Below are 115,343 nucleotides of genomic sequence, written 5' to 3' on the forward strand. Positions count from 1 at the left end.
TTATATTTATGAAAGCATTAGTACTTAATTCTAAGAATGATAAAAATATCGCAAATATTAAATTGACGCAATTATCAAAACCAATCATCAATGATAATGAAATCTTAATAAAGGTTCATGCACTAGGACTGAATCCTGTGGACTATAAACTAATTGAAGAACATAGTCCAAGTTGGAGTTATCCACATATACTAGGATTAGATGTTGCTGGAGAAATTGTACAATTGGGTACAAAGAATCCCAGGAATTTCAAATTAGGTGATAGAGTATTCTTTCATAACGATCTAACTAATCAAGGATGCTATGCAGAATATGCAAAAGCAAAATATAATGTCGTTGCAAATATTCCTGACAACGTTAGTTATGAGGAGGCGGCTTCAGTTTTATGTAGTGGTCTTACTGCATACTCTGCTATCTATAGAAAGGCTAGCTTAATTGGCAAGAAAAACATATTGATTCACGCCGGCGCTGGCGGTGTTGGAACAATTGCAATTCAACTCGCAAAAATTGCCGGTTTAAAAGTTATAACTACAGTTTCTGAGCACAAGAAGGATATTGTAAAAAAATTAGGTGCCGATTATATAATTGATTATCATAATGAAGATATTGACAAAAAAATTTCGGAGATAACTAATAACAATGGAGTTGATATTATTATTAATGATATTGATAATGGTAATTCTGATCTACCTAGACTGGCATACAATGGAGCACTGATTTGTATTTTAGATACTCCTAATATTTCCACTTATAATCTTTCTTCAAAAGGACAAAGCATTATGGGATTGAATCTTGGTGGTGTACATCAATCTAATTACATTAATCAATTGGATGATCTGGCGGTAATGGCAGAAGAATTAGTTAAGTTGATTTCAGAAAAAAGACTTGATCCAATTATTTCGGAAAAAATTTCTTTTGAAGATATCCCATTGGGATTAGAAAAGATTTCTGAACACAAAACTATCGGAAAAATTGTTGCAACTATATAGAGTGCGACAGAGCACATTCAGTCTTCGTATATAGCAAAAAAAACGACATTACATAAGTAAATGTCGTTTTTTGGACTATACAGAAAAAATTATGTTTTGTCACACTTTTTTACTGCTAATTTTAGTAGGAATCAAGTTTGTCAAAAACTCTTTTCTGTATTCTGTATTTCTTTAATTACCTTTAATAATCTTGCAATATCATCCCTATACACTTCTCCAATATTACCAATTCTGAATGTTGGTACTTTTGAAATTTTACCAGGATAGATTACAAATCCTGATTCCTTCAATTTTTGATAGAAGTCATTAAAATCAAAATCATCTGTTGGATAAATAAATGAAGTGATAATCGGTGATTGCCATTTTTTATCAATCAATACCTCAAAACCAAGATTTTCCATTCCAAGAGCCAATTGGTTTTGATTTGCTTGGAATCTCTTATAGCGTTTCTGTAATCCACCCTCAAGTTTTAATTCTTCCAAAGCTTGAGCAAATGCATGGACAACATGTGTTGGTGAAGTAAAACGCCATTTACCGTTATTAATTTCCATCTCATGATATTGATCATATAAATCTAGTGATAATGTCCTAGCAGTACCCTTAGTTGCTTCCAAAACCTTCTTTCTTGCTATTACAAAAGAAAATCCGGGAACACCTTGAATACATTTATTAGTACTACTAATCAAAAAATCAATATTAATACCACTTACATCAATTGGAATTCCTCCAAAACTGCTCATAGCATCAACTATCGTAACTATCTTTCGTTCATGAACCCAAGGAATGATTTCTTCAATTGGATTCAAAACTCCAGTGGTTGTTTCACAGTGTATCATTGCAAAATGTGTGATTTCAGGATGCATTTCAACAACTGATTTAATGTCTTCTAATAAAACTGGTTTTTGTTCATCAATTCTTACATCAATATGGTTGATTCCGTACACATCTGCCATTTGGCTGATGCGTTCCCCATAGGAACCATTTATAGCAATTAATAACGTATCTGAATTGGATATCGTTGAACTGATTACTGACTCTACACCATACGTTCCACTTCCCTGAATGGGAACGGCTGTATATTTTGATGGATTTACATCCGCCAAAGCCAACAACGATTGCCTTATTGATTGGGTAATCTCTTTATAGTCATCATCCCAAGTACAATAATCAAATTCCATTGCTTTTTTAACTGTACTACTTGTAGTCAATGGACCAGGTGTTAATAATAAATAATTATCCATTGGCTACCTCCTCAGATGCATTCAAAGTCTGAATAACATCTGGTAATTCAAACATATTATTAATGATAATATCTGATCCTACTTCTTCAAATGTCTTTCTTACCTCATTGCGCTTGACTACTTGTTCGGATTTTGTCAGTCTATTGAACTCATCTTCAGACAATCCCATAAGACTACTACCTTCAATTACACCAACTGTAATTACACCAGCATTTTGACCCTCTTGAATATCGGAGATAGTATCACCAATTTTAAGAACACTATGTAGATCACTAATACTAAATTGCGACACGATATTCTTGATCATAGCTGGAGAAGGTCTACCTTGACCAGATACATCCTCAGATGTAACTACTAGTTCAGGTAAATATCCTTGGCTTGAAGCACTATTCCTAACAATATTCATCATTTCTAAAGTATAACCAGTAGTAGTTGCAACACGTATGCTATGTTCTGTTAAATACTTAAAGGTTTCTAACATACCTGGTTTCAATTTAGTCGAAACTTTCAAATGTTTGATTAATGACTCTTGAAACAGACCATAGACATTTTCACGATCTTCTTCATTTGGAAGACGATAATATATTTCTTTCCATTGATCCTGTATTCTTGGGATCTCCATAATTTTGTTAATGTGATCCCACTTGGCAATGCCCATATTCTTTCTAATTTCACTATCCAGAATAGTAATTCCTGCACGATTAAATGCCCTTTTAAAAGCTATAACTGGTGCACAACTTCCATAATCAACTGTTGTCCCAGCCCAATCAAATATTACTGTTTTAATCATAAAGTTATCCTTTCACTCTACTTAACAATGTAAGCTTTTCTTAATTTAACAGCGATAAATTCCAACAATAAAGTTGCCACAATAACAAGATAAACAATCATCCCGACTTCGTGGAAATCAAAGCTCATTCCACTTGAAACAAATAATTGATACCCAATTCCACCAGCACCAGCAGCCGCACCCACAGCGACAGCATTGGCAAAATTAATTTCCACTCTTATAAATGTCCATGATACAAGTGAAGCTATTATTGTTGGCCAAATTGCTTGAAAAACAACAACCCAAAATTTACTTCCGGTTACTTTTAAAGCTTCAATAGTCGACTGATCTATTTCCTCAATACTCTCTGAATATGCTTTAGTTAGGTAGGCAACACTATGAAAACTTAATCCAAGAACTGCAGCGTTTGTTCCTAAGCCACACACAATGGAGAAGATAAGAACCCAAATAATTGTTGGAATAGCACGGATAATTGCCATTATTATTCTAATCCCACCACCAAGATATGCATTGGTCAAATTTTTAGAGGCAAATACTGCCAATACAAAACCTATAACAGCACCTATCACTGTTGTCATTATTGAAAGTAACAAACTGATTCCTAAAGATTGAAGTAAAAGAACTATCCCATCGCTTCCCGCACTCGGTTGTAAAAACATTTGACGCAATGTCATCATCAGTCCATGAACAGCTGATCCAATTTTTACACCCGCGGCATCCAAATTCATAAGTGTATATATTGTTATCAATGTCAGAAAAGATAATACTGATAGAATCATATACCTCGATAAACTTGCTTCGTGTAACCTAATCTTTTTAGGTTGCTGATCATTTGGATCTACAACCAATCTTTCATCACTATTTGAGATCATAAGATAACCTTTCTGATTTGATTAGATAAAATTTCCAATGCTATTACAACAACAATTATTAAAAGAACTGTCATCCCAGCAGCATCAAATCGAAAACTCTTATAATAAATATCAAATACAAAACCAATACCTGTACCGGTTAAAATTCCAACTAATGTCGCATCACGTACGTTGTTTTCGATCATATATAGAATCCAACTAATCAAACTGGGCATAATTTGAGGAATTACAGCTTGAAAAATAACCTGTAAATAACTTGCCCCCGTAGCTTTAAGTGCCAGCATCGTTTCACTAGCTTCGTCTTCGATTATTTCCATGAATGCACGAATTAAATATCCGACAGACAAGAGTAATAGAGCTAAAAATCCAGTGAAATCGCTCTGTTTAAAGGAGAAAAGTAGAATCATTGCCCAAGCAACTAATGGAATATTTCTAAAAAATGAAGCTATTCCACGCACAACTGTTTGAATAACACTATTACCACCAGTAACCTTTGATCCTAAAATTGCCACAAATATTGCAATTATCGATGCAACAACTGTAGAAGCAACTGCTAACATGACTGTACCAATTAGCTTTTGCCAAATACTAGGTAAATATTGAATGGAATTAGATGTTGGCCTGAAATTGATCCAAAGCCATGTGAACGCTCTAGGTATGGCCAAAATACCACTTAATCCATCAAACTTGAGGATATAACTACTTAATAGATAAATACTTCCAATAAGTGCGATAACTCCTGTCTGTTTCCAATGTTTTCGAGCTAAATATTTTACAGGTGTCTGCATCAACCAAGCCCCTCAGTAGTATTTTGATCATATAGTGTCCTTAATATTTCCTCAGATAACATATCAGCCTTTTCATCAAAAGCCATTTTCCCATCACGAATTCCAATAATTCGATCAGCATAATCCTTGGCCAAACCGATTTGATGTAAATTTGCGATACAAATAATATTGAATTCAGTGGTTAAATCTTTTAGTAGTTTCATTACTGTTTGAGATGATGCCGGATCTAGTGAAGCAATCGGTTCATCGCAAAGAATGATTTTGGGATGCTGAATTAATGACCTAGCTATACCAACACGTTGCTTCTGACCACCACTAAGTTCAGAACAACGTTGCAAAGCAAAATCCTCCAGACCAACTTTACTTAGTAAAGTTAAAGCCTCTTGTTTTTCCTCTTCAGTATAACGACCAAATATACCAGCAAATGTAGATTTATATCCTAGTCGTCCATGCAAAACATTTTCAATAACAGTCAATCTCTCAACTAAGTTGTAATTCTGGAAAACCATTCCAATTTGACGGCGATAATGTCTTAATTGTGTTTTGTTGGCAGTTCTAATATCTCCACCGTCTAAGAGAATTTGACCACCATCATCTTTGATCAACTGATTCAAGCTTCTTAAGATAGTTGTCTTACCTGCACCAGAAGGACCGATAATTGCAACAAATGTTCCAGGCTCTACTGAAAAATTGATATCAGTCAAGGCTGGCTTATCTTTTTGATAGCTCTTTTCTAAATGTTTTACCTCTAGCATTCGTCTATCCCCTTATTTACCAACTAATTCATGAGTAGGTTTATACCAATCATCATCTACAGGTAGTAAAGTCATTTTTGCACTCTTCTTTTGCCATAGAGTTGGTGTCTTTGAACCTGGTTTAGCCATAAGTTTTGGATTATCTGTAACATCTTTTGATGTGAAACGTTTTTCAATTGCTTTTCTATCTTTATCGCTCAATGCTCCTGTATTAACTACAAATGGACCATTTTGAACTGGCAATACTGAAATATCAACTAATTCCTTACCCTTGAAATCTGCAAATGGAGCGTCAGCATCTTCCTTAACTACAAATGTTGAACCCACTTTGTTGTAGCTTCCATCTTTTACGTCCAAGAATGGTGTCAAATCAATATCATCAAATGCAGCAACATCAGCGTCACCCTTTAATAAGTTAATTGCTGATCCAGGATGTGAATTACCATATAGAACCTTATCAAAGAACTTACCACCCTCGGCTAATTTATCTTTGTTCTCTAATTTAAAGTGCTTTTGGATTTCATCAGTTGGAACTGCGTATCCTGATGTTGAACTTGTTGAAACAAATGAGATTTTCTCACCTTTGATTTTGTCAATATCATACTTACCATTTTTCTTATATGAATCTGCCTTATCTTTAGAAACCATTAAGTATGAACGATAACTGGCTCCTTTATCAGTACCATCTTCACCAGATTGTAATAAGAATGGAACAACCTTCTTGTTTTGTGCATGTGCTTGAATATAGCCATCTGCACCCATAAATGCCAATTGTGCTTTACCAGAAGCAATCGCTTCGATAGCAACGTTGTAATCAGTAGTTGTTTGAATCTCTACTTCTTTTCCAGTTGCTTTATGAATTTGTTTCTTCATCTCTTCACGAGATCCTGTGAAGTTCTTTGCTGACTCATTAGGATAAAATACAACCGTAATTTTTCCAGAATCTTTTTTAGCACCTGCGGAATTCTGACTTGAGCATCCAGTCAAAACACCAATAAATAACAACATTAACCCTAAACATACCGTTAAAAATCGCCCTTTTCTCATTGCGGAATAACCAACTTTCTATTTCGTTTTAAGTACAAAAAAAGTTTAACAAAAGGATGTATATGTTATTTATATTTATTGTAAAGATTGTGTAATGATACAAAATAAATCTTTACTATAAATTTACACAAAACATACAATAAATAGTTATATTTGCGCATAAGCAATAGGCACCAAAAAAGTCACCTAATTTAGGTGACTTTTTCATTGCTATTAAAATTAAATATTTATTTCTGAATATATTTAATAATATCCTCACTTGTTGAATCAATGTCTTTTGAAACCTTATTATTCAATCTTCCAATCCCATACACCAAAGCAAATCCTAGTTTATCGACCTTTGACTCTTTTACTCTTTCAGCAAAGTAATAGATAATTGACGGATATGTAGAATCACAATAAATTGAATAGTCCTTTGGAACATGTTTACTGTCCACAGCAAGGGATAATCCCACAACATAATCATTTAATGCATAGCTTTTACCCTTTATATTATCTTTGTTTTGACTACCTTTATATCTAAATGGTAATGCCGAATATATCTTTAACTCAATTACATCATTTTTTTTACAATTATCGTAATTGAAATTTAGCATTAATGATTCTTTAACAGTACTATTTTTAACATATTGATCCTTTATTTTAGCACCACTGAACTCTATTGGATCTCCATTTTTTAATATTTCAATAATACCAAATGGTAATTTCAAAATCTTCATAAATTTCATCTCTTATTCCAAAAAAGCACTCTCAGTCGAGAGTGCTTTTCGATTAAGATATTAATACTCCAACACTTAAAAATACTAATATTAAAATAATTATTGTAACCAACAGTTTGAAAACGAATTTTATCCACTTATCAAACCCGATATTTACCATAGATAATGATACCAAAATCAATCCTGTAGGTGCAATTAATCCAATCAATCCTTGTCCCCAGTTATATGCATCAATTATCATTGAACGATCTATACCCACAACATCAGCAAGTGGAGCCATAATTGGCATTGATAATACAGCAAGACCTGATGAAGATTGGATAAAGAATCCTAATATAACGTATACAAAGAATAATACACAAATGAACAAGACATTATTCATACCACTAATTTGATTACTAAAGTAATTCATGATCGTATCACTGACATAACTATTTTCCATTACGATACCAACCGAACGTGCCAGTCCAACGGTTAGAGCTACACCTAATAGGTCAGCAGCACCAGAAACAAAGCTTTCAACAAACTTCTTTTCGCCCAATCCAACTACAAATGCCAGAATATAAGTTACAGCTAAGAAAACAACTGCGATCTCAGTGAAGTACCAGCCAAGTTGTTGAACACCCCAGATCATTACAACGAATCCAAGTGCAAAGATTATCAGTGCTAATTTCTGACGGATTGTAAATTCCTTTTTTTCATCCATATCAGTATCTAAGAAATGATCTCGATCAGACTCCATTTGATCGGCAATCAGTGACTTAGATGGATCCTTACGTACTTTCTCACCATAATGAATCGTATAAGCAATTGATATACCTACTGCGGTTACCCACATTAATAGCCTCAATGGCATCCCATCAGTAAAAGTTATTCCAGCTGCATTTGAAGCAATTACGGTAGAAAATGGATTGATCGTCGAACTCATGGTTCCAATCGCAGTACCCAAGTAAACCGCAGCGACTGCGGTCAACGTATCATAACCTGCTAGCAGGAATATCGGTATTAAAATTGGATAAAACGCAATTGTCTCCTCAGCTAATCCAAATGTCGTTCCACCTAAAGCAATCAAGGTAGTAACAATTATGATAAGCCATTTTTGTTTCCCTTTTAAGATTTCAGATAGCCGTTTCATACCAGCATCCATTGCACCAGTTGCATTAACTATACCGATAACTCCACCCAAAATAAGAATAAAGATAATAATATCGACACTGTCTGATATACCTTTAACCTGTGAAGTCAAAAATTGATTGATGGTCCCAAAAACTCCACGTTTTGGCTTTTTAATTCTGTGATAAGAATTAGGAATGGCAGCTGGTCGGTAAATTGTCCCATCCTTAAATTTTGATAACTTGATTTTGATCTTATATTTATCAAGTGTCTTTTTAGTTGCAGGTTCCTTTTTAGTTTTACCCTTAGCATCAGTAATAACAAATGCATTACTATCTGAACTATATTCCAAAGTGGAGTACTTACCAGATGGAATAAAAAAAGTTAAAGCCTGAACCATGATTAAAACAATGACTATAACTGTATAAGCTGACGGAAAGGCATGCTTTTTCTTTTTCGCAGTAGCCATGATTTAATCCCCCTTTTATTTTTTTAGTCTTCCAGTGAAGAGTATATCATAAGGGCTGTAAGCGTTATCAGTACTTATGATATTTATTTTTTAAAATTATCTTTATGCGTATTACTAGCCAAGGTAGCTGGAATGATGATATATTACTATTACAAATAAATTATGGTAACTATAAGGAGATGACATATGAAATTAACTAACAAAAAAGAATTATTAAACCTACTATCTTCAAAAGTAGAACCAAAGATAAGTATCATTCTCCCCATTCATCCCGAAACTCCCCAAGTTAACAATAATATTTTAATCTATAAAAACCTCTTAAAAGATGTCAAAAAAGATCTAGAACTAAACTATCCAAGACGTGACTGGTCAAACGCAGTTGAAAAGTTGGATGCATTGATTCTAGACCGTACACTTTGGAGTAATGCTGGCCCTGCCGTACTAATCTTTGCCACTAACGACGACGTACAAATATGCGAAATGAATCATGACGTTGAGCCTAAGTCTCATGTTGGTAATACATTTTTAATTCAAGATCTATTCTTGCAAGAAGAATTGACTGATGCACCACAATATATTATTAATATCAGCCGTGATCGTATCAATATCGTAGACGTAAAGACTCTTAAAGCCATCAACACAGAAAAAATTTATACAAAATTTGCTGATTACTATTCAGATTTCGATGTGGATTCAAACTTAAACACAGGTTCATATGGCGGACTTAACACATCCAACTACCACGGACACAGATCTAAACCTGAAGAACAAGAAAAAGACCAATTAATTTACTACAGATATTTGAATAGAGAACTAACTAAGTTATCAAAGGAAAACGGTTATAGTTTTATCATATCCGGTCTCCCAGAAGTACTTGATACTTATCTGAACAATTACGGTAACAGTTCTTACATTTATGACGTTATCCGAGGGTCAGTTCTAAATCTCTCTCAAAATGAACTAAAAAATAAACTTAATCAGCTCTCAGTTGATAAAAGAATGCATAACGCTGAATTGTTACAACAAGAATACAACCAAGCTGATAGACAAGATAAGGTCCTTAGTGATGTTGATAGTATCAATCACGCTATTACCGACAAAAGAGTTAAATCAATAATTTCATTTAACATTGGCAACTCCTACTCGATTGATCAAAATAAATTAATGCTGAAAGCAGCATTAAACAAAATTAACTGTCGAGTGCTTAATGCAAATGAATTAACTGATTTACCTAATATCAGCGCTATCGTCTATTAAAAATAAGTTAACAGTCATATTAATTTTATAGCCAACATAAGTATTCCCAGTATTTACGAAAGTAAACCCTGGGAATATTTGCGTTATACGATAAAAATAGTTGACAATTCATTCGGTGCCGAACTATAATCATTAATTGAATAATGATTCGGTGCCGAACAAATAAAATGAAAAGAGAAATATCCAATGAGTAAATCAACAGATGACCTAATGAAACAGCTACATTTTGTTAGTACTGCAGGTAATAACTTCATGCATCAAAACAAACAACGTTTATCAGGACAACAGAGAGTCTTAGCAATACTCAGATTAGAAGATGGACTAAGTCAGCGATACTTAGGTGAAGTTTTGGATCTTAGACCTAGCTCCATTGCTGAATTATTGAAAAAGCTCGAAAATAATAATTATATTATTCGTAAAGAAGATAAAGCAGACAAGCGTACAAAATTGGTTTACTTGACCGATACTGGAAAAGATAAAGCTGACGATAACGCTTCACTTAAAGACAATGACTACAGTGAACTATTCTTCTCTGGATTAAGTGATGATCAAATGAGTCAATTCAGCGATATTTTACAAAAAATTGCTGACGGATGGGATGATGACTTTAAAAAACAAGCTAATAAATTCATTGACCCAATGGATCGTATGCAATATATGCAAAAAATTCATGAAACAATGATGGCTAAATTTGGTGATGATTGTCAAAATATGTCACCCGATGACATACGTCAAAAAATAAGAAAAGAAATCCGAAATGGCAATTTCTCAGATTATCAACAAATGGGAATGGATTTCTTTTCTACTCCAAAAGACTATGGGCAAAATAACAGACAAAATTTTTGGTATGGGAATAAATTTTAATTAAAGGATAACCAATTCAATATGCGCAACAAAACATTGGAAAATAAAAACAACAATATTAAACTTAAAGATTTTTTGAAGTTAATTAATAGTGTGAATCCTAAAAAGGGAATTTTTGTTTTAGGGTTACTTCTTAGTTTAGTAACTAGTGGTGCAAGTTTAATTGTTCCTCAGATCACAAAAGGACTAGTAGACACTACTAAATTAACTCATATGAATAACAAATTGATTATTATTTTAATAATTGCTTTTGCAATTCAATTGGGCTTTGGAACTATCGGTGGATTTTTACTTAGATACACTGGCGAAAGTGCAGTTATGACCCTAAGAAAAAAGCTATGGAATCATCTACTAAAATTACCAGTAAGCTACTTTGATATTCATAAATCCGGTGAAAGTTCCTCACGACTGGTCAATGACACGTCGATCGTAAAAGATTTAGTTACGTCCCAATTTCCAAACTTTATTACAGGTGGTATCCAACTAATTGGATCCATGATAATTCTATTCATAATGGATTGGAAAATGGCAGCATTAATATTCACAGTGGTCCCAATTTTAACATTGATTTTAATACCAGTTGGTAGAATATTATCAAGGCTAGGACGTCAATTACAAACAGCAACTGCAGATTTCAACGCAGATGCCAGTGAAAAATTATCTGAAGTACGATTGATCAAATCAAGTAATGGTGAAATATTCGAAAAAAATACTGGTGGAAATTTTATACAAAATATATTTTCACTTGGTGTCAAAGATGCAAAAGTCGAGGCTATATTGCAACCAATCATGATGACTACTATGTTAGGAATGTTTGTTGGTATTCTTGGTTATGGAGCCATCCGTGTTTCTAGCGGAACCATGACTAGCGGTTCACTTGTAGCCTTCTTGCTCTATTTATTCAATATCATATCTCCACTAACAAGCTTTGCAACATTTTTCTCACAAATTCAAAAGGCCATGGGTTCAACCCAACGCATTCAAGAAATTCTAGATACTAATTTAGAACCCACTGGTAATGCAACTGAATTTGACGTTGAAGGTGGCACTATAAAAGCTACTAACGTCTCTTTTAGCTACAAGAAAGATTCTCCAATTTTAACCAATATATCATTTGAAGCAAAGCCTAATAATGTAATTGCCTTTGCTGGCCCTAGTGGTGGTGGTAAGTCGACTCTATTCTCACTGCTAGAACGATTTTACACACCAACTAGTGGAAGTATTACTGTAGCAGATCACAACATTGAAGATATTAATATTAGTAACTGGAGATCTCAAATTGGATACGTTTCACAAGATAGTGCAGCCTTTGCAGGTAGTATTCGTGATAATCTTCAATATGGATTAAATAAGGAATTAACCAATGATGAACTATGGCATGGATTGAAATTAGCTTATGCTGATAACTTTGTCAAAGAATTTCCAGAACAATTAAATACACAAATTGGTGAACGTGGCATTAAATTATCTGGCGGTCAAAAACAACGAATAGCAATAGCACGTGCCTTTCTCAGAAATCCAAAAATTTTAATGTTAGACGAAGCAACCGCTAGTTTGGATTCCGAGTCAGAGGAAAAGGTCCAACAAGCACTTGATAAACTAATGATTGGACGTACGACATTAGTGATAGCTCATAGACTTTCTACAATTGTCGAAGCAGACCAAATATATTTCATTGAACATGGTCAAATAACCGGACATGGCAGTCACAAGGAACTCATGAAATCTCACAAATTGTATTCACAGTACGTTAATGAACAAATGGTTAACTAGATGGAAACATATTGTAACAGGGTACGTTCAGTTTTTGAATATAAAGCAAAAGAAACCGACATTTACGTATGTAAATATCGGCTTTTTGTTTCAATTGCTTTGTAAGGTATTAAGTATTTCTTTCTTATAACTCAAAAAATCATTAGAAACCAGGAAATCATCGATATCATATCCAGATTTGTTGATCCTGACACTATCCAAACCATCATATTGACTTCCCTTTAGAATATAAACTCTATTAGAAAGTTTAATGGCTTCATCTATATCGTGAGTAATGAATAAAGTTGTTAAATCCAAATCTTTATGAATTTTCAAATACCATGATTGAATTTCAGATTTAGTAAAGGTATCCAAGGCACTGAAAGGTTCATCCAGTAAAATCAAATTGTTGGAGAACATGTACGTCCTAAGCAACGCAATTCTCTGTCTCATCCCTCCGGATAATTCATTAGGATACGCCTTAGCAACAAACTCAAATCCAAATTCATTCAATAGCTCATTTACTTTAGACATTGCTACTTTCTTATTAATACCCTTTAAAAGTAGTGGTAAAGCAACGTTTTGCTCAATTGTTTTGTAAGGCAATAACAAATCCTTTTGTAGCATGTAAGATACTCGACCAGGATTATTAATGATGGATTTACCATCCAAAAATACATTACCCAAACTAGGTTCCAATAATCCGGCTATAATATTGAATAATGTAGATTTACCCACTCCACTTGGACCAACAATGCTGACTATCTCCCCAGTATCAACGTACAGGTTTAAGTTATTCAGTATTTTCTTATACTCAAAATTCTTGGAAATATGTTTCACTTCTAATTTAGACATTTAATTACTCCGGCAAATACTTATTGGTGAATCCAGTATTTACTGGGATTCTTTTATCAATCAACTTACTATCATCTAGCCAATTATAAAAATTATTCCATCGTCTAGGTTCAATATATCCAAATTTAGATCCTTCTGCCTTATATTGTCCAGAAATCCATTTTTGACTGGCATTGACTAACTTACTATCTAATTCCGGAACTTGTTGTACAAGTATATTACCGGCAGACTTAGGATGGTTTATTGCGTACTCATAACCCATTGTTGTGGCTTTCATAAACTTTTTAGCAATCGTTGGATTATCCTTTAAAAATTTATTATTTGAAATAATTACTGGTGTGTAATAATCAAACGTTGAATTCAGATCTTTAAAATAAAAATAGTTTACTGGCACTTTTTCCAAATTAGCAGAAATTCCACCCCAACCATAAAATACCCATATTGCATCAGCTTGTTTCTCTTTCAGTGCTTTTGGTTCGTCAACAATATTATTGGGAATCATCTTCAGATCACTATAATTACCACCATCTTTTTCCATAACATTTTTTAACATGGCCTTTTCAATTGGAGAATCCCATGTGGCGTATGTCTTATGCTCCAATTCTTTTGGATGAGTAATATTATCATCCTTTCGAGACATGATTCCCGAAGTATTATGCTGTAAAATTGCCGCCACTGCTGTTATAGGTAAAGGTTTCTTTGATGCAAAATTAGCCGCTAGCGTATCTTGGGCTGAAATACCAAAATCAGCCTTACCACTAGCAACAATGGTACTAGCATCACCATCTGAAGGTTGAACAATTTTTACATCTAATCCCTGCTTCTTAAAATAACCTTTTTTCTGTGCAACATACAAACCTGTATGATTAGTATTAGGCGTCCAATCCAGGACTATGGTTACCTTTTTTAAATTATTTTTAATCGATTTATTTTTATTGGTACATCCACCCAAAATTAAAAATAAACCCAAGCTTAAAATAATTAATAATTTAATTCTATTCTTCATATCGTCCCCTTAATTAATCCTTTTTCCATGGCATACTTAATCTTTGAATCACATTTATCAACCCAACTAATAACAAACTTAAAACTGAAATCAAAAATATTACTGCAAACATTTTGTCAAAATTATATGATTTACGCACTCTGGTCATATAAACACCTAATCCAACAACTCCTCCAAGCCACTCTGAAATCACTGCGCCGATCACAGAGTATGTAACAGCTACTTTCATAACTGCAAAAAAATCATCCAAGCTTGATGGTATTTTTATATGCCAGAAAATTTGTATCTGACTTGCTCCCATAGATCTTAATAATCTAACTTCATCCTGATCAATTGACGAAAATCCATTCAACATTGCAATTGAAACGGGAAAAAATATCGTAATGATAATTAACACTACTTTTGGCATAATTCCAAAACCAAACCACACCGTTAATAACGGAGCAATGGCAATAGTTGGGATAGTCTGAGTAAGTACCAATATTGGATATAACGCTTCTTTAACGCGTTTAAATCGATCCATTATCAAAGCTACTATAATTCCTAGAAACATCCCTAATATCAAACCATACGCCGCTTCAATCAAAGTTATTCTGGCATGAAACATCAACAAGCTAAAATCATTGATAAACGCTTGTATTACCTGCAATGGAGTCGGCAACATAAAATCTGGAACCCATTCAAATAAAGTAACAAATTCCCAGATACAAAATATTGTTATTATTGAAAATATTGCATAGACATTAATGCCTATGTTTCTTTGTTTTCTTTTCAATACTCAATACTTCTCCCTTTGGGTTATAAACAACCTTTATATAAGCAGAAACGCTTGGTGCACCCGCTTCAATAGCAATAATTTGACATTGTTTAACTACTTCCATTAATTCATCATAATTACCCTCAATAGATGTTTCAAAAGCACCTACCTGATAAACAAGTCCTGTACTAGCGATATAGTCTATAACTTCGTCGACAATTTCGATTATTTCTTGCTTAGAGTTAACACCTGGTACAACTTGGATGGCTACACTGGCTTCCATTGATTTCCTCGCTCATAATTAAAATTTAAATAGTCCAAATCTTTTCCACAAGTGGACAACTTTATTGAATTATCAAAGTTTACTTTAGGTACATTTTACTGTCAATTTAGTTTAAGAAATAATATTTCCCTAAAATATTGCTTAACACCTTGTCATACCTGACTTTTTAATACAAATATATTCAAAATATTATATTAACTGCTTTTTCAGTATAAAAATAGCTCTACGAATTATTAAAAAATAATTCGTAGAGCTATTATTTATACATTATTTGCTTTTAATACTGGCATTGAAGATTTCAAGAAATCAATTGCAAATTTCTGATCATAAATCCACGAATTGATTTGATTTTTTTGCAGTATCAAAGGCATTCTATCATGAATTTTTACCACCGACTCATTAGGCTCAGTCGTTAATAATACACTACATTGAGCCCCATCAAATTCTTTATAGAAACCAGCAATAAAAAGTGAATCCGGATCATCACTGTAGTTAAAACTGTGCTTAACTTTATCCTTTGACCATTCAAAGAAACCTGTAGTGGGAAATACACATCGCCGATTCATAAACGATTCATTAAACATTGCCTTTTGCATGACAGTTTCTGAACGTGCATTAATAATAGACTGTCCCTTTTTGAAACCGGGAAATCCCCATTTCATGGTCACAACCTTAACACGATTATCCCCTGCACTAACAATTGCAATTTTATCAGTTGGATAAACTTCACCGATTTTTGGATCATAGCCATCGTCCACTGCTAGCTGATATATTCGCTGCATTTCATCATTATCATTAGGCTGAAACATGAATCGTCCACACATATTAGTTCCTCTTTATTTTTTATAAATTATTTAAATTCGACCCATCACATCTGAACTGATTGAAGGGAATAGACTCACAATTCTACCAAGTTGCTCTGAATCCAACTTCAATTCAATAATTGGTAACAGTGTATTTATAACATCATCAGCTTTGTCACTGACCTCGGTTACACCAACTAATTTGTTATCCTTGTCATAAATGAATTTGCTCTCAGCAATTGGTTCATTATCTACTTGATAATACCAATCACCTGTTAAATCAGAATCCACAATCTTATATCCCTTCTGAACTCCCTCTTCAACAGTTACACCAGCCTGTGCAATTCTTGGAGAAGTGAATGTGACAGTTGGAATCACTGGATAAACAATCGGTCCAGTAGTAACACCTGAGAACAATTTCATAAGATATGTTGATTCAAATACTGCTGTAGGTGTGAGCCTTGGTTGAATCTTATCAATAACATCACCAGAAGCATAAACATTATCCACATTTGTTTGAAGGTGATCATTTACAATAATTCCATGTTTATTACATTTAACACCAATTTTTTCCAAACCAATTTTTTCAATATTAGGAATTCTACCAGTAGCATCCAAGACCCAATCTGTTTGAATCTTTTGACCATCACAAGTAACTATTATATCAGCACCAGATTCTTCCAGTGAAGTTATTTTCGCATTTTCTACAAAAGTAACTCCTCTTTTTTTAAGATCATCCACAACTTTTTGAACAAATGGTTGGTGAAATTCTCTCAAAGCCATTTCATTGTGCATAAGTACAGTAACCTTACTACCGGCAGCATTTGCAATTGTTGCAAATTCCATACCAATATAACCAGCACCCATGATAACAATATTCTTTGGTAATGACTTCAGGTTCATGAAGTTCTCACTATCATGTGCCAAATCATCTCCTGGAATATCTAATCTATTTGGTCTTAATCCTGTTGATACAACTATTTTGTCTGCAGTTACAGTAACATTTCCATCTACAACCACTGTATGTTGATCCTTAAATATTCCGTGTCCTTTAACAATATCAATACCGACACTCTTCATCAAACCACTAATCATTGGGGGAAGCTGATCTATTAAATCCTGCTTGTGTTTCAAACTCTTTTCCCAATTTATTTGAATATTTCCTTCCAATTCGTTGGAATTTTCAATTTCTCTACTTATCTTAACTGGTTGATCCAAAGTTATTTTTGCATTACAACCTTTATTGGGACAAGTTCCACCAATTAAGCCGCTCTCAACAACTGCAACTTTGCAGCCAGTTTTTGCTAGAGGAATCGCTCCATCAAATGTTCCGTGCCCTGCACCAATATATAAAACATCATAGTCATATTTGTTTGTCATAAATTGCATCTCCAATAAAAAATTATAAGTAACAAATAAAATGTATAATACTCCCATAATTAAAACAAAGAATTGAACTGGAAGAATTTAAGAATTACAAGCACAATTGCGATCCAACAGCATCACACATTAACAATATCTACAATTTGTCTAAAATTTTGGACAAAAAAAAAACACCCACAAAGTAGGTGTCCAACGGTAATATCTGGATATATTAACGTTTTGAAAATTGTGAAGCTTTACGAGCTTTCTTAAGACCTGGCTTCTTACGTTCCTTCATACGAGGGTCACGTGTTAAGAATCCTGCTGCTTTAAGAGTAGGTCTAAAGTCTGGATCGACATTAAGAAGTGCTCTAGCAATACCATGTCTGATTGCTCCAGCTTGTCCTGAGAAGCCACCACCGTTAACGTTAGCAATAACGTCATAGTTAGCAACTGTTTCAGTAATATCTAATGGTTGTTTCATATCAGCAATCAAATTGTCAAAAGGAATGTAATCTTTGACATCACGCTTGTTGATAGTAATTTTTCCGTCTCCGGGAACTAATAGAACACGGGCTGTTGAGTCTTTACGACGGCCTGTTCCAGCATATGATACTTGTGCCAAAATGTTTTCCTCCTTAAATTAGTTTGTTGATATCCAACTCTTCTGGATTTTGTGCTTGGTTCTTGTGTTCTGGACCTGCATAAACATGCAACTTCAAAATTTCTTGACGACCAAGGCTGTTCTTAGGTAACATACCGCGGATTGAGTCTTCAACAAATGATACTGGTTTTGTTGCTCTCTTCTCGCCGGCACTAATGCTCTTTAAACCACCTGGATGGTCTGAATGAGAATAATAAATCTTTCCCTTAGCTTTTTTACCTGTTAATTTAACTTTATCTGCATTGATGATAATAACATTATCACCTGTATCAACGTTAGGTGTGTAAGTTGGCTTGTTCTTACCTCTAAGAATTGAAGCTACAACTGATGAAAGTCTACCTAAAACGACATCTTCACCATCAATTACATACCATTTACGTTCAACTTCACTTGCTTTTGCTAATGGTGTTGTACGCACTTTAAATTCCTCCAGTTTCTACGTCTGTTTGACACTCAATAAGTTTCCGGGGCTCATCGTGGGGCAAACAATACCAACAACAATAATACTTGGTATTGTGCAATAAGTCAATAATTATCCACAGGTTTTATTCATAAAATACCTGTTTTAAATATAGTCCACTTGCGGGTGCGGTTCCACGTGCCTCTTGACGGTCCTTAACTTCAAATAATCTCAAAAAATCGTGAACATCTCGTCTGCCATTACCAATCTCCAGTAAAGTAGCAACAAGGATTCTTACCATATTATATAAGAAGCCATTTCCGGTAAACTCAAAAATCAATTCATTTTGCGATTCCACATATTGTACCGTAGCTGAGTAAATTGTGCGAATTTTATTTTCAATTACCCCACCAGATGCCGCAAAACTTGTAAAATCATGTTCACCTGTTAGATCCTGTAAAGCAACCTCAATTTTTTTAATATCGATTGGATATTGATAATGCCCTGTGTAAAACCTTTTGAACGGATCAGTATAATATCCACAATCTACACGATATTGATATGTTTTCTTCTTAACGCCATACCTTGCATGGAAAGTATTATCCACAATTTCTGAGTTTTCCACAATTACATCTAAAGGCATCAATGAGTTAATTGCTCGTAACATATTTTCAGCCGGCATATTGCCCGGATAATCAAAATGAATAACCTGACCCTTTGCATGTACCCCTGCGTCAGTCCTACCAGACCCATATACTTCGACATGGATTCCTTTAGTCATCTTTGCCAAGGCACGTTCAATGACCCCTTGAACAGTTCTCATATCAGGTTGTCGTTGGAATCCATGAAATTTAGTACCGTCATAGGCAATGGTTAACTTGTATCTTATCATAAATTAATAACTCCGAATCATTAATAAAATTATTGTAATGAGAATCATCACAATAGCAGCAACTGTATCTCTTTTTTCCCACTTTAAAATACGATATTTACTTCGACCCTCACCATCTTTATAACCACGTGATTCCATGGCAATTGCCAGATCATAAGCAATCGAAAAACTACTAACAAATAAAGGAATTAGGATCGGTACAAAGGATTTAATACGCTTAATTAGTCCACCTTCACCAAAGTCAACACCACGTGCTCTTTGTGCATCCATAATTTTAGTTGTTTCATCGATCAACAAAGGCACAAAACGTAATGCAATCGACAACATTAAAGCTACTTGTGTTACTGGAAATTTAATAGCTTTCAGTGGTTTCAAAATGCTCTCGATTGAATCGGAAATCTCAATTGGAGTTGTGGTTAATGTTAATAACGTTGAAACAAATATGATCAAAACAAAACGGACAAAAATATATGCGGATATTATCATACCTTCCTTAGAAAGAGTCAATATTCCAAAACTCCATAAAGGATCATTGCTAGGTGTAAAAAACATTTGCAATAATACAGTAAATAATATCAACCAAAACATCGGTCGTAATCCTTTTAGAAAGAATCCCAAATTAATTTTAGATAAATACACAGCAAACAAAACAAACAAAAGCAAAAATCCATAAGATAGTACATTGTTTGCCAAAAATACAATTCCAATAAAATAGAATGTAATTAAAAATTTTCCACGAGGATCAAGTTTATATATCAACGAGTCTCCCGGTAAATATCTCCCAAGAATTAATTTATTCATTTAGTCACCCATTAATTTGTCGTTTTATTTCAGTAGATAACTCATTTAGAGTTATCGGTAATTTGTCAAAATGAAATTGTCCTTGCGCTAATTTTTGTGCAAAACTAGCACTCTGAGGTAATGTCAAAATATCGTCTGTTAATAACTTTTGATTATTAAATATTTCAGATGGTGTTCCCTCACTGATTTTTCTACCATCATGCATAACAATAACATTATCTGCGTAATCTGCTACATCATCCATATTGTGAGTTATCAATATAATAGTTTTACCTTGTTTTTGTAGATCCTTAAATAACTTCATTATTTCTTTTCGTCCAACTGGATCCAATCCAGCAGTGGGCTCATCTAAAATAATCGTTTCAGGATTACTTGCCAGCACCCCAGCAATTGCTACACGTCGCATTTGTCCACCAGATAGATCAAATGGAGATTGACTTAAGTATTTCTTATCCAAACCAACAAGTTCAATCATATCATGTGCAGCAACTTTTGCATCGGATTCTGACACTCCAAAATTCATCGGACCAAACATCACATCTTTTTCAACAGTATCCTCAAAGAGTTGGCTCTCTGGAAACTGGAATACCATGCCAACGTTCTTACGAAGTGATTTAAGATTCTTATTATTTGTTTTTGAATCAATAATCCTATCTCCAACAACGACAGAACCACTTGTTGGCTTCAATAGTGCATTAATATGGCGAACTAACGTGGATTTACCACTACCAGTTTTACCAATGATCGCAGTAAAATCATTATTTTTTATATCCACAGAAACATTGTCCAATCCCAGTGATGCTGATGGATTATTTGCTTCATATGCGTGTGTTACATTTTTGAAGATAATTTCCATATACTATTCACCAATTCCTCTTCATTTAGAAAGCCCTCAGGCAATTTAAAGTCAGTTCTTAATGATTGTGCCAGCTTACTAGAAAAAGGCTCCTCCAGCCCAAATTTGGTTAATTCAGAGCCAAGATCGTATATTACCTCGGGTAAACCGTCCTTCACAACTTTTCCATCATCAATTATAACAATTCGTTCTGATAATTGAGTCTCTTCTATATCATGAGTTATGGAAATAATAGTCATATCTTGTTCATCTCTTAGTCGTTTAACTAGATCTAATACAGTTTTTCTGCCTTTAGGATCAAGCATACTAGTTGATTCATCCATAATAATAATTTGAGGCTTAGTTGCCAGCACACCGGCAATTGCCACACGTTGTTTTTGACCACCGGATAACGATTGAGGATCACGCGTTTTATAGGGTAACATATCAACCATATCAAGTGCATGATTAACCTCTTCAACCATTTCTGGTCTAGGTACTCCTTGATTCTCAAGTCCAAAAGCTACATCGTCTTCAACTGTGGCTCCAACAAATTGATGATCAGGATTTTGAAATATTATTCCAATTTTTTTACGAGCTTCCCAAATATTATCTTCATTAATAATTTGACCATCAATTTCAATAGTTCCAGAATCCGCTTCTATCAAACCGTCGATTAATTTTGTTAATGTCGATTTACCACTACCATTTTTCCCGACAATTGATAACCATTCATTAGATTTAACATCCAGTGATAGATGATCAATTGCTGGAGAGCCTGATTCAGGGTATGTATACGTTATGTCTCTAATTGAAATAATGTTATCCATAATATCTCCTTGAAATGTACTAAGTACATCATAGCAAAAAAAATTGAGTAAAAAAAAATCATTCGATAAATTAGTGTTTCGTTTTACCGAAATCTCAGAGATAGACTTGGCTATTTGCATAACCATCATCTTAACACTCACTAATTTATCAGAATGACTGATTTTAATAAACTTATTATTAAACTAATTCAATAATAACCATTGGAGCTGCGTCGCCACGGCGAGGAACAGTCTTCAAGATGCGTGTGTATCCACCATTACGTTCTTTGTAACGAGGTGCAATATCACTAAACAACTTTTGAAGTGCTGATTGAACAACAACTGCATCGTCTTCTTCAGAAATGTTAGCAACTTCGTTTCTAACATATGAAGCAGCTTGACGGCGAGCATGAAGATCTCCGCGCTTACCAAGGGTAATCATCTTTTCAGTTGTACGGCTGATTTCCTTAGCACGAGTTTCAGTTGTAACAATACGTTCATTAATAATTAAATCAGTAGTTAAATCACGTAACATTGCTTTTCTTTGAGAACTTGTACGTCCTAATTTACGGTAGCCCATGTCTATACCTCCTGTTTGAATTTCAGACTATTAGTCTTCTTGTCTCAATGACAATCCAAGATCAGCTAGCTTTTCTTTAACTTCAACTAATGATTTACGTCCAAGATTACGAACTCTCATCATATCAGCTTCAGATTTTTCATTAAGCTCTTGCACAGTATTAATACCGGCACGCTTTAAACAATTGTATGAACGAACTGATAAGTCCAATTCCTCAATTGTCATTTCAAGCTTCTTCTCTTTTTGTGTTTCTTCTTTTTCGATCATCATATCGGCGCTCTTAGCTTCTTCTGTAAGATTAACAAAACTCTTTAAGTGCTCTGTTAAAATCTTGGCAGACAAACTAATAGCTTCTCGTGGTCCAATTGAACCATTCGTCCAAATATCTATTGTTAATTTGTCGAAGTCGTTTCTCTTACCCACACGAGTGTTTTCAACTTGATAGTTAACTTTATCTACTGGTGTAAAAATAGAGTCAACTGGTAAAACACCGATAGGTGTTTCATCTGTTTTATTTTGTTCTGCAGGAGTATATCCACGACCATTTTTAATTGTCATTTGCATGTGGAAGTGTCCACCCTCAGCAACAGTACAAATAAATTGTTCTGGATCGAGGATTTCCAAATCATCATCAGCTTTTATATCTTTGGCTGTAACAGTAGCGGGACCGACAATGTCGATTTCAGCTTTTAAGCTGTCTTCAGCATAAGATTTAAGGTTTAAGTCTTTAACATTAAGCACAATTTGTGTAACATCTTCGACTACACCATCAATAGCTGAGAATTCATGCAATACACCATCTATTTGAATATCAGATACCGCTGTTCCAGGTAATGATGCCAATAGAACTCTACGTAAAGAGTTTCCTAAGGTTGTACCATAGCCTCTTTCCAACGGTTCGATAATATACTTGCCGTAATCATTGCTTTCTTCAACTGCAGTGATAGTTGGCTTTTCAAATTCGATCATTCGGTTAGTTCCCCTTTCAAAACGAAATGTGTGTAGCTTAGTTCATATGGGTATAAAACCATTCTATACACGACGACGCTTTGGAGGACGTGAACCATTATGAGGAACTGGAGTAACGTCACGAATTGCTGTAATTTCCAAACCAGTAGCTTGTAATGAACGAATTGCAGCTTCACGACCTGAACCAGGACCCTTAACAGCTACTTCAACAGTTTTCATACCATGTTCCATTGATTCTTTTGCAGCAGCTTCACCAGCCATTTGTGCAGCAAATGGTGTTGATTTACGACTACCCTTGAATCCTAGTGCACCAGCTGATGACCATGAAACGGCATTACCGTTGACATCAGTAATCATAACTAGTGTATTGTTGAATGTGGAGTGGATATGTGCAACACCAGATTCAATATGCTTCTTAGTACGGCGCTTACGACCTTTACTTTGTGCCATGAATTAACCTCCTATCTGTTAATTACTTCTTCTTACCCGCGATAGATACTTTCTTACCCTTACGAGTTCTTGCATTGTTCTTTGTGTTTTGTCCTCTAACTGGCAAACCACGACGATGTCTCATACCACGGTATGAACCAATTTCTTGTAGTCTCTTAATGTCCATGCTTACTGAACGACGTAAGTCACCTTCGACACGAATGTTGTCAACTTCTCCACGAATCTTTTCTTCTTGATCAGGAGTTAAGTCTCTTGTTCGAATGTCTTCTGACACGCCGGCATCTTTAAGCACTTTTTGGGCTGTTGTATTACCAATACCAAAAATGTATGTTAAGGCAATAACGATTCTCTTATCACGAGGTAAATCTACACCTGCTATACGAGCCATTAATTGCACCTCCTATATTTTTATTATCCTTGTCTTTGTTTGTGCTTTGGATCTGCAGAGCAAATAACCATAACGCGACCGCGTCTTTTAATTACTTTACAGTGTTCGCACATAGGTTTAACGGATGGTCTTACTTTCATGTTGGAACCTCCATTCCATTAAAATCATATTATCTATATCTATATGTAATTCTTCCCTTGGTTAAATCATAAGGGGATAATTCCACGGTAACTTTATCACCGGGTAAAATTCTAATGTAGTGCATACGGATTTTACCTGAGACATGAGCCAACACAGTTGCCCCATTTTCAAGCTTTACCTTAAACATCGCATTAGGCAATGTTTCTGAAATTGTACCTTCTACTTCAATGACATCTTCTTTTGCCAAAGATATTAACCTCCATCGGGATGAAATTCATTTGCATATACCGCAAGATTATACAATAATCTCGCAATCATGTAAACAAATAAAAGTAAAAAGTCTTACAGACTTTGTAAAACTTTCTTTACTTCTTTATAAACTTCATCTATTTCTTGTTCACCATTGACTTTATGTAACAAGTTTAACTTGTCATAAAAATCTATTAATGGTGTATTCATTTCAATATTAACTTTTAATCTGTTCTTAACTGTTTCTGGCTTGTCATCCTCACGCTGGAAGAAGTCATGTCCGCCACAGACGTCACATGTTCCTTCAACCTTTGTTGGATTGTAAATTTTATGATAAGTTGCTCCACATTTTGAACAAATATATCTTCCAGATAAACGATCAACTAATGCTTCAGGCTTTACGTCTATATAGATGACAGCATCTATAGGTTTGCTTACATTCTTTGCAATTGTCTGTAAAGCATTTGCCTGTTCAAGAGTTCTCGGAAATCCATCAAGCATATATCCGTTCTTTTGAACATCATCTTTAGCTAAACGTTCTTCAACGATAGCTTCAGTGACGTCGTCAGGAACCAACGCACCTTTATCCATAAAACTCTTGGCTTTAAGACCAACTTCAGTTTTATCGGACATGGCTTGTCTGAACATATCTCCAGTAGAAATATGTTCAACTTTAAAATCTTCAACAATCTTTTCAGCTTGAGTACCCTTACCAGCACCAGGTAACCCCATCAATACAATATTCATTGTCACATCTCCAATTATCTAATAAACCCAACGTATTCACGTTTCATTAAAAGACCTCTTAATTGTCGATCCATCTCTAGAGCAACACCAACGATAATCAATAAACTCGTACCACCTAATCCGATGGATTGAGGTAAATTGAATAAGTTAGCTGCCAATAATGGAAGCAATGAAACAAGTCCTAAGAATACTGAACCAACCGTTGAAAGTCTCATAAGGACACCTGACATGAACTTGATAGTTTCATTACCAGGCCATACACCAGGGATATAAGCACCCTGTTTCTGTAAGTTTTCAGCAAGCTTCTCAGGATTTACTTGAACAAATGCATAGAAGAATGTAAATAACACAATCAACAATGTATATAGTAATGATCCTGTTGTCGTTTGCATACTAAATATTTCAGTTAATACCTTGTACCATGCATCTTCACTATGATTTGCTTGAAAAGCCATCAAAATAGTTTGTGGCGTAACAATAAATGAACTAGCAAAGATAACTGGAATAACTCCAGCAACGTTAACTTTTAGTGGTAGGAAACTTTCGCTACCACTTCCAGCTGCACGTCTTGTATATTGTATTGGAATCCTTCTATTTGCCTGTTGAACGTAAGTTACGAACAAGACGACAACTAGAATTGCAATGGCCAATCCAACCATAAATCCAATATTTTTTGCGAGGTCCGCAGAATCAGCACTAATGATATTGTCACGGTAAATTTGGTAAATCCCATTTGGGAATCTAGCAATAATACCAGCAAAGATAATCACTGACACACCATTACCCAGACCTTTATCAGTAATCTGTTCACCAATCCATGTAAGAAGCATTGTACCACCGGTTAAAATAATACCGATTGTAACAAACGCTCTAACGTTTGGTGACTTAACAAGTCCCAAACCACTTAATTGGTTAAATCCAGCAGTGATACCGATTGATTGAACAAAACCTAAAACAATCGTCAAATATCTCGTTACTTGATTTAGTTTTCTACGACCAACCTCACCTTGTTTACTCCATTCAACGAACTTAGGCACGATGTCCATCTGTAACAGTTGAACAACGATTTGAGCAGTAATGAATGGGGAAACTCCCATTGAGAAAATGGAATAATTTGAAAGACCACCACCAGTTACGGTATCCAATAGGGGAACTAACCCTGAGGAACTAACTTTGTCCATTGCGGCAGCATTAACACCAGGTACCGTAATTTGTGATCCTAAACGGTAAATAACAAGTAACATCAAGGTAAATAGGATCTTTTTACGAATCTCCTTTACCTTTAGAGCATCTCTGATAGTTCCAAGCATTAGATCACCTCTACAGTTCCACCAGCAGCTTCGATTGCTTTAGTAGCAGCGTCAGAGCTTTTAGCAACTTTTACAGTTAACTTAGCACTAACTTCACCATTTGCAAGTAATTTGACACCGTTATATTCTTTCTTAACGATTCCGGCTTCTTTTAATGTATTGATATTAACTTCAGCACCGTCATTGAACTTGCTTAGGTCTTTAAGGTTTACAATAGCGTATTCCTTGCGGTTGATATTGTAGAATCCACGTTTTGGCATACGACGGAACAATGGCATTTGTCCACCTTCGAAACCAATACGTGTTTTACCACCTGATCTAGCTAATTGACCTTTTTGTCCACGACCAGAAGTTTTACCTTGGCCACTTGAAGTACCACGACCAAGACGTTTTCTTGAATGTCTTGAACCAGCACTTGGTTTAAGTTCGTTTAGTTCCATTATTGCACCTCCTAATCTTTAAGAATTATTAATCTTTAACTTCTTCGACACTTACTAAGTGAGCGATTTTAATTACAGCACCGCGAATAGCAGGATCATCCGGCTTAACAACAGAACTATTAACTCTTCCGAGTCCAAGTTCTTTAACAATTGTACGTTGAGCAGGAAGGCGGTGAGCTGCACTTCTAATAAGAGTAATCTTAAGTTTAGCCATTATTACACACCTTTCTTCTAGTTAAGCAAGTTTTGAGCTGAAATTCCGCGCATTTCTGCGACACTTTCAGCAGTCTTAATTTGTTTTAGACCTTCGATTGTAGCACGAATTACGTTAATTGGTGTATTTCTACCAAGTGACTTACTTGTGATATCACCAACACCGGCTAATTCAAGAACGGCACGAACAGAACCACCAGCGGCGATTCCAGAACCTTCAACAGCAGGCTTTAACATAATTTTACCGGCACCGAATCTGCCGATTACTTCATGAGGAATTGTTGAACCAACCATAGGAACATTGATTAGATTCTTCTTGGCATCCTCAACAGCCTTACGAATAGCTTCGGGAACTTCTTGAGCTTTACCTGTACCGAAACCGACGTGACCATTCTTGTCACCAACGATTACGATAGCAGCAAAACGTAGACGGCGTCCACCTTTAACAACCTTAGTAACACGGTTGATTGAGACAACGCGATCTTCTAGTTCGAATTGAGATGGATCGATATATGTCATAAATTTGGTTTCCTCCTTCTAGAATTTTAGCCCATTTTCACGAGCTGCTTCAGCAAGACTTTGTACACGACCATGATAGATATATCCACCACGATCAAATATAACATCACTTACTTTAGCTTCATTAGCTCTTTGTGCAACTAATGCACCAACAGCTGAAGCTTGTTCAACTTTTGAACCGTCTTTGACTTCTTTATCAAGAGTTGAGGCACTTGCTAGCGTTACACCCTTTACGTCATCAATCACTTGAGCGTAAATGTTTTTATTAGAACGGAATACATTTAAGCGTGGGCGCTCAGCAGTACCAGAGATTTTACCACGAACACGTTTTTGGCGCTTTTGACGTGCTTTGTTTTTATCTGGTTTTGAAATCACAATATTCACCTCATAGAATTATTAGTACTTAATAAGTACTTATTACTTACCAGTCTTACCTTCCTTACGACGTACATATTCGCCAACATAACGAATACCTTTACCCTTATATGGTTCTGGGGAACGTACGTCGCGAATCTCAGCAGCAAATTGACCGACTTTTTGCTTGCTAATACCAGAAACGTTAATTTCAGTATTTGAAGGAGATTCAATTTTAATACCTTTTGGTGCATCCATAACAACAGGATGTGAGTAACCAACTGAAAGTGTTAATACGTCACCTTTAACTTGTGCACGGTAACCAACACCTCTAAGTTCAAGTTTCTTTTCAAATCCTTCAGTAACACCAAGGATCATGTTGTTTAGATTGGCACGCATTGTACCATGAAGAGCTTTGTCGTTGTCATTTGAACGAGTAAACTTAGCTTCATTTCCTTCAAGAGTTAACTTGATTTTTGAATCAAAGTGTCTTGTTAATTCACCCTTAGGGCCCTTAACAGTAATGTCTTCATCTTTTTGTGTAACTGTAACACCAGCTGGTATTTCAATTACTTTATAACCGATACGACTCAAATTAGTGCACCTCCTTGTCTTTTAAAAATTTCTACCAGATATATGCAAGTACTTCTCCACCCACATGCTTTGCGCGAGCGTCTTTATCAGTAACTACACCGTCTGAAGTTGAAAGAATAGCGATACCTAATCCATTAAGAACCTTTGGTACGTTATCTGAGTCAACATAGCTACGTAGACCTGGTCTTGAAATACGTTTCAAGCCTGAAATTACGCGTTGTTGATCTTTTCCATATTTCAAGAAAATACGAAGTACACCTTGTTTATCATCATCGATAACTTCGTAATCTTTGATAAATCCTTCATTCTTCAAAATCTCTGTCATACTCTTCTTAATGTTAGAAGCAGGTACTTCTAGAGATTCATGTTTAACCATATTTGCGTTACGGATACGTGTTAGGTAATCCGCGATGGGATCTGTCATGACCATTTAATTTACCTCCTTTTTAGAATTAATTCTACCAACTAGCTTTTCTCATGCCAGGAATTTGACCTTTATGTGCCAAATCGCGAAGGCAAATACGGCAAAGCTTAAATTTACGATATACAGAATGTGGACGACCACAACGTTCGCAACGTGTATATGCTTGTGATGAGAACTTAGCAGGTCTATGATTACGTACAATTTGAGATGTCTTAGCCAATGAATTTGACCTCCTTTATTATTTTGTGAATGGCATTCCGATTTGTGTTAACAATTCACGTGATTCTTCGTCTGTGTTAGCTGTTGTAACAATAACGATATCCAATCCACGAATCTTATTAACCTTATCATAGTCAATTTCTGGGAAAACCAATTGTTCCTTAATACCTAATGTGTAGTTACCACGACCATCAAATGAACGTGTACCAACACCACGGAAATCACGAACACGAGGCAATGCAATGTTGATTAGCTTGTCAAGGAAGTCATACATACGGTCACCACGAAGTGTAACCTTAGCACCGATTGACATACCTTCACGAAGTCTGAAACCAGCGATTGATTTCTTAGCTTTTGTGATTAAAGGTTTTTGACCAGCAATTAGGCCTAATTCTTCAACTGCTTCATCAAGATTCTTTGAGTTAGCAATTGCGTCACCAACACCCATGTTCAAAACAATCTTATCGATCTTAGGTGTTTGCATAACTGATGTGTAATTGAATTTTTCCATCAATGATGGTGTAATTTCTTTTACATACATTTCTTTTAATGCATTAGTAGCCATTTAGTTTTCTCCTTTCTTATTTATCTTCTTTGTCAGTTGATTTACTTACAACTTTAACGTTAGTTGCGCTAATAGGTTTCTCAACGTCAACGATTCCGCCTTGGGGTTGTGTATTACTTGGCTTAGAGTGTTTCTTTACGACGTTTACGCCTTCGACGATAACTTTGTTGGCTGAAGGGATAGCTTGTTTAACTACGCCTTCTTTGCCTTTGCTATCACCAGAAATAATTTTAACGTTGTCTCCAGTTTTTACAAACACTATTCAGCACCTCCTGAATTTGATTGATCTTTTTATAGCACTTCTGGTGCTAATGAGACGATCTTCATAAAATCGTTATCACGTAGTTCACGAGCAACGGGTCCGAAGATACGAGTTCCTCTAGGTGTCTTGTCAGCGTTAATAATAACCGCAGCGTTCTCATCAAATCTGATGTAAGAACCATCTGTACGGTGAGCACCGGACACTGTTCTTACGATAACAGCCTTAACAACGTCACCTTTTTTAACAACGCCACCTGGTGTTGCTTGTTTGACAGTAGCAACAATAACGTCTCCGATATTAGCTGTCTTACGGTTTGAACCACCAAGAACTTTAATAGTTAGAATTTCACGAGCTCCAGAATTATCTGCAACTTTTAGACGACTTTCTTGTTGAATCACTTCTTGGTCCTCCTCTCATCAGTAATTGTTTCTAGATAATAACTGCTTTTTCGACGATTTCTAATAAACGGAAGCGCTTTGTCTTTGACAAAGGTCGAGTTTCCATGATACGTACAACATCGCCAGTCTTTGCTTCGTTCTTTTCATCTTGAACGTAGTACTTCTTTGAATACTTAACACGCTTCTTGTATACAGGGTGGTTCTTGTATGTTTCAACAACAACTACGATAGTTTTGTCCATCTTGTCTGATACAACGCGGCCTTGATATACTTTACGGCTGTTACGGCTTTCTTGTTTTTCGCTCAACTTGAGATCTCCCTTCCTTTTATTAGTTTTCGTTATTCTTTTGACTTTGAACCGTTCTTAATCTTGCAATGTTTTTTCTAACAGCCTTTAAACGGGCTGTGTTTTCCAATTGGCCAGTGGCCTGTTGGAAACGCAAGTTGAACAATTCTTCTTTATATTCGTTAACTTTATCTTGCAATTGAGCAGCAGTTAGCTCTTTGATTTCACTAGCCTTCATCAGCGCCACCTACTTCCTCACGTTTTACGAACTTAGTTCTAACTGGTAATTTGTGAGATGCAAGTCTCAATGCTTCGCGGGCTACCTCTTCAGGAACGCCACCGATTTCGAATAAGACTTTTTCACGCTTTACAGGAGCTACCCAACCAGCAGGTGCACCTTTACCATTACCCATACGAACTCCGACACCTTTTGCAGTGTATGATTTATGAGGGAAGATTTTAATCCAAACCTTACCACCACGCTTCATGTAACGAGTCATAGCAACACGGGCTGCTTCAATTTGTCTATTTGAGATCCAACTTGAGTCAAGTGACTTCAAACCGTAATCACCAAAATCAACATTCTTACCACCCTTAGCTTCTCCGCGCATCTTGCCACGGAATTCACGACGGTGTTTTACACGTTTTGGTACTAGCATAGATTATTCTCCTTTCCCTTCAGTTTTTTCTTGATTATGACGCTTTTCAGGAAGAATTTCACCACGGTAAATCCAAGTCTTAACACCTAAATTACCATATTGTGTGGCTGCTTCTACCCATGCATAATCAATATCTGCACGCAATGTGTGTAGAGGAACAGTTCCCTCTGTATGCCATTCTCTACGAGCCATATCGGCACCGTTTAAACGACCAGAGATTTGAACTTTGATACCCTTTGCACCTGCACGTCTTGAACGTTGAACGGCTTGTCTTTGTGCACGTCTAAATGCAATACGAGCCTCTAGTTGACGAGCAATGTTCTCACCAACAAGTTTTGCATCCAAATCAGGTTTCTTGATTTCAATAATATTAATATGAATGTTTCTGTTAACTAATTTGTTTAGTTGGTTACGTAATTTTTCAACTTCAGATCCACCTTTACCAATGACCATACCAGGTTTAGCTGTATGAATTGAAACGGTAACGTTCTTTGCAGTACGTTCGATTTCGATTCTTGATACGGAAGCATTTGATAGTTTGTCTTCAATATACTTACGAATCTTAAGGTCTTCATGTAAAAATGTTGAAAAGTCTTTTTCTGCATACCATTTGGCATCCCAGTCTCGGATAACACCAACACGGAATCCGACTGGATTAATCTTTTGACCCACTCAAGTTACCTCCAATACTAATCTTTTAAAATACTAGTCTTTTTCACTTACAACAACTGTAATGTGACTTGTTCTTTTGTTAATTGGTGATGCTGAACCCTTGGCTCTAGGACGAAAACGTTTTAGAGTTGGTCCTTCGTCTACGAATGCTTCGCTGACGAATAGGTTTTGTGCATCTAAATCAAAATTATGTTCTGCGTTTGCAACTGCTGACTTAAGAGCTTTGGCAATAATTGGAGAGCCTGCTCTTGGTGTGAATTGCAAAATTGCAAGTGCCTCAGCAGCGTTCTTGCCTCTTATTAAATCAATAACAAGGCGAGCTTTGCGAGGTGCAATACGAACATTCTTCACTCTGGCTGTTGCAGATGTAATTTCTTGTTCTGCCATCTTTTAAGTCTCCCTTCTTATTACTTAGCTACTGTTGTTTTCTTATCATCAGTACCATGACCATGGAATGTACGAGTTGGTACGAATTCGCCCAACTTGTGTCCAACCATATCTTCTTGGATATAAACTGGAACATGCTTACGACCATCATGAACTGCGATTGTGTATCCTACGAAACTAGGAAAAATTGTTGAACGTCTTGACCATGTTTTGATAACTGACTTCTTGTCAGAATCTGCTTGAGCTGCAACTTTCTTTAAAAGATGTGCATCAGCGAATGGTCCCTTTTTTAAACTACGACTCATCTTATGTCCTCCTTATATTATTCTAACGAAATAATTACTTACCTTTTCTATGACGAACGATAAGCTTTTCAGATTTGGCATGTGATGAACGAGTCTTCTTACCCAAGGTCTTCTTACCCCATGGTGACATTGGTGATGGATGACCGATAGGTGCTTTACCTTCACCACCACCGTGTGGGTGATCGTTAGGGTTCATAACTGATCCACGAACTGTTGGTCTAATTCCTTGCCAACGTTTACGTCCAGCTTTACCAATCTTAATTAACTCATGTTGTTCATTACCAATGGCGCCAATACTTGCACGACATTTTGAAAGTACCATACGTACTTCACCTGAAGGCAAACGTAGTAATGAATACTTACCATCTCTACCTAGTAATTGAATTGAAGTACCGGCAGAACGTCCTAATTGACCACCTTTACCAGGTTTCATTTCTACGTTATGTAGAACTGTACCAACTGGGATGTTTTCCAATGGAAGTGCATTACCGGGTTTGATATCTGCATCAACACCTGATTCAACAACTTGTCCAACTTCAAGACCCTTAGGAGCTAAAATGTATGATTTAACACCATCTGAGTAGTGTAGCAATGCAATATTAGCTGTACGGTTAGGATCGTATTCAATAGACTTAACTGTAGCTTTTACACCGTCTTTTAATCGTTTAAAATCAATAATACGGTATTTTTGTTTGTGACCACCGCCACGGTGACGAACTGTAATATGACCGTATGAGTTACGACCGGCTGTATGGCTTTGTGATTCTAGAAGTGTCTTTTCAGGAGTAGTTTTTGTAATCTCTGAAAAGTCAGAACCAGTCATATTACGACGACCATTTGTGGTTGGCTTATATTTGATAATCGCCATTATTTGACCTCCTTATTTATTCTTCATCAAAAATCTTAATTTCATCTGAATCTTCTGTAAGAGTGATAATTGCCTTACGACGTTTTGCTGTTTTACCAACATATTGGCCTTGGCGCTTCTTCTTACCAGCAACATTCATGATGTTTACTTTTTTAACTTTAACACCGAAAACTTCTTCAATGGCTTGTCTTACAAGTACTTTGTTTGCAGTAACTGCAACATCAAAAGTATACTTCTTATCACTCATAGCATCCATTGAACTTTCAGTAACAACTGGGCGAATAATTACGTCTCTTGCGCTCATTATCCAAGCACCTCCTCAATCTTAGAAAGTGCTGCTTTTGTAACAACTAACTTCTTAGCGCTAATAACGTCAAGAACATTAACACCTTCTGGTGCAACAACAGTAACTTTATCAATGTTTCTTGCTGATAAAGCAACATTGTCATTACCATCTTCAACAACTACAAGGGCTTTGTCTGCACCTACTTTATTAAGTAGAAGAGCAAAGTTCTTTGTACTTGGTTTGTCATATGAAATTGAGTCAATAACGATTAGGTTACCTTCAGCAGCTTTTTGTGAAAGTACAGACTTCAATGCCAAACGGCCAACCTTCTTAGGAAGATGATATGAATATGATCTAGGTGTTGGGCCGAATACGACACCACCACCTACCCATTGAGGTGATCTGATAGAACCTTGACGAGCACGACCTGTACCCTTTTGACGCCATGGCTTCTTTCCACCACCACGAACTTCAGAGCGGTTTTTAACATCATGTGTTCCTTGTCTCAATGAGGCACGTTGCATGATAACTGCATCTGTGATCACGTTGTCGTTTGGTTCGATACCAAAAATTGAATCATTTACATCAACAGTACCGTTCTCAGCACCGCTATCTTTGTAAGCTGTGATTTTTGTCATAACTCATTTCCTCCTTCCTATTTTTGATTAGCTTTAATAGCTGTTTGAATTTTAACTAATGAGTTGTTTGCACCGGGTACATTACCCTTGATCATAATTGCATTACGATCTGCATCAACTTTAACAACAGTTAAGTTTTGTGTAGTAACACGGTTGTTACCCATGTTTCCGGGAAGCATCTTACCTTTAAATACTCGGTTAATGATGGCACCCATTGAACCTGCTACACGGTGATATCTAGAACCGTGAGTTTCAGGACCACGAGCTTGTCCAAATCTCTTAATGTTACCTTGCATTCCATGTCCCTTAGTCGTACCTGTGACATCGACAACATCACCTGAATTAAATGAATCTATTGAAACTTCTCCACCTAATTCATAATCTCCCATTTCAACATCACGAAATTCGCGAATGTAGTGTTTAGGAGTTGTGTTTGCCTTATCTGCATGACCTTTGGCTGGTTTGTTAGATAAAACTTCACGTCTATCTTCAAAACCTAGTTGAACGGCCTCATAACCGTCAGTTTCAACTGTTTTAACTTGCATAACAACATTTGGTGTTGCTTCTACAACTGTTACGGGAACTAGTTCACCGTTGTCAGTAAAAACTTGAGTCATTCCGACTTTTTTACCAAGAATTCCTTTTCTGGCCATGTTTGCACCTCCAATAATTTATTTTTAATAATTATAATTTAATTTCGATATCTACACCAGATGGTAGATCTAACTTCATTAATGAATCAACTGTCTTAGGTGATGGATTAACGATGTCTATAAGTCTTTTATGTGTACGCATTTCGAATTGCTCTCTAGAATCCTTATGCTTATGTGGTGAACTCAACACTGTGTATAGTGAACGTTCTGTGGGCAATGGAATTGGACCTGAAATCTTTGCACCAGTTCTTTTTGCTGTCTCCACAATTTTGTCAGCTGATTGATCTAGAATACGATGTTCATAAGCCTTCAAACGAATGCGAATCTTTTGACTTGCCATGGGGTTACCTCCTTTTTGTCTCTTTCAAGATGACCGGCTCCGTGAAAATATCCAACAGCCCTGCCGTGGCAAAGCGGCCGGGTGTGTCGCAACCTCTCACTTCTAAACCGTCGATATTATTTTAAATACCTCTAAGCACATACTTCTCCTGGAAATAAGCACTCTTATGATAATACACGCATAACTATAATATTTCAAGAGTTTTCATGTTTTTTTTGAAATTGAAAGTGCCTTTTCTTCTATAGATAGAAACATGCTTTATTATAACAAAAAAAGCAAATCCATATGGATTTGCTTTCATTTTATTAACATTAATTATTCAGCGTCTCCGCCATTTTTCTTAATGATTTCAGCTTGAATTGACTTAGGAACCTTTTCATAATGGTCAAATACCATTGTAAATGTACCACGGCCTTGTGTAGCTGAACGAAGTGTTGTTGCATAACCGAACATTTCTGCAAGTGGAACGAATGAGTTGATAAGTTGTGCATTACCACGAGCTTCCATACCTTCAACACGTCCACGACGAGCAGTAACTTGTCCCATAACATCACCTAAGTAGCTTTCTGGTGTAACAATTTCAACCTTCATAATAGGTTCAAGAATTACAGCACCAGCTGACTTAGAAGCATTACGTAGAGACATTGAAGCAGCAATCTTGAAGGCTGCTTCAGATGAATCGACTTCGTGATATGATCCATCATATAACTTAGCCTTAACATCAATTAATGGATATCCGGCAAGAACACCATTTTCCATTGATTCTTTCAAACCTTGTTCAACTGAAGGAATGTATTCACGAGGAACAACACCACCGACGATGGCATCTTCGAATTCGAAGCCTTTTCCTTCTTCGTTTGGTGAGAATTCAACCCAAACATCACCATATTGACCTTTACCACCAGATTGACGAACAAACTTACCTTGTGCACTTGTTGCCTTAGTGAATGTTTCACGATAAGCAACTTGTGGTTCACCAACCTTACATGCAACCTTGAACTCACGTTTCATACGGTCAACCATGATATCCAAGTGAAGTTCACCCATTCCGGCAATCAATGTTTCACCAGTTTCAGGATTTGTTTCAGCTTGGAAAGTTGGATCTTCTTCAGAAAGCTTTTGGATGGCAATATCCATCTTATCTCTATCTTCCTTTGAATCAGGTTCGATAGAAACTTGAATAACTGGTTCTGGAATATCCAATGATTCAAGAATCAATGGATCGTCAACATCTGTAAGTGAATCACCAGTTGTAGTATTCTTCAATCCGATAACAGCAGCGATATCACCTGAGAATACTTCTGGAATTTCCTTACGGTGGTTAGAATGCATTTGTAGCAAACGACCAACACGTTCACGCTTGTCTTTTGAGGCATTAAGAACGTATGAACCTGATTCCAATGTACCTCTATATACACGAATGTATGTTAGACGACCAACGAATGGATCAGTAGCAATCTTAAATGCTAAACCAGCAAATGGTTTGCTATCATCAGCCATAAGTTCAACTTGGCTATCATCTTTAGGATCTGTAGCGTTGTATGGACGGACCTCTAATGGTGATGGTAAGTAGTCAACAACGGCATCCATTAACATTTGAACACCCTTATTCTTGAAGGCAGAACCTGCAAGAACTGGGAAGAACTTCAAAGCAATAGTAGCCTTTCTAATTGCTGTACGTAATTCGTCATTAGTGATTTCAGTACCATCAAGATATTTCTCCATGATATCGTCATCAACATCAGCAACAGCTTCAACTAATTCAGCACGCTTTGCTTTAGCTTTTTCAAGATACTCGTCTGGAACATCAACTGTATCCCACTTTGTACCTAACTCATCTTCATCATAAAGATCAGCTTTCATTTCGATTAAATCAATAACACCTTCAAAGTTATCTTCAGCACCAATAGGCATTTGGATAGCATGAGCGTTAGCATCTAATCTTTCATGAAGTGTTTCAACTGAATAGTCAAAGTTAGCACCGATTTTGTCCATCTTGTTAACGAAAACAATACGAGGAACACTATAGTTTGTAGCTTGACGCCAAACGTTTTCGGTTTGTGGTTCAACACCTGATTGGGCATCTAGAACTGTAATAGAACCATCTAGAACACGTAATGAACGTTCAACTTCCATTGTGAAGTCAACGTGTCCTGGAGTATCAATAATATTGATACGGTTACCTTTCCATTCAGCTGTTGTAGCAGCTGATGTAATAGTAATACCACGTTCTTGTTCTTGGGCCATCCAGTCCATTTGTGAAGCACCATCATGTGTTTCACCAATTTTGTGAATCTTACCAGTATAGTACAAGATACGTTCTGTAGTTGTAGTTTTACCAGCATCAATGTGAGCCATAATACCAATATTACGAGTCTTTTCTAGTGGAAACTCACGTTTATTACCTTTAGCCATTAGATATTTTCTCCTCTCACCTTTTATTGATTACCAACGATAATGGGCAAATGCACGGTTAGCATCGGCCATCTTATGTGTATCTTCACGTTTCTTAACAGCTGCACCAGTGTTATTGGCTGCATCCATAATTTCATTTGCTAGACGTGCATCCATTGTATGTTCACCACGTAGACGAGCATAACTAACGATCCAACGAAGACCTAAAGTTGTACGACGGTCTGGACGTACTTCGATAGGGATTTGGTAGTTAGAACCACCGATACGACGAGCTTTAACTTCAAGAACTGGCATAACATTGTTCATGGCTTCTTCGAAGACATCCAATGGTTCGTTACCAGTCTTATCTTTAATAATATCAAATGCACGGTAGAGAATTGTTGAAGCAGTTCCTCTCTTACCATCGTACATCAAATGGTTGATCAAGCGTGTTACTAATTTTGAATTGTACATTGGGTCTGGCAAAACATCACGTTTTGGAGCGCTACCTTTACGCATATTAAATTCCTCCGTTATTACTTATTTCTATGTTTGTGATTAATTATTTCTTAGGCTTCTTAGCACCATATTTTGAACGGCTTTGCATACGTCCATCAACACCGGCAGTATCTAAAGCACCACGAACAACGTGATAACGAACACCAGGTAGATCTTTTACACGTCCACCACGGACAAGAACAACACTATGCTCTTGTAAGTTATGTCCAACACCTGGGATATATGCTGTGATTTCGATAAGGTTTGATAGTCTAACACGGGCATACTTACGTAGGGCTGAGTTAGGCTTCTTTGGTGTCATTGTTCCGACACGAGTTGCTACACCACGTTTTTGTGGTGCTGGATTCTTTGTAGCAACTTTCTTCATACTGTTGTAACCGTAGTTCAATGCAGGGGCATTTGATTTTGATCCTTGCGACTTACGGCCTTTGCGTACCAATTGATTAATTGTAGGCATTCAAGGTTCCTCCTAAAAAATTTAAGTACACACATCCAGGTGGTTCATATTTTTACAAAATAATAAACCACGTTAGTGGCGTACATTATGAGCTTATACTTAAACAAACTACTACTCTGCTAATAAAAGCACGTCTACTAGAATATCATCTTAAAAACTACATGTCAATGAGGTATTGAAGAAAAAGTGATTGAGAAATTCGTAATTTTAATTGAGGTGATAAAAATGACGTTCTTATTTTATATTTTAGTATTTGTTCTGTCTTCTAGTATAGTCTCATTTTTAACGGTTGTGGGATATGATTTTCCAAAAATTGAAATTATGCGCCGTTCAAAATGCAATAATTGCCAAAAGCAATTGAAATGGCTAGAGCTATTTCCCGTTATAGGATATTTATTTCTAAAAGGTAGATGTAGAAATTGCCATAAAAGAATAAGTTGGATATATCCTACTACAGAATTATTCGGTGCAATATTTGTGATTTTAGCAATTTATTTAGAGAAAAACATTTATTTATTCGCACCAATTTTTATAATGATCACCCTTTTGGCATTCATGGATTTTTATCATGGCTTCATTTATCCCATATTCTATTTACTAAGCATTCCATCCTTCATACTTTTTATAGTATTTCATCACAAAATATATCTTATTACTGGAATAATCACATATTTGATTTTGCTTTGTATGTATCGCTTCAGTAAGGGAATTGGCATGGGTGATATTGAAGTCTTAACAATACTAGCTTTATTTTTTGGATACACGAGTATTCTAAATATAATTTTACTGGCTTGTATAATGTGTATTCTTCATCACTTAATAAACAAAAAGAGATCATTTCGATTTATCCCATACATTACAATTGCTACAGGAATAATCTTCTTGATCTCTTAATTTAATCTTTCAAAATCTTTTGTAATTTAAGCCAATTCACCACTAGCTCCCACCACTTAGCGACATACTTGTTTATGTGTTCCTCATTTCCAGGTCTTTGAGTTACATATGTTCCTAGCGATAATCCATGTCGACCTGATTCAAATAAATGTAATTCAAAAGGAATATTCAATTCATTCAGTTTTTCAGAATACAAAAACGAATTGTTTACTGGTACGGTTTTATCGTCAACCGTTTGCCAGATAAATGTTGGTTTAGCATATTTAGTTAAATGTCTCTGTGATTGCCAAAAGAAAGTATCTCTACTTATGGCTAGGCGTTCTTTCACTGTTTGAGGGTATCCCGCAGACAGATCAATAACTGGATAACAAAGAATATTTGCGGCTGGCATTACTGACAAACTATCCGGATAAACTCGCTCTTTAGTCTCTGCATTAGTCATTATAGAATTAAAATCAGCTACTACGTGACCTCCAGCAGAAAATCCTATCAAGATGATCTTATTCAGATCAATATTATGTTTCTTCGCCTGTGACTTTAACCAATTCAAGGTTGTAGCTGTCTGTTGTAACGCCAAGGGATATACCTGTGTGTCATTTTCAATTAATTGATAGTGCAAAACGATCGCATGAAAACCTTCTGATGCAAATTTAAGTGCAATGGGTTGTGCTTCTCTGTCAGTTTGGAAAGTAAATCCACCGCCAGGAAATATAATTACTAATGGATGATTAACTTGTTTGTCAAAATCGGAAAACGGGTCAAGCCAATACGTATCTAAATCAAAGCTATTATCTTGATAGTTAAGTTTTATTTTTTCCATAATATTCCCCTCCACAGATGTTTACACATGTATGTTAACTCTACTAACTTCATTTTACCTTATTTTTCATAAAATAATCTAGTAGACATCTTGTATCTGATATTAATGCACAAAAAAAAGACCCTATAAAAGGGTCTTTTTTAATAAAAATCTAGTGTTTTTCTTCTTTAGCAGCATCGTTAGCTTTCATTTGAGCTTCGATATCTGAAATTGTATAAGCACCATTTAGAGAGTTATCTGCCATAGGGCCAGTTTTCTTAGGCTCCATGTGGCTGTACTTAGCCATACCAGTACCGGCAGGGATAAGTTTACCAATAATAACATTCTCTTTAAGTCCAAGAAGTGGATCATTCTTACCACGAATTGAAGCATCAGTAAGAACTCTTGTTGTTTCCTGGAAGGAAGCAGCTGACAAGAAACTGTTAGTTTCAAGAGATGCCTTAGTAATACCAAGCAATACTGGACGTCCCGTTGCAGGAATACCACCGTTAAACAATGTCTCACGGTTGTGATCTGTAAATTGAGAAATATCCATTAATTGACCTGGTAATACATCAGTATCACCTGGATCAAGAATTCTGATCTTACGTAACATTTGTCTGATCATAACCTCGAAATGCTTATCAGAAATATCAACACCTTGCATACGATAAACTTTTTGAATTTCTGCAAGTAGATAATTTTCTGTTGTTTGAACATTTGTAACTTTAACTAGTTCCTTAGGATCGATTGAACCTTGTGTTAACTTACCACCACGTGTTACATAGTCACCTTCGGCAACTGCGACACTTGATGTATAAGGAACACTATAAGATCTAGAATCAATATCACCCTCGACTGTAATTTCCTTAGTATGTTCTGCAGGGTTTTCGTCAATTGCTGTAATAGTACCATCAACCTCTGAAATAATTGCAAGACCTTTAGGGTTTCTAGCTTCAACGATTTCTTGAACACGAGGAAGTCCTTGTGTAATATCGTCACCACCAGCAACACCACCGGTATGGAAGTTACGCATAGTTAGTTGTGTACCTGGTTCACCGATTGATTGAGCAGCAACAGTACCAACTGCCTCACCAATTTCAACTTCTTCACCAGTAGCAAGGTTTCTACCATAACACTTCTTACATACACCGTGTTTTGTATCACATGTAAATGCTGAACGAATTGTAACTTCTTTAACACCAGCATCAACAATCTTTTGTGCCAAGTTTTCGTCCATAAGAACTCCACGCTTAGCAATAACTTCACCACTATTAGGATCTTTAACTGTCTTTTGTGTGTAACGTCCAACAAGTCTATCGTACAATGGTTCGATCATATCTGTACCTTCCATGATTGAACTTACAAGAAGTCCACGGTCAGTACCACAATCTTCTTCACGAACGATAACATCTTGAGCAACATCAACTAGACGACGAGTTAAGTAACCAGAGTTGGCTGTCTTCAAAGCAGTATCAGTCATACCTTTACGGGCACCGTGGGTTGACATGAACATTTCCAAAACTGAAAGTCCTTCACGGAAGTTAGAAATAACAGGAATTTCCATCATACCACCATTAGGGGCAGCCATAAGTCCACGCATACCTGCTAGTTGAGTAAAGTTTGAGATATTACCACGGGCACCAGAATCAGACATCATTGAGATAGGGTTGGTTGGATCAAATGAATCAATCAACAATTGTTGGATTTCATCTTTTGTATCGTTCCATACACTAATAACACGATCATGTCGTTCTTCGTCAGTGATTAGACCACGACGGAATTGCTTAGAAATTGAAGCAACTTGTTTGTGGGCCTTTTCAATGATCTCAGGTTTCTCAGTTAAATTAGGAACATCTGTAACACCAACTGTTAATCCAGAAATTGTACAAATTGTGTATCCTAATTCCTTCATATCATCAAGAAGTGATGATGTACGTTGAACTCGATATACCTTAAACACTTTAGCAATGATATCTGACATATAACCACTCTTGATTGGGTCTACAAGATCCATCTCATCAAGTCTAGCATTGATGTCTCCACCTTTACTCAAGAAGTATTTATCAGGAACACCATTTTCCAAGTTGTCATCAGTTGGTTCGTTCAAGTAAGGGAAATCTTCAGGAAGAATTTCGTTAAAGATAACCTTACCAACACTAGTCATAATGATTCTCTTACGTTGTTCATCAGTAAATGGCTTAGTTGGCATAGATGAAACCGCCAAACCAATTCTTGTATGGTAGTGAACATCACCATTAAGCAATGCTGTTTGAACTTCGTTAGCATCCTTAAAGATCTTACCTTCACCAGTCATATGTCTTGTTTCAATTGTTAAGTAGTAATTACCCAAAACAACATCCTGTGATGGTGTAACAATAGGCTTACCATCTTTAGGAGCAAGAATATGGTGAGCAGCAAGCATAAGCATACGTGCTTCGGCTTGAGCTTCGTCTGATAAAGGAACGTGGATAGCCATCTGATCACCATCAAAATCGGCATTGTAAGCTTCACAAGCTAATGGGTGAAGACGGATTGACTTACCATCAACCAATACAGGTTCAAAGGCTTGAATACCAAGTCTGTGAAGTGTAGGGGCACGGTTAAGTAATACTGGACGTTCCTTAATAACATCTTCTAGTACATCCCAGATGTCATCATCTTGACGATCGATTTTTCTTCTAGCATTTTTAACGTTAGAAGCAATCTCACGCTTAACTAATTCATGCATAACGAAAGGCTTGAATAATTCAAGAGCCATTTCACGAGGTAGTCCACATTGGTAAAACTTCAATGTAGGACCAACATCGATAACTGAACGTCCTGAATAATCAACACGTTTACCAAGTAAGTTTTGACGGAAACGTCCTTGCTTACCTTTAAGCATATGTGAAAGTGACTTCAATGGACGGTTACCTGGTCCTGTAACAGGACGGCCACGACGACCATTATCAACTAACGCATCAACGGCTTCTTGAAGCATTCTCTTTTCGTTTTGAACAATGATATTAGGAGCATGTAAATCTAACAATCTCTTCAAACGATTATTACGGTTGATTACACGACGATACAAGTCATTCAAATCAGAAGTTGCAAAACGGCCACCTTCTAGTTGAACCATTGGTCGTAAATCAGGTGGGATGACAGGAATTGCTTCCAGAACCATCCATTCTGGTTTATTACCTGACTTTTGGAAAGCACTAATAATATCCAAACGTCTAATTGCACGTGTACGTTTTTGACCTTGAGCAGTCTTCAAAGCTTCACGTAATTCTTTAACTTCACCTGGCATATCAACTTGAGCAAGAAGTTCTCTGATACCTTCTGCACCCATCTTAGCGACGAATTTATTACCAAATTCTTCACGTTTCTTACGATATTCAGATTCTGTTAGTAGTTGTTTCTTTTCTAGGTCTGTATCACCTGGATCAATAACAACATATGATGCAAAGTAAATTACTTCTTCAAGGTTTCTTGGAGTCATGTCCAATACAAGTCCCATACGTGATGGAATACCCTTGAAATACCAGATATGTGTAACTGGTGCAGCTAATTCGATATGAGCCATACGTTCACGACGAACTTTTGAACGAGTAACTTCAACACCACAACGGTCACAAACAATACCCTTATAACGGATACGTTTGTACTTACCACAGGCACATTCCCAGTCTTTAGTTGGTCCGAAAATTCTTTCGTCGAATAGGCCATCTTTTTCTGGTTTCAAAGTACGATAGTTGATTGTTTCAGGTTTCTTAACCTCTCCATAAGACCAGCTACGAATCTTGTCAGGAGATGCTAAACCAATTTGCATACTTTCAAATTTATTAACGTCTATCAAAAGGTTACCTCCCTAAATCTAAATTATGACTATTTCTCTGATTTAGTACTTGTTGATTCAGCTGATTGTTCTTCTTCAAGTTTCTTAGCTTCTTCTTCAGCACGTTTTTGTTCTTGTTGTTTAGCAAACTTAGATAGAGCGTCAATACTTACTGTATCTTCATCTTCGTCCATATCCCTAAGTTCGATTTCTTTGTTATGAGAATCAAGAACCTTCATATCAAGTCCTAAGGCTTGTAATTCTTTAACCAGAACACGGAATGATTCCGGAACCCCTGGCTTAGGAATACTTTCACCTTTGACGATTGCTTCGTATGTCTTAACACGACCAATAATATCATCAGACTTATATGTCAAGATTTCTTGTAATGTATATGCAGCACCATAAGCTTCAAGTGCCCAAACTTCCATTTCACCAAATCTCTGTCCACCAAATTGTGCTTTACCACCAAGTGGTTGTTGAGTAACTAGTGAGTATGGTCCGATTGAACGAGCATGTAACTTATCGTCAACCATGTGAGCTAGCTTCATGTAGTACATGACACCAACGGCAACACGGTTCTTGAATGGTTCACCAGTACGTCCATCATAAAGAATAGACTTACCATCTGAATCCATATCAGCTTCTTTAACAATATCCCATAATTCATCATCCTGAACACCATCGAATACAGGTGTTGCAACATGTATACCAAGTTTTCTAGCAGCCATACCCAAATGAAGATCTAGAACCTGTCCAATATTCATACGAGATGGAACACCCATTGGATTCAATAGAATATCAACTGGTGTACCGTCTGGCATATATGGCATATCTTCTTGAGGTACAACGATAGAAACAGTACCTTTGTTACCATGACGTCCGGCCATTTTATCACCCACTTGAATCTTACGTTTCTGAGCGATATAAACACGAACAAGCATGTTAACACCAGGATCTAATTCATCCCCAGCTTCACGAGTGAAGACTTTTACATCTTGGATAATACCACCACCACCATGTGGAACACGGAGTGAAGTATCACGGACTTCACGAGCTTTTTCACCGAAGATAGCATGCAATAGTCTCTCTTCAGCTGATAATTCAGTAACACCCTTAGGTGTTACTTTACCAACTAGAATATCTCCATCACGTACTTCGGCACCAATACGGATAATACCAAACTCGTCAAGATCCTTAAGGGATTCTTCACCAACGTTAGGAATCTCTCTAGTGATCTCCTCAGGTCCAAGTTTTGTATCACGAGCATCTGACTCATACTCTTCAATATGAATTGAAGTATATGCATCTTCACGTACAAGCTTCTCTGAAAGCACAATGGCATCCTCGTAGTTGTACATGTTCCATGTCATAAAGGCAATAAGTGGGTTTTGTCCAAGAGCTAACTCGCCACTTTCCATAGCGGGACCATCAGCAATGATGTCTCCTGCTTTGACTTCTTCACCTTTTCTGGCAATAGGTCTTTGGTTGTAACTCTTACCATTATTTGAACGACGGAATTTAGTAACTTTATATTCGTCAGTTGTGCCATCATCATCACGTTTGATAGTGATCTTTTTAGCATCAACATATTCAATAGTACCAGCATGTTTAGCAAGTAAAGCGGCACCAGAATCATGACCGGCAATATATTCCATACTTGTACCAACTAGTGGTGCATGTGGATTAACTAAAGGAACAGCTTGACGTTGCATGTTAGCACCCATCAAGGCACGGTTAGAATCATCGTTTTCCAAGAAAGGAATACATGCAGTAGCAACTGAAACAACTTGCTTAGGTGAAACATCCATGTAATCGACTTTTTCAGGTGTTGTTTCGATGTTGTCTTCCTTATGACGTGCCAAAATGGCGTTGTCAACAAATGAACCATCATCGTTTAATAAAGTATTAGCCTGAGCCACGATATAGTTATCTTCTTCGTCGGCTGTTAAATAATCGATCTTATCTGTAACTTTATGTGTATCCCATGAAACACGACGATATGGTGTTTCGATGAAACCATACTTGTTAATAATGGCATAACTGGCCAAGTTATTAATAAGTCCAATATTAGGACCTTCGGGAGTTTCAATAGGACACATACGACCATAGTGAGTATAGTGAACATCACGAACTTCATATCCGGCACGATCACGAGTCAAACCACCAGGTCCAAGAGCTGATAGACGACGCTTGTGTTCCAACTCACCAAGTGGATTAGTCTGATCCATGAACTGTGACAATTGTGATGAACCAAAGAATTCCTTGATTGAAGCTACAACTGGTCTAATGTTAATCAATTGTTGAGGTGTAACAGTAGCTGAGTCTTGAATTGACATTCTTTCACGTACAACACGTTCCATACGTGATAAACCGATACGGAATTGGTTTTGAAGTAATTCACCGACTGATCTGATACGACGGTTACCCAAGTGATCAATATCATCAGTTGATCCAACGCCTTCTTTAAGGTTCAAGAAGTAATTGATTCCAGCTAATATATCAGCAGGTGTGATAACACGAAGTTTCTCATCAATATGACCGTTACCGATAATATTAACAACTTTTTCATTGTCAGCTTCTGAGTAAATCTTGATGATTTGTACTGTTACAGGATCTGTCAAAACACCCTCATCAGAAGGTTGAAGTGTAACAGTCTTAAAGTCATCGCGATCAAGATATGGGCTAAGTTTACTCATAGCATCACGATCTAAAAGAGTGTCTTTAGCTAAAACAACTTCACCTGTATCAGGGTCAGCTAATGTTTCAGCCAAAGTCATATTTAATAATCTTGTCTTGATGTTAAGTTTCTTATTGACCTTATAACGACCAACAGAAGCCATGTCATATCTACGTGGGTCAAAAAATCTAGCATAAAGTAATGAACGAGAACTATCCGCAGTCTTGGGTTCACCAGGACGGAGTCGTTCGTAAATATCCTTCAAGGCTTCTTCAACACGTGAATCACTTGTATCTTTATGAACATCTTTTTCCATAGTAAGATTCAAAGTGTCATTTTCACCAAAGATATCAAGAATTTCAGAATCTTCACCAAAACCTAATGATCTGATCAATTCAGAAATAGGTAATTTTCTAGTTCTATCTATTCTTACGTATCCAAGACCCTTAGCATCTGTTTCGTATTCCAGCCAAGCACCACGGTTAGGAATAACTGTTGTACCGTAGTTTACACGACCATTTTTATCAGTATCTTGATTGTAATAAATACCAGGTGAACGTACCAATTGTGAAACAATAACACGTTCGGCACCATTAATAATGAAAGTACCTTGCTCTGTCATAATTGGGAAATCACCGAAGAAAACATCTTGAGTCTTGATTTCACCAGTTTCATGGTTAGTCAATTTCAAAGTGACATGCAATGGTGCTGAATAGTTAGCATCATGTTGTCTTGCTTCTTCAACAGTATATTTAGGTTCTAATAATTTGTAGTCAACATATTCCAAGGAAAGATTTCCAGCGAAATCATCAATAGGCATAATATCATCAAACATGTCTTTTAGACCTTCATCTAAAAACCAATTGTATGAGTTTGTTTGAATGTCTATTAAATTTGGCAGTGGAAGTACTTCCTTGATCTTTGCATAACTACGACGAACACGATGTGCACCATAATTAACGTTATGATAAGTCAAATTTTTCACCTCAATATATAATTTGTTCAAAAAATAAGTTTGCCGCAAATGTTACAATTGTGTTACAAATTGCAAGAAAGCGGTTTAAATACCGGTTTTTAGGCAAAAAAAAACCAAAAATAGAACTGAATCTATTTTCGATCTCTTCTATTACGGTATCACCACGGACAATAGATCGCGGCTTACGTTTTGAACTTTAAATCTCATAAAAAGATAATACTCGGAATACTTACAGTTGTCAATAGTCAAGCACTTTTTAATGAGCTAATGACTTACCAGTCTTCTTATCATTTGTCTCAGCCACATTAATAGCTAACTTACCTTGCTTAGAGCCAACCTTGATCGTATCCCCTTCACCGACTTTATTCATCAGCAATAATTCACTTACTGGATCTTCAATCTCACGTTGAATTGTTCTTCTCATTGGACGAGCACCATATTCTGGATTGTATCCGTCCTTCACCAAATCACTGTATGCAGATGGTGAAATAACAAGTTCAATTTTTCTTTCTTCAAGACGTTTTCTAAGATTGTTACTCATGATTTTAGCGATTGATTTAAGTTGATCTTTATCAAGAGCTTTAAAGACAATAGTTTCATCAACACGATTCAAGAATTCAGGTCTGAAGAACTTCTTCAACTCAGTATTAATACGTTCTTCCATTTCTTTATAATCATCATGAATATCCTTTGCACCAAATCCAACTGACTTATCATCTTGCAAGGCACGAGCACCTAAGTTAGAAGTCATAATGATAATTGTATTTCTAAAGTCTACCTTACGTCCCTTGGCATCTGTCAAAATACCATCATCTAAAACTTGTAATAATAAGTTAAAGACATCTGGGTGAGCCTTTTCAACTTCATCAAGTAGGATCACTGAATATGGCTCATTTTTAACCTTCTCAGTTAATTGGCCACCTTCATCAAATCCGACATATCCAGGAGCTGAACCAATCAACTTGGAGGTACTATATTGCTCCATGTATTCTGACATATCAACACGAATCAGATTATCTTCTGAACCAAACATTACTTCTGCTATTGATTTAGCAAGTTCAGTCTTACCAACACCAGTTGGTCCAAGGAACATAAATGAACCAATAGGACGATCTGGATCTTTCATACCACTTCTAGCACGACGAATGGCACGTGACACGGCACTAATTGCATCGTTTTGTCCAATAACTCTCTTATGCAACTCTTTTTCAAGGTTTAGTAAACGTTCACTTTCTTTTCTAGTGATTTGTTTAACCGGAACACCAGTCCATTCAGCGATGATCTCGGCAATATCATCAACCTTAACAACTGGCTTTTTCAAACGTCCACTTTCTTGGTCTTCTTTGATCTTAGTGATCTTCTCTTGGACATCTTGTTCATGCTCACGAATCAAGGCAGCCTTTTCAAAATCTTGATCCAAGATGGCATTGTTCTTATCATTGATCAATTGCATAGATTCGTCAGTTAACTTCTCTAATTCATTGTTCTTTGACACGTTATGAATACGGACTTTGGCAGAAGCCTCATCCATCAAGTCGATTGCCTTATCAGGTAAGAATCGATTTGTTAAATAACGTGATGATAATTTAACTGCGGCTTGAATTGCCTCATCAGAAATTGTTAAACCATGATGTTGCTCATATCTAGGACGTAATCCTTCAAGAATCTTAACTGATTCCTCTTCACTAGGTTCTTCAATATGAACTTGAGCAAAACGACGCTCCAATGCAGTATCTTTTTCGATGTACTTTTGATACTCATTCAAAGTAGTAGCACCGATCAATTGCAACTCACCACGGGCAAGTGCTGGTTTCAAAATGTTAGAAGCATCAATAGCTCCCTCTGCACCACCTGCACCAATCAATGTGTGTAACTCATCGATAAATAAGATGACATGTTTGTCTTTATAAATTTCTTCAATAATCTTCTTTAGTCTATCTTCAAACTCACCACGATACTTAGTACCGGCAACAAGAGATCCCATATCAAGCATCATGATACGTTTGTTTTGCATATCAAGCGGCACATCTTTTTTTACGATAGCATTGGCTAATCCTTCAGCAATTGCAGTTTTACCAACACCCGGTTCACCAACGAGGACAGGATTGTTCTTTGTTCTACGACTTAGAATTTGAATAGTACGTTCAACTTCTTTTTCACGACCAATCACTGGATCTATTTGGTTCTCAGCTGCAATCTTTGTTAAATCACGTGCTAGCGAGTCAAGAGTTGGTGTTCCAGCCACTTCTTTTTTCTTTTGGTTCATTCCCATACCACGTCTAGTAGTCTTGTTAGACATGCCCATTTTATTTAGCAATAGACTTTTTGTCTTTGTCAGACTCAATCCGAGATTGGACAAAATACGGTTAGCTAGGTTATCAGCGTCATCCAAAATAGCAAGTAAGATATGTTCAGTACCTATACGACTTGTATTATATTGATTTGAAATTTCCTCTGAACTAGCAAGAATTGTTTGTCCTTTAGGAGAATATGGAAGATAGATTCCCTTAGCGGTATTAGATGAGACATCACCATAGCCAGTAAGATGTTCAATTTCTTCTGAAACATCTTTATCACTAACAGCCAAGTCTCGTAAAGTAATACCGGCAATGCCATCATTCTCCATTGTTAGACCTAATAAAATATGCTCTGTACCAACAGCATTATGATGAAATGTTTTAGCTTGATCTTGGGCTAAAACAAGTGCGTTTTTAGCGCTTTCGGTAAATACTTTGTCCATGATAACTACCTCGACTTATGAATTCTTTAGTGTAGAAAGTATAATTCTACTATACAAAATTGCAAGTGATTAAACTTATAGCAACATAATCACTAATTCCACAAAAAAGTTTGATATTTATATTAACACGATTATAAATTAAAATATAACAAAATCACTTATTAATTAATCCTAGTGGTTTCTTATTACTATTATTACACATTTTCCACGATCTCATTAATAATATGGCGCAACTAAAAGAGTTCATCAATTCCAACTGAATTGATGAACTCTTTAATTGCTTTGGATCGGGAAAACAAGATTCGAACTTGCGACCCCCGCGTCCCGAACGCGATGCTCTGCCAAGCTGAGCTACTTCCCGATACATGATATTAATAATGAAGCGGAAGACGGGATTCGAACCCGCGACCCCCACCATGGCAAGGTGATGTTCTACCACTGAACTACTTCCGCATAAATGCCGACTAGAGGATTCGAACCTCCGACCCCCTGTTTACAAGACAGATGCTCTGCCAACTGAGCTAAGTCGGCATCAAGTAAACACTTATGATAAATCTGATTCAATATCTTAAATATCGAAATACGGGTGAAAGGACTTGAACCTTCATGTCCATTGGACACTAGAACCTAAATCTAGCGCGTCTGCCAATTCCGCCACACCCGCAAAAGTGTGCTTTGATGCTTTTCCAATAAACTTACTTAAAAGTTTAATGGAGGATACAGGGATCGAACCTGTGACCTCCTGCTTGTAAGGCAGATGCTCTCCCAGCTGAGCTAATCCTCCATTGCTTTGTAACAAACAACTATATTATTATACCCAATCCAAATAAAAAAAGTCAACGAAAATTCGTTAACTTTTTTTATTTGTTTATAAATATATTTCAAAAAGCACATAGATATATAATTTTAACTCATTATTCTGGATTATCTGAGTTATCTTCTGGCTTCATAGTAGGGAATAAGACAACATCACGAATTGTTGGTGCATCAGTTAATAGCATAACTAAACGATCGATACCAATTCCCAATCCACCTGTTGGTGGCATACCGTATTCCAAGGCTTCTACATAATCATTGTCTATACCTTCAGCTTCGTCGTTTCCTTCATTTCTTTCAGCAACTTGAGCCTCAAATCTTTGGCGTTGATCAATAGGATCATTCAATTCAGTAAAGGCATTACCATATTCATGACCTAGAATATATACTTCAAAACGGTCAGTGAAACGTGGATCTTGCTTATTTTTCTTAGCTAGAGGTGAAACTTCAATTGGGTAACCATAAATGAATGTAGGTTCTTTAATTTCACTCTCAACGAATGTTTCAAAGAATTCACTAATGATATGACCAACTTGCCAATATTGTTCATAATGAACATTATTTTCATCAGCGAGCTTTTTAGCTTCATCAACTGTCATTTCTTGTTTAAAGTCTATTCCGGTCTTTTCCTTGATAGCATCAACCATTGAAATACGCTTGAATGGCTTACCAAGATCAACATCTTCACCTTGATAAGTGATTTGTGTTGTTCCAAGAGCCTTTTTAGCAGCATGTCTGAAGATACCTTCTGTTTCATCCATAACATCATTGAAGTCAAAGTATGCAGCATATGTTTCAAGAGAAGTGAACTCTGGACTATGTTGTGTATCTAGTCCTTCATTACGGAATACACGACCGATTTCGTAGACACGTTCAAATCCACCAACGATAAGTCTCTTCAATGGCAACTCAAGAGCAATTCGCAAGTACATATCTTCATCAAGTGCATTGTAGTGAGCGATAAATGGTTTGGCATTTGCACCACCAGCTTGTGCATTCAAAGTAGGTGTTTCAACTTCCATGAAATCTTCACCGTCTAAGTATTCACGTACAGCAGAAATAATCTTAGAACGTTTCTTAAAGCGATCAAAACTATCTTGGTTAGCAATCAAGTCAAGATATCTTTGACGATATTTTTGTTCAACATTTGTTAAACCATGGAACTTATCTGGTAATGGACGTAGTGACTTAGCCAACATAGTAACTTTAGTGGCTTTAACAGTTAGCTCACCCATGTCAGTTTTCATAACGTGACCTTCGATACCTAGATTATCTCCGATATCAGAGCGCTTGAAAATATGATAATTCTCTTCGCCAACTTCATCTTTACGTACGTAGATTTGGATCTTACCGCTTCTATCTTTAATATCAGCAAATCCAACTTTACCCTTACCACGTTTAGTCATCATACGACCAGCAATGATAACTGGTGTGTTTTGTTCTTCCAAAACATCCTTAGCTTCTTCGCTATATTTGTCTTGAAGAGTTTGTGTTAAATCAGTTCTTACAAAACGTGAACCGTATGGGTCAACACCCTCATCATATAATTCAGCTAACTTGTCGCGACGGACCTTTAGTTGATCGTTCATTTCTTTTCCTTGCTTGTTCTTTTGGTTTCCCAAACTGTTCTCCCCCATTTCTTATGAAATCCTAGAAGCTCTAGCTTCTCTTTTTTCGTAACTATCAACAAAATTATCTAATATGTCGAATACTTCTTTCATAGTATCGACTTGCATAACTTGTGCACGTGCTCTGACGGCATGAGGAATACCTTTTAAATAATATGCCGCTTGCTGACGAAATTCTGGTACGCCAACATGTTCACCTTTTAAGTCTACCAGACGTTGGAGTTGAAGTTTAGCTATATCTACTTTTTCTCTAACTGTTGGTTCTGGTAATATATCGCCAGTTTCAATGTAGTGGTTCATTGCATTAAGTTTCCATAAGTTACCAAGTACAGCACGTCCAACCATGGCGGCATCGGCACCGACTTCTTCAATCATGAACTTGGCATCTTCTGGAGTCTTAATATCACCATTTCCCATAAATGGAATGGTCAATTTTTGAGCTACTTCATGTAAAATATCCCAATTGGAATGTCCCATATAAAACTGTTCTCTAGTTCGACCATGCATGGCAATTGCAGCAGCTCCACCCTCTTGTGCAGCCAATGCATTTTCAACTGCATAAAGATGATCATCATCCCAACCAGTCCTCATCTTGACTGTTAGTGGCTTATCAATAGCTGAACTAACGGACTTCACCACATCATAAACTTGATCAGGATCTAATAGCCAACGAGATCCAGCATCAGTTTTTACAACTTTTTTAACCGGGCATCCCATATTAATATCAATAATATCAGCAGCAGTATTCTCAGATACAAATCTTGCAGCATTAACTAAAGATTCCTTACTACCACCGAAAATCTGAATACTTACTGGATGTTCCAATGGATCAACAAACAACATATTCATCGTTTTTTCGTTATGATACTTGATGCCTTTGTCACTTATCATCTCACAAACAACTAATCCTGCCCCAAATTCTCGAGCGGTCAATCTAAAAGATGAGTTAGTAATACCAGCCATTGGTGCTACAACCACTTGATTAGGGATCGTAACGTCTCCAATTTTCCATTCCATAATATTTACCTCGTATTTAGTAACAAAGTGTTACTATCTGTTTTTGCATTACAACTCGTTATGATAGCAAATATTTCAATTGAATGGCAAATATCATTACTTCTTTTCAGAAATAATATTCTTCAACTCTTCTTCATTGAATTGATATTTGTTATTACAGAATTTACAAACTGCCTCTGCACCGTGGTTTTCGTCAATCATACTTTGTAGTTCTTTATCAGAAAGTGTAGCTAGGGACTTTGAAAACTTATCCTTAGAACAATCACATTTGAATTGAACTGGCATATTTTCCAAAACTTTCAATTCTATTCCATTCATCAACTTATTCATAACTTCAATATTACTTAATCCTTCATTCAACAATGTTGACAGATTAGGAATAATTTTAAGATTATTCTCAATTTTGTCAATATCTTCATCCCCTGCTCCAGGTAATGTTTGGATCAAGAATCCACCTGCGGCACCAACTGTTTCATTAGGTTGAACAAATACAGATACTCCGACTGCTGAAGGAATCTGTTCTGACTTGGCCATATAATAAGCAAAGTCAGAGCCAATTTCACCTGAGACAATTGGAACTTGACCTGTAAATGGTTCCTTCAAGTGCATATCTTTGGTAATGCTCAACGTCCCATTTGTTCCAACCGCACCTGCTACATCAATATGTCCATCCTTGTTCAAGGGCAAACTAACATGTGGATTTTGGATATAGCCTTTGAGGTCTCCTGATGCATTGGCATCAACAACGATTGCACCAGCAGGTCCATTTCCGAGCATTCTGGTAGTAAGTACTTCATCTTCTTTTAAAGTTGATGTTGCTATCAGTACTGAGCCTACCATGGTACGACCTAGTGCTGCAGTAGAGTTACTCCATGTATCATGGCGCTTTTGTGCTTCAGAAACAGTCTGTGTAGCGTTCACTACATAAACTCTGAATTTGCCATCTTTAGAAACAGCTTTAGTTAAGTTATCAGTCATTTGAAAATTCCTTTCCGTGAAAAAAGCGACTCATATGAGTCGCTTCTTTTAATACTTATATATTTATTTGTCCTGATCATTATTGTCTGAATTGTCATCACTTGAATGATTGTCATTAGACTTGTCGGAATCATCTGCATCTTCTTTTGTAGTCTCAGACTTAGTTTCTGGGCTATCAGTTGGTGTAGTTGTATCCTTTTGATCTGATTCTGATGGGAATTGATTCTCATCAACATCACCAGTTTTTTGTTTTGCAGCATCCTTTGCTTCAACCATACGTTTTGATTGTTCAAATGTTGCAGCATTTTCACTTGGGAATTGAGCGTTTTCGTCATCATCAGGCATTTTGCCATCGTTGAACAAACTCAAAATTTCCTTTTCATTAAGTGTTTCATACTTCAATAGTGCTTCAGCAATTAACTTATGTTGCTCACGATGATTCTCGATAATAGTTCTTGCTTGTTCGTGACCTTCATCAAGAAGACGTTTAACTTCTTGGTCAATTAACTTAGCAGTATCTTCTGAATAGGCAGGCAATTGACGATATCCGCCACCACCGAATGGTTGTCCATCTTTTTCAAGTTGAACTGTACCTAAACGGTCAGTCATACCATATTCTGTGACCATTGTACGGGCAATTTGTGTAGCTTGCTCAAAGTCATTTGAAGCACCTGATGATTGTGTACCGAATATAATTTCTTCGGCTGTACGTCCACCGAGTAATCCAGCGATTTGTTCTGTAAATTCTTTCTTTGTTATAAGGTTTTGATCATCCTTAGGAAGCATGATAGCATAACCACCAGCCTTACCACGAGGAACGATAGTAACCTTTCTAACAACACGAGAATCATTAAGTACAAGACCAATCAAAGCATGTCCAGCCTCATGGTATGCAACCATGTGACGTTCTCTATCAGAGATAACATGATTCTTCTTAGCTGGTCCAGCAATAACTCGATCTTCAGCTTCATCGATATCAGTTGGATCAATCTTAGTCTTACCACGTCTAGCAGCAACTAAGGCAGCTTCGTTAAGTAAGTTCTCAAGATCAGCACCAACGAATCCAGGTGTTGTTTGAGCCAATTGTTTCAAATCAACGTTATCAGTAAATGGCTTATTCTTAGAATGAACTTTAAGAATAGCTTCACGTCCTTTAACATCTGGTCTACCAACTAAGATCTTACGATCAAAACGACCTGGACGTAACAAAGCAGGATCTAAGACATCAGAACGGTTAGTAGCTGCCATAACAATGACACCTTCATTACCAGTAAATCCGTCCATCTCAATTAGCAATTGGTTAAGTGTTTGTTCACGTTCGTCGTTACCACCACCGGTACCGGAACCACGTTGACGACCAACTGCATCGATTTCATCAATAAAGATAATTGATGGGGCATCTTTCTTCGCATTCTCAAACAAATCACGAACACGAGAAGCACCAACACCAACGAACATCTCAACGAAATCTGAACCAGAAATTGAATAAAATGGTACTTTAGCTTCACCAGCAACGGCTTTGGCAAGCAAAGTCTTACCAGTACCAGGTGGTCCCTCAAGTAGGACACCTGATGGGATTCTTGCACCTAGGGATACGTACTTACGAGGATCTTTCAAGAACTCAACAACTTCAACAAGCTCTTGTTTCTCCTCCTCAGCACCAGCGACATCTGAAAATCTAACTTTATTCTTCTTAGGGTCTTCAGGTTTAACTTTGGATTTACCAAAGTTCATAACACGGTTTGCACCGCCACCTTGTCCTCCACGCCCCATCATCGCAAAAATGATAAAGAAGAAAAGAATAAATGGTAGTACCAAAGTAAGAATTATAGAGATCCATTGTGACGATTGCGATTTAGCTGCTGCAGTCGTCTTAACTTTCTCTGCTGAAGCGGCATTATTGATCCGTTTCAACGTATCATTATTTGGCAATACGGTCGAAGTAAATTGGGTAACTTTAGATGAACTTGTAGTTTGGCTTCTATTAAAGATTGATACAGAACGTGTTGTCTCTGTACTTTGAGCCTTTTTGTACTGACCAGTTACTTGGTAAGCACCACTAACAGGTTCGATCTTAAAGTTCTTAACTTTCCCTTGTTTTAGCTGTGTAATAAATTGATCTTGGCTTAGTGTTTTAGATTGATCTGAGGATTGACCACCAGCAAACCAACTTGCTGCGAGCACTAAAACAACAAAGAGCAAGATATAAAACAGGCTATTATTGATTAACCTATTTCGATTATTTTTCATATATTTCCTCCTAATTACTTAGACGTTACATATTGTAACATTGACAGGCATTAACACAATAATAATTGTACCGCTAAGTTGATTATTTTGCGTTATAAACTTCTGGTTTTAAAACTCCGACATATGGAAGGTTTCGGTAGTGTTCGTTATAATCCATCCCATATCCCACAACAAAGGCATCAGGTATTTGCACACCAATATAGTCAACATGTACTTGTTTGATTCTTCTAGCAGGTTTATCTAAAAATGAAACAATCTTAATTGACTTGGCTTCTCTAGTCTCAAAAAGCTTGATCAAACGGTCTAGCGTGAATCCAGTATCAATAATATCCTCAACTATAACGACATCACGTCCCTTTAGTGAAGTATCAAGATCTTTGACAATTTTTACATCCCCAGTGGTATCGGTATTTTCACCACCATAACTAGAAACGTCCATGAAGTCATATTCCATTGGAATATCCACATGACGGATCAAATCCATCATAAACATTGCTGCACCACGTAGAATACATACAAATAATGGATTCTTGCCTGAATATTCCTCAGTCAAGTCCTTACCCAAACGCTCATTTGCCTCATTGATCTCTTTTTCTGATACTAATACTTTTTCAATATCCGAATTCATCGTTTTACCTCGTCCATATCAATTTTAAAAAAGTAATTACCTTTTTTTAAATAATCGCTTATCTTGTATATTTTTTCAACCCAAACTACTTGATTATCGAATAATAATATCGGAATTTCATTTCTTTGATATTCCGGTATCTTCTCATTAATAAATCTCTTACTCAATTTTTGATGTCTTCCATCATCAATTAACAGCTTGTCTCCAATAATTCGATTCCTCAAAACAATTTTTTGAGGCAGCTTTCTAGTTGAAAATGTAGCATCCAAAGCATCTACTCTGCTGAGTTTGATCTGCCTGTTATTAAATATAGTTGGCTTACCCAATTCTAATTCGATACTTATTGAATCCGTGTGCTTAACTTTTTTAATCAAAAAATTATTGTACGAGCGAATAAAACGCCAATTATCCTCTAAATCAACCTCGGCACTTGAATTATTACCAGTAATTATTGTAATTACCTGTTCAATTTGTCGATTACTAACGGATATATCTAACTTCCTAGTAAAAAAGCTACCCCAAAACAGCATCTGTTGTTCTGAATCCATTGATCGAATTGGATCCAAGCTTCCCTTGATACTTTCATCCCTGAATTCTATCTGCATATTTTGCTCGACAATTTGAAATTTTTCAACAGACATATCTATCAATGCATTCAATTGACGATCAAAAAGTCTAAAGTGTGACAAAAGTTGTCCATTCTCAGTTTGTAACTCAGGGAAAATATTATTCCGTAATCTATTACGCATGGTTATATTTTCAAAGTTTGTTTCGTCTTGAACATGCTCTATCTCATGTATTTTTGCATAATCTTTTATTTGTTGTTTAGAAAAATCTAGAAGCGGTCTGACTAATTGTCCATCAGAAAAATTACGTTGTTGCTTCAAACTAACTACTTCGTAGACATTTCCTGAGCGAATCATCTTCATCAAAATATTTTCGGCTAAATCGTTTGAATGATGAGCCGTTAACAAAGTGTCAAAGTTGTTTTCCTTCATAACCTCAGAGAAATATTGGTAACGAAATTCTCTACCAGCTGCTTCCATGCCGATATCTTCTTTTGGTTTAGTGGTCCATTTTGTTGTAAAAAACTGATATGAATTCGTCTTACAAAAGTCTCTCAAAAATTCAACTTCATCAGCACTGCCTACACGTAGATCATGGTCGACATTCACCACTCCAAAATCAGCGGTAGGAAAGATCTTAGAAATAATATCTAATAGAACCATTGAATCAACTCCACCAGAAACAGCGACTAAAACTCTTTTAGCATGATATTTGTTTAATGTCTTTAAAACGGTATTTAACATTGTCTTATTGGATTTCATCTTTCCTCGTTTCTATCAAAAAAGGCTGGACACAACTTGTCGCAGCCTTTGTTTATTCAACTATTTTCTAGCTTCTTCGGCCACCACGGCCACCACGTTTACCTTCAGTATTCTTACGAATGACACTCATTCTTTCTTCACTTTCCTTCATGAATCCAGACATCATATCATCAAAGGTTTCAACAGGTTTGTGTTGAACCTTTCTTTCACGATGCTCACGGTGTTGATACTTGGGCTTTTTTGGTTGCTCTGTAGCTTGCTTAATTGAAAGGGCAATTTTTTTGTCTTTCTCGCTAAGAACCAAAACCTTTACGGTATCTCCAACCTTTAAGACATCATGAATATCTTTAACGTATCCATTAGCAACTTCACTAATGTGTACCATTCCACTTTGTCCTTCACCAAGGTCAACGAATGCCCCAAAATTTGTAATTCCAGTAACTTTGCCTTCTACTTTGGTTCCTACTTCAACTGTCATCTAGATATAATAGTTCCTTCCCCTATTTTTGAATCTCATTAACACTATCAGGCAGATTATAAACTAACTCGCCTGGCTTAGAATACATGTACTTTTCACGCACATACTTCTTTAAATAATTTGTATCCTGAAGCTGATTTATTTCTATTTTCAAATCACTCTGAGCAGCTTTTTGCTTACTCAACTTTTTCTTATTGACCGTAATGCTTTGTTGCGTTGATGAATATGTCATATTCGCCTTTACGATTTGTGAACCTAATCCAAGCAAAACAATGGCGAAAACAATGCCAATAGCAACTAGTCGATGCTTATGAATTTTTCTTTCATACTTGCTTCGGCCAGGTTGCATAGAAGTTTTTTTGCTTTTTGGTTCAAGTACTGAAACGTTAGAATTTGCTAATTTATGTACTTCCATGCGACTACTCCTCTAGAAATTATTACTTTGAGTATAACAATTCTAGAAGACATTTTGAATATATTTCCGCTATTTTTAATCTAATTGCAAAACTTTAATCAATTTCCTCATACATATCGGCTGAATCATTTTTCTTAGTAGTTTCTTTGATGTTCAAAACCCTGATTTTCATTGTATTCTCACCAAAATGAAGTTCTAAGGTATCACCCACTGAAACCTCAGTCGAAGATTTTGCTACACGATCATTGATCAAAGCTCGACCGTTATCTGAAAATTCCTTTGCTACGGTTCTTCTTTTAATAATTCTACTTACCTTCAAAAATTTATCTAATCTCATTTTATTCCTCAATCTTCATTAATTTAGTTATGAACTTACCCATTGGTAATATTTCCCATTCACTTTTAGTTAATATTTTTAATTTCTTTGATAAAACCAAATATATGATTACACCAACCGGAATCAGTAACAGACTTATTAAAATACTATATCCACGAGTCAAAATAACTTGGCGTGAAATAAGGACTGCTAGAAACTTAACGATTATACCCATGATAAATCCCGTAGACACTAGCTTCATTACAAAGTCTTTACTTAACAAGAACACACCATTGTCATATATCAAATACATCCCTACCAGAATCATACATTCACTGATCACAGTAGCTATCGCTGCTCCAATGATATTGATCCTAGGTATCAAGATAATGTTCAAAGCTATTTTAAATAACAATGAGACGCCAAACAATATTAATTTACTTAGATTCAACTCGTCATCCCCACTAGTTATCGCTATCAATAAATTAATAAACGAAACTAGCATAATTGAGATCATATAAATCGCCAATGCAACTGATCCATCTGCATTAGTAAATAACATTGTATTTATTTCAGGCATCAAAGCAACTAATCCAGCCGTCTCTGCCACAGCCAACCAAAGACAAACTCGCATCATCTTTTGAATGATAGTCTTACTGACACTTGTCTGATTTGTCTCTCGCAATTGTGGCATGATCGTTGATACGAATGATAAAGAAATCACTATTCCTAGTTGTATCAGTGGTTGTGCTCTATCAAATACACCTTTGAGTATCTCTGCATTATCCAGTCGAATACCACTTCTCATCAGTAATCTAAGCATGGTAAATGAATCAATGAACTGATAGAAGATCGTTATTCCAGTAAAAACAACTATCAATAAAATTTCCAATGCCAATCCACGTTCTACTTTGACATCAACAACTTGGTCATCTTCAAAAATAACCGGTCGTTGTTTGATAAATGTAATCACCAAAATCACTACCGCAAAAACCCCACCAACAAGTGCACCAGAATTAGCTATCATTCCCATTTGATAAATGTTCAAAAGACCCTTACCAAATAAAATTGCTGACCCAATAATTACTACGATCCTAATGAACTGCTCTAAAATCTGCGAGATAGCACTCGGTGTCATTTCCAAGTCACTTTGAAAATATCCTCGAAGACTAGCTTCAAAAGGTACCAATAAAAACGTCAAACTGACCGCTCTAATCTCCGGATACAAATTGGGATCGCCCATAAATATCGCTAAATATCTAGCCGATCCCCACAAAAGAATGGTCAAAGCTAAACATCCCGCCAGTAAACCAACAAAAGTTAATTTCATTAGTTTACTTTTTGCAACGGGACCATCTTGTTGTGCAAAAGTCTTAGAAATAACTACCGGTAATCCTGATAACGCAAGAACTGAAAAAATACCGTAGATAGGATACACCTGCTGATAGATAAAATATCCCCTATCACCAACAATATTTTGAAGTGGAATTCGATAAATCGCACTCAACAATTCCGAAAAAAGTGAGGCAATTGTCAATATCCACGTCCCCTTGATGGCCTTAGATACTTCTCTTTTCATTGGTATTATTTTTTGCTTTCTTTAGTTTATCAAACTCTTTTGCCATCTCTATCGCAAAAGTCTGCAATTGTTCAAACCATTCACCTTTTTCAATACTTCCAGAATCTAAGGAAATACTGAATTCGTTCTTTTTGTTATGAACAGTTGCCTTCATAGTCGTATTACTCAAAAACTCAAATACTATATCTCCAGTCAAATAATCATTGGCCTTGTCAGAGAATTTTATCACGATTATGCCACTCTTCATAATGACATTTTTAACTAGTGACTCATCCAGTGAAGTTTTCAAAAGACTTACATCTAATAAATTAGTAACTTCTTGTGGATAATCTCCGAATCGATCCAACAATTCTGATCTAACTTCTTGATAATTCTCGTCTGAATCAATTTGTCGAATACGTTTATATAACTCAACCTTTTGTCTTTCATCACTTATATAACTTGATGGAATATATGCATCTATCTCCAAATTAACTTCTGAATTAGTCTTTTCAGCCTTAGTGTGTCCACGCTTCTTAGCAACAGCATCATTCAACATCTGGGTATAGAGATCAAATCCAACTGAATCAATGAACCCATGTTGTTGCTTACCGAGTAGATTACCTGCTCCACGAATGGATAGATCTCGCATGGCAATTTTAAATCCTGAACCAAGTTCAGTAAAGTTCTTAATGGCTTCTAGTCTTTGTTCACTAACTTCTGTCAAAACTTTGTTAGGCTTATACATTAAATATGCATAAGCGACTCGATTTGATCGACCAACTCTACCACGTATCTGATACAGCTGAGATAATCCATACCTGTCAGCATTTTCAACAATCAATGTGTTGGTATTAGGCATATCAACACCAGTTTCAATAATTGTCGTCGTGACCAAAACATCATATTCTCCAGCTAAATAATCAGAAATAACACCTTCCATTTGTGTCTCTGTCATTCGACCATGTGCAGTAGCAATCCTAGCATCTGGTACGAGTGCCTGTAATTGATTAGCAACTTGATCCATGTCATCCACACGGTTGTGAAGGTAAAAAATCTGACCACCACGTTCCATTTCACGACGGATTGCTCCAGCGATAACATCGTAGTTTTGTTCCATAACATAAGTCTGGACTGGATAACGATTACTTGGGGCTGTTTCTATCAGCGACAGATCACGAACACCTAACATTGACATGTTCAACGTTCTAGGAATTGGTGTAGCGGTCAATGTTAAAACATCGACATTCGCCTTTAATTCCTTGATCTTCTCCTTGTGTTTAACACCAAATCTTTGCTCTTCATCAATTATCAATAATCCAATATCACTGAACTTAACATCTTTTGACAAAAGTCGATGTGTTCCCACAACGATATCGATCTTGCCTTCAGAAAGTTCTTGAACGATTTCTTTACTACGTTTACGAGTTTGAAATCTTGATAATACAGCAATATTTACTGGAAATCCTTCAAATCGATCTTTCATTGTCTGGTAATGTTGTTCTGCTAGTAATGTGGTTGGAGCCAAAAATACGACTTGTTTACCGGCTTCAATGGCTTTAAACGCCGCACGAAGTGCCACTTCAGTCTTACCAAATCCAACATCCCCTACTAAAAGTCGATCCATCGGATGAGCTTTTTCCATATCATGTTTAATTTCATCAATTGAGCGCAATTGATCAGGTGTTTCTGGATATGGGAAGGCATTATCAAAGTCATGTTGCATTGCATCATCTTTAGGGAACGGATAGCCTTTTTCTGCTTCTCTTTTTGCATAAAGATCTATTAAATCATCGGCAATATCTTCAATACTAGACTGGACTTTACGCTTAGTCTTTTGCCATTCATTACCACCAAGCTTATTGACCCGTGGTGATTTGCCTTCAGCAGAAACATACTTTTGGACCATATCTAGTTGAGATACTGGTATAAACAAACGACCATCATCACGATATTCGATCGTAATATAGTCTTGATGTTTACCATCGACCTCCATCGTCTGCATACCAATGAACTTACCAATACCATGATTGACATGTACTACATAATCCCCTGGTTTCAGCTCGTTATAACTCTTTAAACGTTCAGCATTAGCTAAAGTTTGATGTCTTCTACGTTTAGGTTGCTTATTGAACAGTTCTTTTTCAGTGATGACAGCAACTTTTTCATCAGGTATTTCAAATCCTGACCCAAAATTAGCATTCATAATTTGTGTTTGACTATCAAGAACCTTATCAGACGTTGTCAATGTAGCTTTGATACCAAAGTCAACCAAAGTATTATTAATAGCATCCATGCGTTTTTTGTTACTTATCAATAGAAGAACTGTATATTCTTGTTTTTGAAAACGCTCAACTTCAGACTTTAATAGAGGCATTTGACTAAAGAATTGTTGCATGCTTCTGACAGAAACATTGTGCAATTGATCCAGTTTGATATGTCCCATTCCTTGTTGGAATGCCGATATATATACTTGTGATACTTCGTTTTTTTTCATTAATTCAATAAAGCTCTGTCGGATAACTTGTTCAGGTAGAGCCTTACCAAATTCCAACTGACTTGTTAACCAGGCTTGATTGTCAGCATTATTATCATTTGATTGTTCAATCAATCGACTGTATTCGTCAAAGATCAATACGTCATCTGACTTCAAATAATCCATTAAACTACTTGGATCATCAACCAAATAATCGATAATACTCCCAAGATTGTCCGGTCTAATACCTTCAGATAATTCCTCTATGACCTGAGAAAAAGTTAATTCAAGATTATTCTTAACATCCTTATCGGCTGAAGCAAGTTGTTTATCATAACTTTTTTGTAGTTTTTTAAGACCTGATTTAACATTTTCTTCTGTTATAACTCGATCATTTGCAGGTAAAATATTGATCTCATCCAATTCTTCCATACTACGTTGTGTTTCAGTATCAAAGAACTTAATTCCCTCGACATTATTACCAAAGAAATCAATTCTTAATGGATTATCAACATTCAACGGATAAATATCGACAATATCACCACGAATAGCAAAGTCTCCTGGTTTGGCCACTAACTTATCCTTTTGATATCCCATTTGTACAAAAATACTATTTAAATTCTCAAGATCATATTCTGCATCTTTAACTATTTTCATCTGAGACGCTTCAAATAATTCTCTTGAAGGTAGCGCATATTCGACACCAGCAACAGAAGTCACAATAATCCCTGGTTCATCACTGACTAAAAAGCTCATGGCATCTAGTCTTTGGCTCAGTTCATCTGGTGAACTAGTAGCGATTTCTGTTGAAATTGCTTCCTCAACGGGGAAAATATGTACATGTTCATTGTCCAGTAAATTCAGATCATCATATAATTTATTGGCATGAAAATTAGTATTCTCAACCACCAATATTTTATTATTTTTTAGTTTTAACGTTTGCAATGCAAATAGGGAAATCGTCGACCCAGTTAATCCCGTTAACATATTCTTTGTCTTCGGTTTAATCTGGTCTATAAATCCCCCAAAATTCAATTTGCCCGCTATAAAATCTATTAAGTTCAAGGTTTGACCCCTCTTCTAATTATACTTATTCATCAATTGGTCAAACGTATCCCCAGAGATCCAATCCTTAACTGCACTGGCTGCACTGTCAATCCCTGAAAGAGCATCTGGCTCCTCATCTTTAGTGAACGGTGTTAAAACCCAGTTAACGACAGTTTGTTTGTCAGGATGTTGGATTCCTATTTTAATACGTTTGAATTCCTTTGTACCCATGGATGAAATTATACTCTTTATTCCATTATGGCCACCAGCAGACCCCTTAGCTCGCAATCTTATCTTACCGATCGGCATATCCAAGTCATCTTGAATAACCATGATCTCTGATGGTTGTATTTGATAATATCCAGTCAAAAATTTTACTGCACTACCAGATTCATTCATAAATGTTAATGGTTTGACCAAGAAAACAGTCTCTGAATCAACTTTGAATTTACAATATTGTGCTTCAAAGTCCTTTTTCATTTGTGTTTGATCATATTCTTCCATTAATTTATCAATTGTCATAAAGCCCATATTGTGCTTTGTACGGTCATATTTTTTGCCTGGATTTCCTAATCCAACGATAAGTTTCATATCAATACCCCATTTCAAATTGTAATTATATCATGCAAAAAGTGTGAAATTTTCATTTTTTTCACTATCACCCTGTTTATTTCCATTTATTATTTGTATAATTGGATACGAAACATATTTATTTTCGAAGGGATGATTATAAAAAATGACAACTCCAACAAATGAAAAGAACCACCAAAAGGTACTTCTAGTTGGTGACGGTGCTGTAGGTTCAACTTTTGCCTACGCAATGACACTTCAAGGTATTGCACAAGAATTAGTAATTTGTGATATCGCTAAAGATAAGATTAAGGGTGACGCAATGGATCTTGCAGATGCACTTCCATTCTCATTCCCTAAGAACATTCACGCTGGTGAATATTCAGATGCTAAGGATGCTGATCTTGTTGTTATCACTGCTGGTGCTCCACAAAAACCAGGTGAGACAAGACTTGATCTTGTTAACAAGAACTTGAACATCTTGAAGACAATCGTTGACCCAATCGTTGAATCAGGATTTAACGGTATCTTCTTAGTTGCTGCTAACCCAGTTGATATCTTGACATACGCTACTTGGAAACTTTCAGGCTTCCCTAAGGAACGTGTTATTGGTTCAGGTACTTCACTAGATACTGCTAGATTACAAAAATTCGTTGGTGAAGAATTGGATATTGACCCTCGTTCAGTGAACGGCTACATCATGGGTGAACATGGCGATTCAGAATTCGCTGCATGGTCACACTTATCAATCGGTGGAGTTACAATGGCTGAATGGATGGAACAACACCCAGAAATCACTAAAGATACTCTTGACAAGATCTACAAGAAAGTTGTTAACGCAGCTTACGACATTATCAATACTAAGGGTGCTACATTCTATGGTATCGGTACTGCACTTGCAAGAATCTCAAAGGCTTTGTTGAGTGATGAAAATACTGTTCTTCCATTATCAAATATGATGACTGGTCAATATGGCGTTTCTGATATTTATATCGGTTCACCTGCTATTATTAACCGTAAAGGTCTAAAACAAATCATTGAAGTTCCATTGAATGATGAAGAATCAGCACAAATGAAGAAGTCAGCTGCAGAACTTGAAAAAATTCTTAAAGATGGTTTCGAAGCTACAGGTATTAAAGGTCGTCAATAATACTTAATTAAGAGTGTGGTAAACACGTTTAATTTTTGAGTATAATCTTAAAGAAGCTGGTATTTACGTAAGTAAATATTGGCTTCTTTTTGATTAGACGGAAAAAATTGTGTTTTGGAACACGTTTTCGCTAAAATAAAATTCTGCTTAATCAAATTAAAGAAAAATTAAATATATTGTTCTCTTTTTGTCAGTTTGCTTTTTTTTTTTGGATTTTTACTGTATCATTGATTCAATTAGAGAAGATTGGATGTGTGATATATGTTAGTTAAATCATTAGTTCTAAAAAAGGAAAAACTCACAACCGTCAAAGAAACAGTCACACTTGAAGAAGCTTTGAAAGTTCTTGAAGATTCTGGATTCCGTTGTGTGCCTATCCTAGATGAAAGTGGTCAAATATTTAGGGGAAATATTTATAAGATGCACATTTATCGTCACAAGTCACGTGGTGGAGATATGAGTTTGCCTGTAACAACATTGATGAAGAATGCTACAAAGACGATCAATGTTGACTCACCTTTCTTTAAAGTATTCTTCAACATCAAAGACTTGCCATACATTGCTGTTTTGGACGAATCAAACTTATTCTATGGTATTCTAACTCACGCTAGACTATTGAGTATGCTTTCAGATGCTTGGAACCTTGATATCAGTAGTTATGTGTTAACCGTTAGTTCATCAGGTGACCGTGGTGATCTTGAAAAAATGTCCAAGATTATGTCTAAATTCGTATCAGTTTCAGCATGTGTAACACTAGATGCTAAGTCCAACGAAGTAGTTCGCCGTACTCTTTTCACATTACCTACAGGAACAAGCGTTGATACTTTGAAAGAAATCATTAAAAGACTAGAAAAGAAGAGCTTTATCGTTTCTGAAATTGATGATTTACAATCTGGTAAAATTTTAAATAAAGATACACTTTAATCAAAAATAAGACAAAAAAAGAAGCCAATTTAGGCTTCTTTTTTTGTCTAATCATAAAATCTAGGCAATCTCTCACTCAAACAGCAAATAATCTCATAGTTAATGGTTCCAGAATACTGCGCAATATCTGTAGCAGTTATTTCTTCATCACCATCTTTACCAATCAAAGTCACCTTTGTACCTACTGGCAATTTCTTTGGTAATTTGACCATGAATTGATCCATACAAACACGACCAACTATCGGACATCTTTTCCCATTAATGAGTACATCATATCCTTGCATCCTACGTAACCAGCCATCAGCGTATCCAATCGGAACAGTTCCGATCCATTCAGACTCATCACTAGTATAAGTTGCACCATACCCCACGCTTTCACCCTTTTCAATTTTCTTAACGAAAACTAATTCAGAATGGAAACTCAAGGCAGGCTTTAACTCATATGGTAGATCAAGAATATCAGTCTGTGATGGATTCAATCCATAAAGTGCAATACCATCACGGACCATATTGATTGCTAGTTCTTTATGCCATAGTGCTGTGGCAGAGTTAGCACAATGGACATATTCAAACTCTATTGGTAGATCAGACTTCATTTCTTTAAAGCGAGCAACTTGTTTTTCAAAGTATGATTCATCTGGACTATCAGCTGTAGCAAAATGTGTAAATAATCCTTCCGGAACAAACTTATCAGGATTATCTTTTAGGAAGTTACAATCTTCTATCAAATCAGACTTTTTACGGAATCCAATACGACCCATTCCACTATCGACGCCGATATGAACCTTTAAATCAGTAATATCTTGTTTTGCGACTTCTTTTAGCCAGGCTAAATCACCCACAGTTAGCGAAATATTGGCCTGTGCAGCAAGTTTTGCGTGTTCAGTACTAGTTATACCCAAAACCAATATAGGAGCTATAACACCGCTTTGACGTATCTCTAAGCCCTCATCCAATGTTGCAACACATAATCCTGTTGCCCCAAATTCGATTTCAAGCTTTGCTACTTGTTCCAAACCATGACCGTATGCGTTTGCTTTGACTACAGAAAATATCTTTGTACCTTTTGGTACAGCGTTTAGTTCGTTTTGCAGATTTTCCTTTAGATTATCTAAACTAACCTCGACATATGCGGGGCGATGAATTGATGGTAACATTTTGTACCTCCTGATTGAACATTGAGGAAAAGTAACAGCTTACTTGTCTTCTTTGTTCTCTTCGATAATAACCTCCGTGATGACCAAGTCATCTGTATCGGAAATTGAAATTTGAATATTCCCCTCAAAAATATCAGTCTTAATGTATGGCTGACCGGATTCATAGTTCAATACGCTTAAATCATGAAAGCCGATTTTACCAAGTCCGGTTCCCATAGCTTTGGTAAATGATTCCTTAGCTGAAAATCTGCCTGTTAAGTAAGTCATTTTAGCCTTTTCAGTCTTTTTGGTCAAGAATATGTCCATTTCCTCAGGTGTCAAAATTTTATCAGCAAATCTTGAATGACGACCGTATATTTGACGAACACGGTCTATTTCTGCAATATCTACTCCAATTCCTTTAATCATAAAATCTCTCCATAATTTTTTTGAAAAAAAAGACAAAGTAAAATTAATTACTTCGTCCCTCAACAATTATATTATAAAACAAATGTTTTATATTCCAAACAATCTGATTTAAGAAGTCTAATTATAGATTTGTTCTGATCTTAAAATTCTTCTTTGATGGTTTTGCTTTGGAATTGTTTTTACTTTCATGACGCTTTTCGCCTGACTTACCACCATGGTTATTGCTACTACCACTGCCACCACGATGATCATCATGTCTTCTTGAATGATGGTTTCCACCACCGTTACGATTGCGATCATGACCATAATTACCACGTCTACCATGACCTGAACGATTACGACTTACCTTACGTGAAGGAAGTGGTCTCTCAGGTGCAATCTTAACAGGAACACTTTCAGCATCCTTGATAGTTGTTGTTAAGTAAACTTTAACCAAGTCTTCAGCTGAATATTCACCAAGTAATTCTTTAACTGCATCGTCGAAACGATCCAAGTTAGAATCAGTAGCGATTGTATTCTTAACTTCTTCCTTAACTGATTCAAGTTGTCCTTTAAGAACTTCTGTATCAGTTGGAGGTGAAAGTGGCTTCATACGTTTTTTAGTTAGGTTTTCAATTGTACGTAAGTAACTCATTTCATTAGGTGTAACAAAAGTTACAGAAATACCTGAATGTCCTGCACGTCCTGTACGTCCAATACGGTGAACATAGCTGTCTGGATCTTGAGGAATATCATAGTTATAAACATGTGATACACCAGAAATATCCAATCCACGAGCTGCAACATCAGTTGCAACAAGGAACTCTAACTTACCAGCCTTAAATTTACGAAGAACACTAGTACGCTTATCTTGTGACAAGTCACCATGAAGTCCTTCAGCGTTGTAACCACGAGCTTGCAAACCACGTGTCAATTCATCAACACGACGCTTTGTTCTACCGAAAATCAATGCTAGTTCTGGTCCTTGAACATCAAAAAGTCTAGTCATCAAATCAAACTTTTCAAAGTCACGAGCTTTAACAAAGTATTGATCGATCTTGTCAGCTGTTAATTCCTTTGACTTGATCTTAACAATCTTAGGGTTAGTCATGAACTTATCAGCAATACGCATGATAGGTTTTGGCATAGTAGCTGAGAACAATAGAGTTTGGTGTTGATTAGGAACATTTGAAAGGATGCTCTCGATGTCTTCAACAAATCCCATGTCTAGCATTTCATCAGCTTCATCTAAGACAACTGTTTTAACATTACCTAATTTAAGAGTACGTCTGTTGATATGATCAAGCATACGGCCTGGAGTACCAACAATAATATTAGGGTGGTTCTTCAAAGCACGAATTTGTCTTCTGATATCAGAACCACCATAGACAGATTGTACTTTAACTTTCTTATCGCGGCCTAATCTATATAACTCTTCTTGAGTTTGGATGGCCAATTCTCTTGTAGGTGAGATAATAAGAGCTTGAATATCATTTGATGTCATATCAATGGCATCTAGAATTGGAAGGCCAAAAGCTGCTGTCTTACCTGTACCAGTTTGGGCTTGTCCAATTACATCATCACCGGCTAATACCAGTGGAATAGTTTCTGCTTGGATGGGTGTAGTTTCTTCAAAACCTGCATCATCAACAGCTTTTAATAACCTTGAATCTAAATCTAATTCGCTAAATTTCACAAAAATCCTCCAGTTGTAACGCAATTACTGTAAACAACATTGCGCTCATCAATCATTCTCAAACAACACTTTTAAACTAAATTATTTAAAACGTTTTCCAGATGAATGCCATGACTAGCTTTTAATAAGATAGTGTCACTTGAGTTTAATTCTTTCTTTATATTATTTGTTAGTTCCGTTAATTGATCTTTACTATACCAAATCAAATCTTCAGAAGAATACTTCTGACTTAACTTGGCTTTCAAAGCCTTCATTTCATCCCCTACAAGATAAACTTTCGCAAAGTCCCTTGTATTGATGTGATCCGCAAGTGATTCGTGCAATTGCTTGGATGCACTACCGAGTTCTAACATATCTCCTAGAACGACGATCTTGCGTCCAGGGGTAGAAATATTCTTGAGATTCTCTAGAACTTCTATTGCAGCAGTCGGGTTTGAGTTATATACATCACTTAAAATGTCTGCACCATTTTTTGCTTTTAACCATTCTGTTCTATTTTCAGTAACATATAGGTTAGCCAAAGCTTTTGCCATTGTCTCTGGCTTAACATGAAGGGCTTGACCAACTAAAATTGCAGCCAAGGCATTCTTAACATTATATTCGCCCATCATCGGAATATCAAACTCTAAGTCCTGCCAAAGGTTGGTTTTGAACTTTGTCGTTGTCTTTCCAGCCTTTATTGACGTAGCGTAAAGCGTATTCATATCTTTTTTTCCAAAAGTTAGTTTTTCTTGCTCAACTTTTGAAGCACGTTCTTCCAATAATGGTTCATCTCCATCATAAATGAACCTACCATCTTCTTGCAAATGATCGACTATTTCCATTTTTGCATCGGCAATTTTACTGCGTGTTCCAAAGAATTCAATATGTGCCTCACCGATCATCGTGATAACTGAAATATCAGGATTAGCCAAACTACTCAAGTGTTCAATCTGACCAGGTCGATCCATCCCCATTTCCACAACTAAAACTTCAGTATTAATAGGCATATTTAAAATAGTGAATGGAACACCAATTTCATTATTAAAATTTAGTGGCGTTTTGGCGACATTATTATTGGTAGCTAAAATTGCTGCGATCATATCTTTAGTAGTGGTTTTACCATTACTACCAGTGACAGCGATGACCTTAGGATTAACTTTGGCCAGATAATATTTTGCCAATGTATCAAAGGCCTTAGCAACATTTTTAACAACAATATACGGAATATCACCGTTAGGAATTTCATGATCACTCTGCCAAACAGATGCACTTGCACCATTTGAAATCGCACTGCCTATAAACTCGTGTCCATCACGATCCCCTTGCAAAGGAAAAAATAAATCTCCGGCCTTGGCCTTTCGACTATCGAAACAAACCCCTGTAATATCGATATCAGGAGCGTTTTCCACGTTGATTTTTAAAGCAGAGTAAACTTCTTTTAACTTCATTTTCATGAATGTTTTTCCCCAATTCTGAAAAATTATTTTTATCCATACTAAATAAAAAGAGTATAGTATATTACTTAGAAAGGAACTGATGCACTATGACATCTAAATCACAAAAGGTACCGACTGGGAATAATTACTGGAAACGTAACTTAACTGTTCTCTGGTTCAGTACTTTCATGACAGGTATTGGCTTTAGTATGATAACACCCTTTTTGCCATTATACATTAATCAACTGGGTAATTTCACAAAAAACCAACTTGTCATCTGGAATGGTATTGCATTCTCTTCAACATTCTTAGTCATGGCGATTGTTTCTCCCATTTGGGGTAAAATTGCTGATCGTAGGGGTAGAAAGCTCATGCTTATCCGTGCGGCATTAGGTATGGCAATTGTTATCTCACTACAAGCTTTTGCTACAGCCGCCTGGCAACTTGTCGTTCTTCGACTATTGCAAGGTGTTTTCTCAGGATTTGTAAGTAACGCAAATACTTTAATAGCATCAACCGCACCCCGTTCAGAAAGTGGTAAAGCACTTGGTACTTTGAACACTGGTGTTATCTCTGGTACCTTATTGGGTCCATTAGTTGGTGGTGTAATTGCACAATATCTAGGATATAGAATTCCATTTATGATTACTGGATCATTATTATTTATAGCATTTATTCTTGTAACTATCTTTATTAAAGAAGATTTCAAACCTATTCCAAAGGGACAAGAAGAATCTACTAAACAAATCTTCCACAAATTAAAAAATCCAAATCTAATTTTAGCTATGTTCGTTACCACTATGATAATCCAAACCTCAAACAACTCAATCAACCCGATCATCAGTTTGTATGTAAAACAATTGTTACCCGGGTCTGACAAAGTAACTTTGATAGCTGGAGTCGTTGCAGCCGTACCAGGTATTGCAAACATCATTGCAGCGCCACGTTTCGGTGCGCTCGGTGACAGGATCGGTACTAGTAAGATTTTGATCGGTGGATTGATATTTGCCATTTTAGTTTATATTCCACAGGCATTTGTTACAAATGTTTGGCAATTAGCTACGTTGAGATTCTTTGTTGGTATCTCAGACGCTTGCTTAGTTCCACAAGTTCAAACACTGCTGGCAAAATATACCGATGCACAATATACCGGAAGAATCTTTGGTTATAATCAATCATTCCAATCCGTTGGTAATGTATGTGGGCCATTGTTAGGCTCATTCATCTCAAGTACCCTAAGTTATTCAGCGGTCTTCATAAGTACCAGTGCTTTGGCTGGAATCAACTTAGTTTGGGTTTCAACTCACATAAGATCAAAAAAGGGTAAAAAAATAAAAGCCTCCTAATATAGGATGGCTTTTTATTTTTGTGATAAACCATATTTCTTGTTGAAACGGTCGATACGTCCATCTGCTTGAGCAAACTTTTGTTTACCAGTGTAGAAAGGATGTGAATCTGATGAGATTTCAACACGAATTAATGGGTATTCTGTACCTTCAAAATCAGTTGTTTCTTTTGATTCAACAGTTGAACCAGCTAAGAACTTCTTACCTGTTGATGAGTCCATGAATACAACTTGATGATAGTCTGGATGAATTCCTTGTTTCATTCTATGTCGCTCCTTTGCCCTAAGTCTTTTGCAGAGATAGAGATTAATTTACTAACGGTATTAAATATTAACATGAACTACGACTTTATTCAATACAATTTATTTTTGTAAAATTATTTTTTGGTCAGAAACTTCATCTATTAAATCTTGATCATGATCTATTAACAACATCGTTGGATGTTGTTTTTTTATTGCATCAATAATCTGTTGCCTTGTAATAACATCTAAAAAGTTCAGTGGCTCATCCCACAAATAAATATTTGCTTCTTCAGAAAGACTGATTGCAAGTGCAACTTTTCTCTTTTGCCCTTGACTCATGTTTTCAATTGACTGATCAAATAAACTACGTTCAAAGCCTAATTTCCGTAAATTAGAAAAGATATTTTCGGCATCAATCTGTTTTTTGAAAGCAAGTTGTCTAATATTGCCAGCCAATTCGTCCTCTTGTGCCAAATAAGAGATTTTTGCATTCGCCGCAACATGTAATTCACCTATCTGTTCAAACGGCTGCTTGATGCCTAATATTTGCTTAAACACAGTCGTCTTACCAATTCCATTCTCACCTATTAATGATACTACAGTATCCACAGGTAATTTAAAACTAACTTTAGGAGTCAGTACTTCATCGTGTCTTAGTTGCAAATTATCCACAGTAATCAGATTCTTGGGGTGATCAACTTTTACGTAATTTAATTCAATGGGATCTTCGATCTCGATATTTTTTAAAAGATTTTTCTTCTCATCGATCTCGCTATCAACACGCTTAACGATTACCTTTGCTTTTTTCATCATTTTGGCAGATTTATGTCCGATAAATCCCTTATCAAGATTCACTTGTTGTAATCCTGTCTTGTTCTTACCCTTTTCTGTCTGACGTGACCAATTCTCTCGTTTCACAGCTGTTTCATGTAGCCTGTTGATATCTTTTTTAAGCTGATTCTTTTCTCCCAGTTCTAACTGATCTTGACGAGTCTTTTCTTGTTCCCATGTATCATAATTGCCCTTATAAACATCTACATCTGTCCTGTTTATCGATATAACATGATCGATCACTTGATTCAAGAATGCTTTGTCGTGGCTAATAACTATGAATCCTTTCTTACTTTTCAAATAATCAGAAACTACCTTACGACCAGCAATATCCAAGTGGTTAGTCGGTTCATCGATCAATTGAAAGCCATAATCATCTATGAATAAAATTGCCAATAAGACTTTTGTCTGTTCTCCAGGACTAAGTGTGGAAAACTTCTGATTTAAAATAGCTGTTTTAACTTGCAATTTATCAAGTTCGACCTCTATTTTCCACATGTCATATTCCTCTAAGTTCGTTAGCTCTTTGACTAATTCAATTGTTTGACGATTCTTATCTACAATTGGTTGTGGATAATAATAAAAGTTCAAGTTAGAGATTATTTGACCTGAATACTGTAACTTGCCCAACAACATCTGCATCAATGTAGACTTACCACGGCCATTTCTGCCTATTAAGCCAAGTTTCCAGCTTTCATCAATTTTTAAGTTTAAAGAATCAAACAGATTATTTACCATTTGATCATATTTGAAACTAACATTTTCTATTTGTATTGTTCCCATAAATAAAACACCTCGTTTACGGTGTTTTGACCCCAACAAAAAAAGACGCTATATAATAGCGTCCCTGTACACGAAAAGAATAGATCTTTTCATTTTTAAGGAAGCGCCATCAAGAATATTAAGTCGAAGTCAAATTACACACTTATTTTGTATAATTTAAAATTTCAACTTAATTTCTCAACGGCTGCACTCCCCTTCTTGTTATAAACTAGTTAATAATCTACCAACAAAATAATCATCTGTCAATATTTTATTCAATTAAATCATCTTCACCGACTAATTTAACATCAGCACCCAGACAATGTAGCTTCCAAACGACTTGATCATAACCTCTAAGGATATTCTCAGCATTATTAATAGTTGTCTGTCCATCTGCCAACAATCCGGCAATCATTAAACAAGCTCCAGCACGGATCTCTTCAGCCGAAACAGTGGCACCTTTTAATTCAGCACCACCACGCACGAATATCAAGTCATTTTCACTTGTGATATTTGCTCCCATCTTATTGAGTTCGGCAATATGTTTAATCCGTTTTGGATAGATCGTATCAATGACCATAGCTTCCCCATCAGCCTTCATAAGTAGCGGTGTGATAGGTTGTTGCAGATCAGTTGCAAACCCAGGATATGGCATAGTTTTAATATTAACTGATTTTAATTTTGGAGAATTTTTAACATAAATACTATCTTCGCCAATTTCTAGGTTAACACCCATTTCATCTAGTTTTGCCAAAAAGGCATCCAGATGTTCGCTGATAATATTTTTAACTAAAATCCCACCACCATTAGCAGCAGCTAAACTAAGATATGTTCCAGCTTCAATTCGATCAGGAATAATAGTATGCGCATTATTTGAACGTAAACTATCTACCCCTTCAATACGAATTGTTTCCGTACCAACTCCACGGATCACGGCTCCCATGTTATTAAGGAAAGTTGCCAAATCAATGATTTCTGGTTCTTTGGCAGCATTTTCAATGATGGTAGTACCCTTGGCTTTAACCGCGGCCAAGATAACATTAATAGTTGCCCCAACAGAAACCATGTCTAAAAAGATCTTAGCACCTTTCAGGCCTTCTTTTGGAGTTGTAATAATTATTTGACCGTGTTTATTTTCAACATGCGCACCTAGTGCTTCGAATCCCTTGATATGTTGATCAATTGGACGTGGTCCAATGTCATCGCCACCTGGGAAACCAACAATAGCTTTGCCAAATCGGCCCAACATGGCTCCCATAAAGTAATATGAAGCACGTAAACTGCTTACCTTACCACTAGGTAGTTCGGCAAAATGAATCTTTGTCGGATTAATCTTTAATACATCATCCTTCATTTCTGAAGAAACGTTCATATCTTTCAAAATAGAACGTAAATTTTTTACATCTCTAATTTGTGGAACTGAATCTAACACTACAGGTGTATCAGATAATATGGCAGCCGGAATGAGCGCCACAGTGCTATTCTTTGCACCACCAATTGTTACTTCACCTGATAACTTTTTTCCACCATTGATTACAAGTTTTTGCATAAGCTTTTCCCTAACTATTTTTAACTACTTCAGGAAATTACATATTCTCTTCATCTAACCCTGAAGCTGCACCAATAAATGATTTGAATAGACCTTCTGGTTTTGTAGGTCTTGATAAGAATTCTGGATGATATTGTGCGGCAATATGGAACTTATTACTTGGAAGTTCAATAATCTCAACCAAATGATTGTCTGGTGAAACACCTGAAAATACAAGTCCTAAATCTTCAAATTGCTTGCGATATGCATTGTTGAATTCATATCTGTGTCTGTGTCTTTCTTGGATCACTGATTGATCGTCATAAGCTGCAGCAGTCTTTGAACCTGGTTTTAATTTACATGGATATGCACCCAAACGTAATGTTCCACCACGATCTTCAACGTCTTTTTTATCTGCCATAATATCAATAACTTTATTTGCTCCGTCTGAATCAACTTCACCCGTTGTAGCATCTTTAATACCGGCAACATTTCTAGCAAATTCGATACTTGCCATTTGCATACCTAAACAAATACCAAAGTATGGAACATCATTTTCACGAGCATACTTAATAGTTGTGATCATACCCTCAAGTCCACGGCTTCCAAATCCACCAGGGACCAAGATACCATCAGCATCTCCAAGCATCTCTTCAACATTATCCTCTGTGATAAGATCTGCAGAAATCTTCTTCAATTCAATATCTGTATTATAAACATAACCAGCAGAACGAAGTGCCTCTGTAACAGAAATATAAGCATCTTGTAACTTAGTATACTTACCAACAAGTGTGATCTTTGTTTTATGTTTCAAATTATGAACACGATCAACTAACTTGTTCCAATCTGTCATATCAGCTTCTGGAGTATCTAGGTGCAAGTAACGACATACGATATCATCGAAGCTTTGAGCTTGTAAATTCAATGGAATATCATATAACGAACTTGCATCACGTGATTCAATAACAGCCTCTGAATCAACATCACAAAATGAAGCAATTTTATCTTTCATATTTTGTGGCATAGGTTTTTCTGTACGAACAACCAAAATGTTTGGTTGAATACCAATTCCACGCAATTCTTTAACACTGTGTTGTGTAGGTTTTGTCTTCATTTCGCCAGCAGCCTTCAAGTAAGGCACTAGTGAAGTATGAATATAAACAACGTTTTCAGAACCAACTTCTGACTTCATTTGACGAAGTGCTTCTAGATATGGAAGTGACTCAATATCACCAACCGTACCACCTACTTCTGTAATGATAACATCAGAATCAGTTGTTGTAGCAGCGCGCATTATTTTTTGCTTAATCATATCTGTAATATGTGGAATAACTTGTACTGTAGCTCCATTGTAATCTCCACGACGTTCGCGACGAATTACTTCAGAGTAAATCTTACCTGTTGTAACGTTTGAATACTTGTTCAAATCGTTATCAATAAATCTTTCATAGTGTCCCAAGTCAAGGTCAGTTTCTGTACCATCGTTAGTAACATACACCTCACCGTGTTGATATGGACTCATAGTTCCTGGATCCACATTAATATAAGGGTCAAATTTTTGCATTGTTACCTTTAGCCCACGGTTCTTTAGTAATCTACCAAGGGATGCCGCAACAATACCCTTACCAAGAGATGAAACAACTCCACCTGTAATAAAAATATACTTAGTCATAGCTTTCCTCCACATATTCTTTCTAGGGAATTCCTACTCAACCAAAAATAAAAAAAGTCCCCTATTCTACTGAACAGGGAACTTGTAATTAGACAATCTAATAGAGCCCAAACAATATAATACTGTTATCTATCCAAATCGTCAAACAATAAATTCACAAATTTAAATATCGTCGTCTTCGTCTGAGTCGTCATCATCATCTTCATCACTAAGGTCGATGTCACTATCTTCATCGTCATCATCTGCATCAAACTCTGATAGTTGTCCCTCAATACCGTCATCTAAGCCGGTATCTTGTTCATCATCACTATCATCATCTACTGAAAGATCAGAGTTTGTGAACTTAGAAAGATCTGGACCATTGCTTGATGATTCATCACTTTCATCATCGTCATCATCCATATCTGTAACGTTCAAATCAGCATCATCATAATCGACAACATCATCGTCTTCAGCATCGTCACTCATAAAGGCATTAACCTTTTGAGCAGCTTTATGGGTATTTTCAGTTCCGTTATCTTCTGGGTGATTAACTTCCTCATCAACAGAATCAAATGGATACCATTTACGCAATCCCCAAACGTTTTCACCTAGTGAAAGAAAACTACCGTCGTTATTTAAGTCTGTATAAAATTGAGGCAGTGAATCCTTAACATCAGCATCAGATCTACCTAAGTAGTCTTGAATCTTATTGACAATATTAGAAAAGTTCATTGCCTCTTTATTACTTGTATCAAGAATTTCATAAGCAACCTCGATTAGAGATAGCTCATCTTTGTTTTGGTTCTTGAGTTTTTCAAATTCCAAACGGGTACACGTCCTTTCGCAGCGTCTTAGTTATAATGATAGATTGTCAAGCACTAAAAATCAATCGAAACTTGTAATTACCTACTATATTATTATCATAAATCAAGTCATAATCAATGTTTATTTTCCCAGACAAGGGCTTATTTATGACTTCTACTACAGAATCATTGGTAAAGGTCCCCAAAGGTAAAACACCATATTCTGTCTGTAAATGCCCACTATTATGTTTTTTATGGGTAAAATATAATAGTGATGCAAGATTAGTTGATTTTGCGACACGTTTTAAGTGGATCTCACCATCGTCGCCCACTTTGACAAGAATAGACGCCTTATCATTATTATCTAGACTCTCATCAAATCTCAAATACATTGATTTGCCGATCTTGGTAAACTTACCAGGTTCAACAATCTTTGTATGAGTTATCTCTCCTGCTTGGAGAGTTTCCATATTTAGTTCTACATTTACATTCACACTGTTATTTTCCAATATGCAACACCTCTACATGATAAAATTAAAATAACAATTATATTTCAAAGAAGTGACTAAATTAAATGAACAATACAATACTATTATACAATCAAGAAATCACTAAAGATGAAGATATGCTCAAACCCTTCGCAGATACTGGGGCAATTCTCAAATTCACCTCAGAAAATTCTATCCCAGTGGCACATTTCTGGACAACGCCACCGACAGTTATCCTTGGTCTACAAGACCAAAGACTTAAAAACATCGCTGGTGGAATGAAACGACTAGAGGAAAAAAGATACCTCTACTACGTTAGAAATTCCGGTGGACTCGGTGTTGTCACTGATGAAGGAATTTTGAACTTCACTTTATTTTTACCAAATAAAAATAATATCACAATTGACCAAGCGTATGAACAGATGCATCAAATTATGCAAAAAACTTTTTCAGATAAAATAAAAACTGGTGAAATAGTTCATTCATATTGTCCTGGCACATATGACTTAAGTATCGATGGTAAAAAGATTGCTGGTATATCGCAAAGGCGCTCAGGTAATGCTGTTGCTATTATGGCCTATATCAGTGTAACAGGCAATCAAAAAAAACGCTCGCAATTAATGAAAGATTTTTACGAAATAAGTAATTATCCGCTACATAAGAAAATAACTTACCCTAATATTGATATTCACTGTATGACAAATCTAGATGAAATCTTAAATCATCCACTTACGATCAACCAGGCCAAAGAACAAATCATAGAAACGTTGAAACTTTCTGGTTATCAGCTAAATCAAAATGAATTCAATATTATTAGAGAATCGCTGCCCTATAAAGATGCCTATAAACAAACTATGGATGATTTAATCTATAAAAATCAAAAGCTATTGTCGGAGGAGAAATAATGACTTACAAATTAGAGATGTTACCAAGAGAAAAAGTTTTCCGAGATCCAATCCACAATTACATACATGTTCAACATCGTGTTATTTTGGATTTGATCAATACCAAAGAATTCCAAAGATTGCGCCGTATTAAACAACTAGGTACTGCTTCATTCACTTTCCAAGGAGCAGAACAATCAAGATTCACACACTGCATGGGTGTCTATGAAATAACTCGCCAAATTTGTGATAACTTCAAACGTAACTATCCGACTAAAAATCCTGGTGATGGTTTGTGGAATGATGATGAAAGGATCGTAGCTTTATGTGCTGCCCTACTTCATGACGTTGGTCATGGACCTTATTCACACACCTTTGAACATATCTTCAATACTGATCACGAGCAATGGACTCAAAGAATTATTACTTCTAAAGAAACTGAGATCAATCAAGTTTTACGTCAAGTTTCTGATGACTTCCCAGAAAAAGTCGCCAGTGTTATCGCTCATACTTATGATAATCCTCAGGTAGTTCAGATGATTTCTAGCCAAATCGACGCTGATCGGATGGATTATCTACTACGTGATGCATATTTCACCGGCACAAAATATGGAATGTTTGATTTAACAAGGATTCTTCGTGTTATGCGTCCTTATAAAAATGGGATTGCCTTTGATTATGATGGGATGCATGCCGTTGAAGATTACGTACTAAGCCGTTTCCAAATGTACCAGCAAGTTTATTTTCACCCAGTATCACGTGGTATGGAAGTAGTCTTAACCAAGCTATTGCAACGTGCAAAGGACTTGTATGAGCACAATCATATGAATGACTTTGAAATGCCAAGTTTGTTGATCCCATTCTTCGAAAATAACGTCGGCATTGACGATTATCTATCCCTAGATGATGGTATATTGAATACCTACTTCACCTTATGGCAAAATTACCCAGACGAGATTTTGAAAGATCTCTCTTATAGATTCTTGAGTCGCAAACCTTTGAAGTCAGCTGAATACGATCAAGAAACCGAGAAGATACTTCCAAAATTGGCTGATATAGTTGAAAGTGCTGGATTTGCTAAAGAGTACTACACTTCCACAAACACAAGCTATGACCTACCCTATGATGTTTATAGCCCAAATAGTAACAAAAATCGCACCCAAATCGAGATCATGCGTGATGATGGATCATTGATAGAATTATCGACCATCAGTGGTTTGGTAAATGCCCTAACCGGTAAGATCTCTGGCGATGAAAGATTCTACTTCCCAAAGTCAATGCTAGTTGAGCATCCAGATGATATTTTTAGTAACACTTATGAGCAATTCCAAGAGCACATCTTTAACGATGAAATAATCTAAAGATCAATATCAAGTGATCCAAGTTAAAACGCTTTCAGTTTTTACCGATATTTAATAGAATGTATTTATATGAATAATAATTTTCTTAAATCTCTAAAATACTAGGAGGAACACTTGATGAAAGAATTCTCAGAACAAACTCGACTGGATAACTTACGATCCATGCAAAATGAAGAATTAGACCTGTTGGTTATCGGTGGTGGCATCACAGGATCTGGTATTACACTTGATGCACAAACTCGTGGCATCAAAACAGGACTAGTTGAAATGCGAGACTTTGCATCTGGAACATCAAGTCGATCAACCAAATTGGTCCACGGTGGACTACGTTATTTAAAACAAGCAGCTATTAATGAGGTCCATGAGGTTGGTAGTGAACGTGCCATCGTCTATAACAATGCACCTCAAATCACGACGCCCTTAAAAATGATGCTACCATTTTATAACGGTGGAACTTTTGGTCCTTTTTCTACAGCCATTGGTTTGGATGTCTACGATAGATTAGCTCAGGTTAAATCTTCAGAGCGCAAATATATGCTCGATCCACAACACACTACTGATCGTGAACCTTTTATAAAAAGTGAGAATCTCAAAGGATCTGGAGTTTATGTGGAGTATCGTACTGATGATGCCAGATTGACACTTGAAGTAGTCAAAAAAGCCAGTGAATTAGGCGCTTTGATTGCCAATTATACAAAAGTTACTGACCTATTGTATGATGAAAATCAAAAAGTTTGTGGAGTTATTTTTGAAGACCAAATAAGTGGTACAACTGGAGAAATCCATGCAAAGAAAGTAGTGAATTCCTGTGGACCTTGGGTAGATGAAATAAGAGATATGGACGGATCTAACACAGGTAAGCATCTTCACTTAACAAAGGGTGTTCACCTAGTCATCGATCACGAAAACTTCCCTATTTCCAATTCAATTTACTTTGACACTCCATTTCATGACGGTAGGATGATGTTTGCAATTCCTCGTGAAAACAAGACCTATATTGGAACAACTGACACGACTTGGAATAGTGATCCAAAAGAACCAAATATCACAGTAGAAGATGTAACCTATATTTTGGCAGCCGCTAATCAAATGTTTGATCTACCAGAACAATTGACTCCAGATGACGTTGAATCCGGTTGGTCAGGAGTTCGTCCATTAATCCAAGAAGAAGGTAAATCACCTTCTGAAATTTCAAGAAAAGATGAAATTTTCCATTCAAAATCCGGGCTACTTTCAATTGCCGGTGGTAAATTAACTGGTTATCGTAAAATGGCCGAAAAAATCGTCAATGAGGTTGCTTTTGAATTATCCACTGAAACCGACTACGAATATCAATCACAACAAACAAAGAACCTGACTCTTTCTGGTGGTGAAGTTGGTGGTGATGAAGGTTGGGATTTATATCTTGAGGAAATGACCGAACTTGGAATCGTAACGTATAAACTTGAACGTGACGATGCTCAAAAACTTGTTCAACGCTTCGGATCAAATGTCACTGACGTTTACGAATTGATTCCTGACGATGATTTCAAAGATAATCTTCCAAGAGTAGATTGGGCAATGTTACAATATGGACTAAAAGCCGAGATGGTTGAACACCCAATTGACTATCTACTTCGCCGTAGTAGTCAAATGTTGTTTGATATCAATCATATGAAAGATGTTGAAGATCCTGTAATTGATTATATGAGTGATTATTATGGCTGGGATGAAGCTACTAAAAAGTCAATGACTGATGAGGTCAACGAGAAACTTAAATTGACCGACTTAAGTGAAATAAAGAAAGCCTATCACGAACATATCGCCAAAGAAGTTTAGTTACTAAAAAAAGTCTGTCTTTTAGACAGGCTTTTTATTTTAGAGGGGAAATATATTGAATACAACGATCACAGATAATTTATTAAAGAACAAGAAACTCAATTCAAAAAAAGCTATTATTTTTGGTTTTAAAAAAATGAACGATAATCTATTGATCTATCAAACTGATATTTTGAATCAACAGTTTCAACTGATAATAACGCTAAATGCCAATAGTGAATTGACTACAAAATTGATTGAAATAAGTGACGGTAATGAATATCGTTTGCATCTTGACCCTTCTGCCACTGGAAGCTTTGTCAATTCAGTTAGAAATGAATTTTTAGGAGTTATCAATGAAATCGTCGATAATTGCTTTGATACAGATATTTTCAAAAATTCACAGACAAAACAAGTCATCGAATACGTCAATGACACCTATGATACAGAACTAGAATTCTTGTGGGAAAAGTTCCCAAATTACGCAGCTTTGAGGAGACTTGATAACAAAAAGTGGTATGGATTATTGATGATCGTTAACGCTAAGAAAATTGGTCTTGATATTGATGGCGACGTTGAAGTATTAGATTTGAGGATAGACACTGACAAAATGGAACAAACTATTGATAATAAAACATTTTTCCCCGGATACCATATGAATAAGAAACACTGGTATGCTATTTATTTAAATGACGGTATTTCAAACGAAGAGTTATTCCAAAGAATAAATAATAGTTACATTCTTGCAGATAAATAACGGTCAGACACTTACAAATTCATAAAAATATAGTAAAGTAGTCAGTATATTCAAAACTGTAAAGGAGAACTGCATTAATGTTTAAAGAATTTCAAGAGTTTATCTCTCGTGGTAGTGTTGTCGACTTAGCCGTTGGTGTTATCGTTGGTGCTGCCTTTAATAGTTTGGTATCAGCGTTAACTACTTATATTATTAACCCATTACTTGGTGTTTTTATTGGACAAATCAACTTGTCAGAAATGAAGTTTGAATTTTTCGGAGCTAGTTTCTTGATTGGTGATTTCATAAATGCCTTAATCAATTTTCTAATCGTAATGTTTGTAGTCTTTACAATCGTTAAACTAATGAACAATATGAGACGTGATGGATCAAAAAGTAAATTTGACGAAAGCGTTGAAGAACTTGACCCACAATTGGAGTACTTACAACAAATTCGTGATTTACTAAGATATCAACAATTACGTGATCAAGAACAAGATAAAAAAAGAAGAAAATAAAGTATGACAGAGTGTGCCAAAACACGCTCAGTTTTCGTTTATAAACCCAAAAGGGCCGGTATTTACGCAAGTAAATATCGGTCCTTTTAGGTTTATATTGAGAAAATTGTGTTTTGGCACACGTTTTCACTATTTAAGAGGTGTAACAACTTTCAAATCCAAAGCTTGTAGGAATCCACTATCGCCATCAACGACCATTGGAATCACATTAACACTAGGTGCGGCACTAGTTACATAGCTTTCATCCAGTGGCATCATACCATCAATACTGATATCAAGTGTCTTAGGGATTCCTTCAATATGAATCTTATTATCAATCTCTGGTACTTTGGCGACGTCATCACAAATCTTATGAACATAAATCAGACTTGCCTTTTCTTCACCATTGACCATACCTGTCATAGTAAATCTGTGTCCGCTAATTGTACCTTTTTTGACAGTTCCAAAAATCGGATGTAAATCCACTGGAGCTTTGAAGCATTCATGTTCGATCTTCATATCATCAAACTTAAACCCTAATCTCTCACCTAATTCATAAACTCCAGATACATAATACGAAGCAATACCCATCTTTAATTTATCTTGTGGGAATTTATCAGGATCCATTCCATAGCCGAATACCTTTACCCAGCTAGAGAAGTTGTGTTGATCATCTTCACCAGATTGAACAACTATTTTATCCACTCTTCCCATTAATCCAGCCAATACAGTTGGAATATATGATGCATAAGCCCCTGGCAAAAGTCCAGTTGGTAGATACGAGACATTATTTTCTTTTGCGGCATCATTGATCATTTTATAAAGATCTGGTGTAGTGACTTGTGAATAATAAATCGGCAAAGTAGTTACAACGTTCTTCTTTGCTCTTAATATCTTACAAATTGCCTCTGCACTAGGTGTAAATCCACCCTTTTCATCACGAACAAGTGGTGTGTAATCAAGAACAATATCAGCATCAAGTTTCAAAGCATCGTCGATATTATTAATTACAACAATACCAGTCTTAGGAAATCCAAATATCTCACCGGAATCTTTGCCGATTTTCTTTGGGTCTACATCAACGGCACCAACCAACTCCAATGATTCTTTATCTTGAATCATTCTAATTGCTGCACGTCCAACATTTCCAAGGCCCCAAACTATTACCTTATACTTCTTCATCTAAATCACCCCATTACTTGTATTTTTCATGCTCATCATATCACAAGGCTTACAGGGTTCATATACCATTTAGACTAAAACTATCAAAACATTCCTAATATCTTCCACCAACCTAGACCAATTATCATAAATATCAAGAATTCTGTCATTGAAACAATGAATCCAACACGCCACCACTCTTTTTGCGATACATAACCAGTTGCAAAATAAATCGAGGCTGTACCAGTTCCATAGTGTGTCGTACTTGGGGAAATACAAGTTAACATGGCAAACATCATGATTACCATCGTTGCATTAGCTCCTAAACTTACTAATACAGTCGCAAACGGAATATATAATGCCTGCATATGTACCAAAACACTGGTAAAGAAATAATGAATATAGAGATAAACCAGTGCCAAAACAATGAATGCAGACATCAAACTCAATCCACTAACGCTGTCTGACATAATATTCTTGAACCATTTTATTACACCAGTCTGTGCCAAGTATGGCGTGATTGCCATCAATGGTGGTAACCAAATGAAAATGTTCCAGACTTTCTTCTCAGACAAGATATCATCTAATCCAATAACTCCAGCAACGACTAAAATGGCTAATCCTAATAAAGCGATACTTGTATTATCCAAATTAGTAAATTGTGTAGTTGACCAAAGAACGATCATTAATACAAATACAAGAATCATAATGACTTCCTTAGTTGAAACTTTTCCCATTTCGTTCAATTTCTCTTTAGCAAAGTTCTGTGCATTAGGAATTTTTTTCAACTCAGGCTTATGAATAAAGTAAATAACTAATGGAACTATCAATAGCGCTAGAAGGCTAGGAACGGATGTATATTTTAACCAATCAAACCAAGATATTGATACATGGAAAACACTCTTTCCCATACTTAATGCCAACGGATTGGTCGCCATCGCGGTTAGAAATAATGATCCAGCAATTAAATTCTGATGAAAACTAGTCAACAGTAAAAACGAACCTATTTTGTTTTGTGTGCCATCATCTGGTTCAGATCCTAAAGACTTGGATAAAGAAATCGTAATTGGATATAAAACACCAGCACCTCTGGCGTTTGTATTCGGTACAAATGGAGCCATAATAACATCACAAATTGTCAGAACATAAGATAATGCAAGTGAACTATGTCCGAATCTATAAATCAGATAATAAGCAATCCTAAATCCTAACTTGGTGGTTCTAAATCCAATAGCCACAAAAAACGCAAACATAATAAGCCATACAGCACTATTTCCAAATCCTGCATAGATCATTTCTGCTGGCATAGCCTGTGAGATGGTTAAGAAGGCCATCATGATTATTGACAATACCGCCAATGGTGCCAAATTCAATAAACAACCCAGAATAAATCCGATAAAAATAGCAAACGTATGCCACCCAGCTGCCTTCACACCGACAGGAATTGGTAAAAACCAAATAATTAACACAACAAGAATAACTGCAATCGAATAAAATATCTTTTTATTACGATTTTTCATATTTCCCCCCTTGGAACAATTTATTCAATTGTAACAAAGGCAGAATAATATTTTTAAACTATTTTAATATATTTTATTATCAATTAAATATTAACAAAATATATCATCTACCACTGATCATAATGAAGCTAATCAAAATGATTGCGGTAATTCCTAGTGCAATTCCAATTGACATTAAATCTGACTTATATCGTTTAACATTTCGAATGTAACGTTCATTTCTTAAACAAAATATCAAAATAACCACAATGAATATAAACGACCAAAATAAAGGCAACATAGTAACACCTCAAAATAGTATTTTGTTTACACAAATTACTATCTTGCGACACTTTAGTCAATTAATCTACTTGAAATATACACTTTGTAAAACGTGTGCCAAAACGCAATTTTCTCCTGTATAAATCTAAGAAATAAGGAATTGGTGATATACTTTTTTTCTACTCAGTTTTGTAGCTCAAACGTGTGCCAAAACGCAATTTTCTCCGTATAAGCAAAAAGAAGCCAATATTTACATGCGTAAATATCGACTTCTTTTTGCTTATACACGAAAACTGAACGCGTTTTGGCACACTCTATTTTTTATTTGCTTTAAATCTATTATCAAACAATGGACTTACTGGTTCATTGTCGTGAATACGACGAATTGCATCACCGATAAGTGGTCCAACAGAAACTTGAACCATACGATCGATAATTTTTTCTTTAGGAAGATTGATAGAATCTGTAACAATCAACTTTTTAATTGGTGAGGCTTCAATTCTTTCAATAGCTGGACCTGAAAGGATTGGATGTGTACAACAAGCATAGACCTCGGTAGCACCTGCATCAATTAATGCTTGTGATGCTAATGAAATTGTACCTGCAGTATCAATCATATCATCAATAATAATTGCACGTTTGCCTTTTACATTACCAATAATATTCATAACTTCAGCGACATTGGCACGAGGTCTACGCTTATCGATAATAGCGATTGGTGTCTTCAAAAATTCAGCTAACTTTCTAGCACGAGTAACACCACCGTGATCAGGTGAAACAACAACGGCATCTTCTTCTAGATGATTTGTTAAGAAATAATCTGCCAAAAGTGGAGCACCCATTAGATGGTCAACTGGAATATCAAAGAATCCTTGAATCTGTGCAGCATGCAAATCAAGTGCTAGAACACGGTTAACACCGGCACGTTCTAACATATTTGCAACTAGTTTAGCAGTGATAGGTTCACGAGAACGTGACTTTCTATCTTGTCTTGCATATCCATAATAAGGAATAACAACATTGATCAAGTGAGCTGAAGCACGTTTAAGTGCGTCAACCATGATCAAAAGTTCCATTAAGTTATCATTAACTGGAGCTGAGGTTGATTGAATCAAGAATACTTCTGCACCACGAATACTTTCCTCAATATTAATTTGAATCTCACCATCGCTAAAACGTGTAACTGATGATTTTCCTAGCGGAATTCCAACTTCTTTGGCAATTTTTTCTGCCAAAGGCTTATTAGAATTCAACGCAAAAATTTTCATTGGTCGTTCGTTACTTTGATATGACATTAATATCCACCTTTATTCCCAATCTTCACTTTTTGATAATGGTAATCTATCCCAAAAATCTTCTTTATTTGTTTGTCTTTGTCTAGCAATTGCCATGGCATGCTTTGGTATATCGTTGGTTATTGTTGAACCAGCGGCAATAAACGAATGATCAGACATCTCAACTGGAGCGACAATATTAGAATTGCTTCCAATAAATGAATGATCTCCGATATTACTATGCCATTTCTTGACACCATCGTAATTAACAAACACAACACCACAACCAACATTGATGTCCGTACCAAGAGTAGCATCACCAACATATGTTAAATGACCAACTTTTGTACGATCACCAATCTTGGCATTTTTAATCTCACAGAAGTTACCAACATGGACTTCTTTGCCAATTTCAGCTTTAGGACGCAAATGTGAATTTGGACCAATATCACTACCCTCATGCATAATCGCACTTTCGATAGTTGAACTGATAATCTTTACGTTATCTTCAATAACGGCTTTTTCTAGTCTTGAACCAGAACCGATCAAGCAATTAGAGCCAATTACTGTTTTACCAAAAATTTTAACATTGGGTTCAATAACAGTGTCACTGCCAATTTTAACATCAGCATCGATATAGGTATTATTTGGGTCGATTATAGTTACACCTTCACGCATATGAAATTCATTGATACGAGTTTGCATCAATTTTTCAGCATGTGATAAGGCGACACGATCATTAACACCCATTGATTCACTCAAGTCAGCCATTTGATAGGCTGATACTTTTTTATTTTGTTTCTTAAACATACCAATTAGATCTGGTAAGTAGTATTCACCTTGAGCGTTATCGTTTTTTACATTGTGTAAATTATCAAACAATAACTTATTGTCAAAACAAAGAACACCAGTATTGATTTCTTGAATCTTCAGTTCCTCGTCAGTGGCATCTTTTTGTTCAACAATCTTAGAAACACTGCCATCGACTCCACGAACCATGCGACCATATCCAAACGGATTATCAGCATGAGCGGTTAAAATCGTAACAGCAGCTTGTTGCTTTTCATGGTAATTAAACAATTTCTCAAAAGTTTCAGCGGTAAATAGCGGTGTATCACCATTAACAATCAATGTTGTACCCTCTTTATCAGCCAAAACATCTTCAGTTTGTAAAACAGCATGAGCAGTACCCAGTTGTTCTTCTTGCAAAGCGTACTTAGTACGGTCTCCTAATAGATCACGGACCTTTTCAGCACCACTACCAATAACTGTTTCGACAATTGCAGGCTTCATTTTTTCAACCTGTGTCAAAACATGATCGACCATAGCTTTACCAGCTACTGGGTGCAATACTTTGTACAATTTAGATTTCATTCTTGTTCCCTTACCGGCAGCAAGGATTATTACATAACGATTCGACATTGGAAACTCCCTTTCAGTCACTCAAATATCCTTATATATAATAGCATTATTAGTGCCATCTACTCAATTATGTTTTATTCAAAATAACTAAAATCAGTTTTTGCTAGATAATCTCCTGGTTCCATCTTTAAAATACGGTTAACTGTATCAATTTGGTTAACTTTGAATAGTGATGTTACTTTGGTATCTCTAAACTCAGATCTAACATTGATATTCTCAGCGAAGACAGTTGCCCCAGCAAAGATAGCATTGAATTCTGAAATAAGGCTACGCATACCATTAATAGTACCGCCACCTTTCATAAAGTCATCAACCACTAGAACACGAGATCCTTCTGGAAGACTACGCTTTGATAATTCCATCTTTTCAATTCGATCAGATGATCCGGACGCATAGTTGACACTTATTGTTGAACCTTCAGTTATTTTTGAATCTCTTCTGACCATTACAAAAGGAATATTCAAAAAATTGGCAACACTTTGGGCAATGGGGATTCCCTTAGTGGCCACTGTCATAACAACATCAATAGAACTTTGAGAATATTGTGTAGCAATCATTCTTCCTATTGTTCTTAGTACTTCTGGATCCGCAAGTAAATCAGTCAAATATAAATATCCACCTGGCAAAATACGGTCAGGTTCTTCTAGACGTTTAGTTGTAGTTGTAATAAAGTCTGTAGCTTCTTCCTTTGAGATTCCTGGTGTAAAAATAACTCCACCACCGGCACCTGGCAAAGTTTCCAAGGCACCAATGCCACGAATCATAAAAGTTCTTCTAAGAATTCCCAAGTCTTCTGAGATCGATGACTTGGCAGATTCATATCTTTTAGCAAAAAATGCCAAAGAAATTAGTGTATGTGGTCTTTCTAATAAGTAACGAGTTTCATCAATTAAACGTTCGCTTCTTCGTGTTTTCATATATATCTCTCCTAAAAAACGTATATCACTTCAGATTATAAAGCAAATAGCACAACAATCAATTCATTTTCCGCTAATAAGTTAAGATTTTCAAGTCTTTTCGACATTTTTTGATAAATAAAAAGAGGATTGCTTCTCTCGCAATCCTCTTTTTGTATATATTATTCAGCGTCGGCTACTTCTGTATCGGCACTTGAATCTTCATTTGCTGCTTCACTATCGAAAGTGATATCAATAGATTTTGTTAATAAATCAGCATAACTGTATGAAACTCTTTCAAAGGAGTTTTCATCTTGATCTAAATCAACAACAAAAACTGAATGGAATGTTTCTGCTAAGGTTCCACGACGGCGGATAACCTTTTTACGACCTGCTTGTGCTACAACCGTTAGGTTTTCACCTAAATGAGAGTCTAAACGACTCTTAATTGATTTCAATGACGTTGGCATTTTATTAAATCACTCCTTAGGAGTGCAATACTACCATGATTTCCTGAAAATTGCAAGAATATTATCATTTTTTAAACTAATTATTTTTTAATTCTTTGTTGTAAATCAGTCGCTAATTTCTTGTATTGTTCAATAGAAACCTGTTCGCCACGGGCATTTTCAGCTATTTCGCAATCTTTGAAAACTTCTTTGATAATTTCACGATTTTCATCGGTTCTTCCTAGCCAATTCAAGAAATTATTCATTAAACTCTTTCTTTTTTGGGCAAAGGAGGAACGAATTAACTTATTAAAGAATTCAGGATCTTCAATATCTATCTTTTCTTTAGGAAGTCTCTCCAAAACAGCAACTGCTGAATCTACCTTCGGTCTTGGTATGAATGATTCTTTACCAACTATACAAGCTATTTTAGCGTCCATTTGTGTCTGAACTGCAATTGTTAGTGAGCCATATTCACGATGCCCCGGATTAGCAGTGATTCTTTCGGCTACTTCTTTTTGCATCATTAATACCAATGCTTGGAATGGATAATCACTATTTATCAAACTCAACATGATAGGCGTAGTGATGTAATACGGAAGATTGGCAACGACCTTGATAGTCTTACCTTCTAAATGATGTTCCTTAACAAAATCATCAAGATTAACTTTTAGAATATCCTCGTTGAATACCTCGATATTATCGTAATAACTTAAAGTATCTTCCAAAACTGGAATAAGAGATTGATCGATCTCAAATGCATAAACCTTCTCGGCAACTTCAGCAAGCTTCTCTGTCAGTGCACCAATACCGGGTCCAATCTCGATTGCAATCTCATCAGATTTCAACTTACTAGCATCTACGATCTCATTCAAAACTTTTTCACTAGTTAAGAAGTTTTGTCCCAAACTTTTTTTGGCACGCAATTTATATTTACGAAGAATATCATTAGTACGAATCGGATCAGAAATGCTTAATCTATTTAGTGTCATGGGTACTTCCTTTATCAAATTTTTCAACTGCAGCAAGTAACTTTTGTGGTGACACTTGTTGCATATTTAAACGATTCAAAAACTGCTTGGCGTTAGTATAACCAAGTTTCAAATCATCACCAACAAATTCTCGACGTTTTTGGGAACTAACATCCCCAATCAACCCAAGATCAATCATATCGTTAGTACTATAATCATCAGTCAAATCAGACATAGTATAAATTGAAGCTAGAGCTTTTTTTATATCTTCATCTTTGGCATGCTCAATTCCCAAACTACCATCACTTTTTTTAGGAACGGCTTTATTTCTAGGTAAAAATGCTTGTTTAGCATCTGGTACTACTTTAGAAATTATCGTTCGTAATCTATTACCGTTGAAATCAGGATCGGTGAAGATAATTACTCCACGCTTTTGTTGTGCGGCCTTAATTCGTTCAATAGTTTCGTCACTCAACGCTGAACCACGAGTCTCTATTGTATCAACCTCACCCAAACAATCCTTCAATCGATTGGTATCAGATTTTCCTTCTACTACAATTATTTCTTTTATTTTCATTATTTAATATTATAAACACGATATGAATTCTCAAACGTATGTTGAGCAACTATATCTGGGTCTATATCCTTATATTTTGCAATTGCATCAAGTACGAAGCGAGTATAACCAGGTTCATTTTGGTGACCACGATATGGTTCTGGAGCTAAATACGGTGCATCTGTTTCTACTAGCAATCTATCTAATGGCGTATTCTTGGCGGATTCATGGACCTCTTTAGCATTCTTAAAAGTAACAACTCCACTGTATGAAATCATCAATCCTAAATCCAAAAACTTATTCAGCCATTCCAAATTACCGTTAAAACTATGCATGATAATCCCAGATTTGGACATATCATGATTCTTCAAGATCTCGTACATATCTTCAAATGCGTCTCTACAATGAATTGAAACCGGCATATTGTACTGTTGTGCCACGTCTAGTTGCTTAATCAAAGTAGCCTTTTGAATACTTGATTCAGGGTTTTCGCTCCAATGATAATCCAATCCGATTTCACCGATCGCGACAACCTCAGGAAGCTTGATCTGATTAACCAATTGTTCCTCGTTATATTCACTGGCAAACTCTGGATGCCAGCCAATCACAGCATGTAGCGGTTTATAATTTTGAGCCAAGCGAATGGCCTCAATATTGTAATCCTCATTTTGACCAATAATAGCCATTTCATCAACATCAAACTCGGCAGCACGATCAATATATTCTTGAGTCTTACCAGCAAATGCTGGATCATTTAAATGCGTATGAGTATCAAAAATTTTCATTAGCCTAAAATTGCCCCATTTTTATGTGAATTATCAACCAGAACCAATTTAACATCATCCCCGGCTTCTGTTGAAAGTAACATTCCGTTACTCCACTCACCACGGATCTTTCTTGGCTTCAAATTGATAACGGCAACGACTTTTTTGCCAATCAGTTCTTTAAAGTTAGGGTAGAATTCATACATACTTGACAAGATTTGACGATCGATTCCTGTACCATCATCCAAAGTGAATTGTAACAACTTATCAGCATTGGCAGCACGTTTTACGTCAAGGATCTCTGTAACGACCATTTTCACTTTAGAAAAGTCATCAAAACTGATTTCTTTAGGATATTCGTCTTCAGACTCACTTTGTGCCTTGGCCTTAGCTTGAGCTGACTTGCTCAACTTGCCACTACCATTTTTAGCCTTTTCTTCAGCCATCTTGTTTTTGATATATTCGACTTCTTCTTTAGCATCTAGTCTTGGGAAAATAGGTGTTGGATCACTTGTAACTGTCTTACCTACAACTGTATCGCCAAACTTCAAGCTCTTATCGTTGTCATAATCCAATCCCAATTGTGCAAACATCTTGATTGGTGATTGTGTCATAACTGGACTAATTAGTAAGGCAATCAATCTTAATCCTTCGGCCAAATGTCCAAGAACAGAATCTAATTCTTCCTTCTTGTCAGCATCTTTAGCAAGGACCCAAGGTTTAGTTTCATCAATATACTTGTTAGCACGACTGATAAATGCCCAAACACTAGCTAGTGCATCTGGGAACTCGAACTTATCCATATGTTTACGATAATCTGTCAAAGTTGTTTCATAAGCACCCTCCAGTGCTGTATCAAACTCTGTTACTGCCTTAACTGAAACCACTTTACCATCATCATATTTATTTATCATTGAAATGGTTCTGTTTAGAAGATTTCCAAGATCGTTAGCAAGATCGTAATTGATCTTATCAATATAATCTTCTGGAGTGAACATTCCATCATTACCAAATGGCATTGCACGCATCAAGTAATAACGTAATGAATCTAGTCCATAACGATTAACAAGCATCTCAGGATAAACAACATTACCCTTAGATTTTGACATCTTACCATCTTTCATCAATAACCAACCGTGACCAAACACTTGCTTAGGCAAATCAATTCCTAGCGCCATCAAGATAATAGGCCAGTAGATAGTATGGAATCTAACGATTTCTTTACCAACGAATTGAACATTAGCTGGCCAATACTTCTTGAATAATGAGTCATCATCACTCATGTAGCCAAGAGCTGTAATATAGTTCAATAAAGCATCAACCCAAACATAAACAACATGCTTAGGGTCACTTGGGACTGGAACTCCCCATGTAAAGCTAGTTCTAGATACAGCTAAGTCTTCCAAACCGGGTTTGATGAAGTTATTGACCATTTCATTCTTACGAATCTCTGGTTCAATAAATGTTGGATTATCTTCATAATACTTCAACAAACGATCAGCATACTTGCCCATCTTAAAGAAGTATGAAGGCTCTTTAACTAAGGTAACTTCATGACCAGATGGAGCAAGTCCACCACTTACCTTTCCATCTTTATCACGATAAACCTCGGCAAGTTGTGATTCGGTGAAGTACTCTTCATCATCAACTGAATACCAACCAGTATATTCACCTAAATAAATATCGCCTTGAGCAATCAACTTCTCAACGATCTTTTGGACAGCAGCAACATGATAGTCATCAGTTGTACGAATGAACTTATCATTAGAAATTTCTAGTAACTTCCACAATTTTTTAATATCTGAAGCCATCATATCGACGTATTCTTGAGGCTTCATATGCTTAGCTTCAGCCTTTTGTTCGATCTTCAAACCATGCTCATCTGTACCTGTCAAAAAGAAGACATCGAATCCTTCATTACGCTTATAGCGTGCAAGTGTGTCAGCAGCAATAGTTGTATATGAGTTACCAATAGTAAGTTTTCCCGATGGATAATAAATCGGTGTAGTTATGTAAAAAGTCTTTTTGTCTTGAGTCATTTATATATTTAAGCCTCCGTGAATAATTGTTTTAAGTATATCATTTTATAATTGAGAAAAAACATTAACAGCGTCATCGGAAATAGCAAGTCCTGAAGAATCAATATCAATATCTTCCTTATTGATAACTACCAACTTGGCATCAGACGATGCATAGTTCAATAGTCCTGCAAAAGGATAGACCTTAAAGCTTGTTCCCACTACAACAAGAAGATCGGCTTTTTTTACATATTCAACCGCTTTTTCCACATTCTTAGGATTGATATTCTCCCCATATAAGACAGTAGTACCGGGACGAATGATTCCGTTGTCTTCATGATGAATATAATCTTTCATGTAGTATTTGTAATCAAATTGTTTGCCACAAGTTAAGCAATGAATGTCATCATACAAATTGCCATGAAATTCCACAACGTTCTTAGCACCAGCCTTAGTATGCAATTTATCGACATTTTGTGTAACAATAGCTCCTTTATCATTACTTATCTCAGCCATTTTCTTATGAATAATATTGGGCAAAGCATCTGGAAAATACATATTGTGAACTGTAAAGTCATGGAAAATCTCTGGATTCTTCAATAGATTCTCATGACTCAACATATATTCTGGTGGAAAATCATATTTTTCACGTTTGTATAAACCATTCTTAGAACGATAATCAGGAATACCTGATGGTGTAGATACTCCAGCACCGGTCAAAAATGTAACAAACTTAGCCGCTTTAAGCAGATCCTTAAACTCTGAAATTTCGTCTGACATAATTCTCTCCTATCTCAATTGATATTTGATTCCATTTTTAGCAAACGTTTCCTTTAGTGTTCTCTGGTAATATGCTTTATAAAATTCTGGATTGACCTTAGTTGAATCAAAATTCAATGTTGCAACACTTTGACCATCATTAATAGCAATCAAAGCAAACGCATCATCTCCAGTTGATCGATTCTTAAATGCCGAATGCTTAATATTATAAGTTTGATTCAAATTCAAACGTAATTGACGCTCAGAAACAATCGGTGTCACATTTAAGAATTCATGATAATGCATACTTTCGTATCCTCTGGAAATGATCAAGTCATTGTATTCTTCTAAGACGTTGATAAGAGCACGTCTGAATTGGAATGGCTTAGTTAAATCATTATCCTCAACTTGCTTAACAAGCTTAGAAGCGACTTTAAAGGAAACAGGAAAGTTCAATTTCCAATCACTATCTTCACTATGTTGTCCAAATATTATCGCGTCGAAAATGATCAATGAACGATAGAATCGCATGTTGTCTGGGTCCAATTGAACGTTTGGATTCAGAGCATGATCGATACCCTTCAAATATTCTTTTTTGATCTCATCTGTATAGCTGCCATCATCAATTTGCTTTTGAACAACTAAGGAATGCTCCAAACTTTCAAATAATGAATTAGCCGTTGAAATGATTCTACCGTCAACATCCCTATCACCACTAGTTACGGCACAAGATATCAATGGTTCACCTGAATTCTCCAATTCAACATGATACAATTCGTGCAATAGAACAAACTCTGAGTATTTTTCATTAGTAATAGTTACTGTAATTTTATTATGTTTAGTTTCATGGCTTGCTTGATCAAGTGTCAAAAACTGGTGATCACTAAAATCACTATATATTTCAACCTTATTATCAGTAAGTTGTTCAATCTTTGATATCTGATTTACAATATTATCAGATAGGTTATTTATATCTATTCTTTCCACTTTTATTACCTCACTACAAATATTTTTAGGAGATGGGTTATATGAAAATAACTGTACCTTTAATAAATGGACTTCTGCCCGATAAATATGGGAAATTTGCTCCTGCAGATGATATTAAAAATGGGGAACCAGTCGTTAGTTTCCCATTTAAGTTATCAGACATTCCAGAAAGTACCAAATCCCTTGCTCTAACATTTACCGATCCAGATTCCATCCCTGTCTGTGGATTTGAATGGATTCATTGGACAATGGCGAATATTTCACCAGACCAATTGAACATCCCAGAAAACTTCAGCCAAACCACACATTCTGCTATTCAAGGTAAAAATAGTTCTGCCAGTCCATTATTGGGTAAACCAAAAAGCCCCTTCACTACTGGGTATAATGGACCGAAACCACCAGATACCACACATAATTACGTACTAAAAGTATACGCTCTTGACACGGTTCTTGATATTGCAGACGACTTTTGGATGAATGAATTGCTCCACAAAATGGAGAATCATATTGTTGATTCAACAAACCTAACATTACCAAGCCGTGCTTAATCTTTTGCTTGATTCATTTTATGGAAGTAATTAAATACATAACCTTCTCTAACACCGAAATTCGAAAAGCGGATTTCGTTAGAGGGGGTTTTTTTAATTATCTCTGAAATAATCAAAATTCCACCAAGTATGACTTCAAATCTTCCATCACTTAATTCCTTGATCTTACTACGCTCTTCATTAGACGAGTGGAGTAAGCGATTAAACAACGTATCGATTTGTTCACTAGTAACGATTGAGTTATGTAAGGTTTTCTTCTTCTTACCTTCTCGATTTAAAATACTAGTAACTGCACGAAGAGTTCCACCTAAGCCAACAAATGTTGCTTCAGAACTCATCCAATTCAGATTATCTAATCGTGCGTTAATAGCCTTTTTTGCATTAGCCAACTCGCTAGACTTTATCGGATCACTCTTCAAATAAAGGTCCGAAATTGAAATTGCTCCAATTGGAATACTCAGACCATGTTTCAAGCGTCCTTTTTTAGCTAAGCTTATCTCACTGCTACCTCCACCGACATCAACAATTAAGGCATCCTTAATCCTCATTGTATTGTGAACAGCGACATAATCATAATATGCCTCTTCTTGCTCATCAATAATGTGCAGTTGTAATCCAGTCTCTTTAAGTACCGCAAATATCAATTGTTCCTGATTTTTTGCAAGACGAACTGCCGCTGTGGCGATCAAACTTATACTATCTACTTCGTATCTTTGAATTCTATCTTGAAATTTCTTCAAAACATCAATTGTCTCTTCAATTTGTTCATTCGTTAATAATCGACTTTGTGCAATCGATTTGCCTAACCGAACTGGTTCACGCCATCGATCCAAGGTTTTAAAACGATTCCGCTTTGAAGATCTATACACTGATGTTCTGATGGAGTTAGATCCTATTTCTATCACTGCTAACTTCACATTGCATCACTTCCCATTGTTTTAATTATATAAAAAAAAAGACCTACATAGTAGGTCTATCTTCACAAAGTTATGAAATTAAGTCAGATTTTAATTGTTTTTGTTCATTATAGAACTGTTTATAGGCTAAATAACACGAAATAAAGGATCCAATACTAGTTGATGCCAGTAACATAAAAGTTACCATGATTTGATACTTGATTGCTTTAACCGGGTCAACTCCAGCAATTATTAATCCAGACATCATCCCTGGCAATGCAACTAGGCCTAGTGTCTTAATGGAATCAATCGTTGGCTGCATGCCACTTTTGATACTCTCTCGAATAATATCTTCAGAAGCCAATTTAATATCTGCACCAAGTGCCAATTTCTCTAGGATCTGTTGATGACGATCAGTGAAACTTTGTTTCATATTTCGATAACATAAACCGATCGCCACCATAATATTACTAGCAATCATACCCGTAAATGGAACGATCTGTTCAGGTATGAATTTGATCGATCCTGTTAAAACTAAAGTTCCTAGGGTAATTACTGTTCCAATCGATATAGCCAATAACGAAAATGAGAATGCCTTAGGGATTCCCTTACCTCTCTTACCAGCATTCCACGAAGCATTTATAACGATAATGACAAAGAATGCACTAGTCAGCCAAAAATCATTGGCCTTAATGACAAACTTCAATACATATCCAACAATCGTCAGTTGAACAATTGCTCGGACGACACCGATAATAATATCCTTATCGATCTGTAGTTTCTGCCAGTAACCAATGACAAGTGCAATTATTACCAGAACAAATCCCAGTATCAATGTTGAATTAGAAACCGTTAAATTAGACATTAAATCACCTCACCATTTTTGATAGTAATCTTATCGGTTGATTGTTCAATCTCAGAATCATCATGTGTGACACGAAGAATCGTCAGTCCATCATCTTGATTGAATTTGTTCAAAATACTATGAATGATTTCTTTATTATCTGAATCAAGGCCAGTTGTAACCTCATCTGTAATCAACACTTCTGGTTTGAAGATCAAATTCCTCAGCAAAGCGATTCTTTGCTTTTCACCACCGGAGACATCATTGACACTTTTATCAATATAACTTTCATCCAAATTGACATACTTCAAGAGCTTTACTACTTGTGCTTCATCAAACTCTTCACCACGAACTTCATATGGGAACTCCAAGTTTTCTCTGATTGTTTTGCCAAAAAGTGTAGGTTGCTGAAAGGCATATGACACCCTTTGACGGTACTTGGTTGGTTCATACGAACTAATATGCTTACCATTGAATAAAGCCTCTCCGGAACTAGCACTAATCATTGAAGCCAAAATTCTCATCAATGTGCTTTTACCTGATCCAGATGGACCAACAAACGTTACATACTTACCTCTTTTGATATTCAAACTTATATTCTTTAGAATCCTTTTTTCTCCTACCTGATAAGAAAGATCCTTTACTTCAAAGATATTGTCCACTTATTTCACCCCGTATTTAATTATTAGTAAACCAAAATTTTCAATCAAATCCATTTTTCACAGAGTATACCAAGTATTACCATTTTAGGACAGTCCTTGAAATGTGTATTTCAAAAATTTTAAAAAAATTTGAATTTAGCCCTTGCTACAAAGTATGGTTTACGGTTTAAGGTAAGTACACGAATTAAGAAAGAAGATATATAAATGACAAACAATAAATATGAAAAAACTCTCGCACCTTTTACTTTTAAAAATGGACTTACACTTAAAAATCACATGGTAATGTCACCTATGACCACTTGGTCTGGAAATGACGATGGTACAGTTTCTGATCAAGAAGTTGAATATTATCGTCGTCGTGTTAACGGATTAGGTATGGTAATCACAGGATCGACACCTGTTGCCGCTAATGCAATTGGCTTCAGTGACGAGTTTGCTGGATATGATGACAAGTTTATTCCGAGTCTTACACGTCTTGCAGATGTTGCCAAAAGTGGTGGTGCCAAAGCAATTCTACAAATTCTACATGCTGGTAACAAAGCTAACACTGATCTAGTAGACCCAAAAGATATCGTGAGTTCCAGTACTGTTACAACAAAAGAAAGTACCTTCGTCAAAGCCTTGAGTCCAAGGGCTTTAACTGAAGAAGAAATCTTGGATATCATCAAAGATTTTGGTGAAACAACTAGAAGAGCAATTGCCGCTGGATTTGATGGCGTTGAATTACATGGTGCATTTGGTTTCTTATTCCAGAATTTTCTATCACCATACTATAATAAACGACTTGATAAATGGGGTGGTTCACTTGAAAATCGCATGCGCTTTCCGTTAGCTGTAGTTGACGAAATCAACTCAGTCATCAAACGCTTTGCAAAACGTCCCTTTATCGTAGGCTATCGTATTTCACTTGAAGAACATCTTGATGGTGGTTTGCGATTACATGATTCTTTGGCCTTGATCGATGAGTTAATCAATAGAGGTATTGATTATGTTCACGTGGCATTAAACAATGTGTTAACTTCTAAGCCAATCGGTAGTTCAACTAATGATCCTACTTATCTTGAAACATTAGTTAAGTATGTTGATCACCGTGTTACATTGATTTCTGCTGGATCATTAAACACTCCAGATCAAGCAGAAGAGGCTTTAAATGAAGGATTAGATCTTGCCGCAATTGCGCATGGACTAGTTGTCAATCCTGATTGGGCTGAAAAGGTTAAGACAGGAGACACTGAAGATATCGAACAACAGTTACATATTTCTCAATTAGACAATATGAAATTGCCAGATAAGTTATGGCAAGTATTGCAAAATTCAGGTGACTGGTTTGATATTGTCAAATAAAAAAATTAATCAAAAAGAGGTCAGGATTGTTTTTCAATTCTGACCTCTTTTTGATTAATTAATACCAAATTTATTTACCAATATTGAACAATAACATATCGTGAAATTTCGTATACTTATATTGAATATAATTATTACTGTTTACCATTTATTTAAGGGGAAATAAATATAATGAGAATACATATAAAATTTAGAGTTTTTTATTTAATATTCTTCTTTTTCATTAGTTTGATTTTTTGTGCGACCAAAACTGTGAATGCGGCTGACATTGACGACGGCATCACAAACTGGAAAGTTTCATCATACAATGAAGTTCAATCACTCCCAATCGGTGGCAATCTCTCGTTAGGCTATGCCTTTGGTCTAGCTGCTGATAAGAACTACCAAGTAGCTGATCATCTGGATTCAACTATGACAACAGACTCTGTTGCCATAAGTACCGACAATGCTTATTATTCAAAAATAAACACCTTTTTAAATAATAATGGTAAGTACATTTCTGCAATATTCCAATCTGGTATTACTGGAACTGGGGGCTTACCACAACAATCAGTCTCGCTTTCTTCTCCTGACTTTATGATCGTTCCAAATAATAATTCAAGTACTGCTACCGGGAAAGATTATTCTTTATTAACAAATGCACTAAAGAACAAACAGTACTATATAGGAACAGACGATAACGGTAATAAAGCCTTCAAAATAGTTGGTGACTTCCAAAGAAATGATTCTTTTGGAAATTTCAATTTGAAAGCTGAGATACTTCTTAGAGCATCTCAAAGTAATTCTGCAGTTGTCTATAGAGAACTATACTTACAAAACAATACTACCTCCACTCAATCCTTCGGTGTTTTATATGGTGAGGATACCTACCTAAACGACTCTGATATTGTTGCTATTCAAGATCTTGGCGATCAAAGTGGCTTCTTTATCCAAAATGGTAATTACAAGCTAATGGTAAGTAAAAATGTTCCTGACGGCCCTTCAAACTACATCGGTCAAGAAAACAATACCGGTTTGAATTGGTTAGCTGGATTCATCCCTGCGAACTTCTCAGGTACTGGTGCTGAGGCTAAGTCATTTAATTATGGTGACAATATCATGAATAAAAGAGGAGATTCTACATATACACTGAAGTGGCCATATACAACACTTGCCCCCTCTCAAACTGCACACTATGCATCTACCATCGGTGTCACAGAGGCACCTTACTCACTGCCAGTCGCGGGGAAAACTTATACCAATGAAACTAGTAGCGACAAGTTGAACCGCGTTGGTGACAAGTTAAAATTCAACTTAAAAATTGGTAACTATGGATTCAACAGTAAATGGTCATACGATGATCTGGTAGATAAAATACCCGACGGACTTCAAATTGATACAAGTACAATCAAAATGACTACGGCAAGTGGCACACAGAACATTTCCTCTGACGTCTATGATTCATCAAGTAAAACTTTGACCTTTTATCCAAGTGTTCTATTAACGGATGGACAAAGTGCAACGATTTCCTTTGAGGCAACAATCACCGAAAGCGCAAGTAATCAAACACTAAGCAATACTGCTAATTTCACCGGACACGACGCTATTAACACTTCAGATGGTAGTAAAACCTACAATGCCTCAGTAGATATTCCGGTCGAAAAATCATCATTTGAATATACCTTTACTAACTTAGTAAAAAACGAAACTAAAGGTGACAGTGATTTTTCCGAAAAAACCGATGCAGTTGCTGGTGATATAGTCGACTATCAAATAAAATTCGGTACAAACTCGGATAGTAAAGATTATTTCACTGGTGGACAATTAAAAACTTCTATCCCTGATGGTATGACCTTTGTAAGTGGACAAATTATAGGTTCTGATGGCTGGACTGGTTCCGCATCACCTGATAGTAATGGTAACTTTTCATTAGGTATTGGTAATGTTGGTAATGGAACATTTGCGACGTTGAACTTTAAAGCCAAAGTATCACAGGCTTCAGCCGGTGTCATTACTAGTACAGCAAATATGTCCGGTACCACAAGTACTGGAATTTCCACAGGTGACATGGTATCTAATGTCGCTCAAGTAGATATAAGTGATGTAGTCGGTTTTACCGAAACACCACGCTTAATAGACTTTGGTACAACCAACTTTGCTGGTAAAGAAAAGTCACTTACTAACGTTGCCACAACTGGACAATTAATAGTTAACCATCCTACTGAAGACAATTATTACGTTCAAGTTGGCTTTACAAATGCCAATACTGAACAGATGGTTAATAGCAATGGCGATGCTCTTTCACCTTCGGCTGATGGATTAATGTTTTTGAAGCAGCGTGTAGATTCTGATACAGACACCGGTACTTGGACACCGATTCCGTCGAATCCTTCGAGCATTCCAATTAAGTCTGGGACCTTTAATGGTAGTCAGAATCTAACTAATTACATTGGTGTTGGTGCTTGGAAGCTTTATCTTGGATCTAATACTAAATCTGGTAATTATTCTGGGACACTTACTTGGTCCTTGACTGATGCACCTTAGGATTTTTTTACTTATTGGTTTGGGTTCAAGTTATTTAGGTTCAAGACAGTTAAGTTCAAATTCGGTTATCTCTTATATTATTTTCCCCTTGTTTGCTTCGCAAACGCGTAACAATACACAATTTCTTCCGCTTAACGCTAAAAATGGCGGTCAACACTTTCTTTTGGTTCTAAACTACTTAGTTTATGTGTTATATATTGTATTTTTATTGTTTGCTTCGCAAACGCGTAACAATACACAATTTCTTCCGCTTAACGCTAAAAATGGCGGTCAACACTTTCGTGTTGGCCGTCATTTTTTGTGTTAATGCTCGGAAATTACCGTGTATTGTTACGCTCTTGATATTTCATGTATAGCATTGTTAGCAACGTTAACATCAGTATCAACTTGTGTACCGACTTTTTCTGGTTCTGGAATACTAGTATCTGTATCGATACTTGGAACTGTTGCGGCTGAAACTGTTGTTACTAGGCCTACTGACAGGACTGCTAGTAATGCTCCGCAATATAAGAATAACTTGGTATTATTTTTCATAATAATTATCTCCTTAATTCTCTCCATTGATCGACAAATACTTCCCATTCCCATTTCCAACCCCAGTTATACATCCTCAGAAAATTTTAGTCGACAAAAAAAGCCGGATTTCTCCGACTTGTCTACTTAACTAATTATTTTGTAAGTTCTTTTACTACTTTTGCCATAGCTTGTGCTTTGAACTCTTTTTGTGCTTGTTTCATAACTTGCTTTTGTTGTGAAGCACTCATTGTTGGATTCTGTGTCATTGCTGTTGTAAGTGCAGCTTTAACATAGGCTTCTCCTTGAGTCTTCATTTGGGCTTGAACTTTTTTACTCTTCATTTCTTTGCTCAACTTAGCAGCTTGGGTTGTACTCAATACTAACCAATCATCCCCGATATGGAATGTGTTAGTTTGTTTGACAAACTCTTTGTCATTACCTGAAATACCGAATAAGAATGAATAGAATCCGTTCTTATATTCCCAACGAGTCGTCTTTTGAGCCAAGGTATTTGAAGATGCACCTTTTTTGACTTTGTTAGTTACATTAAGTTTTGCCTTAGTGTGATCAGGATTCTTGGCTTTGGCAGTTTCTGGTCGACGATAAATATATACATCTTCCTTACCACTAGTTCCCAATTCTTTATAAAGCAATATGTTATTGCCCTTTTGAACTGTTTGAATCTGTTCTGTCTTCTCAGAAGTTACCTTATGCATACCGAAGTGATTGTATTCATTAGAGATCAGCATAACTAATCCACATAGGAAAACTACTATACTTACGGCCATTAATGAATAGCCGACTTTTTTGTTTTGAATAAATACAGCAAAGTAAAATGCTAGAACTACAGACAATAATATTAAAACAATAATCATTATTTATCACCAGCCATTTCTACTTTATTGAGATCAACGTCTTTAGACTTGTGACTATCTCTAATCATAAAACTAATTACTAAAGCAACCACACAGAATAGAATTGCTATACCAAAGGCAGCGTGATATCCACTTAAAGTGGCGTTGAAAAAGTCATTTTCATATTTCAAAGGTGTCTTTGTCAAAATTGACTTACCAGGCTTCAAGTTATTAGTTACGTTAGTCAAGACACTGACCAAGATAGCTGTACCCATTGAACTGAATACCTGACGAACTGTATTGTTAACTGCGGTACCATGACTCATCAAGTGAAGTGGTAATGAATTCATACCATCTGTTGTAACAGGCATTAGAACCATTGAAATACCAAACATACGAATCATATACAAGATAATAATGTCTAATACTGGTGTAGTCTTAGTCAAGAATAAGAATGGAATTGTACCAGCTGTTAGAAGAAACATTCCCATTCTAGCAAGATCCTTAGCACCGAATCTATCAAATGCACGACCAGTGATCGGACTCATGATACCAATTAAGATAGCACCTGGTAAAAGTGTTAATCCAGAATGGAAAGCACTCATACCCTTAACAATTTGGAGATACAATGGCAAGATCATTTCAACACCGACCATGGCCATGTTAGTTACTGATGATAATGCTGCCGCAACAGCGAATCTCTTTTGTTTGAAAACACGTAATTCTAGGAATGGTGTATCCATCTTCAATTGACGATAACCAAATAAGATGACGATAATAATTCCACCGATAATAGTACCTAGAACAATTGGTGAACCCCATCCTTTATCACCAACAGATGAGAATCCATAAAGAACTGAACCAAATCCAAAGGTTGATAATAGTAATGATAAAACATCAAGCTTAGTTCTCTTTGTTTCAATAACTGGTCTCATGAAGGCAAATGCCAGAATAATTACGATTATAACAATAGGAATAATCATTCCGAACAAATCACGCCATGTGAAGTTATCAATGATCCAACCAGACAATGTAGGTCCAATAGCTGGAGCAAGTCCGATAACAATACCACTTAGACCCATGGCAGTACCTCTTTTAGCGGGTGGGAATATTGATAACATAATAACTTGTAATAATGGCATTGTAATACCAACACCAACAGCTTGAACTAAACGTCCAGCCAAGATAGTTTGGAAGTTAGGTGCTGTAAAACACATAATTGTTCCAACTAAGAATGTAGACATCGCAACAATATACAAGATTTTGTTACTAAAGTTGTTACTTAACCAAGCAGTAACAGGAATCATAATACCGTTAACCATCAAAAATCCAGTAGTTAACCATTGAACAGCAGATGTTGTAACATTAAATTCTTTCATTAAAGTGGGGAATGCGGTAGTCAAAATAGTACCATTCAAAACAGTACAAAATGTTCCGACAAGCAAAACCAAAACTAACAAGTTACGGTTGTAAGCTTTACCATTCACATCCACTTGTGCACTACTATTTGCCATAATAGTAAGTTCCTTCTTTCATCTTATATATCTATTTATTACTATCGGGAATTTTAACTTTATCGAGATTGGTATAAACTTTTGCTAAAATAACGTCCAATTGCTCTAATTCATCCTCCGTGATGCCTGAGTAAATTGTCTCGTTTGAATCTTTAAAAGCTGCCATGAGTTTATTTCCAAACTCTTTTCCCGTTTCAGTAATTTGGACAATTTTCCTACGTCGGTTACTCTTATCAACTTTTCGAGTGACCAGATCTTGGTTTTCTAGTTTCTTTAATGATCGAGCAATAATTGCCCCATCGAATAAAGTAACCTCACCAATTTTTTCTTGGTTATATTCAGGATGCTTAATACTAAGCATTAATATTATGCAATCAGCCAAATTCAAGTTTCTTCCTTTAAGAAAGACAGATAAAATCCGCTTGCGTTGCATCATAAATCTCACTGCAAAGCCTATCAAATCGTAGTCGTCCATTGTTCTCCTCATAAAATCAAAAATAAATTTCTAAATAGCAACAAAAAATATGTTATACCCAACTGTTGATAAAATCAACAGTTAGATACAACATATTTAAAAGTAAGCGTATCCTATTTTAAATTATCGAAATAATTGACACCAATGGCGCTTCTAACCTCTGATAGAGTCTGGTTTGCGACTTCATTTGCACGATCACTACCATCCTTTAATATCTGGTAGACACTTGGTATATCTTTCTCATATTCAGCACGACGTTCACGCATTGGTTTAAGTACTTCTTGTAAAACATCATTTAAGTAACGTTTTACTTTGACATCCCCTAAGCCTCCTGCTTGATATTGTTCCTTCAATTGTTCTACCATTTTCTTATCTTCAGCGAAAGCATCAAGATAAGTGAAGACAGTGTTACCTTCAATTTTACCTGGATCTTCAACATGTATATGATCAGGATCTGTGTACATTGACATAACCTTTTTAGTAACAACATCCTCTGGATCAGATAGATAGATACAATTACCTAAAGACTTACTCATCTTGGCATTGCCATCAATTCCGGGAAGTCTACCTTGTCCCTTAGGTGGGAATATACCCTTTGGTTCAACTAATGTATTAGTATTATATGTATTATTAAATGTACGAACGATTTCACGTGTTTGTTCAAGCATTGGTTCTTGATCATCACCAACTGGGACAGTATCTGCTTTGAATGCTGTTATATCTGCAGCCTGACTAACTGGATATGTTAAAAATCCAGCGGGTATACTTTGGCCGAATCCTTTTTGTTTTATTTCTGATTTAACTGTTGGGTTTCTTTCTAGTCTGGAAACATTGACCAAATCAAGATAATACATTGTTAATTCATTCAAGGCTGGGATCTGTGATTGAATCAAAATGTTTGATTTGGCTGGATCAATTCCAACTGATAAGTAATCCAATGCTACTTGAATCAAACTGTTGCGGATCTTTTCAGGATTCCTAGCGTTATCTGTTAATGCCTGCATATCTGCAATCATGATAAATAACTTATACTTACCTTCGTTTTGTAACTTTACACGATTATGTAATGAACCTAGGTAATGTCCAATATGAAGTTTCCCAGTTGGACGATCACCTGATAAAATTGTATTTGTTGTCATAATATTTCCTCCATTTTTTTATTATTAAAACATAAAAAAAGCGCCTAAAGATATAAATATATCAATAGGACGCTTTCACGTGGTGCCACCTGTTTTGTAGAATTTTCTACCACTCATTAGTTATAAGGTAACAATCCATGTCCATTTTCCAATTCAAGGTCGATGACTTTTTCAGCTTAAGAGTCATTCTCTGATACAACTTACTTGAATTAGTACTCAAAAATGCTTATGATTTAATGTACTTTAATTGTTATAAGCATAATTAAAAACAACCAAATTGTCAACGAGAGGTAATTTATGACCATTAACGAAACTAAAGAAGAAGAGCAAACAAGAGTTAGTAAAATTGCACAAAAGATCGATAACAAAATTGCACAAACTACTGAGAATCTTGAAAAGGCTCACACTGAAACACATAATATCTACCGTAATTACGGTGAAAATATCAAGGTCAATACTTTTGAAGTAGATGACAAAATGGAAACTAACGCTTCTGTTCAGCAACAAAAGCAATTGGTTACTTTGGCGGTCGAAAACGAAAATATCCTTGAATCTAATAAACAACAACTGGAAAACCTCCAAGGTTCTCCATATTTTGGACGTATCGATGTTGTTGAAGATAATGAAGAGGATACACTTTATATAGGAACTTCTACTTTGCAAGATGATGATGGGGAGTTTCTAATATACGACTGGCGTGCTCCAATTTCCGGTATTTACTATAATGGTATCCTTGGTAAAGTCAGCTACTCTACTCCAAATGGCAAAGCCGAAGTTGACTTGAAGAAAAAGCGTCAATTCCAAATTATTAATAACAAAATAAGAACTATGTTTGATACCAACGAAACCGTCGGTGACGAAATCCTTCAATCTGTCTTGAGTGAATACAGTGATGAATATATGAAGAACATTGTCGCTACCATTCAACATGAACAAAATACTATTATTCGTGACACACACTCAGACGTCTTATTAGTTCAAGGTGTCGCTGGAAGTGGTAAAACATCTGCAATCTTGCAACGTGTTGCCTACTTGCTTTATCACAGCCGTTCGACTTTGGATGCGGACAAGATCGTCCTTTTCTCCCCCAATAGACTCTTTAGTAACTACATATCAGAGGTACTACCAAGTCTTGGTGAAAGAAATATGCGTCAAGTAACACTTAATGAGTTCATATCATTTCGATTGACAGGTATCCAAGTTGAAACTTTGTTTGATCGCTATGAAAAAGATGAACGTAACCTTCCACAAACAACGATAGACATTCGCCTGTTTAAGGAAAGTGCTGACTTCTTAACGACACTGGAACAAACTGAAAAGGAAAATAAGGAACATACATTATATTTTGAGGATATTATCTTTGAAGGTAAGCCATTCTTTACTAAAGAAGAAATCTCAGAGATCTATAACAGACAAAATACAGCTTTCAGTATTCCTGATAGATTCCTCAAAACTAAGAATATTCTGATCAAGCAACTAAAGCGTCGTATTCACAACGATCGTGACGAAGATTGGGTCCAAGCTGAAATTGACAATCTTAATGATGAGGACTTCCAACAAATCATTACTGACAATAATATTGAGGAATCGACCAACCAACGTTCTATCATTGCCGAAGAATTCTTAAAGGAACGCTATGCTCCTATTTACAACGCTTTGATCAATAATTACTTCTTCGATCCTTATAAGGAATACGTCTTCTTACTTACTAATATGAACCAAGACATTGTTTCTAACAAAGTTTGGCAAACAATGATCGAATCAATTGATCAAAATGTCGAAGCTCACAAACTCGGACTCAGCGATGCTATTGCGATCCTTTATCTACGTGACTTCATCACTGACAGCGGCACAAATCACAATATTCAGCATATCTTTATTGATGAAATCCAAGATTATACTATGGCTCAATTAAAATATATTTCACACTCTTTCCCAAATGCTAAAATGACACTACTCGGCGACCGTGCACAGGATGTTTTGACTAGTTCATATCGCAATAAGGACGTTATCGACGCTATTTGTGAATTGTATCAAGGCAAAAAAGTAACGACTATTAATCTGAACCAGAGTTATCGCTCAACTGCCGAAATAACTGACTTTGCCAAGTCACTTCTACCAAACGCTAAAGAAGTTAAGTCGTTCTCTAGAAAAGGTGAGATTCCTTCTATTAAAGTTTTTGATGATGAAACTGATTATTATATGGGATTGAAACAAACAGCACGTGAATTAACTGATAAATATGAAACCGTTGCTATATTGACTAGAAATCAAGCTCAAGCTGAACAAGTCTACACACATTTTGGTGACGAATCTTTAGTTACCCTAGTAGATGCAGACTTCCGTTCAGTTCCTAAGGGAATATTAGTTATGCCGATCTATTTAGCAAAGGGACTAGAGTTTGACGCTGTTATTGGTCACGATATTTCAGCCGCAAATTACCCAGATTCCAGAAGTCGTGACACACTTTACACAATCTGTACTCGTGCCATGCACAATCTGACTTTGTGTGTTGAAAAAGTTCCTTCTCCTCTTTTAGAACATACAAAAATAACTAATTAAGAAACCTCTTGGGCAATCAAATACCCTTCATACAACAGTAAAGTCGCTAATGACACACAAGTTATCAATCCGAATATCATCTGCAGGTGACTTCGGTATTTGTATCCTAGAAAAATCAAAATTGCTCCTATAATAAAAGTTAATGTCAATGGCATCACTATATTTTTGACAAATAGTGCATCTAACATGACTAGAAACAAAAAAACTAGCATGGACCGATTCCTTGCTAACTTTACAATCAAAACTATTTCGAATATTTGGAAGATGAATATAGCTATTGAAGCATTTGATAATCCCATAATTATTGCCGCCTTTTACAGAAATATTAATCCGTCTATGTAAATTTTTGATTAATTTAATGTAAAAAAGTAGTAAATAATAATAGAATTATTATTATTTTCTCAGTGTAGCTATTACCGTATAAAAAATACAAATAATATAAAAGGTGGGTATCATTCACTAACGTGAATGGCACCCACCTTTTATATTTCTGTATTTGTATTGATCTATTTAAATCAATATTGTACCAACAATGGCACTTATCAAACCTACCAACATGGCCATCTTTTCATCTTGAGTATAAAGATAAGTTAGTGCATAACACCAACCCAAAGCCATCATCATGAAGAACTGTAATAATGAACCTGGCAAACTAATTAATCCACCAATAACACCACTTAGGACAATTCCAATGACTGCATTTCCAGCTGTACTTTTTCTAAAGAAGTAATTGAAGAAGAATCCTGTTTGAACTAGCTGTTGTTGTATAGCAATAATGAATATATTAGCAATCATATTAAAGATGAATACTTTCTGATCTGAACTAGCTACATCGTCATTTTGAAATGATGGTAACTTCCCAGTTACCTGTAAATAACTGACCATAAGTCTCAAAGCACAAACCAAAATAATCATCAGTGTAACCAGGCCAATATTAGAAATCAAAGAACTCATAAAACCCGTTGGGTTATCTGAAAAAGAACGCCTTTCACGTAAATAACGTCTAGTCATCAAGAATGTAAACACAATTCCAACTGCAAAGAAAATAATCATCAAAATTATATTTAAACCTTTATCTGTTGCAGTAATATTTTTTAAACTTAGTGTGATCACGGAAAAAATGATCCAAATTAAGTATCTGACCAAGTCTATTCTAGGAGATTCTCCTACTCGCATATTTAATATCTTCCAATCAATAATTTTACTTTGTTATTATATCATATACGAATACTTCATTTTTTCTTCCATTTAACTTATTATTAAATAAGTATTCGGAGGGAATTTTATGAAAAAAAATAATCGCATCTTTTTTCTAGACTTTATTCGTGTTATTGCAATATTTCTAGTTATCTTCATCCATGTATCAGCTATTGACACTACTTTAAATATTGGATCTGGTCAATGGCAAATCACCAAAATACTGAATTACTTTGCACACATCAGTGTTCCTATGTTCTTCATGATATCTGGGGCATTGCTATTAAACAGTAAAAAGACCAAATCAATTAGTTACACTTGGAAACAAAGAATTCCACGTGTTGTGATTCCATTTATACTTTGGTCAATAATATCACCCATTGTCGTTGGAATCTATGCTCATTCATTGTCCGCAACAAATGTCTTATCTTCAATTAAGTTAATGCTCTATCAACCAACATCCCCAACACTCTGGTTCATGTATCCACTTATTGGAGTTTATATTCTATCACCAATTATTAGAGAATTCGTTGAAAATGCCAGCAAGAAGATGCTTTTATATACAATGTTGATCTGGTTAATAACCAATTCATTGCTGCCATCAATCGCTGTTATGTTCCCTAAGTCAAATGCTTTTACCATTTATCCAGTTGCCAATTTCTTTTTAGTTGGTGGATTTGTTGGATACTTCATCCTCGGTTACTTAATGACCCAGATCAATGTTAATAAATACAGTAATATCAGCCT

119 protein-coding genes and 5 tRNA genes (1 of these 124 only partly in view) are annotated in these 115,343 nt (G+C 36.0%); 19 read left to right on the forward strand and 105 right to left on the reverse strand.

Annotation, left to right across the window (positions count from 1 at the left end):
• The first annotated feature begins 8 nt into the window (after positions 1 to 8).
• Positions 9 to 989 (forward strand): zinc-binding dehydrogenase, encoded by a 981-nt coding sequence (locus BTM29_RS00600; protein ID WP_076613649.1) that lies wholly within the window; start codon positions 9 to 11, stop codon positions 987 to 989.
• A gap of 140 nt (positions 990 to 1,129) precedes the next feature.
• Here the strand turns inward: BTM29_RS00600 and phnW are convergent, their stop codons facing one another.
• From phnW to BTM29_RS00640, 8 genes are all read right to left on the reverse strand, one after another.
• A complete protein-coding gene (gene phnW / locus BTM29_RS00605; protein WP_076613650.1) occupies positions 1,130 to 2,230 on the reverse strand; it encodes a 2-aminoethylphosphonate--pyruvate transaminase in 1,101 nt (366 codons plus the stop codon).
• Positions 2,223 to 3,020, reverse strand: a complete 798-nt coding sequence (phnX, locus tag BTM29_RS00610) for a phosphonoacetaldehyde hydrolase (RefSeq protein ID WP_076613651.1) — start codon at positions 3,018 to 3,020, stop codon at positions 2,223 to 2,225. Before phnX ends, phnW begins: the two co-directional genes overlap by 8 nt.
• A 17-nt stretch (positions 3,021 to 3,037) precedes the next feature.
• On the reverse strand, positions 3,038 to 3,892 hold the full coding sequence (locus BTM29_RS00615; RefSeq protein WP_076613652.1) for a PhnE/PtxC family ABC transporter permease: 855 nt from the start codon (positions 3,890 to 3,892) through the stop codon (positions 3,038 to 3,040).
• Positions 3,889 to 4,680 (reverse strand): PhnE/PtxC family ABC transporter permease, encoded by a 792-nt coding sequence (locus BTM29_RS00620; RefSeq protein WP_076613653.1) that lies wholly within the window; start codon positions 4,678 to 4,680, stop codon positions 3,889 to 3,891. The genes BTM29_RS00615 and BTM29_RS00620 overlap by 4 nt, the downstream gene beginning before the upstream one ends.
• Positions 4,680 to 5,435 (reverse strand): phosphonate ABC transporter ATP-binding protein, encoded by a 756-nt coding sequence (phnC, locus tag BTM29_RS00625; RefSeq protein WP_076613654.1) that lies wholly within the window; start codon positions 5,433 to 5,435, stop codon positions 4,680 to 4,682. Before phnC ends, BTM29_RS00620 begins: the two co-directional genes overlap by 1 nt.
• A gap of 12 nt (positions 5,436 to 5,447) precedes the next feature.
• The gene (locus BTM29_RS00630; RefSeq protein WP_076613655.1) at positions 5,448 to 6,482 is read right to left on the reverse strand and encodes a phosphate/phosphite/phosphonate ABC transporter substrate-binding protein; all 1,035 of its coding nucleotides are present in this window, start codon (positions 6,480 to 6,482) and stop codon (positions 5,448 to 5,450) included.
• Between the two features lie 227 nt (positions 6,483 to 6,709).
• A complete protein-coding gene (locus BTM29_RS00635; protein ID WP_076613656.1) occupies positions 6,710 to 7,201 on the reverse strand; it encodes a hypothetical protein in 492 nt (163 codons plus the stop codon).
• 52 nt (positions 7,202 to 7,253) lie between these two features.
• Positions 7,254 to 8,783: a YfcC family protein gene (locus BTM29_RS00640; RefSeq protein WP_076613657.1), complete on the reverse strand. Its 1,530-nt coding sequence runs from the start codon at positions 8,781 to 8,783 to the stop codon at positions 7,254 to 7,256.
• A 186-nt stretch (positions 8,784 to 8,969) separates the two neighbouring features.
• On the opposite strand from BTM29_RS00640, the gene BTM29_RS00645 reads away from it, so the two are divergent.
• The 3 genes from BTM29_RS00645 (at position 8,970) to BTM29_RS00655 (ending at position 12,677) form a co-directional block, all read left to right on the forward strand.
• Entirely contained in the window at positions 8,970 to 10,040 is a 1,071-nt protein-coding gene (locus tag BTM29_RS00645) for a baeRF8 domain-containing protein (RefSeq protein ID WP_076613658.1), read from the forward strand.
• A 186-nt stretch (positions 10,041 to 10,226) separates the two neighbouring features.
• The gene (locus BTM29_RS00650; protein WP_076613659.1) at positions 10,227 to 10,904 is read left to right on the forward strand and encodes a MarR family winged helix-turn-helix transcriptional regulator; all 678 of its coding nucleotides are present in this window, start codon (positions 10,227 to 10,229) and stop codon (positions 10,902 to 10,904) included.
• A gap of 21 nt (positions 10,905 to 10,925) precedes the next feature.
• On the forward strand, positions 10,926 to 12,677 hold the full coding sequence (locus BTM29_RS00655) for an ABC transporter ATP-binding protein (protein WP_076613660.1): 1,752 nt from the start codon (positions 10,926 to 10,928) through the stop codon (positions 12,675 to 12,677).
• 90 nt (positions 12,678 to 12,767) lie between these two features.
• On the opposite strand, the gene BTM29_RS00660 is transcribed toward BTM29_RS00655, so the two are convergent.
• The 44 genes from BTM29_RS00660 to rpsL form a co-directional block, all read right to left on the reverse strand.
• Complete coding sequence (locus tag BTM29_RS00660; protein ID WP_076613661.1) at positions 12,768 to 13,511, reverse strand: ABC transporter ATP-binding protein; 744 nt, start codon at positions 13,509 to 13,511, stop codon at positions 12,768 to 12,770.
• Between the two features lie 4 nt (positions 13,512 to 13,515).
• Entirely contained in the window at positions 13,516 to 14,517 is a 1,002-nt protein-coding gene (locus BTM29_RS00665; protein WP_076613662.1) for an ABC transporter substrate-binding protein, read from the reverse strand.
• A 13-nt stretch (positions 14,518 to 14,530) separates the two neighbouring features.
• Positions 14,531 to 15,292 carry an ABC transporter permease gene (locus BTM29_RS00670; protein WP_076613663.1) on the reverse strand — a complete coding sequence of 254 codons (762 nt, stop codon included), beginning with the start codon at positions 15,290 to 15,292 and terminating at the stop codon, positions 14,531 to 14,533.
• On the reverse strand, positions 15,261 to 15,557 hold the full coding sequence (locus BTM29_RS00675) for a thiamine-binding protein (RefSeq protein WP_076613664.1): 297 nt from the start codon (positions 15,555 to 15,557) through the stop codon (positions 15,261 to 15,263). Before BTM29_RS00675 ends, BTM29_RS00670 begins: the two co-directional genes overlap by 32 nt.
• Before the next feature lie 260 nt (positions 15,558 to 15,817).
• Complete coding sequence (locus tag BTM29_RS00680) at positions 15,818 to 16,381, reverse strand: SOS response-associated peptidase (protein ID WP_076613665.1); 564 nt, start codon at positions 16,379 to 16,381, stop codon at positions 15,818 to 15,820.
• 30 nt (positions 16,382 to 16,411) lie between these two features.
• Complete coding sequence (locus tag BTM29_RS00685) at positions 16,412 to 17,740, reverse strand: dihydrolipoyl dehydrogenase family protein (RefSeq protein WP_076613666.1); 1,329 nt, start codon at positions 17,738 to 17,740, stop codon at positions 16,412 to 16,414.
• Between the two features lie 214 nt (positions 17,741 to 17,954).
• The gene (gene rpsI, locus BTM29_RS00690; RefSeq protein ID WP_076613667.1) at positions 17,955 to 18,347 is read right to left on the reverse strand and encodes a 30S ribosomal protein S9; all 393 of its coding nucleotides are present in this window, start codon (positions 18,345 to 18,347) and stop codon (positions 17,955 to 17,957) included.
• 13 nt (positions 18,348 to 18,360) lie between these two features.
• Positions 18,361 to 18,804 carry a 50S ribosomal protein L13 gene (rplM, locus tag BTM29_RS00695; RefSeq protein ID WP_076613668.1) on the reverse strand — a complete coding sequence of 148 codons (444 nt, stop codon included), beginning with the start codon at positions 18,802 to 18,804 and terminating at the stop codon, positions 18,361 to 18,363.
• Between the two features lie 127 nt (positions 18,805 to 18,931).
• Positions 18,932 to 19,678 carry a tRNA pseudouridine(38-40) synthase TruA gene (truA, locus tag BTM29_RS00700; RefSeq protein ID WP_076613669.1) on the reverse strand — a complete coding sequence of 249 codons (747 nt, stop codon included), beginning with the start codon at positions 19,676 to 19,678 and terminating at the stop codon, positions 18,932 to 18,934.
• Positions 19,679 to 19,681: 3 nt separating this feature from the next.
• Positions 19,682 to 20,479, reverse strand: coding sequence for an energy-coupling factor transporter transmembrane component T family protein (locus tag BTM29_RS00705; RefSeq protein ID WP_076613670.1), 798 nt, complete (start codon positions 20,477 to 20,479; stop codon positions 19,682 to 19,684).
• Between the two features lie 4 nt (positions 20,480 to 20,483).
• Complete coding sequence (locus BTM29_RS00710; RefSeq protein WP_076613671.1) at positions 20,484 to 21,335, reverse strand: energy-coupling factor transporter ATPase; 852 nt, start codon at positions 21,333 to 21,335, stop codon at positions 20,484 to 20,486.
• Positions 21,311 to 22,144: an energy-coupling factor transporter ATPase gene (locus BTM29_RS00715; RefSeq protein ID WP_076613672.1), complete on the reverse strand. Its 834-nt coding sequence runs from the start codon at positions 22,142 to 22,144 to the stop codon at positions 21,311 to 21,313. The genes BTM29_RS00710 and BTM29_RS00715 overlap by 25 nt, the downstream gene beginning before the upstream one ends.
• Positions 22,145 to 22,322: 178 nt before the next feature.
• Positions 22,323 to 22,703 (reverse strand): 50S ribosomal protein L17, encoded by a 381-nt coding sequence (gene rplQ, locus BTM29_RS00720; RefSeq protein ID WP_076613673.1) that lies wholly within the window; start codon positions 22,701 to 22,703, stop codon positions 22,323 to 22,325.
• 30 nt (positions 22,704 to 22,733) lie between these two features.
• A complete protein-coding gene (locus BTM29_RS00725) occupies positions 22,734 to 23,672 on the reverse strand; it encodes a DNA-directed RNA polymerase subunit alpha (protein ID WP_076613674.1) in 939 nt (312 codons plus the stop codon).
• 63 nt (positions 23,673 to 23,735) lie between these two features.
• Positions 23,736 to 24,122: a 30S ribosomal protein S11 gene (gene rpsK, locus BTM29_RS00730; protein WP_025023834.1), complete on the reverse strand. Its 387-nt coding sequence runs from the start codon at positions 24,120 to 24,122 to the stop codon at positions 23,736 to 23,738.
• Positions 24,123 to 24,144: 22 nt separating this feature from the next.
• Complete coding sequence (rpsM, locus tag BTM29_RS00735; protein WP_076613675.1) at positions 24,145 to 24,510, reverse strand: 30S ribosomal protein S13; 366 nt, start codon at positions 24,508 to 24,510, stop codon at positions 24,145 to 24,147.
• Between the two features lie 23 nt (positions 24,511 to 24,533).
• The gene (rpmJ, locus tag BTM29_RS00740; protein WP_010018546.1) at positions 24,534 to 24,650 is read right to left on the reverse strand and encodes a 50S ribosomal protein L36; all 117 of its coding nucleotides are present in this window, start codon (positions 24,648 to 24,650) and stop codon (positions 24,534 to 24,536) included.
• A 29-nt stretch (positions 24,651 to 24,679) separates the two neighbouring features.
• Positions 24,680 to 24,898, reverse strand: a complete 219-nt coding sequence (gene infA, locus BTM29_RS00745; protein ID WP_010018544.1) for a translation initiation factor IF-1 — start codon at positions 24,896 to 24,898, stop codon at positions 24,680 to 24,682.
• 95 nt (positions 24,899 to 24,993) lie between these two features.
• The gene (locus BTM29_RS00750) at positions 24,994 to 25,647 is read right to left on the reverse strand and encodes an adenylate kinase (RefSeq protein ID WP_076613676.1); all 654 of its coding nucleotides are present in this window, start codon (positions 25,645 to 25,647) and stop codon (positions 24,994 to 24,996) included.
• A 14-nt stretch (positions 25,648 to 25,661) separates the two neighbouring features.
• Positions 25,662 to 26,957: a preprotein translocase subunit SecY gene (gene secY, locus BTM29_RS00755; protein WP_076613677.1), complete on the reverse strand. Its 1,296-nt coding sequence runs from the start codon at positions 26,955 to 26,957 to the stop codon at positions 25,662 to 25,664.
• On the reverse strand, positions 26,957 to 27,397 hold the full coding sequence (gene rplO / locus BTM29_RS00760) for a 50S ribosomal protein L15 (RefSeq protein ID WP_076613678.1): 441 nt from the start codon (positions 27,395 to 27,397) through the stop codon (positions 26,957 to 26,959). The genes secY and rplO overlap by 1 nt, the downstream gene beginning before the upstream one ends.
• A 28-nt stretch (positions 27,398 to 27,425) precedes the next feature.
• Positions 27,426 to 27,611: a 50S ribosomal protein L30 gene (gene rpmD, locus BTM29_RS00765; protein ID WP_025023839.1), complete on the reverse strand. Its 186-nt coding sequence runs from the start codon at positions 27,609 to 27,611 to the stop codon at positions 27,426 to 27,428.
• 17 nt (positions 27,612 to 27,628) lie between these two features.
• A complete protein-coding gene (gene rpsE / locus BTM29_RS00770) occupies positions 27,629 to 28,129 on the reverse strand; it encodes a 30S ribosomal protein S5 (RefSeq protein ID WP_076613679.1) in 501 nt (166 codons plus the stop codon).
• Between the two features lie 18 nt (positions 28,130 to 28,147).
• Positions 28,148 to 28,513 carry a 50S ribosomal protein L18 gene (gene rplR, locus BTM29_RS00775; RefSeq protein ID WP_076613680.1) on the reverse strand — a complete coding sequence of 122 codons (366 nt, stop codon included), beginning with the start codon at positions 28,511 to 28,513 and terminating at the stop codon, positions 28,148 to 28,150.
• A gap of 33 nt (positions 28,514 to 28,546) precedes the next feature.
• Positions 28,547 to 29,077 (reverse strand): 50S ribosomal protein L6, encoded by a 531-nt coding sequence (gene rplF, locus BTM29_RS00780; RefSeq protein ID WP_076613681.1) that lies wholly within the window; start codon positions 29,075 to 29,077, stop codon positions 28,547 to 28,549.
• A gap of 31 nt (positions 29,078 to 29,108) precedes the next feature.
• Complete coding sequence (gene rpsH / locus BTM29_RS00785) at positions 29,109 to 29,507, reverse strand: 30S ribosomal protein S8 (RefSeq protein ID WP_076613682.1); 399 nt, start codon at positions 29,505 to 29,507, stop codon at positions 29,109 to 29,111.
• A 28-nt stretch (positions 29,508 to 29,535) separates the two neighbouring features.
• Positions 29,536 to 29,721, reverse strand: coding sequence for a type Z 30S ribosomal protein S14 (locus BTM29_RS00790; protein WP_076613683.1), 186 nt, complete (start codon positions 29,719 to 29,721; stop codon positions 29,536 to 29,538).
• A gap of 18 nt (positions 29,722 to 29,739) precedes the next feature.
• A complete protein-coding gene (rplE, locus tag BTM29_RS00795) occupies positions 29,740 to 30,285 on the reverse strand; it encodes a 50S ribosomal protein L5 (RefSeq protein ID WP_076613684.1) in 546 nt (181 codons plus the stop codon).
• Between the two features lie 16 nt (positions 30,286 to 30,301).
• Complete coding sequence (rplX, locus tag BTM29_RS00800) at positions 30,302 to 30,544, reverse strand: 50S ribosomal protein L24 (RefSeq protein ID WP_076613685.1); 243 nt, start codon at positions 30,542 to 30,544, stop codon at positions 30,302 to 30,304.
• 32 nt (positions 30,545 to 30,576) lie between these two features.
• Positions 30,577 to 30,945 carry a 50S ribosomal protein L14 gene (rplN, locus tag BTM29_RS00805; protein WP_057766345.1) on the reverse strand — a complete coding sequence of 123 codons (369 nt, stop codon included), beginning with the start codon at positions 30,943 to 30,945 and terminating at the stop codon, positions 30,577 to 30,579.
• A 31-nt stretch (positions 30,946 to 30,976) separates the two neighbouring features.
• The gene (gene rpsQ, locus BTM29_RS00810) at positions 30,977 to 31,252 is read right to left on the reverse strand and encodes a 30S ribosomal protein S17 (protein ID WP_076613686.1); all 276 of its coding nucleotides are present in this window, start codon (positions 31,250 to 31,252) and stop codon (positions 30,977 to 30,979) included.
• Positions 31,253 to 31,274: 22 nt separating this feature from the next.
• Complete coding sequence (rpmC, locus tag BTM29_RS00815; protein WP_076613687.1) at positions 31,275 to 31,469, reverse strand: 50S ribosomal protein L29; 195 nt, start codon at positions 31,467 to 31,469, stop codon at positions 31,275 to 31,277.
• A complete protein-coding gene (gene rplP / locus BTM29_RS00820; RefSeq protein ID WP_025023850.1) occupies positions 31,459 to 31,890 on the reverse strand; it encodes a 50S ribosomal protein L16 in 432 nt (143 codons plus the stop codon). Before rplP ends, rpmC begins: the two co-directional genes overlap by 11 nt.
• A 3-nt stretch (positions 31,891 to 31,893) precedes the next feature.
• Complete coding sequence (gene rpsC / locus BTM29_RS00825; RefSeq protein ID WP_076613688.1) at positions 31,894 to 32,562, reverse strand: 30S ribosomal protein S3; 669 nt, start codon at positions 32,560 to 32,562, stop codon at positions 31,894 to 31,896.
• 33 nt (positions 32,563 to 32,595) lie between these two features.
• On the reverse strand, positions 32,596 to 32,949 hold the full coding sequence (gene rplV, locus BTM29_RS00830) for a 50S ribosomal protein L22 (protein ID WP_076613689.1): 354 nt from the start codon (positions 32,947 to 32,949) through the stop codon (positions 32,596 to 32,598).
• 20 nt (positions 32,950 to 32,969) lie between these two features.
• Positions 32,970 to 33,254: a 30S ribosomal protein S19 gene (gene rpsS / locus BTM29_RS00835; RefSeq protein WP_076613690.1), complete on the reverse strand. Its 285-nt coding sequence runs from the start codon at positions 33,252 to 33,254 to the stop codon at positions 32,970 to 32,972.
• Between the two features lie 34 nt (positions 33,255 to 33,288).
• Entirely contained in the window at positions 33,289 to 34,122 is an 834-nt protein-coding gene (gene rplB, locus BTM29_RS00840; RefSeq protein WP_076613691.1) for a 50S ribosomal protein L2, read from the reverse strand.
• A 16-nt stretch (positions 34,123 to 34,138) separates the two neighbouring features.
• Complete coding sequence (gene rplW / locus BTM29_RS00845) at positions 34,139 to 34,426, reverse strand: 50S ribosomal protein L23 (RefSeq protein WP_076613692.1); 288 nt, start codon at positions 34,424 to 34,426, stop codon at positions 34,139 to 34,141.
• Positions 34,426 to 35,046 carry a 50S ribosomal protein L4 gene (gene rplD, locus BTM29_RS00850; protein WP_076613693.1) on the reverse strand — a complete coding sequence of 207 codons (621 nt, stop codon included), beginning with the start codon at positions 35,044 to 35,046 and terminating at the stop codon, positions 34,426 to 34,428. Before rplD ends, rplW begins: the two co-directional genes overlap by 1 nt.
• Positions 35,047 to 35,063: 17 nt before the next feature.
• On the reverse strand, positions 35,064 to 35,699 hold the full coding sequence (gene rplC / locus BTM29_RS00855) for a 50S ribosomal protein L3 (RefSeq protein ID WP_076613694.1): 636 nt from the start codon (positions 35,697 to 35,699) through the stop codon (positions 35,064 to 35,066).
• Positions 35,700 to 35,730: 31 nt separating this feature from the next.
• Positions 35,731 to 36,039, reverse strand: a complete 309-nt coding sequence (gene rpsJ, locus BTM29_RS00860) for a 30S ribosomal protein S10 (protein ID WP_025023858.1) — start codon at positions 36,037 to 36,039, stop codon at positions 35,731 to 35,733.
• A gap of 315 nt (positions 36,040 to 36,354) precedes the next feature.
• A complete protein-coding gene (fusA, locus tag BTM29_RS00865) occupies positions 36,355 to 38,454 on the reverse strand; it encodes an elongation factor G (protein WP_076613695.1) in 2,100 nt (699 codons plus the stop codon).
• Positions 38,455 to 38,484: 30 nt separating this feature from the next.
• A complete protein-coding gene (gene rpsG / locus BTM29_RS00870) occupies positions 38,485 to 38,952 on the reverse strand; it encodes a 30S ribosomal protein S7 (RefSeq protein WP_076613696.1) in 468 nt (155 codons plus the stop codon).
• A 43-nt stretch (positions 38,953 to 38,995) separates the two neighbouring features.
• On the reverse strand, positions 38,996 to 39,409 hold the full coding sequence (gene rpsL / locus BTM29_RS00875) for a 30S ribosomal protein S12 (RefSeq protein ID WP_076613697.1): 414 nt from the start codon (positions 39,407 to 39,409) through the stop codon (positions 38,996 to 38,998).
• Positions 39,410 to 39,634: 225 nt separating this feature from the next.
• Here rpsL and BTM29_RS13140 point away from each other — a divergent pair, with 225 nt between their 5' ends.
• Positions 39,635 to 40,303 carry a prepilin peptidase gene (locus BTM29_RS13140; protein ID WP_076613698.1) on the forward strand — a complete coding sequence of 223 codons (669 nt, stop codon included), beginning with the start codon at positions 39,635 to 39,637 and terminating at the stop codon, positions 40,301 to 40,303.
• 1 nt (position 40,304) lies between these two features.
• On the opposite strand, the gene BTM29_RS00885 is transcribed toward BTM29_RS13140, so the two are convergent.
• The 21 genes from BTM29_RS00885 to pth form a co-directional block, all read right to left on the reverse strand.
• The gene (locus BTM29_RS00885) at positions 40,305 to 41,123 is read right to left on the reverse strand and encodes an alpha/beta hydrolase (protein WP_076613699.1); all 819 of its coding nucleotides are present in this window, start codon (positions 41,121 to 41,123) and stop codon (positions 40,305 to 40,307) included.
• Between the two features lie 151 nt (positions 41,124 to 41,274).
• Positions 41,275 to 44,943, reverse strand: a complete 3,669-nt coding sequence (gene rpoC, locus BTM29_RS00890; protein WP_076613700.1) for a DNA-directed RNA polymerase subunit beta' — start codon at positions 44,941 to 44,943, stop codon at positions 41,275 to 41,277.
• A 29-nt stretch (positions 44,944 to 44,972) separates the two neighbouring features.
• Positions 44,973 to 48,578, reverse strand: coding sequence for a DNA-directed RNA polymerase subunit beta (gene rpoB, locus BTM29_RS00895; RefSeq protein ID WP_076613701.1), 3,606 nt, complete (start codon positions 48,576 to 48,578; stop codon positions 44,973 to 44,975).
• Positions 48,579 to 48,834: 256 nt separating this feature from the next.
• Positions 48,835 to 51,318 (reverse strand): ATP-dependent Clp protease ATP-binding subunit, encoded by a 2,484-nt coding sequence (locus BTM29_RS00900; RefSeq protein WP_076613702.1) that lies wholly within the window; start codon positions 51,316 to 51,318, stop codon positions 48,835 to 48,837.
• Between the two features lie 287 nt (positions 51,319 to 51,605).
• Positions 51,606 to 51,679 (reverse strand) — tRNA-Pro (locus BTM29_RS00905).
• 20 nt (positions 51,680 to 51,699) lie between these two features.
• A tRNA-Gly gene (locus BTM29_RS00910) sits at positions 51,700 to 51,771 on the reverse strand.
• 5 nt (positions 51,772 to 51,776) lie between these two features.
• A tRNA-Thr gene (locus BTM29_RS00915) sits at positions 51,777 to 51,849 on the reverse strand.
• 50 nt (positions 51,850 to 51,899) lie between these two features.
• A tRNA-Leu gene (locus BTM29_RS00920) sits at positions 51,900 to 51,982 on the reverse strand.
• 47 nt (positions 51,983 to 52,029) lie between these two features.
• Positions 52,030 to 52,102: transfer RNA gene (locus tag BTM29_RS00925), tRNA-Val, on the reverse strand.
• A gap of 130 nt (positions 52,103 to 52,232) precedes the next feature.
• Positions 52,233 to 53,771, reverse strand: a complete 1,539-nt coding sequence (gene lysS, locus BTM29_RS00930; protein ID WP_076613703.1) for a lysine--tRNA ligase — start codon at positions 53,769 to 53,771, stop codon at positions 52,233 to 52,235.
• 3 nt (positions 53,772 to 53,774) lie between these two features.
• On the reverse strand, positions 53,775 to 54,779 hold the full coding sequence (gene dusB, locus BTM29_RS00935; protein WP_076613704.1) for a tRNA dihydrouridine synthase DusB: 1,005 nt from the start codon (positions 54,777 to 54,779) through the stop codon (positions 53,775 to 53,777).
• Between the two features lie 96 nt (positions 54,780 to 54,875).
• Positions 54,876 to 55,757: an Hsp33 family molecular chaperone HslO gene (gene hslO / locus BTM29_RS00940; protein ID WP_076613705.1), complete on the reverse strand. Its 882-nt coding sequence runs from the start codon at positions 55,755 to 55,757 to the stop codon at positions 54,876 to 54,878.
• Positions 55,758 to 55,820: 63 nt separating this feature from the next.
• Complete coding sequence (gene ftsH, locus BTM29_RS00945) at positions 55,821 to 58,007, reverse strand: ATP-dependent zinc metalloprotease FtsH (protein WP_076613706.1); 2,187 nt, start codon at positions 58,005 to 58,007, stop codon at positions 55,821 to 55,823.
• 82 nt (positions 58,008 to 58,089) lie between these two features.
• Positions 58,090 to 58,635 (reverse strand): hypoxanthine phosphoribosyltransferase, encoded by a 546-nt coding sequence (hpt, locus tag BTM29_RS00950; RefSeq protein ID WP_076613707.1) that lies wholly within the window; start codon positions 58,633 to 58,635, stop codon positions 58,090 to 58,092.
• Entirely contained in the window at positions 58,632 to 59,945 is a 1,314-nt protein-coding gene (gene tilS / locus BTM29_RS00955) for a tRNA lysidine(34) synthetase TilS (RefSeq protein ID WP_225972214.1), read from the reverse strand. Before tilS ends, hpt begins: the two co-directional genes overlap by 4 nt.
• 85 nt (positions 59,946 to 60,030) lie before the next feature.
• Positions 60,031 to 60,441 carry a S1 domain-containing RNA-binding protein gene (locus tag BTM29_RS00960; protein ID WP_076613709.1) on the reverse strand — a complete coding sequence of 137 codons (411 nt, stop codon included), beginning with the start codon at positions 60,439 to 60,441 and terminating at the stop codon, positions 60,031 to 60,033.
• A gap of 22 nt (positions 60,442 to 60,463) precedes the next feature.
• Positions 60,464 to 60,856: an FtsB family cell division protein gene (locus BTM29_RS00965; protein WP_076613710.1), complete on the reverse strand. Its 393-nt coding sequence runs from the start codon at positions 60,854 to 60,856 to the stop codon at positions 60,464 to 60,466.
• A 94-nt stretch (positions 60,857 to 60,950) separates the two neighbouring features.
• Positions 60,951 to 61,193, reverse strand: coding sequence for an RNA-binding S4 domain-containing protein (locus BTM29_RS00970; RefSeq protein WP_076613711.1), 243 nt, complete (start codon positions 61,191 to 61,193; stop codon positions 60,951 to 60,953).
• A gap of 1 nt (position 61,194) precedes the next feature.
• Complete coding sequence (locus BTM29_RS00975) at positions 61,195 to 62,751, reverse strand: putative polysaccharide biosynthesis protein (RefSeq protein ID WP_076613712.1); 1,557 nt, start codon at positions 62,749 to 62,751, stop codon at positions 61,195 to 61,197.
• Positions 62,732 to 66,271 carry a transcription-repair coupling factor gene (mfd, locus tag BTM29_RS00980; protein WP_076613713.1) on the reverse strand — a complete coding sequence of 1,180 codons (3,540 nt, stop codon included), beginning with the start codon at positions 66,269 to 66,271 and terminating at the stop codon, positions 62,732 to 62,734. Before mfd ends, BTM29_RS00975 begins: the two co-directional genes overlap by 20 nt.
• Positions 66,272 to 66,286: 15 nt before the next feature.
• On the reverse strand, positions 66,287 to 66,844 hold the full coding sequence (gene pth / locus BTM29_RS00985; RefSeq protein WP_076613714.1) for an aminoacyl-tRNA hydrolase: 558 nt from the start codon (positions 66,842 to 66,844) through the stop codon (positions 66,287 to 66,289).
• A 145-nt stretch (positions 66,845 to 66,989) separates the two neighbouring features.
• On the opposite strand from pth, the gene BTM29_RS00990 reads away from it, so the two are divergent.
• Both BTM29_RS00990 and cbpA read left to right on the forward strand, forming a co-directional pair.
• Complete coding sequence (locus tag BTM29_RS00990) at positions 66,990 to 67,973, forward strand: L-lactate dehydrogenase (RefSeq protein ID WP_076613715.1); 984 nt, start codon at positions 66,990 to 66,992, stop codon at positions 67,971 to 67,973.
• Between the two features lie 261 nt (positions 67,974 to 68,234).
• Positions 68,235 to 68,897 (forward strand): cyclic di-AMP binding protein CbpA, encoded by a 663-nt coding sequence (cbpA, locus tag BTM29_RS00995; protein ID WP_076613716.1) that lies wholly within the window; start codon positions 68,235 to 68,237, stop codon positions 68,895 to 68,897.
• Positions 68,898 to 68,944: 47 nt separating this feature from the next.
• Here the strand turns inward: cbpA and alr are convergent, their stop codons facing one another.
• From alr to BTM29_RS01015, 4 genes are all read right to left on the reverse strand, one after another.
• Positions 68,945 to 70,054 (reverse strand): alanine racemase, encoded by a 1,110-nt coding sequence (gene alr / locus BTM29_RS01000; RefSeq protein ID WP_076613717.1) that lies wholly within the window; start codon positions 70,052 to 70,054, stop codon positions 68,945 to 68,947.
• 39 nt (positions 70,055 to 70,093) lie between these two features.
• Positions 70,094 to 70,462 (reverse strand): holo-ACP synthase, encoded by a 369-nt coding sequence (gene acpS, locus BTM29_RS01005; RefSeq protein ID WP_076613718.1) that lies wholly within the window; start codon positions 70,460 to 70,462, stop codon positions 70,094 to 70,096.
• A 121-nt stretch (positions 70,463 to 70,583) separates the two neighbouring features.
• The gene (cshA, locus tag BTM29_RS01010) at positions 70,584 to 72,137 is read right to left on the reverse strand and encodes a degradosome RNA helicase CshA (protein WP_076613719.1); all 1,554 of its coding nucleotides are present in this window, start codon (positions 72,135 to 72,137) and stop codon (positions 70,584 to 70,586) included.
• Positions 72,138 to 72,208: 71 nt separating this feature from the next.
• Positions 72,209 to 73,573 (reverse strand): UDP-N-acetylmuramoyl-tripeptide--D-alanyl-D-alanine ligase, encoded by a 1,365-nt coding sequence (locus tag BTM29_RS01015; RefSeq protein ID WP_076613720.1) that lies wholly within the window; start codon positions 73,571 to 73,573, stop codon positions 72,209 to 72,211.
• An 89-nt stretch (positions 73,574 to 73,662) separates the two neighbouring features.
• Between BTM29_RS01015 and BTM29_RS01020 the strand changes: the two genes are divergently transcribed.
• A complete protein-coding gene (locus tag BTM29_RS01020) occupies positions 73,663 to 74,901 on the forward strand; it encodes a multidrug efflux MFS transporter (RefSeq protein ID WP_076613721.1) in 1,239 nt (412 codons plus the stop codon).
• Between the two features lie 14 nt (positions 74,902 to 74,915).
• On the opposite strand, the gene BTM29_RS01025 is transcribed toward BTM29_RS01020, so the two are convergent.
• The 6 genes from BTM29_RS01025 to BTM29_RS01050 all read right to left on the reverse strand — a co-directional run bounded on the left by BTM29_RS01025 (position 74,916) and on the right by BTM29_RS01050 (position 81,230).
• On the reverse strand, positions 74,916 to 75,164 hold the full coding sequence (locus BTM29_RS01025) for a type B 50S ribosomal protein L31 (RefSeq protein ID WP_076613722.1): 249 nt from the start codon (positions 75,162 to 75,164) through the stop codon (positions 74,916 to 74,918).
• A 99-nt stretch (positions 75,165 to 75,263) separates the two neighbouring features.
• Positions 75,264 to 76,757 carry a ribosomal protection-like ABC-F family protein gene (gene abc-f, locus BTM29_RS01030; RefSeq protein ID WP_076613723.1) on the reverse strand — a complete coding sequence of 498 codons (1,494 nt, stop codon included), beginning with the start codon at positions 76,755 to 76,757 and terminating at the stop codon, positions 75,264 to 75,266.
• Between the two features lie 250 nt (positions 76,758 to 77,007).
• Positions 77,008 to 78,285 carry a UDP-N-acetylglucosamine 1-carboxyvinyltransferase gene (locus BTM29_RS01035; protein WP_076613724.1) on the reverse strand — a complete coding sequence of 426 codons (1,278 nt, stop codon included), beginning with the start codon at positions 78,283 to 78,285 and terminating at the stop codon, positions 77,008 to 77,010.
• A 37-nt stretch (positions 78,286 to 78,322) separates the two neighbouring features.
• A complete protein-coding gene (locus BTM29_RS01040) occupies positions 78,323 to 79,936 on the reverse strand; it encodes a CTP synthase (protein ID WP_076613725.1) in 1,614 nt (537 codons plus the stop codon).
• A 162-nt stretch (positions 79,937 to 80,098) separates the two neighbouring features.
• Positions 80,099 to 80,743, reverse strand: a complete 645-nt coding sequence (rpoE, locus tag BTM29_RS01045; RefSeq protein ID WP_076613726.1) for a DNA-directed RNA polymerase subunit delta — start codon at positions 80,741 to 80,743, stop codon at positions 80,099 to 80,101.
• Positions 80,744 to 80,789: 46 nt separating this feature from the next.
• Positions 80,790 to 81,230 (reverse strand): YwiB family protein, encoded by a 441-nt coding sequence (locus BTM29_RS01050; protein WP_076613727.1) that lies wholly within the window; start codon positions 81,228 to 81,230, stop codon positions 80,790 to 80,792.
• 65 nt (positions 81,231 to 81,295) lie between these two features.
• On the opposite strand from BTM29_RS01050, the gene BTM29_RS01055 reads away from it, so the two are divergent.
• The 5 genes from BTM29_RS01055 to mscL all read left to right on the forward strand — a co-directional run bounded on the left by BTM29_RS01055 (position 81,296) and on the right by mscL (position 86,505).
• The gene (locus tag BTM29_RS01055) at positions 81,296 to 82,114 is read left to right on the forward strand and encodes a lipoate--protein ligase family protein (protein ID WP_076613728.1); all 819 of its coding nucleotides are present in this window, start codon (positions 81,296 to 81,298) and stop codon (positions 82,112 to 82,114) included.
• The gene (locus tag BTM29_RS01060) at positions 82,114 to 83,454 is read left to right on the forward strand and encodes an HD domain-containing protein (RefSeq protein ID WP_076613729.1); all 1,341 of its coding nucleotides are present in this window, start codon (positions 82,114 to 82,116) and stop codon (positions 83,452 to 83,454) included. Before BTM29_RS01055 ends, BTM29_RS01060 begins: the two co-directional genes overlap by 1 nt.
• Before the next feature lie 117 nt (positions 83,455 to 83,571).
• Positions 83,572 to 85,272, forward strand: coding sequence for a glycerol-3-phosphate dehydrogenase/oxidase (locus BTM29_RS01065; protein WP_076613730.1), 1,701 nt, complete (start codon positions 83,572 to 83,574; stop codon positions 85,270 to 85,272).
• 55 nt (positions 85,273 to 85,327) lie between these two features.
• Positions 85,328 to 86,008, forward strand: coding sequence for an MmcQ/YjbR family DNA-binding protein (locus BTM29_RS01070; protein WP_225972216.1), 681 nt, complete (start codon positions 85,328 to 85,330; stop codon positions 86,006 to 86,008).
• Between the two features lie 77 nt (positions 86,009 to 86,085).
• Positions 86,086 to 86,505 carry a large conductance mechanosensitive channel protein MscL gene (mscL, locus tag BTM29_RS01075; protein ID WP_076613731.1) on the forward strand — a complete coding sequence of 140 codons (420 nt, stop codon included), beginning with the start codon at positions 86,086 to 86,088 and terminating at the stop codon, positions 86,503 to 86,505.
• Positions 86,506 to 86,634: 129 nt separating this feature from the next.
• Here mscL and BTM29_RS01080 read toward each other — a convergent pair whose 3' ends face one another.
• The 13 genes from BTM29_RS01080 to BTM29_RS01135 all read right to left on the reverse strand — a co-directional run bounded on the left by BTM29_RS01080 (position 86,635) and on the right by BTM29_RS01135 (position 99,522).
• Positions 86,635 to 87,666, reverse strand: a complete 1,032-nt coding sequence (locus BTM29_RS01080; RefSeq protein ID WP_076613732.1) for a hypothetical protein — start codon at positions 87,664 to 87,666, stop codon at positions 86,635 to 86,637.
• Positions 87,667 to 87,749: 83 nt separating this feature from the next.
• Complete coding sequence (locus BTM29_RS01085; protein WP_076613733.1) at positions 87,750 to 89,165, reverse strand: DASS family sodium-coupled anion symporter; 1,416 nt, start codon at positions 89,163 to 89,165, stop codon at positions 87,750 to 87,752.
• A gap of 103 nt (positions 89,166 to 89,268) precedes the next feature.
• Positions 89,269 to 89,445, reverse strand: a complete 177-nt coding sequence (locus BTM29_RS12765; protein ID WP_157886429.1) for a hypothetical protein — start codon at positions 89,443 to 89,445, stop codon at positions 89,269 to 89,271.
• A gap of 295 nt (positions 89,446 to 89,740) precedes the next feature.
• Positions 89,741 to 90,721: a ribose-phosphate diphosphokinase gene (locus BTM29_RS01090; RefSeq protein ID WP_076613734.1), complete on the reverse strand. Its 981-nt coding sequence runs from the start codon at positions 90,719 to 90,721 to the stop codon at positions 89,741 to 89,743.
• Positions 90,722 to 90,733: 12 nt separating this feature from the next.
• The gene (glmU, locus tag BTM29_RS01095; RefSeq protein WP_076613735.1) at positions 90,734 to 92,122 is read right to left on the reverse strand and encodes a bifunctional UDP-N-acetylglucosamine diphosphorylase/glucosamine-1-phosphate N-acetyltransferase GlmU; all 1,389 of its coding nucleotides are present in this window, start codon (positions 92,120 to 92,122) and stop codon (positions 90,734 to 90,736) included.
• 74 nt (positions 92,123 to 92,196) lie between these two features.
• A complete protein-coding gene (gene purR / locus BTM29_RS01100; RefSeq protein WP_076613736.1) occupies positions 92,197 to 93,039 on the reverse strand; it encodes a pur operon repressor in 843 nt (280 codons plus the stop codon).
• Between the two features lie 161 nt (positions 93,040 to 93,200).
• Complete coding sequence (locus BTM29_RS01105; protein WP_076613737.1) at positions 93,201 to 93,488, reverse strand: Veg family protein; 288 nt, start codon at positions 93,486 to 93,488, stop codon at positions 93,201 to 93,203.
• 80 nt (positions 93,489 to 93,568) lie between these two features.
• Positions 93,569 to 94,459, reverse strand: coding sequence for a 16S rRNA (adenine(1518)-N(6)/adenine(1519)-N(6))-dimethyltransferase RsmA (gene rsmA, locus BTM29_RS01110; RefSeq protein WP_076613738.1), 891 nt, complete (start codon positions 94,457 to 94,459; stop codon positions 93,569 to 93,571).
• Positions 94,446 to 95,015: a ribonuclease M5 gene (gene rnmV, locus BTM29_RS01115; protein ID WP_083685884.1), complete on the reverse strand. Its 570-nt coding sequence runs from the start codon at positions 95,013 to 95,015 to the stop codon at positions 94,446 to 94,448. The genes rsmA and rnmV overlap by 14 nt, the downstream gene beginning before the upstream one ends.
• Complete coding sequence (locus tag BTM29_RS01120; RefSeq protein ID WP_076613740.1) at positions 95,015 to 95,779, reverse strand: TatD family hydrolase; 765 nt, start codon at positions 95,777 to 95,779, stop codon at positions 95,015 to 95,017. The genes rnmV and BTM29_RS01120 overlap by 1 nt, the downstream gene beginning before the upstream one ends.
• On the reverse strand, positions 95,779 to 97,797 hold the full coding sequence (gene metG / locus BTM29_RS01125) for a methionine--tRNA ligase (protein WP_076613741.1): 2,019 nt from the start codon (positions 97,795 to 97,797) through the stop codon (positions 95,779 to 95,781). The genes BTM29_RS01120 and metG overlap by 1 nt, the downstream gene beginning before the upstream one ends.
• Before the next feature lie 45 nt (positions 97,798 to 97,842).
• Entirely contained in the window at positions 97,843 to 98,544 is a 702-nt protein-coding gene (locus BTM29_RS01130) for an NAD-dependent protein deacylase (protein ID WP_076618569.1), read from the reverse strand.
• A 21-nt stretch (positions 98,545 to 98,565) separates the two neighbouring features.
• A complete protein-coding gene (locus BTM29_RS01135; RefSeq protein ID WP_076613742.1) occupies positions 98,566 to 99,522 on the reverse strand; it encodes a hypothetical protein in 957 nt (318 codons plus the stop codon).
• A gap of 41 nt (positions 99,523 to 99,563) precedes the next feature.
• Between BTM29_RS01135 and BTM29_RS01140 the strand changes: the two genes are divergently transcribed.
• Entirely contained in the window at positions 99,564 to 100,070 is a 507-nt protein-coding gene (locus BTM29_RS01140; protein ID WP_076613743.1) for a YbhB/YbcL family Raf kinase inhibitor-like protein, read from the forward strand.
• Here the strand turns inward: BTM29_RS01140 and BTM29_RS01145 are convergent.
• The 3 genes from BTM29_RS01145 to BTM29_RS01155 form a co-directional block, all read right to left on the reverse strand.
• Positions 100,067 to 100,987: a Ppx/GppA phosphatase family protein gene (locus BTM29_RS01145; protein ID WP_076613744.1), complete on the reverse strand. Its 921-nt coding sequence runs from the start codon at positions 100,985 to 100,987 to the stop codon at positions 100,067 to 100,069. The two genes, BTM29_RS01140 and BTM29_RS01145, sit on opposite strands and share 4 nt — an antisense overlap.
• Positions 100,988 to 101,057: 70 nt before the next feature.
• On the reverse strand, positions 101,058 to 101,831 hold the full coding sequence (locus BTM29_RS01150) for an ABC transporter permease (protein WP_076613745.1): 774 nt from the start codon (positions 101,829 to 101,831) through the stop codon (positions 101,058 to 101,060).
• On the reverse strand, positions 101,831 to 102,472 hold the full coding sequence (locus BTM29_RS01155; RefSeq protein WP_076613746.1) for an ABC transporter ATP-binding protein: 642 nt from the start codon (positions 102,470 to 102,472) through the stop codon (positions 101,831 to 101,833). The genes BTM29_RS01150 and BTM29_RS01155 overlap by 1 nt, the downstream gene beginning before the upstream one ends.
• 204 nt (positions 102,473 to 102,676) lie before the next feature.
• Here BTM29_RS01155 and BTM29_RS01160 point away from each other — a divergent pair, with 204 nt between their 5' ends.
• On the forward strand, positions 102,677 to 103,816 hold the full coding sequence (locus tag BTM29_RS01160) for an NADH-dependent flavin oxidoreductase (protein WP_076613747.1): 1,140 nt from the start codon (positions 102,677 to 102,679) through the stop codon (positions 103,814 to 103,816).
• 171 nt (positions 103,817 to 103,987) lie between these two features.
• On the forward strand, positions 103,988 to 106,339 hold the full coding sequence (locus BTM29_RS01165) for an Ig-like domain-containing protein (RefSeq protein WP_076613748.1): 2,352 nt from the start codon (positions 103,988 to 103,990) through the stop codon (positions 106,337 to 106,339).
• 330 nt (positions 106,340 to 106,669) lie between these two features.
• On the opposite strand, the gene BTM29_RS01170 is transcribed toward BTM29_RS01165, so the two are convergent.
• The 5 genes from BTM29_RS01170 to trpS all read right to left on the reverse strand — a co-directional run bounded on the left by BTM29_RS01170 (position 106,670) and on the right by trpS (position 110,837).
• Positions 106,670 to 106,873, reverse strand: a complete 204-nt coding sequence (locus tag BTM29_RS01170; protein ID WP_076613749.1) for a hypothetical protein — start codon at positions 106,871 to 106,873, stop codon at positions 106,670 to 106,672.
• A gap of 134 nt (positions 106,874 to 107,007) precedes the next feature.
• Positions 107,008 to 107,730, reverse strand: a complete 723-nt coding sequence (locus tag BTM29_RS01175) for a DUF4811 domain-containing protein (protein ID WP_076613750.1) — start codon at positions 107,728 to 107,730, stop codon at positions 107,008 to 107,010.
• Positions 107,730 to 109,223, reverse strand: coding sequence for an MDR family MFS transporter (locus tag BTM29_RS01180; RefSeq protein WP_076613751.1), 1,494 nt, complete (start codon positions 109,221 to 109,223; stop codon positions 107,730 to 107,732). The genes BTM29_RS01175 and BTM29_RS01180 overlap by 1 nt, the downstream gene beginning before the upstream one ends.
• Before the next feature lie 31 nt (positions 109,224 to 109,254).
• Positions 109,255 to 109,698: a MarR family winged helix-turn-helix transcriptional regulator gene (locus BTM29_RS01185; protein WP_076613752.1), complete on the reverse strand. Its 444-nt coding sequence runs from the start codon at positions 109,696 to 109,698 to the stop codon at positions 109,255 to 109,257.
• Between the two features lie 113 nt (positions 109,699 to 109,811).
• A complete protein-coding gene (trpS, locus tag BTM29_RS01190; RefSeq protein WP_076613753.1) occupies positions 109,812 to 110,837 on the reverse strand; it encodes a tryptophan--tRNA ligase in 1,026 nt (341 codons plus the stop codon).
• A gap of 297 nt (positions 110,838 to 111,134) precedes the next feature.
• Here trpS and helD point away from each other — a divergent pair, with 297 nt between their 5' ends.
• Together helD and BTM29_RS01200 are read left to right on the forward strand one after the other, a co-directional pair.
• Positions 111,135 to 113,399, forward strand: coding sequence for an RNA polymerase recycling motor HelD (gene helD / locus BTM29_RS01195; protein ID WP_076613754.1), 2,265 nt, complete (start codon positions 111,135 to 111,137; stop codon positions 113,397 to 113,399).
• Between the two features lie 99 nt (positions 113,400 to 113,498).
• The gene (locus tag BTM29_RS01200; RefSeq protein ID WP_076613755.1) at positions 113,499 to 113,741 is read left to right on the forward strand and encodes a hypothetical protein; all 243 of its coding nucleotides are present in this window, start codon (positions 113,499 to 113,501) and stop codon (positions 113,739 to 113,741) included.
• Between the two features lie 168 nt (positions 113,742 to 113,909).
• On the opposite strand, the gene BTM29_RS01205 is transcribed toward BTM29_RS01200, so the two are convergent.
• A complete protein-coding gene (locus BTM29_RS01205; RefSeq protein WP_076613756.1) occupies positions 113,910 to 114,575 on the reverse strand; it encodes a CPBP family glutamic-type intramembrane protease in 666 nt (221 codons plus the stop codon).
• Between the two features lie 109 nt (positions 114,576 to 114,684).
• On the opposite strand from BTM29_RS01205, the gene BTM29_RS01210 reads away from it, so the two are divergent.
• On the forward strand, positions 114,685 to 115,343 hold the 5' portion of the coding sequence (locus tag BTM29_RS01210) for an acyltransferase (protein WP_076613757.1). It continues 409 nt past the right edge of the window; only the first 659 of its 1,068 coding nucleotides appear in the window; its start codon is at positions 114,685 to 114,687; its stop codon lies beyond the right edge, outside the window.

Origin of the sequence: Companilactobacillus allii (assembly GCF_001971585.1) — a bacterium.
GTDB lineage: Bacteria > Bacillota > Bacilli > Lactobacillales > Lactobacillaceae > Companilactobacillus > Companilactobacillus allii.

Excerpts from the sequence above, each read along its gene's own strand:
- BTM29_RS00600 (WP_076613649.1), top strand. The coding sequence starts at position 9 with ATGAAAGCATTAGTACTTAATTCTAAGAATGATAAAAATATCGCAAAT.
- phnW (WP_076613650.1), bottom strand. The coding sequence starts at position 2,230 with ATGGATAATTATTTATTATTAACACCTGGTCCATTGACTACAAGTAGT.
- phnX (WP_076613651.1), bottom strand. The coding sequence starts at position 3,020 with ATGATTAAAACAGTAATATTTGATTGGGCTGGGACAACAGTTGATTAT.
- BTM29_RS00615 (WP_076613652.1), bottom strand. The coding sequence starts at position 3,892 with ATGATCTCAAATAGTGATGAAAGATTGGTTGTAGATCCAAATGATCAG.
- BTM29_RS00620 (WP_076613653.1), bottom strand. The coding sequence starts at position 4,680 with ATGCAGACACCTGTAAAATATTTAGCTCGAAAACATTGGAAACAGACA.
- phnC (WP_076613654.1), bottom strand. The coding sequence starts at position 5,435 with ATGCTAGAGGTAAAACATTTAGAAAAGAGCTATCAAAAAGATAAGCCA.
- BTM29_RS00630 (WP_076613655.1), bottom strand. The coding sequence starts at position 6,482 with ATGAGAAAAGGGCGATTTTTAACGGTATGTTTAGGGTTAATGTTGTTA.
- BTM29_RS00635 (WP_076613656.1), bottom strand. The coding sequence starts at position 7,201 with ATGAAGATTTTGAAATTACCATTTGGTATTATTGAAATATTAAAAAAT.
- BTM29_RS00640 (WP_076613657.1), bottom strand. The coding sequence starts at position 8,783 with ATGGCTACTGCGAAAAAGAAAAAGCATGCCTTTCCGTCAGCTTATACA.
- BTM29_RS00645 (WP_076613658.1), top strand. The coding sequence starts at position 8,970 with ATGAAATTAACTAACAAAAAAGAATTATTAAACCTACTATCTTCAAAA.
- BTM29_RS00650 (WP_076613659.1), top strand. The coding sequence starts at position 10,227 with ATGAGTAAATCAACAGATGACCTAATGAAACAGCTACATTTTGTTAGT.
- BTM29_RS00655 (WP_076613660.1), top strand. The coding sequence starts at position 10,926 with ATGCGCAACAAAACATTGGAAAATAAAAACAACAATATTAAACTTAAA.
- BTM29_RS00660 (WP_076613661.1), bottom strand. The coding sequence starts at position 13,511 with ATGTCTAAATTAGAAGTGAAACATATTTCCAAGAATTTTGAGTATAAG.
- BTM29_RS00665 (WP_076613662.1), bottom strand. The coding sequence starts at position 14,517 with ATGAAGAATAGAATTAAATTATTAATTATTTTAAGCTTGGGTTTATTT.
- BTM29_RS00675 (WP_076613664.1), bottom strand. The coding sequence starts at position 15,557 with ATGGAAGCCAGTGTAGCCATCCAAGTTGTACCAGGTGTTAACTCTAAG.
- BTM29_RS00680 (WP_076613665.1), bottom strand. The coding sequence starts at position 16,381 with ATGTGTGGACGATTCATGTTTCAGCCTAATGATAATGATGAAATGCAG.
- BTM29_RS00685 (WP_076613666.1), bottom strand. The coding sequence starts at position 17,740 with ATGACAAACAAATATGACTATGATGTTTTATATATTGGTGCAGGGCAC.
- truA (WP_076613669.1), bottom strand. The coding sequence starts at position 19,678 with ATGATAAGATACAAGTTAACCATTGCCTATGACGGTACTAAATTTCAT.
- BTM29_RS00705 (WP_076613670.1), bottom strand. The coding sequence starts at position 20,479 with ATGAATAAATTAATTCTTGGGAGATATTTACCGGGAGACTCGTTGATA.
- BTM29_RS00710 (WP_076613671.1), bottom strand. The coding sequence starts at position 21,335 with ATGGAAATTATCTTCAAAAATGTAACACACGCATATGAAGCAAATAAT.
- BTM29_RS00715 (WP_076613672.1), bottom strand. The coding sequence starts at position 22,144 with ATGGATAACATTATTTCAATTAGAGACATAACGTATACATACCCTGAA.
- rplQ (WP_076613673.1), bottom strand. The coding sequence starts at position 22,703 with ATGGGCTACCGTAAATTAGGACGTACAAGTTCTCAAAGAAAAGCAATG.
- BTM29_RS00725 (WP_076613674.1), bottom strand. The coding sequence starts at position 23,672 with ATGATCGAATTTGAAAAGCCAACTATCACTGCAGTTGAAGAAAGCAAT.
- rpsK (WP_025023834.1), bottom strand. The coding sequence starts at position 24,122 with ATGGCACAAAGTAAAGGTCGTAAGCGCCGTACTAAGAAGCATATTGAA.
- rpsM (WP_076613675.1), bottom strand. The coding sequence starts at position 24,510 with ATGGCTCGTATAGCAGGTGTAGATTTACCTCGTGATAAGAGAATCGTT.
- rpmJ (WP_010018546.1), bottom strand. The coding sequence starts at position 24,650 with ATGAAAGTAAGACCATCCGTTAAACCTATGTGCGAACACTGTAAAGTA.
- BTM29_RS00750 (WP_076613676.1), bottom strand. The coding sequence starts at position 25,647 with ATGAATATTGTATTGATGGGGTTACCTGGTGCTGGTAAGGGTACTCAA.
- secY (WP_076613677.1), bottom strand. The coding sequence starts at position 26,957 with ATGCTTGGAACTATCAGAGATGCTCTAAAGGTAAAGGAGATTCGTAAA.
- rplO (WP_076613678.1), bottom strand. The coding sequence starts at position 27,397 with ATGGAACTAAACGAACTTAAACCAAGTGCTGGTTCAAGACATTCAAGA.
- rpmD (WP_025023839.1), bottom strand. The coding sequence starts at position 27,611 with ATGGCTAAACTTAAGATTACTCTTATTAGAAGTGCAGCTCACCGCCTT.
- rpsE (WP_076613679.1), bottom strand. The coding sequence starts at position 28,129 with ATGACATATATCGATCCATCTCAATTCGAACTAGAAGATCGCGTTGTC.
- rpsH (WP_076613682.1), bottom strand. The coding sequence starts at position 29,507 with ATGGTCATGACAGATCCCATCGCGGATTACCTAACACGTATCCGTAAC.
- rplE (WP_076613684.1), bottom strand. The coding sequence starts at position 30,285 with ATGGCTACTAATGCATTAAAAGAAATGTATGTAAAAGAAATTACACCA.
- rpmC (WP_076613687.1), bottom strand. The coding sequence starts at position 31,469 with ATGAAGGCTAGTGAAATCAAAGAGCTAACTGCTGCTCAATTGCAAGAT.
- rplP (WP_025023850.1), bottom strand. The coding sequence starts at position 31,890 with ATGCTAGTACCAAAACGTGTAAAACACCGTCGTGAATTCCGTGGCAAG.
- rplV (WP_076613689.1), bottom strand. The coding sequence starts at position 32,949 with ATGGCAGAACAAGAAATTACATCTGCAACAGCCAGAGTGAAGAATGTT.
- rpsS (WP_076613690.1), bottom strand. The coding sequence starts at position 33,254 with ATGAGTCGTAGTTTAAAAAAGGGACCATTCGCTGATGCACATCTTTTA.
- rplB (WP_076613691.1), bottom strand. The coding sequence starts at position 34,122 with ATGGCGATTATCAAATATAAGCCAACCACAAATGGTCGTCGTAATATG.
- rplW (WP_076613692.1), bottom strand. The coding sequence starts at position 34,426 with ATGAGCGCAAGAGACGTAATTATTCGCCCAGTTGTTACTGAAAGTTCA.
- rplD (WP_076613693.1), bottom strand. The coding sequence starts at position 35,046 with ATGACAAAAATCACAGCTTACAAAGATAGCGGTGCTGAGAACGGTACT.
- rplC (WP_076613694.1), bottom strand. The coding sequence starts at position 35,699 with ATGGCCAGAAAAGGAATTCTTGGTAAAAAAGTCGGAATGACTCAAGTT.
- rpsJ (WP_025023858.1), bottom strand. The coding sequence starts at position 36,039 with ATGGCAAGTCAAAAGATTCGCATTCGTTTGAAGGCTTATGAACATCGT.
- fusA (WP_076613695.1), bottom strand. The coding sequence starts at position 38,454 with ATGGCTAAAGGTAATAAACGTGAGTTTCCACTAGAAAAGACTCGTAAT.
- rpsG (WP_076613696.1), bottom strand. The coding sequence starts at position 38,952 with ATGCGTAAAGGTAGCGCTCCAAAACGTGATGTTTTGCCAGACCCAATG.
- rpsL (WP_076613697.1), bottom strand. The coding sequence starts at position 39,409 with ATGCCTACAATTAATCAATTGGTACGCAAAGGCCGTAAGTCGCAAGGA.
- BTM29_RS13140 (WP_076613698.1), top strand. The coding sequence starts at position 39,635 with ATGACGTTCTTATTTTATATTTTAGTATTTGTTCTGTCTTCTAGTATA.
- BTM29_RS00885 (WP_076613699.1), bottom strand. The coding sequence starts at position 41,123 with ATGGAAAAAATAAAACTTAACTATCAAGATAATAGCTTTGATTTAGAT.
- BTM29_RS00900 (WP_076613702.1), bottom strand. The coding sequence starts at position 51,318 with ATGGACAAAGTATTTACCGAAAGCGCTAAAAACGCACTTGTTTTAGCC.
- lysS (WP_076613703.1), bottom strand. The coding sequence starts at position 53,771 with ATGGGGGAGAACAGTTTGGGAAACCAAAAGAACAAGCAAGGAAAAGAA.
- dusB (WP_076613704.1), bottom strand. The coding sequence starts at position 54,779 with ATGGAATGGAAAATTGGAGACGTTACGATCCCTAATCAAGTGGTTGTA.
- hslO (WP_076613705.1), bottom strand. The coding sequence starts at position 55,757 with ATGACTGATAACTTAACTAAAGCTGTTTCTAAAGATGGCAAATTCAGA.
- ftsH (WP_076613706.1), bottom strand. The coding sequence starts at position 58,007 with ATGAAAAATAATCGAAATAGGTTAATCAATAATAGCCTGTTTTATATC.
- hpt (WP_076613707.1), bottom strand. The coding sequence starts at position 58,635 with ATGAATTCGGATATTGAAAAAGTATTAGTATCAGAAAAAGAGATCAAT.
- tilS (WP_225972214.1), bottom strand. The coding sequence starts at position 59,945 with ATGTTAAATACCGTTTTAAAGACATTAAACAAATATCATGCTAAAAGA.
- BTM29_RS00960 (WP_076613709.1), bottom strand. The coding sequence starts at position 60,441 with ATGACAGTTGAAGTAGGAACCAAAGTAGAAGGCAAAGTTACTGGAATT.
- BTM29_RS00965 (WP_076613710.1), bottom strand. The coding sequence starts at position 60,856 with ATGGAAGTACATAAATTAGCAAATTCTAACGTTTCAGTACTTGAACCA.
- BTM29_RS00970 (WP_076613711.1), bottom strand. The coding sequence starts at position 61,193 with ATGAGATTAGATAAATTTTTGAAGGTAAGTAGAATTATTAAAAGAAGA.
- BTM29_RS00975 (WP_076613712.1), bottom strand. The coding sequence starts at position 62,751 with ATGAAAAGAGAAGTATCTAAGGCCATCAAGGGGACGTGGATATTGACA.
- pth (WP_076613714.1), bottom strand. The coding sequence starts at position 66,844 with ATGAAACTTATCGTTGGATTAGGAAATCCAGGCAAAAAATATGACCGT.
- BTM29_RS00990 (WP_076613715.1), top strand. The coding sequence starts at position 66,990 with ATGACAACTCCAACAAATGAAAAGAACCACCAAAAGGTACTTCTAGTT.
- cbpA (WP_076613716.1), top strand. The coding sequence starts at position 68,235 with ATGTTAGTTAAATCATTAGTTCTAAAAAAGGAAAAACTCACAACCGTC.
- alr (WP_076613717.1), bottom strand. The coding sequence starts at position 70,054 with ATGTTACCATCAATTCATCGCCCCGCATATGTCGAGGTTAGTTTAGAT.
- acpS (WP_076613718.1), bottom strand. The coding sequence starts at position 70,462 with ATGATTAAAGGAATTGGAGTAGATATTGCAGAAATAGACCGTGTTCGT.
- BTM29_RS01015 (WP_076613720.1), bottom strand. The coding sequence starts at position 73,573 with ATGAAAATGAAGTTAAAAGAAGTTTACTCTGCTTTAAAAATCAACGTG.
- BTM29_RS01020 (WP_076613721.1), top strand. The coding sequence starts at position 73,663 with ATGACATCTAAATCACAAAAGGTACCGACTGGGAATAATTACTGGAAA.
- BTM29_RS01025 (WP_076613722.1), bottom strand. The coding sequence starts at position 75,164 with ATGAAACAAGGAATTCATCCAGACTATCATCAAGTTGTATTCATGGAC.
- abc-f (WP_076613723.1), bottom strand. The coding sequence starts at position 76,757 with ATGGGAACAATACAAATAGAAAATGTTAGTTTCAAATATGATCAAATG.
- BTM29_RS01035 (WP_076613724.1), bottom strand. The coding sequence starts at position 78,285 with ATGCAAAAACTTGTAATCAATGGTGGAAAAAAGTTATCAGGTGAAGTA.
- BTM29_RS01040 (WP_076613725.1), bottom strand. The coding sequence starts at position 79,936 with ATGACTAAGTATATTTTTATTACAGGTGGAGTTGTTTCATCTCTTGGT.
- BTM29_RS01055 (WP_076613728.1), top strand. The coding sequence starts at position 81,296 with ATGAACAATACAATACTATTATACAATCAAGAAATCACTAAAGATGAA.
- BTM29_RS01060 (WP_076613729.1), top strand. The coding sequence starts at position 82,114 with ATGACTTACAAATTAGAGATGTTACCAAGAGAAAAAGTTTTCCGAGAT.
- BTM29_RS01065 (WP_076613730.1), top strand. The coding sequence starts at position 83,572 with ATGAAAGAATTCTCAGAACAAACTCGACTGGATAACTTACGATCCATG.
- mscL (WP_076613731.1), top strand. The coding sequence starts at position 86,086 with ATGTTTAAAGAATTTCAAGAGTTTATCTCTCGTGGTAGTGTTGTCGAC.
- BTM29_RS01080 (WP_076613732.1), bottom strand. The coding sequence starts at position 87,666 with ATGAAGAAGTATAAGGTAATAGTTTGGGGCCTTGGAAATGTTGGACGT.
- BTM29_RS01085 (WP_076613733.1), bottom strand. The coding sequence starts at position 89,165 with ATGAAAAATCGTAATAAAAAGATATTTTATTCGATTGCAGTTATTCTT.
- BTM29_RS12765 (WP_157886429.1), bottom strand. The coding sequence starts at position 89,445 with ATGTTGCCTTTATTTTGGTCGTTTATATTCATTGTGGTTATTTTGATA.
- BTM29_RS01090 (WP_076613734.1), bottom strand. The coding sequence starts at position 90,721 with ATGTCATATCAAAGTAACGAACGACCAATGAAAATTTTTGCGTTGAAT.
- glmU (WP_076613735.1), bottom strand. The coding sequence starts at position 92,122 with ATGTCGAATCGTTATGTAATAATCCTTGCTGCCGGTAAGGGAACAAGA.
- purR (WP_076613736.1), bottom strand. The coding sequence starts at position 93,039 with ATGAAAACACGAAGAAGCGAACGTTTAATTGATGAAACTCGTTACTTA.
- BTM29_RS01105 (WP_076613737.1), bottom strand. The coding sequence starts at position 93,488 with ATGCCAACGTCATTGAAATCAATTAAGAGTCGTTTAGACTCTCATTTA.
- rsmA (WP_076613738.1), bottom strand. The coding sequence starts at position 94,459 with ATGACACTAAATAGATTAAGCATTTCTGATCCGATTCGTACTAATGAT.
- rnmV (WP_083685884.1), bottom strand. The coding sequence starts at position 95,015 with ATGAAAATAAAAGAAATAATTGTAGTAGAAGGAAAATCTGATACCAAT.
- BTM29_RS01120 (WP_076613740.1), bottom strand. The coding sequence starts at position 95,779 with ATGAAAATTTTTGATACTCATACGCATTTAAATGATCCAGCATTTGCT.
- metG (WP_076613741.1), bottom strand. The coding sequence starts at position 97,797 with ATGACTCAAGACAAAAAGACTTTTTACATAACTACACCGATTTATTAT.
- BTM29_RS01140 (WP_076613743.1), top strand. The coding sequence starts at position 99,564 with ATGAAAATAACTGTACCTTTAATAAATGGACTTCTGCCCGATAAATAT.
- BTM29_RS01150 (WP_076613745.1), bottom strand. The coding sequence starts at position 101,831 with ATGTCTAATTTAACGGTTTCTAATTCAACATTGATACTGGGATTTGTT.
- BTM29_RS01160 (WP_076613747.1), top strand. The coding sequence starts at position 102,677 with ATGACAAACAATAAATATGAAAAAACTCTCGCACCTTTTACTTTTAAA.
- BTM29_RS01165 (WP_076613748.1), top strand. The coding sequence starts at position 103,988 with ATGAGAATACATATAAAATTTAGAGTTTTTTATTTAATATTCTTCTTT.
- BTM29_RS01170 (WP_076613749.1), bottom strand. The coding sequence starts at position 106,873 with ATGAAAAATAATACCAAGTTATTCTTATATTGCGGAGCATTACTAGCA.
- BTM29_RS01175 (WP_076613750.1), bottom strand. The coding sequence starts at position 107,730 with ATGATTATTGTTTTAATATTATTGTCTGTAGTTCTAGCATTTTACTTT.
- BTM29_RS01180 (WP_076613751.1), bottom strand. The coding sequence starts at position 109,223 with ATGGCAAATAGTAGTGCACAAGTGGATGTGAATGGTAAAGCTTACAAC.
- BTM29_RS01185 (WP_076613752.1), bottom strand. The coding sequence starts at position 109,698 with ATGGACGACTACGATTTGATAGGCTTTGCAGTGAGATTTATGATGCAA.
- trpS (WP_076613753.1), bottom strand. The coding sequence starts at position 110,837 with ATGACAACAAATACAATTTTATCAGGTGATCGTCCAACTGGGAAACTT.
- helD (WP_076613754.1), top strand. The coding sequence starts at position 111,135 with ATGACCATTAACGAAACTAAAGAAGAAGAGCAAACAAGAGTTAGTAAA.
- BTM29_RS01205 (WP_076613756.1), bottom strand. The coding sequence starts at position 114,575 with ATGCGAGTAGGAGAATCTCCTAGAATAGACTTGGTCAGATACTTAATT.